118 protein-coding genes, 2 tRNA genes and 1 other RNA gene (2 of these 121 only partly in view) are annotated in these 114403 nt (G+C 51.4%); 37 read left to right on the forward strand and 84 right to left on the reverse strand.

Annotated elements, in window-relative coordinates:
• On the reverse strand, positions 1 to 1642 hold the 5' portion of the coding sequence (locus AC3WT9_RS09945) for a sensor histidine kinase (RefSeq protein WP_492407556.1). The gene continues 206 nt to the left of window position 1, outside the view; 1642 of the gene's 1848 nt are visible here — the first part of the coding sequence; the start codon lies at positions 1640 to 1642; its stop codon lies beyond the left edge, outside the window.
• Between the two features lie 59 nt (positions 1643 to 1701).
• Positions 1702 to 3363 (reverse strand): response regulator transcription factor, encoded by a 1662-nt coding sequence (locus AC3WT9_RS09950; RefSeq protein ID WP_341378181.1) that lies wholly within the window; start codon positions 3361 to 3363, stop codon positions 1702 to 1704.
• Positions 3364 to 3649: 286 nt separating this feature from the next.
• Between AC3WT9_RS09950 and AC3WT9_RS09955 the strand changes: the two genes are divergently transcribed.
• From AC3WT9_RS09955 to AC3WT9_RS09965, 3 genes are read left to right on the forward strand one after another with little or no spacing between them, the layout of a single operon-like run.
• On the forward strand, positions 3650 to 3943 hold the full coding sequence (locus tag AC3WT9_RS09955) for a PadR family transcriptional regulator (protein WP_052092522.1): 294 nt from the start codon (positions 3650 to 3652) through the stop codon (positions 3941 to 3943).
• Positions 3940 to 5088, forward strand: coding sequence for a DUF2812 domain-containing protein (locus AC3WT9_RS09960; protein ID WP_341378180.1), 1149 nt, complete (start codon positions 3940 to 3942; stop codon positions 5086 to 5088). Before AC3WT9_RS09955 ends, AC3WT9_RS09960 begins: the two co-directional genes overlap by 4 nt.
• Before the next feature lie 44 nt (positions 5089 to 5132).
• On the forward strand, positions 5133 to 5810 hold the full coding sequence (locus AC3WT9_RS09965) for a DUF7002 family protein (RefSeq protein ID WP_341091941.1): 678 nt from the start codon (positions 5133 to 5135) through the stop codon (positions 5808 to 5810).
• Here AC3WT9_RS09965 and AC3WT9_RS09970 read toward each other — a convergent pair.
• The 6 genes from AC3WT9_RS09970 to AC3WT9_RS09995 all read right to left on the reverse strand — a co-directional run bounded on the left by AC3WT9_RS09970 (position 5791) and on the right by AC3WT9_RS09995 (position 9105).
• Positions 5791 to 6447, reverse strand: a complete 657-nt coding sequence (locus AC3WT9_RS09970) for a hypothetical protein (RefSeq protein ID WP_341091939.1) — start codon at positions 6445 to 6447, stop codon at positions 5791 to 5793. The genes AC3WT9_RS09965 and AC3WT9_RS09970 overlap by 20 nt on opposite strands.
• Before the next feature lie 56 nt (positions 6448 to 6503).
• Positions 6504 to 6926, reverse strand: coding sequence for a hypothetical protein (locus AC3WT9_RS09975; protein WP_341091936.1), 423 nt, complete (start codon positions 6924 to 6926; stop codon positions 6504 to 6506).
• Entirely contained in the window at positions 6923 to 7126 is a 204-nt protein-coding gene (locus AC3WT9_RS09980) for a helix-turn-helix transcriptional regulator (RefSeq protein ID WP_038589712.1), read from the reverse strand. Before AC3WT9_RS09980 ends, AC3WT9_RS09975 begins: the two co-directional genes overlap by 4 nt.
• 162 nt (positions 7127 to 7288) lie before the next feature.
• On the reverse strand, positions 7289 to 8155 hold the full coding sequence (locus tag AC3WT9_RS09985) for an alpha/beta fold hydrolase (protein WP_341091934.1): 867 nt from the start codon (positions 8153 to 8155) through the stop codon (positions 7289 to 7291).
• Positions 8152 to 8748 carry a TetR/AcrR family transcriptional regulator gene (locus AC3WT9_RS09990; RefSeq protein WP_341091932.1) on the reverse strand — a complete coding sequence of 199 codons (597 nt, stop codon included), beginning with the start codon at positions 8746 to 8748 and terminating at the stop codon, positions 8152 to 8154. The genes AC3WT9_RS09985 and AC3WT9_RS09990 overlap by 4 nt, the downstream gene beginning before the upstream one ends.
• Positions 8749 to 9021: 273 nt before the next feature.
• A tRNA-Leu gene (locus AC3WT9_RS09995) sits at positions 9022 to 9105 on the reverse strand.
• A 179-nt stretch (positions 9106 to 9284) separates the two neighbouring features.
• On the opposite strand from AC3WT9_RS09995, the gene AC3WT9_RS10000 reads away from it, so the two are divergent.
• A complete protein-coding gene (locus AC3WT9_RS10000) occupies positions 9285 to 9740 on the forward strand; it encodes a YhjD family protein (protein ID WP_052091994.1) in 456 nt (151 codons plus the stop codon).
• A 76-nt stretch (positions 9741 to 9816) separates the two neighbouring features.
• On the opposite strand, the gene AC3WT9_RS10005 is transcribed toward AC3WT9_RS10000, so the two are convergent.
• The 3 genes from AC3WT9_RS10005 to AC3WT9_RS10015 form a co-directional block, all read right to left on the reverse strand.
• Complete coding sequence (locus AC3WT9_RS10005; protein ID WP_076112335.1) at positions 9817 to 10035, reverse strand: hypothetical protein; 219 nt, start codon at positions 10033 to 10035, stop codon at positions 9817 to 9819.
• Positions 10036 to 10172: 137 nt separating this feature from the next.
• A complete protein-coding gene (locus AC3WT9_RS10010; RefSeq protein ID WP_038589706.1) occupies positions 10173 to 10490 on the reverse strand; it encodes a hypothetical protein in 318 nt (105 codons plus the stop codon).
• A gap of 105 nt (positions 10491 to 10595) precedes the next feature.
• Positions 10596 to 11168 carry a xanthine phosphoribosyltransferase gene (locus AC3WT9_RS10015; RefSeq protein WP_038589705.1) on the reverse strand — a complete coding sequence of 191 codons (573 nt, stop codon included), beginning with the start codon at positions 11166 to 11168 and terminating at the stop codon, positions 10596 to 10598.
• Between the two features lie 180 nt (positions 11169 to 11348).
• On the opposite strand from AC3WT9_RS10015, the gene AC3WT9_RS10020 reads away from it, so the two are divergent.
• Positions 11349 to 12470, forward strand: coding sequence for a YkvI family membrane protein (locus AC3WT9_RS10020; RefSeq protein WP_492407557.1), 1122 nt, complete (start codon positions 11349 to 11351; stop codon positions 12468 to 12470).
• Positions 12471 to 12608: 138 nt separating this feature from the next.
• On the opposite strand, the gene AC3WT9_RS10025 is transcribed toward AC3WT9_RS10020, so the two are convergent.
• From AC3WT9_RS10025 to AC3WT9_RS10035, 3 genes are read right to left on the reverse strand one after another with little or no spacing between them, the layout of a single operon-like run.
• Complete coding sequence (locus AC3WT9_RS10025) at positions 12609 to 15953, reverse strand: AAA family ATPase (RefSeq protein WP_492407558.1); 3345 nt, start codon at positions 15951 to 15953, stop codon at positions 12609 to 12611.
• Entirely contained in the window at positions 15950 to 17401 is a 1452-nt protein-coding gene (locus AC3WT9_RS10030) for a metallophosphoesterase family protein (RefSeq protein ID WP_341091923.1), read from the reverse strand. The genes AC3WT9_RS10025 and AC3WT9_RS10030 overlap by 4 nt, the downstream gene beginning before the upstream one ends.
• Complete coding sequence (locus AC3WT9_RS10035) at positions 17352 to 18488, reverse strand: glycosyltransferase family 4 protein (protein ID WP_341091921.1); 1137 nt, start codon at positions 18486 to 18488, stop codon at positions 17352 to 17354. The genes AC3WT9_RS10030 and AC3WT9_RS10035 overlap by 50 nt, the downstream gene beginning before the upstream one ends.
• Before the next feature lie 184 nt (positions 18489 to 18672).
• Between AC3WT9_RS10035 and AC3WT9_RS10040 the strand changes: the two genes are divergently transcribed.
• Both AC3WT9_RS10040 and AC3WT9_RS10045 read left to right on the forward strand, forming a co-directional pair.
• On the forward strand, positions 18673 to 20067 hold the full coding sequence (locus AC3WT9_RS10040) for an RsmF rRNA methyltransferase first C-terminal domain-containing protein (RefSeq protein WP_492407583.1): 1395 nt from the start codon (positions 18673 to 18675) through the stop codon (positions 20065 to 20067).
• A 113-nt stretch (positions 20068 to 20180) separates the two neighbouring features.
• Positions 20181 to 20270: a YjcZ family sporulation protein gene (locus AC3WT9_RS10045; RefSeq protein WP_218642532.1), complete on the forward strand. Its 90-nt coding sequence runs from the start codon at positions 20181 to 20183 to the stop codon at positions 20268 to 20270.
• A 223-nt stretch (positions 20271 to 20493) separates the two neighbouring features.
• On the opposite strand, the gene AC3WT9_RS10050 is transcribed toward AC3WT9_RS10045, so the two are convergent.
• From AC3WT9_RS10050 to AC3WT9_RS10075, 6 genes are all read right to left on the reverse strand, one after another.
• Positions 20494 to 21294 (reverse strand): Cof-type HAD-IIB family hydrolase, encoded by an 801-nt coding sequence (locus tag AC3WT9_RS10050; RefSeq protein WP_341091916.1) that lies wholly within the window; start codon positions 21292 to 21294, stop codon positions 20494 to 20496.
• A gap of 114 nt (positions 21295 to 21408) precedes the next feature.
• On the reverse strand, positions 21409 to 22173 hold the full coding sequence (locus AC3WT9_RS10055; RefSeq protein WP_492407559.1) for a pseudouridine synthase: 765 nt from the start codon (positions 22171 to 22173) through the stop codon (positions 21409 to 21411).
• 3 nt (positions 22174 to 22176) lie between these two features.
• The gene (locus tag AC3WT9_RS10060) at positions 22177 to 23703 is read right to left on the reverse strand and encodes an RsmB/NOP family class I SAM-dependent RNA methyltransferase (protein ID WP_492407560.1); all 1527 of its coding nucleotides are present in this window, start codon (positions 23701 to 23703) and stop codon (positions 22177 to 22179) included.
• 98 nt (positions 23704 to 23801) lie between these two features.
• Complete coding sequence (locus AC3WT9_RS10065) at positions 23802 to 24281, reverse strand: DUF309 domain-containing protein (RefSeq protein ID WP_341091909.1); 480 nt, start codon at positions 24279 to 24281, stop codon at positions 23802 to 23804.
• A complete protein-coding gene (yjbM, locus tag AC3WT9_RS10070) occupies positions 24247 to 25059 on the reverse strand; it encodes a GTP diphosphokinase (RefSeq protein ID WP_038589698.1) in 813 nt (270 codons plus the stop codon). Before yjbM ends, AC3WT9_RS10065 begins: the two co-directional genes overlap by 35 nt.
• 28 nt (positions 25060 to 25087) lie before the next feature.
• Positions 25088 to 26182 carry a quinone-dependent dihydroorotate dehydrogenase gene (locus tag AC3WT9_RS10075; protein WP_341091906.1) on the reverse strand — a complete coding sequence of 365 codons (1095 nt, stop codon included), beginning with the start codon at positions 26180 to 26182 and terminating at the stop codon, positions 25088 to 25090.
• Between the two features lie 210 nt (positions 26183 to 26392).
• Here AC3WT9_RS10075 and AC3WT9_RS10080 point away from each other — a divergent pair, with 210 nt between their 5' ends.
• A complete protein-coding gene (locus tag AC3WT9_RS10080) occupies positions 26393 to 26530 on the forward strand; it encodes a hypothetical protein (protein WP_341091905.1) in 138 nt (45 codons plus the stop codon).
• Here AC3WT9_RS10080 and AC3WT9_RS10085 read toward each other — a convergent pair.
• From AC3WT9_RS10085 to AC3WT9_RS10095, 3 genes are all read right to left on the reverse strand, one after another.
• On the reverse strand, positions 26527 to 27993 hold the full coding sequence (locus tag AC3WT9_RS10085) for a L,D-transpeptidase (protein WP_492407561.1): 1467 nt from the start codon (positions 27991 to 27993) through the stop codon (positions 26527 to 26529). The two genes, AC3WT9_RS10080 and AC3WT9_RS10085, sit on opposite strands and share 4 nt — an antisense overlap.
• 166 nt (positions 27994 to 28159) lie before the next feature.
• Entirely contained in the window at positions 28160 to 28402 is a 243-nt protein-coding gene (locus AC3WT9_RS10090) for a ferredoxin (RefSeq protein WP_341091901.1), read from the reverse strand.
• A 159-nt stretch (positions 28403 to 28561) separates the two neighbouring features.
• The gene (locus AC3WT9_RS10095; RefSeq protein ID WP_341380355.1) at positions 28562 to 29854 is read right to left on the reverse strand and encodes a DNA polymerase IV; all 1293 of its coding nucleotides are present in this window, start codon (positions 29852 to 29854) and stop codon (positions 28562 to 28564) included.
• 226 nt (positions 29855 to 30080) lie between these two features.
• Here AC3WT9_RS10095 and cimA point away from each other — a divergent pair, with 226 nt between their 5' ends.
• Entirely contained in the window at positions 30081 to 31700 is a 1620-nt protein-coding gene (gene cimA / locus AC3WT9_RS10100) for a citramalate synthase (RefSeq protein WP_341091899.1), read from the forward strand.
• 88 nt (positions 31701 to 31788) lie between these two features.
• Here the strand turns inward: cimA and AC3WT9_RS10105 are convergent, their stop codons facing one another.
• Positions 31789 to 32352, reverse strand: coding sequence for a TlpA family protein disulfide reductase (locus tag AC3WT9_RS10105; protein WP_341378170.1), 564 nt, complete (start codon positions 32350 to 32352; stop codon positions 31789 to 31791).
• 262 nt (positions 32353 to 32614) lie between these two features.
• Between AC3WT9_RS10105 and AC3WT9_RS10110 the strand changes: the two genes are divergently transcribed.
• Positions 32615 to 33091: a M67 family metallopeptidase gene (locus AC3WT9_RS10110; protein WP_341091895.1), complete on the forward strand. Its 477-nt coding sequence runs from the start codon at positions 32615 to 32617 to the stop codon at positions 33089 to 33091.
• On the opposite strand, the gene AC3WT9_RS10115 is transcribed toward AC3WT9_RS10110, so the two are convergent.
• Genes AC3WT9_RS10115 through AC3WT9_RS10125 form a run of 3 tightly spaced genes read right to left on the reverse strand, consistent with a single transcriptional unit; the run spans position 33073 to position 36324 of the window.
• Positions 33073 to 33822 (reverse strand): exonuclease domain-containing protein, encoded by a 750-nt coding sequence (locus AC3WT9_RS10115; protein WP_038589680.1) that lies wholly within the window; start codon positions 33820 to 33822, stop codon positions 33073 to 33075. The genes AC3WT9_RS10110 and AC3WT9_RS10115 overlap by 19 nt on opposite strands.
• Positions 33819 to 34892 carry a DUF294 nucleotidyltransferase-like domain-containing protein gene (locus AC3WT9_RS10120; RefSeq protein WP_341097626.1) on the reverse strand — a complete coding sequence of 358 codons (1074 nt, stop codon included), beginning with the start codon at positions 34890 to 34892 and terminating at the stop codon, positions 33819 to 33821. Before AC3WT9_RS10120 ends, AC3WT9_RS10115 begins: the two co-directional genes overlap by 4 nt.
• Positions 34893 to 34929: 37 nt before the next feature.
• The gene (locus AC3WT9_RS10125; RefSeq protein ID WP_341091892.1) at positions 34930 to 36324 is read right to left on the reverse strand and encodes an ammonium transporter; all 1395 of its coding nucleotides are present in this window, start codon (positions 36322 to 36324) and stop codon (positions 34930 to 34932) included.
• Between the two features lie 668 nt (positions 36325 to 36992).
• Here AC3WT9_RS10125 and AC3WT9_RS10130 point away from each other — a divergent pair.
• Together AC3WT9_RS10130 and AC3WT9_RS10135 are read left to right on the forward strand one after the other, a co-directional pair.
• A complete protein-coding gene (locus AC3WT9_RS10130; protein ID WP_341091889.1) occupies positions 36993 to 37424 on the forward strand; it encodes a MerR family transcriptional regulator in 432 nt (143 codons plus the stop codon).
• A gap of 34 nt (positions 37425 to 37458) precedes the next feature.
• On the forward strand, positions 37459 to 38136 hold the full coding sequence (locus tag AC3WT9_RS10135) for a zinc metallopeptidase (RefSeq protein ID WP_379142704.1): 678 nt from the start codon (positions 37459 to 37461) through the stop codon (positions 38134 to 38136).
• A gap of 50 nt (positions 38137 to 38186) precedes the next feature.
• Here AC3WT9_RS10135 and gltC read toward each other — a convergent pair whose 3' ends face one another.
• The gene (gene gltC / locus AC3WT9_RS10140; RefSeq protein ID WP_038589672.1) at positions 38187 to 39101 is read right to left on the reverse strand and encodes a glutamate biosynthesis transcriptional regulator GltC; all 915 of its coding nucleotides are present in this window, start codon (positions 39099 to 39101) and stop codon (positions 38187 to 38189) included.
• A 14-nt stretch (positions 39102 to 39115) separates the two neighbouring features.
• Entirely contained in the window at positions 39116 to 39742 is a 627-nt protein-coding gene (locus AC3WT9_RS10145; RefSeq protein WP_341378168.1) for a rhomboid family intramembrane serine protease, read from the reverse strand.
• Between the two features lie 111 nt (positions 39743 to 39853).
• Here AC3WT9_RS10145 and tpx point away from each other — a divergent pair, with 111 nt between their 5' ends.
• Positions 39854 to 40372, forward strand: coding sequence for a thiol peroxidase (tpx, locus tag AC3WT9_RS10150; RefSeq protein WP_341091883.1), 519 nt, complete (start codon positions 39854 to 39856; stop codon positions 40370 to 40372).
• Positions 40373 to 40563: 191 nt separating this feature from the next.
• Here tpx and AC3WT9_RS10155 read toward each other — a convergent pair whose 3' ends face one another.
• From AC3WT9_RS10155 to AC3WT9_RS10165, 3 genes are all read right to left on the reverse strand, one after another.
• Complete coding sequence (locus AC3WT9_RS10155; RefSeq protein WP_341378166.1) at positions 40564 to 40953, reverse strand: DUF1499 domain-containing protein; 390 nt, start codon at positions 40951 to 40953, stop codon at positions 40564 to 40566.
• A gap of 161 nt (positions 40954 to 41114) precedes the next feature.
• A non-coding RNA gene (ssrS, locus tag AC3WT9_RS10160) (6S RNA) lies at positions 41115 to 41307 on the reverse strand.
• Positions 41308 to 41410: 103 nt separating this feature from the next.
• Positions 41411 to 42265: a YesL family protein gene (locus tag AC3WT9_RS10165; RefSeq protein ID WP_341091879.1), complete on the reverse strand. Its 855-nt coding sequence runs from the start codon at positions 42263 to 42265 to the stop codon at positions 41411 to 41413.
• A gap of 179 nt (positions 42266 to 42444) precedes the next feature.
• On the opposite strand from AC3WT9_RS10165, the gene AC3WT9_RS10170 reads away from it, so the two are divergent.
• Positions 42445 to 42543 (forward strand): dihydroorotate dehydrogenase, encoded by a 99-nt coding sequence (locus tag AC3WT9_RS10170; protein ID WP_144024380.1) that lies wholly within the window; start codon positions 42445 to 42447, stop codon positions 42541 to 42543.
• Positions 42544 to 42638: 95 nt separating this feature from the next.
• Here the strand turns inward: AC3WT9_RS10170 and cshA are convergent, their stop codons facing one another.
• The gene (cshA, locus tag AC3WT9_RS10175; protein WP_341091877.1) at positions 42639 to 44285 is read right to left on the reverse strand and encodes a degradosome RNA helicase CshA; all 1647 of its coding nucleotides are present in this window, start codon (positions 44283 to 44285) and stop codon (positions 42639 to 42641) included.
• A gap of 317 nt (positions 44286 to 44602) precedes the next feature.
• On the opposite strand from cshA, the gene AC3WT9_RS10180 reads away from it, so the two are divergent.
• From AC3WT9_RS10180 to AC3WT9_RS10195, 4 genes are all read left to right on the forward strand, one after another.
• Complete coding sequence (locus AC3WT9_RS10180; protein WP_341091876.1) at positions 44603 to 45436, forward strand: YitT family protein; 834 nt, start codon at positions 44603 to 44605, stop codon at positions 45434 to 45436.
• Between the two features lie 161 nt (positions 45437 to 45597).
• The gene (locus tag AC3WT9_RS10185; protein ID WP_038589654.1) at positions 45598 to 45792 is read left to right on the forward strand and encodes a hypothetical protein; all 195 of its coding nucleotides are present in this window, start codon (positions 45598 to 45600) and stop codon (positions 45790 to 45792) included.
• Positions 45793 to 46030: 238 nt separating this feature from the next.
• Positions 46031 to 47281 carry a putative glycoside hydrolase gene (locus AC3WT9_RS10190; protein WP_341091874.1) on the forward strand — a complete coding sequence of 417 codons (1251 nt, stop codon included), beginning with the start codon at positions 46031 to 46033 and terminating at the stop codon, positions 47279 to 47281.
• Between the two features lie 137 nt (positions 47282 to 47418).
• The gene (locus AC3WT9_RS10195) at positions 47419 to 48786 is read left to right on the forward strand and encodes an MATE family efflux transporter (RefSeq protein ID WP_341380354.1); all 1368 of its coding nucleotides are present in this window, start codon (positions 47419 to 47421) and stop codon (positions 48784 to 48786) included.
• A 111-nt stretch (positions 48787 to 48897) separates the two neighbouring features.
• On the opposite strand, the gene AC3WT9_RS10200 is transcribed toward AC3WT9_RS10195, so the two are convergent.
• From AC3WT9_RS10200 to AC3WT9_RS10215, 4 genes are all read right to left on the reverse strand, one after another.
• Complete coding sequence (locus AC3WT9_RS10200) at positions 48898 to 49158, reverse strand: metal-sensitive transcriptional regulator (RefSeq protein ID WP_341091870.1); 261 nt, start codon at positions 49156 to 49158, stop codon at positions 48898 to 48900.
• A gap of 14 nt (positions 49159 to 49172) precedes the next feature.
• Complete coding sequence (locus AC3WT9_RS10205) at positions 49173 to 51656, reverse strand: CoA-disulfide reductase (RefSeq protein ID WP_492407562.1); 2484 nt, start codon at positions 51654 to 51656, stop codon at positions 49173 to 49175.
• Positions 51657 to 51783: 127 nt separating this feature from the next.
• On the reverse strand, positions 51784 to 52755 hold the full coding sequence (pfkA, locus tag AC3WT9_RS10210; protein ID WP_341091865.1) for a 6-phosphofructokinase: 972 nt from the start codon (positions 52753 to 52755) through the stop codon (positions 51784 to 51786).
• Positions 52756 to 52821: 66 nt separating this feature from the next.
• The gene (locus AC3WT9_RS10215; protein WP_341091863.1) at positions 52822 to 53904 is read right to left on the reverse strand and encodes a tetraprenyl-beta-curcumene synthase family protein; all 1083 of its coding nucleotides are present in this window, start codon (positions 53902 to 53904) and stop codon (positions 52822 to 52824) included.
• A 192-nt stretch (positions 53905 to 54096) separates the two neighbouring features.
• On the opposite strand from AC3WT9_RS10215, the gene AC3WT9_RS10220 reads away from it, so the two are divergent.
• Positions 54097 to 55374, forward strand: coding sequence for an MFS transporter (locus AC3WT9_RS10220; protein ID WP_341378163.1), 1278 nt, complete (start codon positions 54097 to 54099; stop codon positions 55372 to 55374).
• A 187-nt stretch (positions 55375 to 55561) separates the two neighbouring features.
• Here AC3WT9_RS10220 and AC3WT9_RS10225 read toward each other — a convergent pair whose 3' ends face one another.
• Complete coding sequence (locus AC3WT9_RS10225) at positions 55562 to 55759, reverse strand: cold shock domain-containing protein (protein ID WP_019911834.1); 198 nt, start codon at positions 55757 to 55759, stop codon at positions 55562 to 55564.
• Between the two features lie 172 nt (positions 55760 to 55931).
• On the opposite strand from AC3WT9_RS10225, the gene AC3WT9_RS10230 reads away from it, so the two are divergent.
• The 6 genes from AC3WT9_RS10230 (at position 55932) to AC3WT9_RS10255 (ending at position 60653) form a co-directional block, all read left to right on the forward strand.
• The gene (locus AC3WT9_RS10230) at positions 55932 to 56165 is read left to right on the forward strand and encodes a hypothetical protein (RefSeq protein WP_036702226.1); all 234 of its coding nucleotides are present in this window, start codon (positions 55932 to 55934) and stop codon (positions 56163 to 56165) included.
• A gap of 6 nt (positions 56166 to 56171) precedes the next feature.
• Positions 56172 to 56342, forward strand: a complete 171-nt coding sequence (locus AC3WT9_RS10235; RefSeq protein ID WP_341091859.1) for a hypothetical protein — start codon at positions 56172 to 56174, stop codon at positions 56340 to 56342.
• Positions 56343 to 56552: 210 nt separating this feature from the next.
• The gene (gene pepF, locus AC3WT9_RS10240; protein WP_341380353.1) at positions 56553 to 58343 is read left to right on the forward strand and encodes an oligoendopeptidase F; all 1791 of its coding nucleotides are present in this window, start codon (positions 56553 to 56555) and stop codon (positions 58341 to 58343) included.
• Between the two features lie 83 nt (positions 58344 to 58426).
• On the forward strand, positions 58427 to 58747 hold the full coding sequence (locus AC3WT9_RS10245) for a LapA family protein (RefSeq protein ID WP_341091858.1): 321 nt from the start codon (positions 58427 to 58429) through the stop codon (positions 58745 to 58747).
• 45 nt (positions 58748 to 58792) lie between these two features.
• Positions 58793 to 59836, forward strand: coding sequence for a M42 family metallopeptidase (locus tag AC3WT9_RS10250; RefSeq protein ID WP_341091855.1), 1044 nt, complete (start codon positions 58793 to 58795; stop codon positions 59834 to 59836).
• A complete protein-coding gene (locus AC3WT9_RS10255; protein WP_341378161.1) occupies positions 59820 to 60653 on the forward strand; it encodes a hypothetical protein in 834 nt (277 codons plus the stop codon). The genes AC3WT9_RS10250 and AC3WT9_RS10255 overlap by 17 nt, the downstream gene beginning before the upstream one ends.
• Before the next feature lie 190 nt (positions 60654 to 60843).
• Here AC3WT9_RS10255 and AC3WT9_RS10260 read toward each other — a convergent pair whose 3' ends face one another.
• The 10 genes from AC3WT9_RS10260 to hemE all read right to left on the reverse strand — a co-directional run bounded on the left by AC3WT9_RS10260 (position 60844) and on the right by hemE (position 71632).
• Positions 60844 to 61323 (reverse strand): DL-endopeptidase inhibitor IseA family protein, encoded by a 480-nt coding sequence (locus tag AC3WT9_RS10260; protein WP_341378160.1) that lies wholly within the window; start codon positions 61321 to 61323, stop codon positions 60844 to 60846.
• A gap of 209 nt (positions 61324 to 61532) precedes the next feature.
• Positions 61533 to 63473: an ABC-F family ATP-binding cassette domain-containing protein gene (locus AC3WT9_RS10265; RefSeq protein WP_341091848.1), complete on the reverse strand. Its 1941-nt coding sequence runs from the start codon at positions 63471 to 63473 to the stop codon at positions 61533 to 61535.
• Positions 63474 to 63542: 69 nt separating this feature from the next.
• Positions 63543 to 64133, reverse strand: a complete 591-nt coding sequence (locus AC3WT9_RS10270; protein WP_076112296.1) for a TetR/AcrR family transcriptional regulator — start codon at positions 64131 to 64133, stop codon at positions 63543 to 63545.
• Between the two features lie 47 nt (positions 64134 to 64180).
• Positions 64181 to 64987, reverse strand: coding sequence for a DUF92 domain-containing protein (locus tag AC3WT9_RS10275; RefSeq protein ID WP_341091845.1), 807 nt, complete (start codon positions 64985 to 64987; stop codon positions 64181 to 64183).
• A gap of 73 nt (positions 64988 to 65060) precedes the next feature.
• On the reverse strand, positions 65061 to 65684 hold the full coding sequence (locus AC3WT9_RS10280; protein WP_341091843.1) for a fumarylacetoacetate hydrolase family protein: 624 nt from the start codon (positions 65682 to 65684) through the stop codon (positions 65061 to 65063).
• A 37-nt stretch (positions 65685 to 65721) separates the two neighbouring features.
• Positions 65722 to 66453, reverse strand: a complete 732-nt coding sequence (locus AC3WT9_RS10285) for a glycerophosphodiester phosphodiesterase (RefSeq protein ID WP_341097624.1) — start codon at positions 66451 to 66453, stop codon at positions 65722 to 65724.
• A 102-nt stretch (positions 66454 to 66555) separates the two neighbouring features.
• Complete coding sequence (locus AC3WT9_RS10290) at positions 66556 to 67860, reverse strand: CapA family protein (protein WP_492407563.1); 1305 nt, start codon at positions 67858 to 67860, stop codon at positions 66556 to 66558.
• A gap of 227 nt (positions 67861 to 68087) precedes the next feature.
• Complete coding sequence (gene hemG, locus AC3WT9_RS10295) at positions 68088 to 69563, reverse strand: protoporphyrinogen oxidase (protein WP_341091839.1); 1476 nt, start codon at positions 69561 to 69563, stop codon at positions 68088 to 68090.
• On the reverse strand, positions 69560 to 70516 hold the full coding sequence (gene hemH, locus AC3WT9_RS10300) for a ferrochelatase (protein ID WP_341091837.1): 957 nt from the start codon (positions 70514 to 70516) through the stop codon (positions 69560 to 69562). The genes hemG and hemH overlap by 4 nt, the downstream gene beginning before the upstream one ends.
• A 54-nt stretch (positions 70517 to 70570) precedes the next feature.
• Positions 70571 to 71632: a uroporphyrinogen decarboxylase gene (hemE, locus tag AC3WT9_RS10305; RefSeq protein WP_341091836.1), complete on the reverse strand. Its 1062-nt coding sequence runs from the start codon at positions 71630 to 71632 to the stop codon at positions 70571 to 70573.
• Between the two features lie 227 nt (positions 71633 to 71859).
• Here hemE and AC3WT9_RS10310 point away from each other — a divergent pair, with 227 nt between their 5' ends.
• Positions 71860 to 73080 (forward strand): MFS transporter, encoded by a 1221-nt coding sequence (locus AC3WT9_RS10310; protein WP_038589591.1) that lies wholly within the window; start codon positions 71860 to 71862, stop codon positions 73078 to 73080.
• 44 nt (positions 73081 to 73124) lie between these two features.
• Here the strand turns inward: AC3WT9_RS10310 and AC3WT9_RS10315 are convergent, their stop codons facing one another.
• Positions 73125 to 73754, reverse strand: a complete 630-nt coding sequence (locus AC3WT9_RS10315; RefSeq protein ID WP_341091833.1) for an O-methyltransferase — start codon at positions 73752 to 73754, stop codon at positions 73125 to 73127.
• 186 nt (positions 73755 to 73940) lie between these two features.
• Here AC3WT9_RS10315 and AC3WT9_RS10320 point away from each other — a divergent pair, with 186 nt between their 5' ends.
• Positions 73941 to 75083 (forward strand): THUMP domain-containing class I SAM-dependent RNA methyltransferase, encoded by a 1143-nt coding sequence (locus AC3WT9_RS10320; protein WP_038589585.1) that lies wholly within the window; start codon positions 73941 to 73943, stop codon positions 75081 to 75083.
• A gap of 127 nt (positions 75084 to 75210) precedes the next feature.
• Here the strand turns inward: AC3WT9_RS10320 and AC3WT9_RS10325 are convergent, their stop codons facing one another.
• The 10 genes from AC3WT9_RS10325 to AC3WT9_RS10370 form a co-directional block, all read right to left on the reverse strand.
• Entirely contained in the window at positions 75211 to 76035 is an 825-nt protein-coding gene (locus AC3WT9_RS10325; protein ID WP_038589582.1) for an aldo/keto reductase, read from the reverse strand.
• A gap of 248 nt (positions 76036 to 76283) precedes the next feature.
• A complete protein-coding gene (locus AC3WT9_RS10330) occupies positions 76284 to 76523 on the reverse strand; it encodes a DUF1450 domain-containing protein (protein WP_038589579.1) in 240 nt (79 codons plus the stop codon).
• Between the two features lie 41 nt (positions 76524 to 76564).
• Positions 76565 to 76867, reverse strand: a complete 303-nt coding sequence (locus AC3WT9_RS10335; RefSeq protein ID WP_038589576.1) for a HesB/IscA family protein — start codon at positions 76865 to 76867, stop codon at positions 76565 to 76567.
• A 126-nt stretch (positions 76868 to 76993) separates the two neighbouring features.
• Positions 76994 to 77245, reverse strand: a complete 252-nt coding sequence (locus AC3WT9_RS10340; protein WP_038589573.1) for a hypothetical protein — start codon at positions 77243 to 77245, stop codon at positions 76994 to 76996.
• 180 nt (positions 77246 to 77425) lie between these two features.
• Positions 77426 to 78634 carry a M14 family zinc carboxypeptidase gene (locus AC3WT9_RS10345; protein WP_341091830.1) on the reverse strand — a complete coding sequence of 403 codons (1209 nt, stop codon included), beginning with the start codon at positions 78632 to 78634 and terminating at the stop codon, positions 77426 to 77428.
• Positions 78635 to 78954: 320 nt separating this feature from the next.
• Positions 78955 to 79761, reverse strand: coding sequence for a glutamate racemase (gene racE / locus AC3WT9_RS10350; RefSeq protein ID WP_341091828.1), 807 nt, complete (start codon positions 79759 to 79761; stop codon positions 78955 to 78957).
• Positions 79762 to 80025: 264 nt separating this feature from the next.
• Positions 80026 to 80472, reverse strand: coding sequence for a YtxH domain-containing protein (locus AC3WT9_RS10355; protein ID WP_341091824.1), 447 nt, complete (start codon positions 80470 to 80472; stop codon positions 80026 to 80028).
• 100 nt (positions 80473 to 80572) lie between these two features.
• On the reverse strand, positions 80573 to 81235 hold the full coding sequence (locus AC3WT9_RS10360) for a helix-turn-helix transcriptional regulator (protein WP_341091823.1): 663 nt from the start codon (positions 81233 to 81235) through the stop codon (positions 80573 to 80575).
• Positions 81236 to 81316: 81 nt separating this feature from the next.
• Positions 81317 to 81751: a DUF86 domain-containing protein gene (locus AC3WT9_RS10365; RefSeq protein ID WP_341091819.1), complete on the reverse strand. Its 435-nt coding sequence runs from the start codon at positions 81749 to 81751 to the stop codon at positions 81317 to 81319.
• 213 nt (positions 81752 to 81964) lie between these two features.
• On the reverse strand, positions 81965 to 82252 hold the full coding sequence (locus AC3WT9_RS10370; protein WP_341091816.1) for a Dabb family protein: 288 nt from the start codon (positions 82250 to 82252) through the stop codon (positions 81965 to 81967).
• A 164-nt stretch (positions 82253 to 82416) separates the two neighbouring features.
• Here AC3WT9_RS10370 and AC3WT9_RS10375 point away from each other — a divergent pair, with 164 nt between their 5' ends.
• On the forward strand, positions 82417 to 83001 hold the full coding sequence (locus AC3WT9_RS10375; protein WP_341091814.1) for a helix-turn-helix domain-containing protein: 585 nt from the start codon (positions 82417 to 82419) through the stop codon (positions 82999 to 83001).
• A gap of 215 nt (positions 83002 to 83216) precedes the next feature.
• Positions 83217 to 84023 carry an MBL fold metallo-hydrolase gene (locus AC3WT9_RS10380; protein WP_341091813.1) on the forward strand — a complete coding sequence of 269 codons (807 nt, stop codon included), beginning with the start codon at positions 83217 to 83219 and terminating at the stop codon, positions 84021 to 84023.
• Positions 84024 to 84091: 68 nt separating this feature from the next.
• On the opposite strand, the gene AC3WT9_RS10385 is transcribed toward AC3WT9_RS10380, so the two are convergent.
• From AC3WT9_RS10385 to rpmG, 9 genes are all read right to left on the reverse strand, one after another.
• Positions 84092 to 84718: a class I SAM-dependent methyltransferase gene (locus AC3WT9_RS10385; protein WP_341091810.1), complete on the reverse strand. Its 627-nt coding sequence runs from the start codon at positions 84716 to 84718 to the stop codon at positions 84092 to 84094.
• Between the two features lie 14 nt (positions 84719 to 84732).
• Entirely contained in the window at positions 84733 to 85491 is a 759-nt protein-coding gene (locus AC3WT9_RS10390; RefSeq protein WP_341091808.1) for a GNAT family N-acetyltransferase, read from the reverse strand.
• An 85-nt stretch (positions 85492 to 85576) separates the two neighbouring features.
• On the reverse strand, positions 85577 to 85792 hold the full coding sequence (locus AC3WT9_RS10395) for a DUF6157 family protein (RefSeq protein WP_341378156.1): 216 nt from the start codon (positions 85790 to 85792) through the stop codon (positions 85577 to 85579).
• 71 nt (positions 85793 to 85863) lie between these two features.
• A complete protein-coding gene (gene rpsN, locus AC3WT9_RS10400) occupies positions 85864 to 86133 on the reverse strand; it encodes a 30S ribosomal protein S14 (protein WP_076112279.1) in 270 nt (89 codons plus the stop codon).
• Positions 86134 to 86186: 53 nt separating this feature from the next.
• Entirely contained in the window at positions 86187 to 87395 is a 1209-nt protein-coding gene (locus AC3WT9_RS10405) for a metal ABC transporter substrate-binding protein (protein ID WP_341091805.1), read from the reverse strand.
• Positions 87396 to 87413: 18 nt separating this feature from the next.
• Positions 87414 to 88268, reverse strand: a complete 855-nt coding sequence (locus tag AC3WT9_RS10410) for a metal ABC transporter permease (protein ID WP_341097623.1) — start codon at positions 88266 to 88268, stop codon at positions 87414 to 87416.
• Entirely contained in the window at positions 88214 to 88921 is a 708-nt protein-coding gene (locus AC3WT9_RS10415; protein ID WP_340899203.1) for a metal ABC transporter ATP-binding protein, read from the reverse strand. The genes AC3WT9_RS10410 and AC3WT9_RS10415 overlap by 55 nt, the downstream gene beginning before the upstream one ends.
• Positions 88922 to 89251: 330 nt before the next feature.
• On the reverse strand, positions 89252 to 90460 hold the full coding sequence (locus tag AC3WT9_RS10420; RefSeq protein WP_341091803.1) for a GTP-binding protein: 1209 nt from the start codon (positions 90458 to 90460) through the stop codon (positions 89252 to 89254).
• Between the two features lie 92 nt (positions 90461 to 90552).
• On the reverse strand, positions 90553 to 90702 hold the full coding sequence (gene rpmG, locus AC3WT9_RS10425; RefSeq protein WP_038589539.1) for a 50S ribosomal protein L33: 150 nt from the start codon (positions 90700 to 90702) through the stop codon (positions 90553 to 90555).
• Positions 90703 to 90901: 199 nt separating this feature from the next.
• Here rpmG and AC3WT9_RS10430 point away from each other — a divergent pair, with 199 nt between their 5' ends.
• From AC3WT9_RS10430 to AC3WT9_RS10440, 3 genes are read left to right on the forward strand one after another with little or no spacing between them, the layout of a single operon-like run.
• A complete protein-coding gene (locus AC3WT9_RS10430) occupies positions 90902 to 91933 on the forward strand; it encodes a CobW family GTP-binding protein (protein WP_341091801.1) in 1032 nt (343 codons plus the stop codon).
• A 6-nt stretch (positions 91934 to 91939) separates the two neighbouring features.
• On the forward strand, positions 91940 to 92953 hold the full coding sequence (locus tag AC3WT9_RS10435) for a permease (protein WP_492407564.1): 1014 nt from the start codon (positions 91940 to 91942) through the stop codon (positions 92951 to 92953).
• Between the two features lie 35 nt (positions 92954 to 92988).
• Positions 92989 to 93861, forward strand: a complete 873-nt coding sequence (locus tag AC3WT9_RS10440; protein ID WP_341091797.1) for a TIGR03943 family putative permease subunit — start codon at positions 92989 to 92991, stop codon at positions 93859 to 93861.
• Here AC3WT9_RS10440 and AC3WT9_RS10445 read toward each other — a convergent pair.
• The 13 genes from AC3WT9_RS10445 to AC3WT9_RS10505 form a co-directional block, all read right to left on the reverse strand.
• On the reverse strand, positions 93854 to 94246 hold the full coding sequence (locus tag AC3WT9_RS10445) for a NusG domain II-containing protein (protein ID WP_341097622.1): 393 nt from the start codon (positions 94244 to 94246) through the stop codon (positions 93854 to 93856). The genes AC3WT9_RS10440 and AC3WT9_RS10445 overlap by 8 nt on opposite strands.
• 87 nt (positions 94247 to 94333) lie before the next feature.
• Entirely contained in the window at positions 94334 to 94522 is a 189-nt protein-coding gene (locus AC3WT9_RS10450; protein WP_341091796.1) for a DUF6954 family protein, read from the reverse strand.
• Between the two features lie 93 nt (positions 94523 to 94615).
• The gene (locus tag AC3WT9_RS10455; protein ID WP_341091793.1) at positions 94616 to 98083 is read right to left on the reverse strand and encodes a PAS domain S-box protein; all 3468 of its coding nucleotides are present in this window, start codon (positions 98081 to 98083) and stop codon (positions 94616 to 94618) included.
• Between the two features lie 458 nt (positions 98084 to 98541).
• On the reverse strand, positions 98542 to 99174 hold the full coding sequence (locus AC3WT9_RS10460) for a hypothetical protein (RefSeq protein WP_341091790.1): 633 nt from the start codon (positions 99172 to 99174) through the stop codon (positions 98542 to 98544).
• Positions 99171 to 100397: an ABC transporter permease gene (locus AC3WT9_RS10465; RefSeq protein WP_341091787.1), complete on the reverse strand. Its 1227-nt coding sequence runs from the start codon at positions 100395 to 100397 to the stop codon at positions 99171 to 99173. Before AC3WT9_RS10465 ends, AC3WT9_RS10460 begins: the two co-directional genes overlap by 4 nt.
• Positions 100394 to 101269, reverse strand: coding sequence for an ABC transporter ATP-binding protein (locus AC3WT9_RS10470; RefSeq protein ID WP_341091785.1), 876 nt, complete (start codon positions 101267 to 101269; stop codon positions 100394 to 100396). The genes AC3WT9_RS10465 and AC3WT9_RS10470 overlap by 4 nt, the downstream gene beginning before the upstream one ends.
• A gap of 37 nt (positions 101270 to 101306) precedes the next feature.
• The gene (locus AC3WT9_RS10475; protein WP_341091783.1) at positions 101307 to 101597 is read right to left on the reverse strand and encodes a hypothetical protein; all 291 of its coding nucleotides are present in this window, start codon (positions 101595 to 101597) and stop codon (positions 101307 to 101309) included.
• The gene (locus AC3WT9_RS10480) at positions 101527 to 102231 is read right to left on the reverse strand and encodes an RNA polymerase sigma factor (RefSeq protein ID WP_341091780.1); all 705 of its coding nucleotides are present in this window, start codon (positions 102229 to 102231) and stop codon (positions 101527 to 101529) included. The genes AC3WT9_RS10475 and AC3WT9_RS10480 overlap by 71 nt, the downstream gene beginning before the upstream one ends.
• Before the next feature lie 220 nt (positions 102232 to 102451).
• A complete protein-coding gene (locus AC3WT9_RS10485; RefSeq protein ID WP_341091779.1) occupies positions 102452 to 103690 on the reverse strand; it encodes a hypothetical protein in 1239 nt (412 codons plus the stop codon).
• A 12-nt stretch (positions 103691 to 103702) separates the two neighbouring features.
• Positions 103703 to 104596 (reverse strand): ABC transporter ATP-binding protein, encoded by an 894-nt coding sequence (locus AC3WT9_RS10490; RefSeq protein WP_341091777.1) that lies wholly within the window; start codon positions 104594 to 104596, stop codon positions 103703 to 103705.
• Positions 104597 to 104655: 59 nt separating this feature from the next.
• On the reverse strand, positions 104656 to 105438 hold the full coding sequence (locus AC3WT9_RS10495) for a hypothetical protein (protein ID WP_341378154.1): 783 nt from the start codon (positions 105436 to 105438) through the stop codon (positions 104656 to 104658).
• The gene (locus AC3WT9_RS10500; RefSeq protein ID WP_341091773.1) at positions 105374 to 105973 is read right to left on the reverse strand and encodes an RNA polymerase sigma factor; all 600 of its coding nucleotides are present in this window, start codon (positions 105971 to 105973) and stop codon (positions 105374 to 105376) included. Before AC3WT9_RS10500 ends, AC3WT9_RS10495 begins: the two co-directional genes overlap by 65 nt.
• Before the next feature lie 301 nt (positions 105974 to 106274).
• The gene (locus tag AC3WT9_RS10505) at positions 106275 to 107981 is read right to left on the reverse strand and encodes a CocE/NonD family hydrolase (RefSeq protein ID WP_341091771.1); all 1707 of its coding nucleotides are present in this window, start codon (positions 107979 to 107981) and stop codon (positions 106275 to 106277) included.
• Between the two features lie 353 nt (positions 107982 to 108334).
• Here AC3WT9_RS10505 and AC3WT9_RS10510 point away from each other — a divergent pair, with 353 nt between their 5' ends.
• On the forward strand, positions 108335 to 109030 hold the full coding sequence (locus tag AC3WT9_RS10510) for a TetR/AcrR family transcriptional regulator (protein ID WP_341091768.1): 696 nt from the start codon (positions 108335 to 108337) through the stop codon (positions 109028 to 109030).
• A gap of 113 nt (positions 109031 to 109143) precedes the next feature.
• Here the strand turns inward: AC3WT9_RS10510 and AC3WT9_RS10515 are convergent.
• A tRNA-Leu gene (locus tag AC3WT9_RS10515) sits at positions 109144 to 109227 on the reverse strand.
• 19 nt (positions 109228 to 109246) lie between these two features.
• Positions 109247 to 109606, reverse strand: coding sequence for a hypothetical protein (locus AC3WT9_RS10520; RefSeq protein ID WP_341091766.1), 360 nt, complete (start codon positions 109604 to 109606; stop codon positions 109247 to 109249).
• A 94-nt stretch (positions 109607 to 109700) separates the two neighbouring features.
• Here AC3WT9_RS10520 and AC3WT9_RS10525 point away from each other — a divergent pair, with 94 nt between their 5' ends.
• From AC3WT9_RS10525 to AC3WT9_RS10540, 4 genes are all read left to right on the forward strand, one after another.
• Positions 109701 to 110459, forward strand: coding sequence for a class I SAM-dependent methyltransferase (locus AC3WT9_RS10525; protein ID WP_341091765.1), 759 nt, complete (start codon positions 109701 to 109703; stop codon positions 110457 to 110459).
• Between the two features lie 198 nt (positions 110460 to 110657).
• On the forward strand, positions 110658 to 111353 hold the full coding sequence (locus AC3WT9_RS10530) for a response regulator transcription factor (RefSeq protein WP_341091764.1): 696 nt from the start codon (positions 110658 to 110660) through the stop codon (positions 111351 to 111353).
• A gap of 2 nt (positions 111354 to 111355) precedes the next feature.
• Positions 111356 to 112762: a sensor histidine kinase gene (locus tag AC3WT9_RS10535; RefSeq protein WP_341378153.1), complete on the forward strand. Its 1407-nt coding sequence runs from the start codon at positions 111356 to 111358 to the stop codon at positions 112760 to 112762.
• 112 nt (positions 112763 to 112874) lie between these two features.
• Positions 112875 to 114218, forward strand: coding sequence for a family 8 glycosyl hydrolase (locus AC3WT9_RS10540; protein WP_342481611.1), 1344 nt, complete (start codon positions 112875 to 112877; stop codon positions 114216 to 114218).
• Between the two features lie 39 nt (positions 114219 to 114257).
• Here the strand turns inward: AC3WT9_RS10540 and AC3WT9_RS10545 are convergent, their stop codons facing one another.
• On the reverse strand, positions 114258 to 114403 hold the final stretch of the coding sequence (locus AC3WT9_RS10545; protein WP_341378151.1) for a CynX/NimT family MFS transporter. Its footprint extends 1102 nt past the window's final position; only the last 146 of its 1248 coding nucleotides appear in the window; its start codon lies beyond the right edge, outside the window — the gene reads right to left on this strand; the stop codon is at positions 114258 to 114260.

Consider the following 114403-nt stretch of genomic DNA (forward strand, 5'->3'; position numbering starts at 1 on the left):
CGATTCCGTCATCAGAGACTGTGAGTACAATATCTCCCTGTTCAAAAGCTGCGGTAATTATGATCACTCCTTGTTTTTGCTTCGTCTTGCGGATGCCGTGAAGCAGAGCGTTCTCCACCAGAGGCTGCAGCGTCAGCTTCGGCATCATATATTGTTCAAGCCCCGGTTCAGCATGAATGTTGAACGTAAACGTGGACGGAAAGCGGTTCTGCTGAATCTCCAGAAATACCTTGGCCAGGTTCAGCTCATCCACAATGCTGACGTTGTCGCGCCCCTGGTTCAGGCTGAGCCGGAAATAACGGGCCAGCGCTTCAATCATCTGGCTCGTGTCCTCGGCGTCATGGGCAATGGCTGACCAGTTGATCATATCCAGAGCATTATACAGGAAATGGGGATTGATCTGCGCCTGAAGTGTGCGGAGCTGAGCCTCCCGCTCCTGCATCTTGGCCTGATACGATTCTTCCATCAGGTTATTAACCTTGTGAATGAGATGGTCCACGCTGCGCTCCAGCAGCCGGAAATCACCATCAGGCATGGAGCGGCGGTCCTCCAGCCAGCCGATCCCTTCCTTGCGGATCATTCTGAGAATCATCTGCACTCTGCGCTGCATGCCTTGAATCATGAACATGAAGAGCACAAAGACCAGTACAAGGAACAAAACCGTAATTCCCGCTAGTGTAGCAATACTGGTGAACTGATTCATCGCAGTAGCCCTATGCGAAATCTCAGGCTCCGATACCTGTGCGACCAGCTTCCAGCCAGTCGTTCCGATGGTGGTGTACACTACGTTCACTTCTTCACGGCCAATCGAATGCTTTAGGATGCCTTCCCCCGAGTGTTCGATGGTGTCAAGCAGCTCTTCAGGCAGGACATCCGCGTCCTGTTGCAGGTTTCCTGGTTTGTTATCCAACTTATTCAGACCGGCACTATCTGAACTGTAGATCAATCTGCCGCTGGCATCGGTTAGATACGGCGTATACTTGTCCGAGAACTGCAGCTCCGACATAATCTCCCCGATCAGACCCTCGGACACATCCATCACGAGAATACCCACAATCTCTTCATATTCCTGGGGATTGCGCAGCATCCGGGCAACGGAAAAAATATTTTTTTTACCAATGTCGTTATACTTCTCCTGGTAAACACCGGTCCATACCATCCCCCCGCCGGCCTCTATCACCGATTCATACCATGGATATCTCTTTGCATCCTCGAGGGCATACAGATTAATCCGGTCTCCGGCATACAGGCGGGAAGGATCAACAAAAAAACGCAGGCGGAAAATATCCTCATTCTCCTGCGCGGTTTCCGCCAGATTGCGGAGCTCCTTAATTTGTTTTAGCTGCTCCGTGATACTGGCTTTCTGGAGCAGATTATCGTAGAGGATTTGATTCATAAACACCGAATTGCTGCTGTCGCGGATGTGTTCCAGCTTGTAGGTTAAATTCAGTCCAGCCTGCTTAAGTGTAAGCTGCATCGAACGGGTAACTTCCTGTTCCAGAATTTCACTAGACCGCTGATAGAAGGAGGCCAGTAAAATAGACACCGGCAGCAAGATTAGCAAGGCATAGACAAGCAGCCACTTTCTTGCGGCCAGAATCCCCTGTCCAAGTCCAGTCAGATAGCTCCATCCCAGTTTCATAAAGGTGACACCTCATTTCTCCGGCCTTTTTGTCGTATCGCCCTTGGGAGGCACAAGTTCTAATTTTGCTGTTCTCTGTAGGCGCTGGGTGTGCTCCCGGTCATTTTTTTGAACAGTTTGCTGAAATGGCTGGGATCGGTATAACCTACGGCATAACAGACCTCGTAAAATTTGTTCTGCGGATCTCTCAGCAGCGTTTTCGCCTTTTCAATCCGTACTTTGGTCAAATATTCAAACACGGTTTCACCCGTTTCCTGCTTATACAGCAGCCTTACATAGGTAGGACTGAGATATACGCCTGCTGCAATATCGGCGATCGTCAAATTGTCCGCATAGCGCTCTCCGATCAGGCGGCGGACCCGTTCAATGACCTCACTGGACTTTCCGCTGCGTTTGGCCTCCACAAAATCACAGACATGCCGCAAATACGATTCCGTATACCGCAGCAAATCCTGTATCGTTTCCTGGCGCATAACCAGCTTCCAGGCTTCCATTTCCCGTTGCTCCCACTCTGCCGTCATGCCGTTCAGCTCTATCAGCACCTGGCTGGACTGCAGGATCAGGTGGAGACTGACATTCTGCGCGTAACGGGAGCCCTGCCCCCGGTTCTGCTCCAGCAGGCCAAAGATACCACTCAATTCCCCCTGCAGCCGGTTTTGATCGCCTGACTTAAGGGCAGTGATTACGCGTTCGCTCCATTCCGGCTCAAATCGGTAACGCAGATTCTCTCCGGACTCAATGTTGTCCATCGTCAGAATGCGATTTTTACCCAGATACCATTTCTGGTCGGCGGCAGCTCTTGCCTGCTTATAAGAGGCCGGCACCTCAGAAAGGCTGCCTACTCCATCCCCCACCCCGATAGTTACGCTCAGCTTCAGCCATTTCCGCAGATTGTCGCGGATCGATTCCGCCAGCAGCAGCAATTCGTTCTCGGGAGAGCGGTCAGCTGACAGCTCCGGTTTGATCTCCCGGTCCGCCTCCTGCCCTCCAAAAGAACGGGTCAACAAAATGCCGACATACTCTCCCGGCTCCTTCTCAAACGTCACACCGCGCATTTGCTTATCCGTTAACTCTTGAATGATATTCAGCACCGTATAGGACAAAAGCTGTTTATCCCGCTCACTGCGTGAATCCATTACCTGCGGAACATCATCAATTACGATGACCATAATGATATAGCTGTCCGCAGAGAGCAGCGACAGTCCCAGAAATTGCAGTTTATCCTGAACCTGGGCCATGTTGATGTTGTCGCTGACCACCGACAGCAGAAATTTCTCGCGCAGCAGCGGCATGCTCTGGGTTAGCTTAACCTGCATTTCCTTCACCCGGTCCTGCTCCCGCCTCTCCGCATCCAGTGCAGCAGTCACTTTTCCCATCACGGCGTACAATTCTTTCCTGCTGACTGGTTTGAAAATATAATCAGCCGCATGCATCTGCAGCGCCGATTTCAAATACTCTGCATCGTTGTGCCCGCTGATGAACACAATTTTGGCATCCGGCAGCAGCGCACGGACCTCCGCAGCCATCGTAATTCCGTCCATGGAAGGCATCTGCACATCCGTCAGCACAATATCCGGCCTAAGCTCACGTATGAGCGTAAGCCCTGTATCTCCGTCATCCGCGGTTCCGATCAATTGAATCCCTTGTGCCGCCCAGTCTACATAAGTGCGCAGCCCGTTCACCACCGAGGGCTCATCATCCACAATGACTAATGTTTTCATAGTATCAGTTCCTCTCTATATGAGATTATTTGTTTCACAGAATTAAATACCTTATTTCATTGTAAAAAATTTCAACCGATTAAGATATTCTCCTGCAAAAATAATACAAAGCAGGATTAATGGATTGTAATCCCCCTCATTTCTTATTTCCCGGGAAAGTTTCTTTGCATAATAAGTCACGTCGTGATATAGTCACGTTATGACATAGTCACGATGAGACATATATTTTGTGAAAAAGGTGATTTTGGTGTCCTCCATTGAAAAAGCACTTAAAAAGTACGTGCCGATGACCGAGACAGCATTCTACATTCTGTTGTCCCTGACCAAACCGCGCCACGGATACGGAATCATCAAGCATGTTGAAGAATTGTCAGGCGGACGGCTCAGACTGGGGTCAGGTACGGTCTATGGAACATTGACCAAAATGAACAAAGACGGCTTGATCACCGTATTTGCCGATGAAGAGAGAAAAACGGTATATGAGGTATCGGAGCTTGGAAAAAAAGTGATGACCGTAGAAATTGGCAGATTGAAAGAACTGCACAACAATGCGATTAACTGCGAGGAGGAATTCTTATGAAGACTGTATTTCGGCCTTTCTGGAGCTACGACTTACTCAAAACAGAAACCTGGCTGACCGGGATGGCCAGCCAGGGATGGCTGCTTGAAGGATGGAATATTAAACTTCGGCGGTTTATTTTCCGGCAGGGTAAGCCGGGCAACATTACCTATCAAATCGGGTATGCTCCATCAGCTCAAACCTCCTTGTCCACCTATCTGGCTGCTGAGGGCTGGACTAGGAACGTGCATCAAGGCAAGTGGACCATTTATGCCAATGAACGGCAGCCCGGCCAAATCAATGCCTACCCCTCCCGTAAGGAAGCAATCAAGCGAAACCGGAAGATTTCTTATTTTTTCATAGCGATTATCGTTTATTTGTTATTAATTGCACTAATTCCGCTAATCACGATAGGTTTTTCCCTTTCCCAGGATACGCCCCTCCGGGTAGTGAAAAGCCCCATGTGGCTGGTTACCTGTATCGCTGCAGCCTTCGCCATCGCTCTGCTGGTACTTGCGGTCTATTCCGTTATCAAGATCAGGACAGCCAATAAAACATTACGCGGCGACAATCAAGACAGCTACGAACTTGACGTACAGCCCAATCCTACCGGACCCAAGATCATCCGGATCAAACTAGGCTGGATGTACGCTCCGGACCGGCTGGAGCAGTGGCTTGAGAACAAAGAACGGCTTGGATTTAATCTGTGTAAAATCGGTTTAGGCGGAACGCTGTTCTATTTCTGCAAAGGCAGCCCTCGGCGGATGAACTATCATGCCGACTATCAAGTGATTTCCGATGAAGGTTATTTGGAGCTGCATAGGGAAGCCGGCTGGAAGAACGTCTACAGTTCCCTCTCCTCCTTGCAGAAATGGACGATCTGGAGCCGGGAATATTCGGAAGGCGCTGAGCGCCCTGAAATATACAGCGATCAATTCCACCGCTTAAAGCACGCCCGAAAAATCGCCATCAGCTACACTGCGCTATTCCTCCCGATGCTTCTGCTCTATAGCGTGAATTTGGGGGCATTTATTGATGGCATGCTAAATGACGGAATCACCGCTTCCCGGGCATGGATTACTTCGCTTATGTTCATCAGCATTCTCCTTTTCGGGTCGTTCGCGGGCAGAACCTGGCTGTATTACCGGCGTCTTAAGAAACAATAGGCCGTTGAAGAATATCCGCCTACCGCAAAGGACAAAATGCCAATATGATAACAACCACCCTAGCAGCTATCACTAAAAGCCCGTTAAGACGCTCGCTCTACCATTTCACCAGAGCACGCAATCTTCCGGCTATTGCCGGACTGGACAGACTGGCCGCATCCGTGCTTTTAGACCCTGAGCATGCATGCGGTGTGCACCGGACGACGCTGCAGCAGTCCCGCTATCAAGGCCGCTCAGTCTGGTTAAATGCCCATCTGCGGATCACGCCTGAGGCCATGGACCCGGAAACAACGCCGGAGCAATTCCGCGCCTGCCTTGACCGGCATGTCTTCCTGTGGCCGACAGAGCGTGATTGTCTTGCCATGGCTGCTATGTACTCCCGCAGAGAACCCATGGAACATTTTGCCATCCTGAAATTCTCCGCCTATGAACTGCTGAGTGATCATTTCGAGCATATCAGGCTGTCCAAATATGACTCCGGAAGCTCCCCGCGGTATCCGCACCGGATGTCTTACCGCAAGAGCTGCGGGATGCTGCTGCCCATTGAACGTTTCATGGAAGCTGCCGGACATTCGATCCCAACCAAACCTTCCGAGATCAAAGAAGTGCTGGTTGAACAGCAATTGACTCCGGTAAGCCGCTATCTCCAGACGGTATATTGCTCCGACCCCGAAAGGGTTCCTGAGGTCTGGAAGCCGCTTTTTATGCCGGGATACCTGTAATATAAAAAGCAATAAACAACAATCCGGGCATTAAGGTTGCCGGGAAGCCTTTGAATCCCTTTTTATCTTTTACAGCAAAAATGACGGCAATGTTCAGCAGCTGCCCTCCCAGAATGGGCAGTACTGCAAATAACAGGGCAAACTCACTGTCCGATTTCAATGCTACCATTGTCAGCATCGAATAATAGACCAAATCCCCCACGCCGATGAGCGGGATCAGCCCCCGCTTTCCGGGAACCGGAAGACAAATAGACAACCGCGCAGCTGTATTGTTTTGTCCTATTAGTTTGGCATTAAGCGTGAACCGCCCTCTCTTGGTGAAACTAAACACATCCATTACCACCACTCCGAGAGCAGCACCAATGATCGCACTCTCCGACACGAATACGTAGGCTGACAGCATATGCGCCAGAAAAAGTGCGCAGACGATGTTCAAACCATTGTGCAGATAAATAACAGTCCGGCTGATCCTCTTCTTCCAGATCCAAATATTTGCTGCTAACGCAGCTGTGAATCCGGCAATGGCAATCGCATGCGGCAACTCACGAACAATTCCCGCCAATGTCGTTATAAGCACCGTAAGAAAAAAAATATAAGTAAATTCCCAATGCATCCTGTTCTTTGCAGCATCAACCATTGTGATCTTCCTCCAGTGTTAAGTAACTCCTTGTATTCCCGCTTCTCCCATATAGGCTACATCTGTTTGCTGTATTTAATCGTGTAGAAGAGCTGCGTAAAATAGCCAAATAAATAAAGGCCAATGGTGGTCAACACCACCCATAGAGAAATCCCTGCAAAGATAAACAGAAACGGCAGTGCAATCATAACCATAAACATAATATCGAAGGCTTTGGCCTTGGCTTTCATCCGGATAGCTGTATTGCGTTCGTCGCGGAAATCAATCACAGCCTGCTTTTTGAGCTTGGGATGCTTCCGGTAATACCCTTGAACGATAAGATTAGCGGCACTCATACTGAACAGCCCCGAGCCTATCCCCACACATATTCCGGCAAGCTTTTCTGTACTTTCATCAATCACCAGAAGGCCGACCACAGTCAAAATACCTCCAAGTAGCAGCAGAATAGTAAACAGCCAAACTGTCTTGTTCATTTTCATTCCGATTCCTCCTCATAGATAAAAATATCTTCAATGGCCAGCTTGAAATAGCGGGCAATTTTAAAGGCTAGAATAATGGACGGATTATATCTCCCATTTTCGAGCGAACCAATGGTCTGCCGCGAAACTTCTAATGCCTCGGCAAGCTCCTCTTGCTTAATCCCCCGCTCCTTGCGAAGCTGCTCCAGTCTGTTTTCCATGCTTTCACCTCACTCATTACGGAAAGTTAACTTTCCATAATAATAACATTCACCTTTTCCAATGTAAAGTACACTTTCCATTTGCTTATAAGCTCTATTAAATATAAAAAAGGCCCTTGACGGCATCACAGCCAAATCAAGAGCCTGCCAATACGGGCAGAACTATTCAAAAAAATTCTCTATTTCCTTAACTATAGTTTCAAGGTTTCTGTTGTTTTGAAAATGGCTTGCATTTTCCAGGACAACAATTTTTTGCAGATGGTTAAAAATCTTTTTCGACCTTGGAACAACCTGTTCAGCAGGGAAAAATATATCTTGATCAGCGACAATTAGTAAGGAAGGTGCGGTGTACGCCATCAATTCTTCCTTGGTAGCATACTTGGGAAATACCGTTTCCAACCGGACATAATCATATATGTATTGTATCTGCAACAACAAATCCTCATGGATTTCATCATCGAACATTGCTGCACAAGCCTTGTACAAATTTTTATCGGTAGAAATAACTTTATATATAGCAAGCGGAATGAGTATCTTCCTCATCATGCCGAGCATTTTACCTCCCGCAATACCTGAAGGTACAAGAAATACTGCTTTTTCAATACGCTCAGGTGCGTAGGCAGCCAAACGTATAAGTATTCCGCCTCCGTACGAGGGTCCAATAAATTTCGCCTTCGTTAGACCCAGACCATCCATAAGATCACAAACCCACTCAGCGTATTCATTTGTTTTGGGATTGAGCCGGATTTCAGCACTTTTGCCCGGATGTCCGATGGTATCTGGTGCATAAATACGATAGATCTTCGACAGAGGTTCAAACCACTTAAGCGTTATTGGATTGACTACATTTCCTCCGTGAAAGCAGATTAAGGGTGGTGCTGTTTCATCACCCCCGACTAAAATATGGGTTTTGCCAAATCGCGTATCCACGTATCGGCTCTCAAATTTCGTATCCAGCCGGGATTGCAGCTTGTCATAGATGCGAAGTATTTTTTCTTTACCCAAGGGACTTTTATAGATTGACTTCATCGCTCCACCCTCCCTTCAAAAATCCTCTCCGCAAGACTTTCGATAAAGAAATGCACCACTTCTTCATGATGCTCTCCGCTAATCTCATTTTTATGAAGTACCGTGAAAAATATCGCCCTCATCGCAGAGGATACAAAACCTATATCACATTCAACCTCAAGGTACTTTAAGAGCATTGAGATTTCGTCCTCGTCATCCGATAGATGTTCTTTAACAGTTTCTTCCGGCAGCTTTTGGATCAGAAGCTCGTAATCACCGTTTTGAAGATTTAGAATCCACGGGTTTTTCTGGACCTCTTTAAACATTTGCATAAGACCTTGGATAAAACTCTGCTTTGGGGGCTCATTAGAGGTTTTTAATGCTTCAAGCATTGCATTCTTTATACGTTTATCAACGCTTTTAAGAACATCGAAAAAAAGCAGTTCTTTTGATGGATAAAATAAATAAAATGCACCTTTTGAAATACCCGCCATTCTGACAAGCTCGTCCACGCTGGTTTTTTTAATTCCATACTTTCCCCAGCATATCTCAGCCTTGCTTAGGAGCCTTTCCTGTATCATTTCCTTTTCTTTATCGCTAAATTTCTTCGCCATGCCGCCTCCTTAATACTATATGACTGTTTTTGATTTTATAGTCATAAAATAACATTTTTATTCCTTGAAATCAATAGGCATCCGGGAGAAAAGGCAATTAACGCCGGCGACACGTTCAATTCGCCTAAATATACTAAACCAGACAAGTGGAAACAGCTCTTCCGTCCTCAAAAGGAAGGTATCCGTTTCAGCGAGTATAGCGTGAAGCATATAATTCCTTATATTTCAAAAGAAAAAACCCTTCCTAAGAAGGGTTTTCTTTGTAAAGCACGATGCGGTCAAGAGGACTCGAACCTCCACGATATTGCTACCACTGGCACCTGAAGCCAGCGCGTCTGCCAATTCCGCCATGACCGCATATTATGATGACTCGCTTTCGCGGTCACAAGATAGATCATATCATACTGAGAAATCAGTGTCAATCTTTTTTGACTTTTCGTTGGTTTCATTAATTTTTGGTTAAATATTGCTTTTATTGATGAATAAGAGGTATAATAAGAACAAGGGTTCGCATAATATAAATGAGGTGATTTATAATGGCGACTACCAAGAGAAGTACACTAATCACACCAGCTATTCCTGAAGATATAACCAAAGACGAATTGTCCCTTGTCAGAAGCTATCTGCTGCTAACGTTTATTCATAAAGTATTTGAACGGGATTGCCGGGTGATCGGCAAGAGTGGTCTGTTTAAGACGCCACAGCTTTACATGGAACTGGTCTCCAGTGCAACCAAGAAGACCTCGCTAATGCTGCAAGAGGTAACCCGTGAGCTGGCTTCACATCATTTGAAGATCACCACCATCCGCCAGGATCAGCGAGGCGTTGAAGCACAGTATGCCTGCCGCGGTTATGTGGGAGAGATCAACATCCTGTGGCCTGGATTCCGCAATGAAATGATGCTGCGTATGCGCGCTTATCTCGGATTAAATCCCGAGCTCGCCGTTCTCCCTAAGGAAGACAGCGTCGAACAGATGGCTATGTCCATCTAATAGCATAATGAAGTATATAAATAATAATGACAGCCCTTATCCATAACCGGACAAGGGCTGTCATGCTGTGAGTTGCTTATATATTGTCCGGATCTTGTCTAGGCTCCGAGAAAGGCTGATACACGTAATTACGGTCAAGCTTCACTACCCGCTTATTGGGACGGCGCACCATCACCTGTGACTCGTCCCAGGCCAATACAATACCCTTGACGTCATTGCTCTCCAACGCATCACGTACGACACGTATTTTCTCTCCGGATATCCGGTACGCATCCAGCTGTTCATCACTGATCATGTGGTAATACTCCCCTCTCTCCGTTAGTTAGCTTGTCCATTGTCTCCCGCAATTCACTCATGAAAAAGGCCCGAATGATAAATCATCTGGGCCTCAGTTCCTTACTAGAAAGCAACTCTGTATGTCTTATGAAGATACTATATCAGCGCTTCATTCTTCTCAAACCAGAAATCAAGAACTTTAGCGGACATCACACGTTCTTCCAGATATTCAACCTGATGATCACTGAAGTTCTGTTTCCAGTTGAAATCCAGTTCTTTACACAAACCTGTGATTGTCAAAAGTTCCGACCAGGCTACATAACGTTTGTACCAGAAAAATTGAGGATGTTCAATCATATAGGGATACAGATCGTCGAACTCCGTGTGTTTACAATCCAGCGCACGCTCGAAATGATCCTTGGCCTCGGATAATTTATCTATAAAGAATTGCTCTGTCACCGGTTCTTTCCCCATTGTGACGCCTCCTCTCCTATGTCTAATATTTATTATAAAGGAAAAGTCATAGGGTGAAAAGCAGATGTTTTAAAAATAGGCTATACACCTATTAATTGCCACTGCTTAGTCGCCAAAGACTATTGTTCCTTCACTTAGAGACATAATTCTGACCAGCGACTCCAGACGGATGCCCTGTTCCCGGATGGTGCGGGCTCCTGCCTGAAAGCTTTTTTCCACCACTACGCCCAGTCCAACCAGCTCGGCCCCTGAACGCTGGATGATCTTGATCAGTCCGCGCGCAGCATCACCATTGGCGATAATATCATCAATAAAAAGAATCTTATCATCCGGGGAGATATACTGGCGGGACAACATAATATCAGTAACGATTCCCTTGGTGAACGATGGTACTCTTTCGCATAAAGCATCGGGATCGGCGAGCAATGTTTTTTTGCGGCGGGCAAATACAAGCGGCACCTTCATTTCATAAGCGGTGGCAAATGCCACGGCAATACCCGAGGACTCCACGGTAACTACCCGCGTAACTCCGGCGTCCGCAAATCTCCCGGCAAACTCCCGTCCCATTTCCATCGTCAGCATGGGATCCACCTGATGGTTGAGCAGACCGTCCAATTTCAGCACCTGATCCGAAACGACGACCCCTTCCTGCAAAATCCGCTGTTTCAATACTTCCATAACTTTGAACCTCCATTACCCTTTATAATTCCAGACGTTCCACTCTAATACACCCATTTGCCATTAGGCGGAAGTCATGTCCTTCTGTTCCTCATCATAACCTGTACTATATGGACTGCACAAGGCAATCCTGCGGGCGGTGCCCATTTTTTATATTCATAGCATTGAAGGAGGCGAGCCATGAAATCCCATGTCCGCACGTTGCAAATCGCTTTCACTTATATTGGCACCATTGTAGGCGCCGGATTTGCCACCGGCCAGGAAATCCTAAGGTTTTTCACCCGGTACGGCCACTGGGCGGTATTAACCATTCTGCTCGCGACGGTGCTCTTTATTTGGCTGGGCACCAAAATGATGGTGATTGCCCGGCGCATCGAAGCCGATTCTTATGAAGACTTTAACCGCCATCTCTTCGGAGAGCGGGTTGGCAGCAGCATCAGCCTCTTTACCTTGATCGTTCTCGTCGCAGTCAACAGCATCATGCTGGCAGGGGCAGGGGCAATATTTCAGGAGAATCTGGGATTGCCGTTCCAGGCAGGTCTGTTGATTACAATATTCGGCTCATACTTTTTACTGAAACGTGGAATTTCCGGTATCCTGCAAATCAACAGTGTTGTCGTCCCCTTAATGCTTACTTTGTCGTTAATCATCATTTCCAATACGCTCGGTGTGCCGGGAGCAGGGCGCTTTCTGTTTCTTGAAACCGACCGCAGCATCTTCGGAGCATGGATGTCGCCACTGCTCTATACCGCCTTCAACCTCGGGATGGCCCAAGCCGTGCTTGTTCCGCTGGCCCGCCATACCGATGATGAAAAATCCCTGGTGCGGGGCGGCATCCTCGGCGGGGCAGGGATCGGGTTCATGCTGCTGGCCGCTCATTTTGCCATGAGCTCGCAAATGCCTGGCATCCTGCAGTTTGAAATCCCTATGGGCAGCATCGCCTTCCGGCTAGGCCCCCTTGTGCAGAGCATTTATCTGCTGCTGATCTTTCTGGAGATCTTCAGCACTTTTGTAGCCAACATCTATGGAGTCGGAGTACAGCTTAAGCAGCATCTGCCCATTGCCCCGTCCCTCGTCACTCCCCTGCTGATGCTGATCTGTTATTTATTCAGCCAATTTGGCTTCAGCTCACTATTGGGAGTTTTCTACCCTATATTCGGTGCCTTGGCGCTAGTCTGGGTTATTATGCTGCTGCGCGCGCCTATGTCTCCTCCGCCCCCGATAGCTGACCCTTCCGGCCCGGAAGGCAAAGCCATCACTATTGTAGCTGTCAAACCGGTGATTCGGATCACACGGAAATAACAGCTGGAAGGATGAAGCAACTGTTCCCTCCGGATGAATCCACTTCAGCGAGAAATAGAAGGATAATTTATATCGTGAAGCATAATATCTTTTAATTTAAAGATCCTTACGGCCGCTTGGTTCGCAGCCGTACAGCTTCTATACAGAGATCACAGCGGCTGCTGGTATCAAACGTGCAGCCGCTTCGGCTACATGCCGGTGGCAGGTCATCATGACAATCTGCCGGGAAACCGACAATTCACCGATCAGTGCCAGTGCCGCATGCAGGCGGCGTTCATCAAAGTTGACGAACAGGTCATCGAAGAGCAGCGGCAGGCTGGCCTGGCGGGTCATCGTCTCTGCCAAAGCCAGGCGGATAGCCAGATACAGCTGCTCCGCCGTTCCCCGGCTGAGCAGTCCGCTGTCCAGAAGGCCGGCATCCTTATGCTCCGCCTTCAACTCCTTGTGCCCAAGCGTCATCACGATTCTCAGGTATTCGCCTTCCGTCAGCTTGTTGAAATACACCGAAGCCAGCTGCAGTACCTGCGGCTGCTTCTCCTGCTCGTAGATGCGGCGCGTCCTCCCCATCAGTTCGGCAGCCAAGGCTGATACAGCATACTGTCCGGCCAGAATCTTCAGCGCCGCCCGCTGCTCCTCCAATTGCTGGAGCACTGTGTCTTCCATACAGCGCTCCTTCAAATACTCGCGCTCCTGCAGCAGCTTGCCCCGGTGCTGAAGCAGCGCGTTACGTTCTTCCTCAATACTTGCCGCAGCATCCTCCGCTGCGGACCGTTCCCTCTCCAGCGCAGCAGCATCATGATGCTCCAGCAGCTTCTGCAGTTCGGCCGCTTCCCCGTTCTCCCATCCGCCGAACATGGCCAGCTCCCACTGGCGGATCGATCTGGTCAGCTCCAGACGCCGCAACACGGCTGACGAACGGCGCAGAAATTCCTCGCCATCCGCAGCACCGCCCTCCTGCAGCAATCTGCCGCTGCGCTCATTCAATACCTCAAGCGCTTGACGGCCCCCGGCAAGCTCTGCCTGTACTTCATGCAGCCGCTCTTGGGCAGCTTCCCGGCGGAGCAGTTCCGTCTTGAGCTGGTCCCAATCCCGCTTCCTGATCTCCAGCCAGCTCAGCAAGGTGAGCGCGGCAGTTCCAGCGGCAGGTTCCAATAATGGCAGAACCTGTGTATTCCCTGTACTTGCAGTATCGTTCAGGGATAAAATTTCAGAATTTACGGATGGCAACAAACCCGAGGGACCTGCTGATTTTGCTGCAGCGTTGTCGGCGGCAGCTGACGACAGTTCGCCCTCCGTTGCTGCCTCATGCCATAAATTCAGGCATTCTTGTTCATAAACAGCACACTCTTCTTGCAGCTCCTTAAGCCGTGCCGCCAGTTTGCTCTCCTGGCGCAGCAGCTCGTTCCCCTGCTCCACTCTGGCGAATATATCCGGCAGCCCTTCGGGCGACAAGCCTTCCGGCAATCTGTGCTGGCGCAGCCATGTTTCATAGCTCTCATCCAGCTGGGTAAATTCAGCCTCAGCACGGTCCATCTCTTCGGCCAGCGCCCGCTCCTGCCCGGAGAGCGTCTCTACCTCTGTCAGGCAGGTGTCCCGCTCGCCAGCCAGCCGTTCCACACGCTGCCGCCAGGCATTCCAGGCTTCCATGAGCCTGCGAAGCTCCTTCATGCCAGCCTCCAGCCCGCTTGCTTCAGGGCTGGGCGCTGCCGCCGGCCTGCGGCCCGGCCGGCTCAAAGCACTCTCCGGCTCCGCACCGGAGAGCAGCAGCCCGCGCAGCCGCAGCATTTCCGCTGCGGCCACGCTCCCGTCCCCGCCATGCTCCAGCGGGGACGTTTCCGGTCTGCGCGCGGCGCGCAGACCGGCCCACAGAGCCAGGTCCGCGGCGGCCAGCAGGCCGAGCGCGGTCCAGGCGCTGACCGGCGGCGCACCGGTCAGGTACAGCGCGGCCGGCAGCAGCAGCGTTAGCGCTGCGCCTGCCGCAAGCAAGCGCCGGTACAGCGCAGCCCGGCGCTCTCCCGCGCCGGAGCCGCCACCGGCGCCGGGGCCGCGTAGCGGCCCTGCCCCGCCGAGCTGCGCTTCGCGCCAGCGCTCGGCGGCCTGCTGCAGCTCGTCCCACAGCTGCAGCACTTCACGCGGGCTGCGCGGGGCGAGGCCCGCGAAGTCCGCGGCGCCGCTTGCGTGCTCGCGCGCAAGCGAACGTTCCGCCGCCTGCAGCGCAGCGCCCGCGGCGGCGAGACGGGAGCGGAGGCTCTGCCGCTCCGCCTCACGCGCTTCCATCCGCCGGTCATACCCGGCGAAGGATGCCGCGAAGCGCCGTGCGGCTTCACGGTCCGCCGCCGCACCGGAGAAGTCCGCCAGCTCAGCCGGGCTCCAGCCTGCGCCAATCCCGCGCAGGATGCGCTCCAGATGCTCATGCAGCGCAGCAAGCTCGCCCGTGAGACGCTGCCGTTCCGCCCTCCGGTCCTCATAACTGGAACGCCGGCGGTCCAGACGCTCAAGTGCTGGTCCTTGAGCAATCAGCATCAGATCCGGCGGATGCTGGGCAAGCTCAGCGATAAGCTCCTGCTCCAGACGCTCCATGCGGAATACCGCTGCTTCGCTGCTGCGGATCTCCCCTTCAAGGGACTGCCAGCGAACTGCACCGTTCTCCGGAAAGACCTCAATCACCGGCAGCTCTGCCAGCTCCAGCCCCGCTTCCCGCCACTTCAGCCACAGCTCGCGGATGTCCTGCACCTTCCGCAGTTTGACCAGCATCTCCCCGGTGGAAGTCCGCAACTTTTCCAGCCCCGCCAGCTCCAGCTGCGCATTTTCCAAAGCAGCAGTATTCTCATTATACCGGGGAAGATAAGAACGGCTCTCAGCCATTTCACGTTCAAGCTTGTCGATGCTTTGCAGGATTTTGGCCGCATCCTGCACTTTCCCGCGCGGTTTATACAGCTTCTCGGCTTCCTGGATCAATCGCCGTTCGGCCCGCATAATTTCGCCGCCACCGCCCATCCCGGCATGGAACAGGTAGCTGCTCATCTCCTCGGACTGCAGTGCCCCAAGCTCCTGAAGCTCGTCCAGCGACACGGCAAACAGCTGCCGGAACATGCTTCTGGAAATGCCGCCGAGCAGACGCCGCTCCATTTCCGCTTGCCCCACTTCCTCGGACCGTCCATCCGGATAGCTGACGGTAATGTTCAGCTTTTCGCTGCGTCCCGCCGTCTCTCCACCTGCGGCATAACGGCGGATTCTCCATAGGCCTCCCTGCCCGTCATTCGCCGTCAGCATGCCGCCATGCAGACCACCCTGTGCGGGCTCATATCTTTCCGCCAGATTCACCCTGGTCGGGATCCCAAAAAGCATCGCCCGGATGAACTGCAGCGTAGTGCTTTTACCGGCCTCATTACGTCCAAACAGAACAGTTACGCCTTCCTGCAGCTCCAGTTCCCGGTTATGCAGACGCCCGAAGCCTCCGATCTGCACATGCTGTATCTTCATCCTGTACTCCCCCGCTCCTGCCGGTCGGTGGAATGCCCGGTCCCTTCGCTGGCTGTATCCGTTGCACCTGGCAGTCTGATGTCTGCTTTCTCCCCCTCAGCGGTCTCTTCCACCCCGCTAAGCAGTGTAATCCCCAGCTCTGACGCGCTTTTCAGCCAGCCCCGTTTCTCCTCTTCATCTGCCATGGACAGCAGTCTGCGGAGCTCCTGGTTCTCCATGAGCGGCTTCAATGCACTTCCAATCAGTTCATCCAGTCCTTCCGCCGTCTCCCCGCTGCGCCCCGACAGCCGCAGCATTTCACCCAGGAAGCTGTCCTCCTGCAGCAGCCGTTCCCGGTCTATCGCCAGACCTGTTTCCACCGAGAAACCCTCTGTCCACACGAGACCGGCATATTCTTTCCGCTCCGCACGTTTCGCCTCACGCCGCTGCAGCTCAGAGAGCAAATCATCCGCTGCACCCTTTTCTGCCAGTATCCTGTGCACGCCTCCCCTGCCTGTAAGCCGAAACCGCACAACCGACATCATTTGCGGAAGCTCATTCCTGATTTCCTCAACTGCCTGCTCGACAGCTTCAATCCATTTCACCTCATCCGCCAAGCCTTCAATGGAAATCTCCCTCACCTGCCAGCGGACGGAATCCAGTTCATGAAACTGGAGCGATGCAGCTCCTGCTTCATCCACATTCACCACATAACAACCTTTGGGTCCGGTCTCTTTAATGCTGCGGCCCTGGATATTGCCCGGATACACAATAGACGGGCGCTCATGCAGAATACTGCGTTTATGTATATGTCCCAGCGCCCAATAGTCAAATCCCCGGCTGATCAAATCCTTGCGGGTGCAGGGGGAATAGGTTTCGTGCTGAAGATCCCCATCCACGTTGCCATGCAGCAGCGCAATATGAAACAGGCTGCTTCCGGTCCTGCGGCTAAATTTCAAGGCTGTATTCTCCGTTACCTTTGCTGTTGGATAGGAAATTCCGCTGACCACAGCAGCTTCCTTCCCGTCGCTCCGGCGGCGGGCGATGGCCTGTCCCGGGTCTCCTGAACTGAATACAGTAACATGCTCCGGCGGTTCTGTTGCCAGACGCGGCCCATCGAGCGGATCATGGTTGCCATGAATCAGGAAGACCTGGATGCCATGCCTTCCCAATTCCTGCAGCGCTTCCTGAAACCGGAGCTGTCCCTGAAGCGAAGCATCGGAGACATCGTACACATCCCCGCTAATGACCACAAAATCAACTTCTTCATGAACGGCTACGTTAACAAGCCGCCCGAGGGCGGCGAAGGTAGACTCCCGTAAATAGGAGCGTATAGCCTGCGGAAGCTGCGCCAATCCGGCAAAACGGCTGTCTAGGTGGAGATCCGCGGCATGCAGGAAACGAAAAGGAATCATCTGCTCACCCTTTCGTTCCCGGCTGATATTGCAGATAGGTTTTTTTGAGCTCATTGGCCACCCGGGTCAGCGAATACAGGCTTTTTGCTTTATCCCAAGCCGAACGGGACAGCTCATAGCGGTAACCCGGATCGCTGATTACTTTTTCCAGCGCATCCGCCAATGCCACCTCATCGTCAGGATTGACCAGAAGTCCGTTTACCCCGTCCTCAATTTGTTCCGGAATCCCTCCCACATTCGTGCCGACAAGAGCCAGACAGCTAAGCGCCGCCTCCGCAAACACTGAGCCAAAGGCTTCCGCGCGTGAAGGGAGTACAAAAATATCAAAGAAAGGCATAAATTCTTCCGGGTGTAAAGTGTATCCGTAAAAAATCGTCTCATTATAGATGCCCAGATTCTGGGCTAATGACTCCAGCTCGCCGCGGCTGGGACCATCCCCAATGATGTGCAGCACGTACTCATGGCCCCGTTTGTTCAGCTCGGCACAAGCTTTAAACAACGTATCTATCCCTTTGGCCGGCACAAGCCGGGTTACGGTCACCAATTGCGGGATGATGTTGTCATGCGGAACAGGCTTGAATCTTTTCTCATCGAAGCCGTTTGGAATGATGCCTACGCTCGAAGGCTGGTCAATGTATGGCGCCAAATAATCGGCAAAAGAGCGTGAAACCGTCATCAGGCGGTCACTGACATGCTCCAGCTCACGGTATACCGAGACAAGAAATTGATGCTCCGGACCGCCTTCTTCAATGATTCCATTCAGAATCAGCTCACGTTCATAGCTGGAATGCAGGGTCTGGATCAGCGGGATTTCCGGATAGATCTTTTTCATTGCCAGACCGGCAATCGGATGATGGGCATGGATCAGATCATACTTTTTACTCATCCTCAGCTTCGTCCACCATAGGTAATCGCGGTAGGTCTGAATATATTTTTGTACAACCGGACTTTCGCCATACTTAGTCCAATCGAAGGTCTCAAATACAATCTCTTCGCGCCCCTTGCCGCGAATCCGTTTGGGCAACCAGAAGAGATCCATATCCCAGCGGCTGGAACGGAAACGTTCCTGGAGATAAGGAATCATTGAAGATACACCACCGGGCTGTTCCGGCGGGAAGAATAGCGCTTGCAGTAAGTTCATCTGGTACATCCCCTTTACAATTGCCCTGATTACGGTGAGACCCGGCAATTATGATATAGTAATAAATATGTACAATTACTGGTACGCTAAGGTCCCCTACCTTGATTTTATCGGTATCCACCTGAAACAGCAACCAAGAAGAACGCTTGAGCCTGAATTGATTTTGACAAGAGGAGAATGAATGATGACGGAAGAACAGCTGCCCGCCGCTTATACCACTGCCATGAGAGAAATGCTGGGGCAGGAGGCGGACACTTTTCTGCAAAGCTATACTTTGCTGCGGACCCAGGGTCTGCGATTCAACACTTTAAAAAGCCGGCTTGGAACCGGCATCCGCGCTGCCGAACATGCGGTTTCCTTATTCGGCCTTACACCGGTACCTTGGTGCCACTCAGGGTATTATTACGAACATCCCGCCCGGCCCGGACGACATCCCTACCATACCGCCGGACTATATTATATTCAGGAGCCCTCGGCAATGTCCGCGGCCGAGCTGCTGGGGCCGCTTCCCGGTGAGACCGTGCTGGATCTTGCCGCCGCTCCCGGCGGAAAGACGACACATATCGCCTCTCTAATGCAGGGACAAGGTCTGCTTGTGTCCAATGAGATCCATCCCGAGCGGGCCAAAATTCTGGCCGAAAACGTCGAACGCCACGGCATCTCCCATGCACTGGTGACCAGCGCAGCTCCAGGGGAGCTGTCACGGCGTTTCCCGCAGGTCTTCGACCGGATTATGCTGGATGCCCCCTGTTCTGGTGAAGGTATGTTCCGCAAAGATCCTGCTGCTGTAAGCGAATGGTCTCCGGGGCATATCGAGATGTGTGCGGCAAGACAATGGGATATTTTGCAGGATGCCTATATCATGCTGAAACCTGGCGGCAGCCTGGCGTATTCAACCTGTACCTTCAACCGCAGCGAGAATGAAGATACCATCGCCCGGTTTATAGAGCACTATCCCGATATGGAGCTGATTGCCGAGAAACGCCTCTGGCCGCATCTGGAGAAAGGTGAAGGACATTTCGTCGCCCTGCTGCGCAAGGCACCTGCAGAAGAAACTGCGAATAGCCGCAGCAAACGGGACAGCGGACGGGGCAAAAACAGCCCGCGAACAACCTCCTCCGTGCGCGATGCTTACCAGCAGTTTCTGGGCTGGGCAGCGGAGCATCTGCCAGGATTCACCAGCCAGGGTGTACCTCTGCTCTTTGGAGAATCCTTGTATCTGCTCCCGGAGACATTTAACGATAGCCTGCATACCGGTCTGCTTGAAGGCCTCAAAATCCCGCGGGCCGGGCTGCATATGGCCCATCTGAAGAAAAACCGGATCGAACCGGCACATGCCCTGGCAATGTCTCTTCAGCCCAGTCAAGCTGCCCGTAGCTGGGACTTTGCGGCCGATAGTCATGAAATTCAGGCCTGGCTGCGTGGGGAGAGCCTGCCGGTTCCGGCTGAGCTGCACGGCTGGACACTGGTCACGGTTGACGGACTTCCTGTTGGCTGGGGCAAAGCCAGCTCCGGTCAACTGAAGAATCACCTGCCCAAAGGGCTGCGGATCCTAAAAGCCCATATTGACGAGCAATAGGCAACTGACCGGTTCGTGATGCCTCCCCCGGCATATGATGACATTATCCCAAAGACGCAGCAGCATAACTGCGCGGCATGGGAACTAGACATGAGTTAAGGGAGGAATCAGACATGGGTGCACATCCAGGCTTCACATCGACCGGTGCGATTTTGGTGCTCTTTATTTTACTTGTCATCATTTCCCGTTCGTTGTTTGTCTAATTCCGATCGAGCAGCAACGTACAGTGGTACCAAGCGGCCCGCCGTCCCTTTAAGGGGCGGTGCAGCCGCTTTTTTGCATTTCTAGTTCACGGCTGTTTATATCTAGCCAGACGTCAGCTACCAGAAAAAAAGCATAAACCAGCGCCTCAGGGCACTAGTCTATGCTTTCACATTTATATTCTCACTTCACACTATTCTTACTTCATACTTATTTTCTCAAGCATTACGATAGGCAGTACTTCACCAGTGCGTCGCGGACCCCGCTGTCGTTGTTAGTTCCAGTAACCGCGTTTGCCGCTGCTTTGACCTCGAGTGGTGAATTGTCCATCGCAACACCCAGTCCAGCGTAGGTAAGCATTGAAATATCATTATAATAATTCCCGATGGATAAGACTTCCTCCTGAGGAATCCCAAGCTGCACAGCCAGATTCTTCAGCGCATTCCCCTTGGAAGCCTCAGGATGCATGAAGTCTACAAAAAACTCGCCGCTGCGCAAAATGTTGTACTGCTGCGTCCAAGTACCCCATTCACGTTGTGCTTCATCCAGAATGTCCGACTGGGTGAAAACCGTAAATTTTACAATCGGTTCACGAAAATCATCCCAGGCCGGCAGCGAAGCAGGCATAATCCGGAAGTGCTCGTACATAAAATTAGCCTCTTGGGTCAAATTCTCCACATTATCGACGTACATATCAAAAGCGGTATTAACATCGAAATGGATATCATGCTGCCGGCAATACTCAATGTAAGGGTCAAGTCCACGGGCATCCAGCCCAAATTGATGCAGCACTTTGCGGTCATTGACTCGGACAGTCGCCGCTCCGTTGTGGCCCAGCACATACCCCGACAGGCCCATTTCTTCCATAAATGGAATCGAGTTCTGCGGGCTGCGGCCTGTGCATAATACTATCTGGCCCCCCAGCCGCGTAACCTCAGCAATTGCCTCTTTATTCTCATCACTTAAGTGGTGATCATCATTCAACAGTGTTCCGTCTACATCCAGCGCAATCAGTTTGTATCTCATACCCCACCATCCTTGTCTGTCTTTTATATCTATATATGCAAGCTTACAAAACCCCCGTCAACTAAGACACGTACTTTAATTAAGCCGGTATTAAATCAGCAGCGGGGCTATATCTCATGTTTCCTGGCCGTCTGCACCGAGCAGACTCAGCTCTTCTGCCGTCAACTCCCGGCAAGCGCCCAATGGCAGGCTTTCGTCCAGCTTCAAATCCCCCATAGACACCCGCTTCAGAAACGTCACTTTTTTGCCAACCGCAATAAACATCCGCTTCACCTGATGGAATTTCCCTTCAGTAAGGGTTAGGGAGATTTGTGAGATGACATTGCTGCCGCGCTCCCTGCCAAGGATTCTCAGCTGTGCCGGGAGAGTCACATAACCATCTTCCAGCTCCACACCGGCGGCAAATGCAGCCACATCCGTTGCGTCTACTTCGCCCTCCACGACCGCTTCATACGTCTTCGGCACATGTTTTCGCGGGGATAGCAGCTCATGGGCGAGCTTGCCGTCATTGGTAAGCAGCAGTAGTCCAACCGTATCCTTGTCCAGTCTCCCGACCGGGAACGGCTCGAACTGCGCATACCCCGGTTTCAATAAATCAAGAACAGTCCGGTCCCGTTTGTCTTCTGTAGCAGACAAGACACCCGGGGGCTTGTTCATCATCAGATAGATATGCTCGCGGTACAGAATCGGCTCCCCATTGAGCTCTAACCTGTCAAGATAGGGGTCAACATGAAACCCGCTGTCCTTTACCACCATCCCATTAACAGTAATCAACCCCTGCTTCGCCTGCTTGCGGATGTCACTGCGGGAACCTGCGCCCATATGGGACAGCACTTTATCGATCCGTTGTTTCTTACCGTTATTTCCCGAAGCCCCCATGCCTTATGTCCACCTCCAGCCAGCCGGATATTCATTCTTCAGCATTCCGTCCTGCCACTTCGCCCAGCCTGCGCTGTACCCGTCGATACAGACCAGCACATACCCTTTGAGTGCACTGCCTGACTTCACAGACAATCGTTCTGCCGGAATGGATAATGTTTCGCCCTTAAGATAGGAGACCGCTTCACCGCTGCTGCCCGACAGGGAAAGACTGCGGCAACTCTCCTCCGGGTGCAGGGCGGTAGCGAGCGGATGCCCGGGAATAAACCGGCCGCTGCGCACATGACCTACATACCAGCCTGGACGGATCGTCTTCAGTCCATCCAATGCTTCCTTCGGCAATGGCGAGATGTACAAATGTTCGCCGAACCATACGGGATATCCCGCAGGTTGCCAGCCGAGCTGCTCCTTGAAGAAATCGGCATAGGCGGCAAGCAGAATCTCTTCTCCTATGCTTTGCTGTTCTCTGCCGGAGCCGTTGCCGGATTTGCCGAATGCACGGCCGCCTCTGCCGCCGCGTCCTCTTTCCGCTTTACCTCCAGCAGCTTTAGCTGAAGGTGATACTTTGCCAGATTTGTTCCGCGCAGCGATCCCAAGCGCAATGTCCCGGTCTCCGCCTTCCTCTTCCGGAGCGAGGCTCCCATCATGGCGCAGCACGGCCATGAAATGCCCCTCGCCCTTGACCTTATGCGGCCACAGCCGGGCCGTCTCCGGCAATTCGCCGAACCCCGGCGCGAAAGAGCCTGTGCCGCCTGCCGGAACCGGTGAGAACCGGGGATGTGCGGCCAGAAAACCGGCTATCGTCCCCTCATTCTCTTCTACCGCAAACGTGCAGGTCGAATAGACCAATGTCCCGCCGGGCTTCAGCGCCGCAGCGGCTGAGACAAGAATGTCCCGCTGCATCGCCGCATATTTCTCCGGCGTTCCCGGCTCCCACTGCTTCACCATGTCTTCATCCTTGCGGAACATGCCTTCACCGGAGCATGGCGCGTCGATTAGAATCCGGTCAAAGAACCCGGGGAATGCTGCTGCGATCCGTTCGGGGCTTTCATTCAGTACAATGCCGTTGCGGACACCGTAAAGCTCCAAATTTTTAGCCAAAGCCTTGGTCCGCTCCGGATGAAGATCATTGCTAACCAGAAGACCTTCACCTTGCAGCTTAGCGGCGATCTGCGTAGATTTGCCGCCCGGTGCGGCACATAAATCCAGCACCCGGTCACCTGGCTGCACATCAAGCAGCTCTACAGGAGCCATTGCACTCGGCTCCTGAATGTAATACAGACCGGCATGGTAATACGGATGTTTACCGGGTCTGGCGCCTTCCCCAGTATAGAACCCGGCCGGACACCAGGGAATCGGCTCCAGCTCAAAAGGTGCCAGCGCCAGCAGGTCCTTCACCGATATTTTCAAGGTATTGGCGCGGATACCGCCATAAGGAGTTTCCTTGTAGGTCTCCGCAAACTGTTCATACTCTGTTCCCAACAGTTCTTTCATCCGCTGCGTGAACGAGCCGGGCAATTGTGCCGCCATGTTGCTTTCCTCCTGCTTGTTGTTTCTGAATGTAGGAATGAATAATTCAAGGAACACCCCGGTGGAGTGCTCCTTGTTGTCTTGCTGTATTTATTGCTTCATTTGCGGTGGGGTGAGTGAACCGGCCGCTGGGGCCCCCTGCGCTGCGGCAAGTTGGGTGTAATCCGGGCAGCTGCAATCTTTACAGCCTCTTCCAGACCGGGATCTGTAATTTCAAGGGTCAGATCATAATAGGGAAACGGCTGTTCATCATAGCCTTCCAGCTTGCGGACATATTCACCAGTCTCCTGTACAAGCTTCGCAAGATGAATTCCCAGCGTTTCATCCGGATACTTCTGCAGCACATTATGGGCCCCGCCCAGCATAATCCTCCCGCCGCGCACATTCCCGTTGCGGAAATGATACAACCCGACCGCTACCTGAAGAAATGCTTTGTACAGCGGATCACGGTCTTTGGCCAGCCACAGCTCTTCAAGCACCTCATGACATTCGAAATAATCTCTGTCTCTATTGAAATAGACCAGGTACGCCAGATACAGCGGTTCATAGACCATCCGGCAGACTGTCCTTCTTCGCATTAGAGAGCAGCTCACGCACATGGTCCAGCAATTCCTTCATCGCATCCATATCCTGAGCCTGCCAGATCACATTGAAACGTTCCTGGCTTTCAATCGCCTCGTTCACCAGATGATAGAAATACAATTGATGAATCGCCTTGAGCAATTGAGTCGTCATATTGGAATTTTCTTCGAAGGTTTTTTGAGCCTCCAGAATTTCTTCACGGATGCTGGACATTTCACTGTCCAGTATGGAAGCGGCCTCTGCTGCCGTCTTGAGCCGCACCCGCATTTCATCGGGCAGGCTTTCACGGTATTTATAGTTCAGCGAATGCTCGATGGTTGCCCAGAAATTCATCGCCAGTGTGCGGATCTGAATCTCGGCGAGCACAATCTTTTGCCCCAGAGCCGTCTGAACAGGATATTTAATAATCATATGGAAGCTGCGGTAGCCGCTTTCCTTGTAATTGGTGATGTAGTCCTTCTCGTAAAGCACTTCAAGATCCTTGCGGGCACGGATATACTCCGCCACTCTGCGGATATCCTCAACGAATTGGCACATGATGCGTATGCCGGCGATATCCTCAATGCCTGTCTCCAGATCTTCCATCTTCACATTCAGCCGCTTGGCCTTCTCCAGAATGCTGGACAGCCGCTTCACGCGTCCGGTTACGAACTCAATCGGCGTATATTCCTCTCTCTTCTTGAGCTCCGAGCGCATCGTCTTGAATTTAACCTTGAGTTCCTCCACAGTCTGTTCATATGGAAGCAAAAAAGTTCCCCAGTCCCTGCCGTCCATCGCCTTCGTCCTCCTGTCCATTCATCCTTCAGTGATGATCAGCGCCCACCGCTTCTAGGATATTACGGAATCCGTCCCGCCGCAGAAGCTGCCTAAGTCCGGCATGCAATCTGCGGTTAACCTCCGGTCCTTCATAGATGAGAGCTGTATAAATTTCAACCAGGCTGGCACCCGCCCGGATTTTGTCATAAGCATCCTGGCTGGTAAAAATACCGCCTGAACCAATAATCGGCAGCTTGCCGCCGGTCTGGCGATAAATGCTGCGGATAATCTCTGTGGAACGGTCGCGCAGCGGTTTGCCGCTGAGGCCCCCTGTCTCTCCGGCTTTGTCACTCTTCAGCCCCTCACGGTTAAGTGTGGTGTTCGTAGCGATCACACCGTCCACACCGGCTTCAGAAAGTGTATGTACCATATATTCAAGCTCGGTGTCGCTGACATCGGGAGCAATCTTGACCAGCAGACTTTTGGCCATACCGCTTTTCTCACGCTGGAGTTCCATTTCCTCTTTCACTTGGGCCAGCAGGTTTGATAATTCACTGCCATGCTGGAGACTCCGCAAATCCGGTGTATTCGGAGAGCTGATATTAACCACAAAAAAATCACCGTACGGATAAAGCGTACGGATACACTGCCGGTAGTCCTCATGTGCTGATTCATTTGGGGTCACTTTATTGCGCCCGATATTGACCGCCACAGGAATTCTGCGTTTCTTCAGCACCTTCAGCCGCTGGGCCATGGCTTCTGCGCCTTCATTATTGAAGCCCATCCGGTTAATCAGTGCTTCGTCCGGAAGAAGACGGAATAACCGCGGGCTGTCATTGCCCGGTTGGCTCTTGGGCGTAACCGTACCCACTTCCATAAATCCGAAGCCAATTGACGAGAAGCCGCCCACCGCTTCAGCGTTCTTATCCAGGCCTGCTGCAAGACCCACCGGAGTAGGGAAATGCAGACCGAACAGGTCTACCGCAAGATCGGCTGTCTCTGGGACGCCGTACATCAAGCGCATGGCCGCACTGCCGCCCGGAACCAAGGCCCCTTTGTTCAAACCGCCTATGACGAGATGATGTGCCTTCTCCGGGTCCATTTTAAAGAAAATTGGTTTACCTAAATTTCGATACAGCACCGTTCTCGCTCCTTCAAGGGATAATACGTTATTTCCCGCGACTCCCCGTTTCTCTTGGTTTCTTCTTAATTTTATCCGTTTCGGGAAGAAAAGAAAAGTTTTTTGCCCAGGTGATGCCTGCGAGCGAAATGCAGAGTATAGTATTTTTCTTGCAAACGCATTACAATGTAAGGGTAATCACTGATCAAGAGAGAAAGAAGGATGACCCGTATGTCAACTAAACGCAAACCTCCTACACTCCAGCAGAAGAAAGAAGAAGTCAACCGCAAAGCAATTCTGTGGATTAGTGTAAGTCTGGCCTTGCTGGTTCTTCTTATTATTGTTCTATTTCTTGTAGCAGGTAATTAATTCAGCCAGTGGTAGACTTTGTGGGGGTTGGTCTGATTTTGAGGTGCTCCAGAGGGAAAGGCTTCCTCCGGATGCAGCAGCTCCTCAGGCAGAACCCCTTTAGTAATCTGGACCTTCGTTCCCATCGGTACCATGACGAATAATTCCTCCACATCTTTGCGGTTCATCCGGATACATCCCAGCGATTCATCTTTGCCTATGCTGTCAGGCTCGTTTGTGCCGTGTATGGCATAGTTGCTGTCCGAAAGCTGCATCCCGCGGCTGCCGAATTCCCCGTTGTCATGGCCATTCGGATTGACCACCTTGTCTGTGATCGCAAAAGTCCCTTCAGGTGTTTTGTCGCCGCCGAGCCCAATCTCATAGTTCCGCAGAATTATCGAGCCGCTGGTCACTGCCAGGCGGTGTTTTTGTTTATCTACAATAATAGTCAGCGGTGCTGTAAAAAAGGGCATTTCCGCCGCTGCATCACGGCTTGTTTCAGGAGACTTGCTGCCCTGGCCAGCTGCAGGAATCCCTGTTGCCGTGGCAGTAGCCGGCTTGGCAGTAGCCGCCGGGGCCTGCGGGACTGCCGGGGAAGCTGCCGCACGCAGCGAGGCGAACTTTGCCTTCATCAGCGGAGTCGTCCCACCCAGCCAATTCCCCGGGAACGGCGCCTCCAGTTCTCCAAGGGATTTCGGCAGCACGCCCTTGCTGCTCTTGTAGGATCGCATGGCGCTCCACAGCACTGCCAGCTCCTCCTGGTCCTCTTGCCATCCTGCCGCCTGTTTCTTCAGCTCTGCTGAATCCGGGGGCTGGCAGGCACAGACCGCCGAATTGTAGGATTGGTATACAATCCGACCTTCCTTACTCTTCTCCAGCTTTGCCTCGAGCGGCAGCTTCTTCTTCCATATAAGCCATTTGCCGGAGCGCTCCATTCGCAGGATCGCCGTTGAGCCGGTCGGCTGGCTGTTCTGCAGCAAGCCCGCCAGCGCTTTGCCAGGTCCGGCAGCATCCCCCGGCTGTGCCGTAAAGGATAGCTTCACCGGGGCCGGAGCAGGCTGTACTCCAGTCTCTGGCACGACCGTTGCCGTAAGTTCCTCTGGTAAATCTGCCGGAGCTCCGCCGGCAATCTCTGGAGCCGAGTTGTCCGTTTCACCGGGACCGGGAAGGGTACCCGGCGCAGCTGCATCCGGCAGAAACACCAGCAGCAGCAGAACTAGTGTTAACAGAACACGGCGCATTCTCTGCTTGTTCTGGTGACGCTGCCGGGCAGCCTGGAGCAGGCCGTCTTCATATTCACGCAGCATTTCGGCCGGCACCTTGCTGTGCTCGAAAGCTTCGTATACTTCACCGGCCTGATTGAAGCAGTAATTCGCTTTGCCTTGCTGGCCGTTCTTATAGTATTCCTTACCAAGCAAGTACCATGCCATCTTGTTTTCAGGATGCAACTGAACATACGCCTTAAGATGCTGCGAGTTTTTCATCGGGGCCTCCGCGGGTTTGTGATTCTTTCCTTATATATATCGGTCAGTCCGTCAAAAAAAGACATCCCCCAACCGAATTTACGCCGGCGAAGAGATGTCTTTATGTAAATATAAGGTTCGCGCTGAGCGATCCTTATATCCTGTAGTCAACGAAAAACGTTTTGGATTAACCTTCTTTATTAAAAGGAACATCCGCAATTTTGATGGAGTCCGTTGGGCATCCATCTGCAGAATCCTGCAAATCGTCGAACAAATCATCCGGAATTACAGTACACCCGCGATTGCTGTCATTCTCGTAGATCACTTCTGCCAAACCTTCATCATCATAATCAAAAATATCAGGGGCCGTCGCGCCACAAGCACCACAAGCGATGCAAGTATCTTTTTCGACCCAAGTGTATTTAGCCATTTTTTCTCTGCCTCCCGTTAAACAATACAGCCTGCTGTAGCAGCCTGTTATTTTTCTCATATTAATATAAATAGAATACAATTTCAATTAGTTTTCAATTCGTTTCCATTTTCGACGCATATTCCATTGCTTGAATGTCCATGCCGGGCAAGGCTTTTCTCATATTTTATCAGGATCAACACTTTCGAGATTGTCCTTCTGCAGTGAGGTGCCGCGCTCCTTATGATTGCGGAGGCGGGCCGAGTGGCTGTCACTGAGCATGCCGGCCGTCAGCACCGCATTCTCTCCGAATTTGTTGCGCAGCATATCCATCGTTTTGTTCAGGGACTCCTTCTTCGGCTGACGTTCATAATCGAACAAATCCAACTGGATAGCGGAGTCCTCCTTGGGGCTCAGTCCCTGCAGGGTAACACCCAGCAGTCGTACCGGCTTGTCCCCTTTCCAGTGCTTGGCAAACTGCTCACACACCGTCTTATAGATGTCTTCTGCGCTTTCTGAAGGAGTCTCCAGCTGGCGCGACCGGGTAATGGTCTTCATGTCGGGTGTGCGGATCGTAAGCTGCACACCTGCTGCCACCAAGCCCTGCTTCCTCAGCCGCCGGGCAACCTGGTCGCTAAGATTCAGCAGAATTGGCCGGGCCTCTGCCAGACCGACTACATCTCTCGGCAAGGTTGTCGTATGCCCGATTGACTTGCTCTGTTCGCGCTCAGGATTCACAATGCCGTGGTCAATACCGTTGCCCGCCCGTTTCAGCCATGAGCCCATGACCCCGAAATAACCCACCAGCATCTTCTCATCAGCCGCAGCCAGCTGGCCGATGCTGTAGATGCCAAGCTTCCGGAGCTTTTCGGCTGTTTTTCCGCCGATGCCGAACATTTCATTACATGGCTTGTTCCACAAAATATCCGGCACATCACGCAGCCGGAGGACGGAGATTCCGTTGGGCTTTTTCAGATCCGAGGCAATTTTGGCCAGCAGCTTATTGGGGGCAACCCCAATGGAGCAAGGCAGTCCAAGCTCCTCCATGATCCGGCGCTGGATGGCCCCAGCAATCTCCAGCGGAGTCCCGAACTGTCTGGAGCCGGTAATGTCGAGATAACATTCATCTATTGAGACTGCTTCAAGCAGCGGAGTATAGCTGTAGGCAATCTGCATGAATGCATTCGAATACTTGCGGTATAGATGAAAGTTCGGTTGAATAACAATTAAGGATGGACAAATCCGGAGTGCCTTCTGCACCTGCATGCCTGTTGAGATTCCCAGCCTGCGTGCAGCATAGGAGCAGGTGACAATAATCCCCCTCCGCAGCTCCACGCTTCCGGCAACCGCCGTCGGTTTGCCTTTGTATTGCTCCGGATCCTCCGCCTCATGCACTGAGCAGTAGAACGCATTCATATCCACATGCAGAATAACCCTGCCGCTCGTTGGGTAATACTGATCCACGTTCTGCACAATATCTACCTTCTTATCTTCAGGGTTTCCATTGTCGGATTTAGCATACCTCTTCAACTGCCGGAAGGTCAACAAAAGCAGAAACGCTGTAAAGTTCTTTGTTACATTCCCGCGTAAAAATGCTATAATATAAAAATTCATTTCCCTTAAGCGGATGCTTCCGAAACAAATTCTGTACGGAGTAAATCCAGGAAGCCATTCTCACAATACTTTTAGGAGGACTCCCATGTCTAAGTCCATCTCCATCTTCGATACGACACTACGCGACGGCACCCAAGGCGAAGGCATCAGCCTGTCGGCGGATGATAAGCTGAAGATTGCCAGAAAACTCGATGATCTGGGTGTGCACTACATTGAAGGTGGCATCCCGGGAAGCAACAATAAGGATATCGAATTTTTCAAAAGAGTCAAGGAATTTCATTTAAATGCCAAAATCACCGCATTCGGCAGCACCCGGCGCAAGAACTCTGTAGCCGAGAACGACGACAATCTCCAAAGAATGATTGATGCCGGCGTACCGGCGGCTACACTAGTCGGGAAATCGTGGGATTTCCATGTGCATACTGCCCTACAAACTACACTAGAAGAGAATCTGGCGATGATCGGAGACTCCATCGCTTATCTGAAACGCAAAGGCCTCGAAGTGATCTTCGATGCTGAGCATTTTTTCGACGGCTATAAGAACAATCCGGAGTATGCAGCTGCCGTCCTGGCTAAAGCACGGGAAGCCGGCGCGGACTGGCTGGTCATGTGCGATACAAACGGCGGCACACTCCCGAATGAGATTCAAGACATTGTATCCGGTATGGCCGGGTCCCTTCCGGGCGCTTCGCTGGGTATCCATACCCATAATGATTGTGAGCTTGCGGTCGCCAATACACTCAGTGCCATTGGCGCAGGTGCCCGGCAGGTGCAAGGCACAATCAATGGTTATGGTGAGCGCTGCGGCAATGCCAACCTGTGCTCTATCATTCCCACGCTGCAGCTTAAGATGGGCTATCACTGTATTCCGGGGGATTCCCTCCCCCAGCTGACCAACACCGCACGCTTCGTGAGCGAAGTCGCCAATGTAAATATGCCGGTTAATCAGCCTTATGTTGGAACGGCTGCATTTGCCCACAAAGGCGGCATTCACGTCTCTGCGATCATGCGCGACTCGCGTACCTATGAGCATATTGCTCCTGAACTGGTGGGCAACAAGCAGCGCGTGCTGGTCTCTGAGCTGGCCGGCCAGAGCAATGTCCTGTCTAAAGCCCAGGATATGGGCCTCAGTCTTGACCCAAGCAGCGAGCAGGCCCGCAAGGTGATTGACAAGATCAAGAACCTGGAGCATCAGGGGTACCAATTCGAAGGCGCCGACGCCTCACTGGAGCTGCTGCTGCGTGAAGCCACCGGCGAGATGAACGAGCTGTTCACTTTTGAATCCTTCAAAATGCTTGTGGAGAAGACAGCCGGCAGTCCGGTCGTTTCCGAGGCCTTCGTCAAGCTGAAGGCCGGCGGCGAGAGCCTGTATACCGCTGCAGAAGGCAACGGTCCGGTCAACGCGCTGGACAATGCGCTGCGCAAGGCGCTGCTGCCCTACTTCCCGCAACTGGATGAGATGCATCTCTCCGACTATAAGGTTCGTGTGCTGGATGAACAGGATCAGACCGCTGCAAAAGTACGGGTTCTGATCGAATCCAGAAATTATACTAATACCTGGAGTACGGTTGGAGTATCCAGCAATGTCATTGAGGCCAGCTGGGAAGCATTGGTCGACAGTATGCGTTATGCCCTTTTGGGACAAATCTCACTTGAAAACGACAAGAAGTCCAGCAGTGAGCCTAGAGGCTTAGTCAACCATTAAAGATTTGATCTCACAAATCTCAGACAAAGCCCCCCTGCAGCCGGGAAAACACCCGTTTCGCAGGGGGGCTTTAATCGTTGCCCTTTCTTTAAGAGCCGGTTAGTGTGATGATTTTCTTCTCCAGCTCTTCGGGAGTCAAGACGCCGAGAATAATCTCGGAGATCACCCCGTTTTTGTCAATTAGTACATTGGTAGGAAATACCGCACCGTTATATTTATCAAACACCTTGCCCTTTAGATCAAACATGACCGGAAAGGACAGCATATATTTTTTGATGAAACGTTCGGCGTTGGGCTTATAATCCTGGCTGGTCACATTGATGCCATAAATATCAAGAACATTCTTATATTTAACAGCCATCGCATTCAGCTCTGGAGCCTCCAGCTGACAGGGTTCACACCAGGAAGCCCAGAAATTAAGCATCAGCGCCTTCTCCCTAGGTCCTCCTACGTCGTAAACAGTGCTGTCGTTTCCCTGCAAAGTGAAGGATGGAGCCAGCAAGCCAGCACCTGCGCCGCTTTCCAGCTTGGTCGATTGCTGCACTACCGGTACTGACTCGGGGTCAGCCCTGAATTTATGCGCAATTACGAGAACGGCCAATATCACAATCAAGGCCACAACAGTTACATTTCGTTTATCCACAGCTCTCATGGGAAGACCGTTCCTTTGCAAATGGGATGGTTTGCTCCTATTGTACCCCCAATATGTGCAGTTTCAAACCATCCTTTACATCCAAATAAAATCAGCTTCTTCCGTACCAAGTGGAAACGGCTTTGCCGTCCTCAAAAGGACGGTATCCGTTTCAGCGAGAAATAGAAGGATAATTTATAGCGTGAAACATATAAATTCTTATCTTTCAAAAAAAGAGGATTCCGTCAGAGACGAAATCCTATGAAGAGAGAGGGGTGAAGATATGACAGCATACCAGGGAAAAACCCAGCCCATCAGACTGGATAGCTCCGTACAGCTCATGCTGGGGAAGCATTTGCTGACCTGTTACCCGCATGAAGCTTGCGGCATACTGCTGGGTGCTGACGCAGCGGGCGGCATGCACATCAAGGACTATGTCCCCATGAGCAACGTAGCGCCTGACCCGCTGCATGCCTTCGTTCCCGATCCCCGCGAATGGGTAAAGGCACTCTATAACGAGCCCGCCCCTGTCGGTTTGTTCCACTCCCATCCCCATTCTGCCCCCTGGCCTTCTCCCTCCGACATCAAGGGACTAAGTGCACTGGGTCCTGAATTTAAGGTATACCTGATCGGTTCTCCCGGTACGGAGAAGAGTGAGGAAATAACATTGAGGGGCTTTCATATCGACCGGCTGCCTGATTCAAGTAGAACAGCGGGTTACCGGCTGCTGCATGCTCCGCTCTATGCTCTGCTTAAATAAGCGTACAGATCTCCCAAGGTGTCGACCTGCCGCTTCTGGGAGATCTCGTTCAGATAAGACACCCATAACCGAGCCGTCATTTTGGCATCCTCCAGCGCATGATGCCGCCCTTGGATCGGAATTTCGTGTACGGCAAGGAGTTCATCCAGCGTATAATTGCTGCGGTGCGGCTCAAGCCAGCGGGCCAGCATCATCGTATCCAGCACTCTGTGGGTAAGCTGCACTTTGGAGGTTTTCCATAATGCAGCATTCAGAAAAGACTTGTCATGCGCACTTCCGTGCGCCACCAGCACCCGCTGGCCCACAAAGGACATGAAATTATGCAGCCCGTCCATTAACGAAGGTGCAGCGGATGTCATCTCTTTAGAAATCCCCGTAAGCTTGGTAATATTATCCGGTATCGCCGTCTGGCAGTTTACCAGTGTATAAAAGCATTCATCTTCTTTTATTTCTTCTCCTACTACACGAATCGCACCAAATGACATAATCTCATCCCCATGCTGGTGGGAGAAACCTGTCGTTTCCAGGTCAAAAATAACGGTCTCAAGTTCAGCGAGAGGGGTATGCAGCACTTCAGGACGCCGTTTCTCGCGCATCAGGGAACGGATAAAGGCCATTTGCTGCGCCGTTTGCTGTGCCGATTCCCCGCCTCTCATCGACGCGATGGCGGATGGCATTCCGCCTTGTCTCAGGTTGTTCCAGAATCCGCCGCCTTTGTTCGGCTCCTTCATGACTGTCTCCTTTCCGCTGACCGGAGCTGACGCTGCAGTGCCCTATGCAGGCGCCTGACGAGCAGCAGACTTTCCCGCAGCTCGGACATAAGCTGCTTATTCTTCAGATCACTTTCAGCAATATAATCACTGCTGGACAACAAGCCGTCGTTTACACTGTAGGGAGTGTTCGCACGCATCCGCAGCGCGGTCAAAAATGCCCGGCGGAGATCTTCAAGGTGCTGGTACTTGCCAAGCGCCCCCAATACTTCCAGCCTCTTCAGCGTGGAGCTGTCCCAGACTCCCTCAAATAAAGACAAATGTCTAACAATATTCACGAGCGGAATATAAACACCATATTTGACATCAAATCCCCCGGCATAATCGCCGAACCGCTCCGTCAGTACCTGCCCAAGAAGATTTAGTGTTGCCTTGTGGCGGACCGTATTGCGCAGCACCGCCGTGGACAGCTTCCCGTTGCCGATATATCCCGCATGAAAAGCTTCCCGCCACTCCGCGGATAACTCCGCGTTCCCGGCTACATGACGCATATCGGAGGAGATAATCAGATAACGGATCGGCTCCCATTCCAGCTGGTGCATCCAGCTCTGCAGCTGTTCTTTCCATTCCGTCAGTGTCTTGCACCAGAGCGGCTCGGAGCACATCACCTTGCCGCTGCATTTCTCATAACCCACTTGTTCAAATAGATCCGACAACATCACACCAAAGGCCCGGAAATAACTCTTCTTAAGCCCATCCGGTTCCCCTTCCACAATCAGGCCGTTATCCTGATCACTCCAGAGCGTAGCTTCCTGCCTGCCCGCGCTGCCGAACACAATAAAGGAATAGGCGCAGGGAGGCGGGCCGTAGCCCGCCTCTTTCATCTGCGCCTCACATATGATTACAGCCGCCTTCGCAATACTGTCATGCATTGCATTGACACGGGTCATCCATTCCCCGATTGGAACAACGTTTAACTGTGCCAGAAGTACGGTTTGACAGGCCGTGCGCCTTGCCTTAAGCTCCTGCGGCGAACCAGCCGTTGCGATGGACAAGTAATTATTATCTTCATTCCACTCTGCTGACTCCATCGAAGCCACTCGGTCCGCCTCCCCATCCATGAAGTAGTTAATTTTTAAGGGTCTTGGATTCCGATTCTGCAATCAGTTTCATTTGTTCAGGATAACCGTAAGTACCATGTTCACTGATATCAAGGCCCATCAATTCTTCCTCTTCGGTAACACGCAGGCCGATAGCCAACTTGATTACGTAGAGAATGATGAAGGACAGAACTGCTACGAAGACAAAGGTACCTGCCACACCCAGCACCTGTACGCCGAGCTGGTGGAATCCGCCGCCGTAGAACAATCCGGGTTTACCAACAAGCGCACCTTCCGCGATCAGATCAGGTGTTGCGAACAATCCTGTGGACACCGCTCCCCACATCCCAGCGATACCATGTACAGAGAAGGCATAAATTGGATCATCAAGGCCGGCACGTTCCAGCCATTGTGAAGTCATGAAAGTGAATGCTCCCGCTACAAACCCGATAAGAATTGCCGCCCAAGGCACTACGAAAGCGCAGGCGCCTGTGATTGCAACCAGTGCAGCCAGAACACCGTTCAGCATTGCCGGGATATCCGACTTGCCGAAGTAGAGCCAAGAAGCGATCAATGCAGCCAGACCGCCAGCCGCAGCTGCCAGGTTAGTTGTCAATGCTACGTGGCCGAAGAATCCGCCCATTGGAGACAACGCGCTGCCAGGGTTGAATCCGAACCAGCCGAACCAGAGGATGATAACACCGAGTACTGTGAATACTTGGTTATGCCCCGGAATAATAACCGGCTTGCCTTCTTTGTTGAACTTGCCAAGACGGGGTTTCAGCAAGATTGTCGCGACTACAGCCGCCGTTGCACCTGTAAGATGGACAACCGTTGAACCTGCATAGTCCTGCATACCCAGCTCAGCCAACCAGCCGCCGCCCCATACCCAGTGAGCTACGACAGGGTAGATAACTACAGAGAACAGAATTCCGAAGATAATGTATACACTAAGCTTAGCACGTTCCGCCATACCACCGGATACGATAGCCAGAGAAACTGCGGCAAAAGCCATTTGGAAGAGGAATTTAATGTTTAAGGTTACATCTGAGAATACCAGGGAATCGAATGATGCTGCTTGTGTTTCACCACCGTAGAAGAAGCCTGTAGTTCCGAAGAACCCGTTGCCGTTACCGAAGCCAAGGCCAAAACCCAGTGCCCAGAAACACAAGCTGGCAATTGCGAGTGTCAATACGGTCTTACCAGCTACGTGGCCCGCATTCTTCATCCGGACCGAACCGGCTTCAAGCATTGCAAACCCCGCTTGCATAAAGAATACAAGAATAAATGCCAGGAAAGTAAACGCCGTATCCAATCCGATTTGGAGATCCGGTGCTGCCGGACCTTCAGCGGCAAATGCGCTGACCGGGTAGACCATCAGTGTAATCATGGCCAGAAACATCATTATCATCTTTTTTTTCATTCTTTACCCCACTCCCCAATGTTATATTTTCTAACAAAGCGTGAAACTCTTAATGTCATTATAATCAGAAGTCAGGTAAATTGACAAGACTATTTTTATGAATGCTGCGATTTATTTCTTGAGGCACATGATTTCTTCACTATTTGCCTGTAGCTACGCATTTTCGCTGTTAAATCACAGGTTTTCAGCCGATCAGCAAACCTTATTTATGCAAACGCATACAGCAAAAACGGACTTCTCCATGTATGAATATGTATTTTCATTAATGTAAATGATCCAAGATGCTGTATTGTATGATAAGTATTCTGAACATATATCAAGTGAATGGCGCTTATTTTGCCGAACTCTTCTCTTTTCATGAGCAAAAGAAGCAGCGCGCTCTCCCATCAATTCAATAAACATGACACATCATGTAATATAATTATAGATCCCCCTCCATCTTTGTGAATATACCGCAGTTCGTAAGGTCCAATCGGTGTACAATCTTATAGAAGGAAACCTGCTTTTCCAAGGGTATCTTTGGCTTTAACCCTGCATATACTTAAAGTAAGTATCACGTTTGACTGTACGGTTTATCATTTGATATCATAATAAGTGTAAATATAGTAAGATAAGCGCCGGATCAAACCGGCCGGATTCTGTTAGCGAGGTGAGAAGAACATGGGGATATGACCCTGTACCGGATTGGCGAACTGGCCAAAGCTGCAAGCATCAGTGAACGCACAATCGATTATTATACGAAGCTGGGACTCATTGTACCAGAAACCAGAAGCATGAAGAACTATCGGCTGTACAGCCATGAAACTTTAATCGCTCTGGAACGTATCAATCAGTTAAAGCATGAGAAATATACATTGGAAGAAATCAAAGCCATGATGAGCAAGTGGAATTCAGCCGCACCAGAAACCGATGTTTCGGATAAACTCGTGGAGCTGGAACTGCAGATGCAGCGGCTTGAGCGCGAAGTAAAGGCATTGGAACCGATGATCAGCGGACTGAAACCGGTCCAAGCCAAACGAGCGCTGGCCGCACTGCTTCCGCAGGGTGTTGCGTGCATGGAGGCGATCCGGCTGCTGCTCTCGCAGGGGCCGCCGATGTAAATATTATTTTCACACCATAGTGGAGGAATGTTATATGATGCCTTTGATGTACCTGTTAGTTATTATCGCTTTTCTATTCTCGTTGTGGGCTCAGTTCAGAGTTAAAGGCAACTTTAATAAATGGTCCAAGGTTGCCAACATGAACGGTTTGACAGGTTATGAAGCCGCACGGCGCATGCTTGATGCCAATGGCCTTTATGATGTACCGATTGAACCTGTGCGCGGCACCCTTTCCGACCATTATGATCCCGTCCACCGGGTTGTGCGCCTGTCGGAGCCTGTATACTATGAAAGCTCCATTGCCGCTGTCTCTGTCGCATGTCACGAGATCGGCCATGCCATTCAGCATAAAGAACATTATCCAATGCTCACGCTGCGCCACCGGATGTTCCCGGTTGTCAATTTCGCTTCCGGCGTAGCCCCCTTCATGCTGTTGGCAGGATTTATTTTCAGCTCATTGAATCTTATTGGTCTGGGTATCATCTTCTTCTCAGCTGCAGTAGCCTTTCAGCTTGTCACACTGCCGGTTGAATTCAACGCCAGCAGCCGGGCCCGCCAGGTCATGGTTGAGCAAGGCTACATCCGCAACGAGGAAGAGCGCGGCGTAGCCAAGGTCCTGAATGCAGCCGCCTTAACTTATGTCGCTGCTGCCCTGGTCTCCCTGCTTGAACTGCTGCGTCTGATCATGATGTTCTTGGGAAATCGTGATTAAGCTGATCTAGTTAACCCGCTGTCGATATACAGAGCAAATACCCCGGAAGGCTACGAGCCGACCGGGGTATTGTTATTTCTATCTTTGAAATATGTCAACAGAAAAGTGCGGAAGGAGCGGGCTACCAGCGGCAGCTTGCCCTCACTGCGGTGAATGATCCCAACCGTCCTGGTCACAACGGGATCTATCACCCTCACTTGAGCCGGCTGCATAGGATTGGTCTGATACAATGCCGTTTCCGGCAGCAGACTCACTCCCATTCCAGCGGCGACCAAACCGCGTATGGTATCCGTCTCTCCCCCCTCAAAAGCAATCTGCGGCTTGAACCCTGCCTGCAGGCAGGCTTGCCATACAATCGGCCTCAGTGAATATCCCTGGCTGAACAAAACAAACTTTTCTTCCCGCAGCTGTTCAAGCCGGATTACCTTCTCTCCGGCAAGCGGATGATTCTGCGGAAGGATCGCAAACAGCTCCTCTGTCATTACAATATCACCGGCCACATGACCGTCATTTTCGGGGAAGGGAGAAATAAAAGCCAGATCCACTTCACCGGACAGCACGTCTTTAATCAAAGACGGAAAAGACCCCTGCTTGAAACGAAACTTAACCTGAGGATAATGCCGGCGAAACTCCGCCACAATGGAAGGTATAAGATGCGTACCCAGGCTATGCGGAAATCCGATGCGGATCTCTCCCAGCTCCGGGTCCAGAAATTCATGCACCTCAGCTACCGAGCGCTCCAATTCCTTCAGCACCGACTCTACCCGTTTGCAAAAAAGCTGCCCCACCGGGGTGAGCTGCAGATTGCGCCCCTTTTGCATGAATAAGTCCACTCCAAGCTCCTGCTCCAGCTGATGAATCTGGCGGCTAACCGCAGATTGCGCCACATGCAGCTCCTCTGCCGCCCGGGTAACATGCTCTTTTTGCGCTACCTTCAAAAAATATTGCAGCTGTCTAAGTTCCACGAATCCAACACCTCCTACCTTCGGCTTTTTTTGAATATCCGTATCATAAGTCCATAAAGAAAGAACCCGGCCACGAGGCCGCCAATATGGGCTGTATAGTCCACATGAGGTGTGGCGAAGGACATAATAATCCCCATCACCAAAAGCCCGTACAACGTCTTACGTGAGCTCTCATCCATCATCACTCTCTGGAGCAACGCAATATAGAGGAATGCGCCGTATACGGCGTAGATCGCTCCTGAAGCCCCTACTGACACCGTACCGTAATCCACCACCGAACGGCTGCTGACCGCGACTCCCAGAAGATTGGCAAGGAAACCTCCCGCCAGATAGAGCAGCGCGTAGCGCCACCAGCCCATCAGCCGTTCTAAAGGCGGAGCAAACACCAGTAACGCGAAACAGTTAAAGAACAGATGGGCAAAGCCATTGTGCAGAAACATCGCTGTCGCATAACGCCACAATTCCTCTTTCAGCGGGCTGACATTAACGGTTCCCCCGTAATCAATCAGTGTCTGGATATTTGTCGAGCCGCCGTTCAACGTCAGAACAATAAACATAATCACATTCGCCAAAATAAGCAAACAGGTTACCGGATAATACCGAAGATAGCTTCTCCACTTCTCATATCGTATGAATATCATAACACCCACCCTTTATGTAAGTTGTCCGGTTGGACATCCAGCTTCTAAAAAGATTATAATTTATTGTGGCAGTAAGAATCCAATATTGCAATTCAAGGAGGAACCAAGGATATGATGCAAGAAAGAACAGGCGTGGCCGCATTTAAAGGCAACCCCCTCACACTGGTGGGTCCGCAGCTCAAAGCCGGAGATTCCGCACCACAGTTCACAGTGAGCAAGAATCTGCTGGAAGATACTTCCCTCAGTGATTACGCCGGCAAAATCAAGCTGATCAGCGTGGTGCCTTCTCTGGATACCGGTGTATGCGATGCGCAGACCCGCCGCTTTAACAGCGAGGCCGCAGAGCTCGGCGATGATGTCGTTATTCTCACCATCAGTATGGATCTTCCGTTCGCCCAAGCCCGCTGGTGCGGCGCCGCGGGCATTGACCGGGTCATCACACTGTCTGATCACAAGGAAGCAGCCTTCGGACAAGCCTACGGCGTCCTGATTAAAGAATTCCGTCTGGACATGCGTTCCATCTTCGTAATCGACAAAAACGATACTTTGGCTTATGTGGAGTACCTCGGCGAAATGTCCGAGCATCCCAATTACGAGGCCGCTATTGCAGCTGTAAAGGAACTGCTGTAGCCTTCAGCCGAATTGTATTTCATTCGTAGTACATGAAAGTCTATAAGTTCTTATTCTCTAAAAAAAAGCGGCAGAAGGTCATCCTTCTCCCGCTTTTTGCTTATGGGTAACCTTATTGTTCAATGACAGGCTGCATCTTCATACTTCACGAAACCGTATACAATCTCTGAACAGAAAAGTGCAGCTTGCCTTTATTCTGTCTTGTATTTGCCTAGCTTCCTATCAAGAGACTGGTACAGACGTTGAATTACTCGATAGTTGGCGCCAAGATCGCCAAGCGAACCTCTGGAAGCCGAGTACATATCTACGCCGCAACGCACCGGTGAGGTATTAAGCACCGACACGGTAATATCCAGCGTACGCCCGAATGCCGTTCTCTTCTCAAGCGTAATCTCTCCTACAGATTGCACTTCATGAAGCACTTTGAAGCCAGGAATCTTCTTCAGCGTTGAGGATACTTCTTCCCACGCCTTATCTCTAGAAAGAGTGTAGTAACGCGTCTTTAATGCCGGATCTTTTGCACGGTCGCTTGTTCCGTCATGACTGCGAAATAAACCGACCAAGGTTCTTTTCAACGACAAAATTCTTCCCCCTCTTCAAATCCCAAGTTCATTAGTCTAAGTGTAACACTCTTATCCCAGGAACAAAAGGGCATTGCTCACTTTCACCTTGTTCACTATAAACAAAAAGGTACCCCATCCCCGCGGGTAAGCGGGAAACAGGGCACCTTGTCAAAAACAGTAGAAAACCCGCCTATGCCGTCCGGCTACAGTGTCTTCTGAACCTGCTATAGCAGGTGGGTGACCGCAGAAGTCGTTTTTGAATTCCCCGCGTCGTATAGACAGGGCCTTTCAGCCGCGCTTCGTATAGATCTCCCAAGACATTATCATTGGTTCAAAACAACGAGCAACCGTAAACGTACATCGCAGGATTTGTTACTATTATATTGCGTTTTGACGAAAAAGTAAACCTGTATGCGCTTTAATTTACACTGGAATAAATTTCTCGCCTTATTTCACGGCTTATGTGTAATTAATGTTAAATCCGTTTTTTATCTTTATCTGTATCGTACTCATCATCATCGTCGTCGTCATCGTCATCATCGTAATCATTCGCCTCAAGCAACGCAGCTTCTCTTTCTGCCGCCTCCTGGGCTTCCTGGGCTTCCAGTTCCTGTTGCTTCTTCTTCTCCACCTGCAATTGCAGCTTGTTGTATGTAGCGTAAAAGTTAAAGAAGGCGAAAAAAGCAATCAGTGTAGGAATACACAAGGCGTAAAGCACCGGATACTTCAGACCTATATAGACAAGAACCGCTGCACCAATAAGCGTGGAGAATACGCGGATCGGCCGGGCGATTGTCAACAGAACGGAGTTGGTCACCACTTCTTTGAAGGTCATTTGATAATGAACCACAATCGAGAAGAAATTAAACATGGAGACGAACAAAATAATCATCAGCACCAGCATCAAAATACCGACGATTCTGAAATTCGCCATTTGCGTCATGTATACGGTCACATCTACGTACATCACAACAAACAGCACTGTGTAGATTAATCCCCCAAGCATACTCTTGAAATAATTTTCTTTGTACCCCTGGAAAAAAGTGCGGAATGTGCTAACATCGCTATTGCCCATAACCCATTTACGTACAACCGTAAATAGTGCCGCTGTTGCCGGAAACACCGTAAACGGTGCCAAAATACCCATCGCCCAGTTCAGTGTGATCTGTTCATTGGGGCCGCCTGCACCCGATCCCCACATAATCATCTTCATTACTCCCATGAACAGAAACGGAACCGAACAGATTGCCCACAAAATGTTACTGAAGGCGATACGTGAAATCCATTCCGTGACGCGGTATAGACCGCCCATTGCTCCTTTAAACTCCAATTCCCTTCCTCCTGTCTGTCTCGCGCATACTGCGTATCTTAACTATACCTTATTTGACCCGGACTTTTCCAGCGCCCATTCTTAAGATTCTGGGTTATGGTCTATGCAAGCCCGGCGATCCGTCCATATATTAGGAACGTAACCATTACAATCACCTTAATTCAAAGGAGGTTTTACCTATGTCCTCACCAGTTGGCTGCAACGTCTGGACTTCCACAGGCACTATCCTCGTTCTGTTCATCCTGCTCGTTATTATCACTCGTACTTTTGTTATCTAAGGCATGAAACACAAAGCCTAAATATGTTCAATTGTACAAAAAGAAGACGAGAACCGTTAACCGGTACTCGTCTTCTTCATTATTGCCGGTGCTGCTTAAATGTCGTAATCTTCGCGTTTAGCCGGACGGGTACTTGTGCTGCTTGGACGCGCCGATGGTTTGCGGTCGGCACTGCTGTCGCGGTTGCCTTTGTAACCGCCGCTGCTGCTGTTGCTGCCGTAGCCGCTGCTGTAACCACCACGGGTTGTGCTACCGCTGCTGCTGTCGCGGTTGCCTTTATAGCCGCCGCCATAGCTGCTGCCGCTATCACGGTTGCCTTTATAGCCACCGCCTGTGCCGGAACCAGTGCGGTTGCCGCCGTAGCCGCCATTAGGCTTGCGGCCGCTGCGGATGTCATTCTTGCCTCCGCGGCGTTTTGCACGGATCGGATCTTCCGGTGTCAATTCAACCTGTGTATCCTTGTTGTCGCCGGTAAGCAATTTCATTGCTGCGGAGAGCAGTTGTACAGAATCATATTGCTCCAGCAATTGAATCGCGATGCCTTTGTATTCGTTCAGCTCGCTGCCTTCTTCAACCATTGCCAGCAGACGTTCTGCAGTGATGCGTTGCTTGCCTTCAATTGCCTCAGCCATTGTTGGCAGCGGTTTGCGGGTAATCCGGTGACGGGTTACACGCTCGATCAGATGCAGGTGGTCCATTTCACGCGGAGTCACGAATGACCACGCTGTTCCTTCTTTACCTGCACGGCCTGTACGGCCGATACGGTGTACATAACTTTCCGGATCTTGCGGAAGGTCGAAGTTGATAACATGTGTTACACCGGAAACGTCGAGTCCGCGCGCCGCTACGTCAGTAGCTACCAGTACGTCAATGCTGCCGTCACGGAATTTACGCATAACCGCATCGCGTTGGTTCTGGGACAAGTCGCCATGCAATCCGTCAGCGGAATATCCGCGTTTCTGGAGGCCTTCGGCAAGCTCGTCAACCCGGCGTTTGGTACGTCCGAAGACGATTGCCAAATCTGGGGACTCCATATCAATCAGACGGCTCAGTGCTTCAAACTTCTGGCGCTCAGGAACTTCGATATAGGCTTGGTCAATCAATGGAGCGCTGATTTGTTTTGGAATTACGGAAACATGTTGCGGGTTCTTCAGAAACTGTTGGGCGAGACGTTGAATGTTAGGAGGCATTGTTGCTGAGAACAACATGGTTTGACGTTCTTCAGGCACAAGCTTGAGGATCGTCTGGATGTCTTCCATGAAGCCCATATCCAGCATTTCATCAGCTTCATCCAACACGATGGTCTGCACGTCATCAAGACGGATCGTCTTGCGGTTGATGTGATCCAGAAGGCGTCCAGGTGTTCCGATAATGATCTGTGGTTTCTTCTTCAATCCGCGGATTTGACGGCCGATATCCTGTCCGCCGTAAATAGCCAGTGAACGCAGACCCTTGAAGCGGGTCAGTTTGCCGATTTCTTCAGCAACCTGAATCGCAAGCTCACGGGTTGGCGTCATAATTAGCGCCAGGATTTTTTCTTCTTCCCGGGCAATTTTGGAGATGAGGGGAATACCGAAAGCGGCTGTTTTGCCTGTACCGGTCTGTGCCTGGCCAATCAAGTCTGCTCCAGTCAGCGCGAGCGGGATTGCCTGCTCCTGAATGGGTGTTGCTTCCTCAAATCCTAGCTCTGTGATTGCTTGAAGTACTTTTGGCTCCAAGCCGAATTCTGCGAATGTTTTCAAATTATTCATGCTCCTTCTATACAGTGGACATTCCACATGCTTGTCTGTATTCTTAAGTAGCGGTAAACACATTTATAGGCTGTCCAAACATGCCGTAATCTCTGCATGGTTTACGCGTATTGGGACGAAAAAATGTCCTATGATCAAGCTTGGTTATCTAGCCTGAACAATTGTAGCTTCACATCCGAAGCAATGCAAAAGTACCATTGTAACGTTCTACTCAAGAATATCCTATACATTATATCACAAACCCGATCAGGAATACCAGTGTATTCCTTTCTTTCATTACTTACATTACACTCTAGAGGTGAATTTGCTTGTTACGACTAAGACAACTAGGAAATTACCTTGCCATCATCTTGGGTTCGGCGATGATAGCAAGCGGCTTCAATCTGTTCTTAATCCCCCATCGGCTGCTAAGCGGAGGGGTATCCGGTGTGGCAATGTTAGTGGGTTATTTCACTCCCCTTAACATCAGTCTGCTATATCTGCTCTTCAATGTGCCGCTGCTTGTGGCAGGATGGTTTCAGCTCGGGCGCAGATTTATTATTCTCAGCATTTTATCCGTAGGAGCCACAACTTGGCTAATGACACTGGTACCGCAGACAGCTGTAGCGTCGGATATGCTACTTGCCTCCGTTTTTGGCGGAGTGCTGGTAGGTGTCGGCAGCGGCATTTCCTTTCGGGTTGGAGGCTCTACGGGCGGCTTTGACATTATCGGCTCCATTATTACGCGCTACCGCGACTTCCCGATCGGGAATGTGCTTGTAGGGCTGAATGGTATTGTCATTCTGGCCGCTGCCTATTTTGACGACAATTGGAATCTAGCCCTTGCTTCGATGGTCTCCATTTATGTGACCGGAAAGGTCGTCGACCTGATTCACATCAGTCATGTTAAAGTGACTGTCTACATCGTAACCACAAGAACAGACGAACTGCTTCAGCAGCTTCTGGGCCTGCAACGCGGGGTCACAAAGATCAAAACAGAGGGCGCTTATTCTCATGTGGAACGGGACATGCTAATGACAGTGACCACCCGCTATGAGCTCGCAGAGCTTAAAAGAATCATTAAAACCAGCGACCCTCAGGCTTTTGTGAACATTGTGGAAACCGTTGGAGTCATGGGTTCCTTCCGTAAAAGATCACATTGAAAGAAATGCGCATAAATTAAAATTGTGATATATTATACTCACGCAGGACCCTTACAATTTCATGAAGATTGGGATTTACCCCTCTTTTTTCAAGCACTTCGTTTTACGGGTGTACCCTGAATTCAATTCAGTACCATTCGAAAAAGGAAAGGGTGATTTTTATGGAAATGGAAACGGTAAAACTGTCAGCAATCGTCATGAGGTGGTATCCTGATATGATGCCGTTTCTCAAGCAGAATGAATTGAATTCCGTAATCGTTCTGCGTGACGGTCTGAGTATTCTGGAACCGGCAGATGCCATGGATATCATCCATTACAGCATTTGCGAGCATCAGAATTCTGCGTATCTTCAGTGAGCAAGACGTTTCGAAGCAAGTCTTCATAGTTGCCGCTTGGGGTTCGGCTATGTGCCGGGTCCGGGCGGCATTTACTTTTTAACAGGACCGTTTAAAATCTGTACATCCCGTTTATAAACAACAAGAGCGGTTATTTTTAACAGCCAAAAATTACAGGGATTGTTACAAGTCTGTTCTTTTTGGCAGCTGCCGTTCCTTTATACTTTAAGGGAATGTACATAAAGGGAGAGAATAGCAAATGAACATCACCTGGGCATTACTGATGATGGCCCTGGGAGGCGTTGGCGTGCCGCATGGCGGACACGACTCCGACGTGACGGCTGCATTGCAGTCCGCCACAAATCCCCCCATCGTCGCAGAGCACAGCAGCAATCCAAACGGAGCATCACCAAACGCCACAGGCGGCACCACATCCCCTACTCCGGTTACAAGCGCTTCACCCGGAACTGAAGCAGGAGGTACTGACGGCACGATTCTTGCCGATCCGCAGCCGGATGCCCCCAAGGTTAAAGGTATTTATGTGACAGCCTACAGTGCAGGCGGAGCACGGATGGAAACGCTGCTTAACCTGCTTGATAAAACGGAATTAAATTCCATGGTCATCGATATTAAGGATGATGCAGGATATATTACCTATAAGACAGACAATGCTGAACTTCAGAAGCTGGGTCATCCCCAGCCGTTCATCGGTGACATCAACAAGCTGATGACCCGCCTAAAGGAGCATGACGTATATCCGATTGCCCGGATCGTAGTCTTTAAGGACTCTGTTCTCGCCAAGAAGAAGCCGGAAATGTCATTCGTAAATACAAATGGCACAGTCTGGAGCAATAAAGGTGGAGACAGCTTCGTCAATCCCTATAATGAAGATGTATGGAAATACAATGTAGACATCGCCAAGGAAGCCGCCAAATTGGGCTTCAAGGAAATCCAGTTCGATTATGTCCGTTTCCCGGAAGGCTTCGAGAAACGTGCTGATACTCTTAAATACACCAAGAACGACAGACCACGTGTAGAAATCATTGGCGACTTCGTTAAATACGCCAAAGCAGAACTAAACCCGCTGGGCGTACGGGTATCAGTTGATATTTTCGGATACGCCGCTTCTGTTCCCGCTGCGGAAGGCATAGGCCAGGATTTCGTGAAAATATCGAAGAATGTTGACGTCATCAGCCCGATGGTATACCCAAGCCATTATTCAACAGGATGGTTCGATGTGAAAGACCCTGACAAAGACCCTTACGCGACCATTAAGGGTTCTATGGTCGATACACATAAGAAGCTCGACCCTCTGGGAAGCTACAAACCGATTATCCGCCCCTGGATTCAGGACTTCACCGCAAGCTGGCTTGGAAGCGGCCATTATGTGAAATACGGCAAGACGCAGGTAGAAGACCAGATCCGGGCTTTGAAAGATGAGAAGGTGGATGAATTCCTCCTCTGGAATGCTAACAACCGTTACACTTCGGGTGTAGATTACGAGAAATAATGACTACAGCAATTATCCTTGATGAAATCAATCAGCAAATATAAGCCAAGGCCCGGCGCCCTGCCGGGTCTTTTACTGATAATATAAGATTATATATTACCCACTTTTATAAAATTCAGATGACGAGGCACAAACCGATGATACATACTACTTCTCTTAAACAAAAGGCAAGCCAATTCCTGCATATTTTATTTCCTATTCTTGTTACGCAGATTGCGTTGTCAGCTATTACTTTCTTTGATACCAATATGTCCGGCAAATTCGGCACGAATGATCTGGCCGGCGTAGCCATCGGCACCAGCTTATGGATCCCGATTCAAACCGGTCTTAGCGGTATACTCATGGGTATAACACCGATTGTGTCCAATTTAATAGGCAACCGCCGGGATAAAGATGTCGCTTATCAGGTGACCCAGGGCATCTGGCTCTCACTGATTGTTTCTCTGCTCGTCCTCATGATCGGCGGTTTCGCACTGTCGCCTGTTCTTGATTTTATGAATCTGGAGCCGTCGGTAAGGAATATTGCTTTCCGCTTCCTGTGCGCCATTTCCTTCGGCATCATCCCTCTGTTCGGCTATACGGTAGTCCGCAGCTGTATCGATGCTTTAGGGCAGACAAGAGTTTCGATGTTCATCACGCTAATTGCTTTACCTGTCAATGTTGGGCTGAACTATCTGCTTATCTTCGGGAATTTCGGTTTCCCGCGCCTTGGGGGAGTCGGAGCCGGGGTCGCATCAGCTATCACCTACTGGGTGATCTTCGGAATTGCCCTGACCTTCATTTACCGATCTGATCCCTTCAAAAGCCTGCAGCTGTTCCGCAAGTTCTACGCCATATCGCTGGGCAGCTTCAAAGAGCTGCTTAAGATTGGCGTGCCTATCGGATTTTCCATCTTTTTTGAAACGGCGGTTTTCTCGGCAGTAACACTGCTCATGAGCCGGTTCGACACAGTAACCATTGCAGCTCATCAGGCGGCGATCAACTTCGCCTCCACCCTATACATGATTCCGCTCAGCATCTGCATGAGCCTGACGATTCTCGTCGGCTTTGAGAACGGGTCCGGCAGGCAGAAGGATGCCCGCCAATACGGCATTATGGGCATCGCCATGGCCGCCGTGCTGTCGCTGCTGACTGCTCTCGTCCTCTTGTTCGCCGGTGATTCGGTTGCCGGACTTTATTCTGACGAACCCGAGGTCATCTCCCTGATTCAGCACTTTTTAATCTATGCGATCTTCTTCCAGATCTCCGATGCCATTGCCACGCCGACGCAAGGGGTACTGCGGGGCTATAAGGATGTAAACCCGGCATTCATCATTTGCTTCGCCGCCTATTGGGTAATCGGCCTGCCTACAGGCTATGTCCTGGCGACTTATACCGATATGGGTGCCTACGGCTACTGGGTTGGACTGATTATCGGTCTGGCGATTGGAGCCATTCTGCTGCTGACACGGCTAGTTAAAGTCCAGCGGCGGTTTGCCTTGGCCACCGGTGCCGGAGAACAATAATGCCTTGAAGTGCAGCACATCTTGTTACGGCATCAGGCCGAAGAAATGTGATGTTCTCGCAGTTAATTAAAAAGGAACAGCGCGTTCATCCGCGACTGTTCCTTTTTTGAGTTACCGGCTTTTCACAAGCAGTTCTACCGCTTCCTTAATCACTTGATCCGGTGAATTGCCCTGCTCCAGCTCCTCCTGAATGCATTGCTCCAGATTAGAGCCGATAACAGCACCCACCGTGCGGTCTACAGCTGTTCTTATTGCCGTCAGCTGCGTCACAATCTCCCGGCAATCCTGCCCTTCCTCCAGCATGCCCAGCACACCACGCACCTGGCCCTCAATACGCTTCAATCTGTTTTTGATCCCTTTATCATATTCCATACATCCCACATCCTTTAGATAAACAAATTCACACCTGAATCCTCTGCAGCTCCCAGATAACTGGCTACCCCGCCAAAATCGACGCCAGCCATTAATTCTTCCTGTTTGATACCCATAATGTCCATGCTCATCGTGCAGGCAATGATCTTTACGCCGGCATTCAGCGCACCCTGCATCAGCTGTTCCAGAGAGTCCACATTTTTCCGTTTCATTGCATGCCGTATCAGCCTTGCACCCAGCCCGCCCATGTTCATTCTGGACAACGGTAGCTTTGTGGTACCTTGAGGCATCATCATTCCGAACATTTTGTCCAACCCTTTTTTCTTAACCGGAGAAGCATTTCTCTGACGCAGAACATTCAATCCCCAGAAGGTAAAGAACATGGTCACCTGCTTACCCATCGCTGCCGCACCGGAGGCAATAATGAAGGAAGCAATCGTCTTGTCCAGATCACCGCTGAATACGATCATCGTCGTACCCTCCTTGACTTCAGAAGGCACTGCTGGCAAGGCTTCTCCCGTCACCCTGTTTAACCCTTTACGTACAAGAGCCTTCACTTTCCCTCCCGACACATCCACCGATTCCAGCGTATTCTGCGTCTTGAGGCACCACTGCTTAATATCTGCGGCAAACCCGAAATCCGTAGCAGCAATCTCCAGCTGCTGTCCTTCCTGCATGGACTTTACAGTCTCATATACTTTGAGTATAGGGCCCGGACACTGCAGTCCGCAAGCATCCAGCAACAGCAGCTGCTCCCCGCTGCCGCTTTGTGCCCTGTCATCTAAAGAATCCGGAGAAGTTGGTAAATGGGCTGCTGTATCTGCGCTGCTCTCCTCTGGCGGCAGGATGTCCTTCATTGCCATTACAGCATACGTTTTGTATCCACCATCAACATTCTTCACTCTGTACCCATGCTGACTCAGCATTCTTGCAGCAATATAGCCTCTAAGCCCTACCTGGCAGGATACCGCGATCTCCTGATCCGCTGGAATCTCGGCAAGCCTGTTTCTCAGTTCGGACAGTGGAATGTTCACTGAGCCGGGAATGGAACCTGCCAGCCGCTCCACCTCGTCTCTGACGTCGATGATCAGTCCGCCCTTGGCGGAGAAAGCATTCACCTCATGCCACTGCAGATTGCTGACTAATCCATCCATAATATTGGAAGCGGCATACCCGGCCATATTGACGGGGTCCTTAGCCGAAGAATACGGCGGTGCATAGGCCAGCTCTATATCTGCGAGCTCGTTCACTTTCAGCTTGCCGCGAATAGCAGTGGCAATAACATCAATCCGCTTGTCGGCACCGTCTGCTCCCACGGCCTGTGCTCCGTATATATCACCATTAACGGGGTTGAACAGCAGCTTCATGGCAATTGGAGATGCCCCGGGATAATAACCCGCATGTGAATTGGGATGGATATGAATGACCTCATAAGGGACACTGAGAGCAGCGAGTGTCTTCTCATTGTTCCCTGTAACCGCTGAGGTCAGATTAAAGGTCTTAATGATTGCCGTTCCCAAAGCTCCATCATAGGAGATGGCGTGACCGTTGATATGATCTGCCGCTAGACGGCCTTGCCGGTTCGCTCCCCATGCCAGAGAAACCATGGTGGGGAATCCATGATTGCGGTCCTTGACCTCGATGGCATCGCCGATGGCATAAATATCGGGATCGCTGGTCTGCAGGGTTGAACTGACCTTAACCGTGCCGCGGATTCCCAGCTCTAGACCGCTGTGGCGGGCAAGCTCATTCTCTGGAGTGACTCCAATTGCCATAATGATCATCTCGGTCCTGATCACGTCTCCAGAAGAAAGGCGCAGCATTCCGCCCTGTTGCTCAAAAGCCTCCACCCCCTCATTCAGCCTTACTTCCACGCCGTGCATCCGGAGATGCTCTTCCACAGGTTTGGCCATTTCCGGGTCCAGCGGATTGAGGAGCTGTGCACCGCGGTCAATAATCGTCACCTCAAGTCCACGTTCACGGAGGTTCTCCGCCATTTCCAGCCCGATAAAACCTCCGCCGATAACCGTGGCATGCTTAGGACGCATAATGTCTACAAAAGATTTAATCCGGTCCGTATCCGGGATATTTCTTAAGGTGAACACATTCTTGGCCTCTAAGAGACCGGGAATATCAGGCACAATCGGTCTGGCTCCCGGGGACAGAATCAGGATGTCATATGGAATCTCCCCTGTCTCACCCGTGCGGACATCACGGTAATGAACAAGTTTATGCTGGCGTACAATTTCCGTTACTTCAGTAAGCACACGCACATCTATGTTAAATCGTTCCTTGATGCCCTTGGGCGTCTGAAGAAACAGCTTATCACGGGAATCAATAGCTTCACCAATATAATAAGGCAGTCCGCAGTTAGCAAACGATACATGCTCCCCGCGTTCGAACAGGATGATCTCATCCTGTTCATTCAGTCTCCGCAGCCTCGCGGCAGCTGTCGCTCCACCGGCAACGCCACCAATAATAATGATTGTTTTACCCATATTCTTTTCCTCCTTTTAATTATACCCCATGGGGTATATAATATACGGGTGGGGGTATATTGTCAAACACAAAAAACCGCCTATCTCTAGGCGGCTTGTGAAGCAGCATTTCCTGCTCTCTTGTATTCTATTGGGAAAGACGGGAAGCCAGCTCGTACAATTCCGTATCGAAATCTTTCTTCGTATTCACCACAATATCGATATCGGTAAGGGTCAGCTCGCCTTTAATAATGCCGCAGCCTTTATCCGATTCGCCTTCAAGCAGTTTGCGAACAGCAAAGTCACCCAAACGGCTTGCCAGGTTGCGGTCTCCTGGAGTCGGAGTACCTCCGCGCTGAATATGACCCAGAACCGTTACGCGGGCATCCAGTGAAGCATGGCGGTCTTTCAACGCTTGTGCAACGTCTTCGCCCTTGCCTACGCCTTCAGCGACAATAACGATACTGTGGCGTTTGCCTCTGGCAAAGTTGTCACGCATCCGGTCAGCCACCTCGTTGAGGTCATAAGGCATTTCCGGTACGAGAATGGTTTCCGCTCCGGAAGCCAGGCCTGCATGAAGAGCAATATCTCCGCAGTGGCGTCCCATAACTTCTACAATGGAGGAACGTTCATGCGAGGACATGGTGTCACGAAGCTTGTTAATGGCATCTACAACTACCCCTACTGCTGTATCGAAGCCAATCGTGTAGTCCGTGAAAGAAATGTCATTATCAATCGTACCCGGCAAAGCCATTGTCTTAATTCCCAGCTTGCTGAGCTTGTTAGCTCCTTTGTAAGAGCCGTCACCACCGATAACCACAAGGCCGTCGATGCCCATTTCATTCAGGATGTCCGCACCTTTCTGCTGACCTTCAGGCTTCACGAATTCAAGACATCGCGCAGACTGCAGAATGGTACCTCCACGTTGAATAATATCGCCTACACTGCGCAGATCCATCGGGAAAATGTCCCGGTTCAGCAGACCCTGATAGCCGCGCTGGATACCATACACTTCAACCCCGTAAAAAATTGCGCTGCGCACTACCGCACGCACAGCGGCGTTCATGCCCTGTGAGTCTCCTCCACTGGTCAATACTGCGATTTTTTTAACATTAGTCATCCTGTTTGTTCCTCCTTAAAATTGTGCGGTGCCCATCCCTTGCTCAGGAAATGCGCTCCACGACATCTAATACATGTGTTTGCGGATCCAGCGGCTGTTCACAAAAAAGAACAGTCTGGTCAGCGGGCTCTTTCTCATCAGACGCTTCGATACCGTGCGAACCTCCCGCTGTTCGCTGACTTTCGGATCGGATAAATAAAGTGCCAGAAGCCCCTCGATCACCATGCGGTGCATGGAGGTCTCGGGAAGATTACGGACATCCTTACGGGCCCACTCCACGATGGAAGCAATCCGGTTCAGCATAGTATCTGAATTGTCATAATAATTACAGAAATTAAGATCACCGCCGGCCCGGTCTTCATCCTGATCGATCAGGTAATCCAACATAATGTGCAATCCGCAAAGATGCGGAAAATACGCAGCACGAATCGAAACCGATGCCGATTTAGTCAGCTTGGGGTCGCAAGAGGCCAGAAAAAGCATGAATACCCCCAGTGTGGAACCTGTTGCTGCTGCAAACTCGTTCCATTGAAGATGCGGAGCACGCTTTCCCTCTTGCGCCCACCACTCCTTCAGGGCATCTTCCCTGAGTTCGGGGCTTATGTGCTTATAAACCTGCAAATCCGTATACAGTACAGCCAGATCATGAATCTCCGCGACCGCCGAAGCATACCCGGGCAAAAGCGCGGTCATCTCCTGACACTTGCGGACCAGCCTGTACAAATATCCGCCGTCATTCTGCTCGCTGCGCAGCGCATAATAATTAACAGGCTCTGCACCGGGGGTAATTGCGTCCAGCATGGATTGATGCAGCAGCCTGAAATCGGCAGGATCCAGCGAAGTACTGCGATCACATAAGTTGTCCAGATAATCACTGATCGTTTGATATGCGACAATTAACGGAATCAATATATGTCTCATTGACAAATTACCGGCGGCATAAATTCCGCCGCCTTCACAATGAAACTGCTTCGTCTCAATGCTGGCAAGCGCTTGCTTGCGGAGCTCGGGATCGGGAATCCCTTCCGCATCCTGGCGCCAGAAGGCCAGACTTTCCCGCACTTCCGGCAGCACGTACTTGTAGACCCTGTTCATAAGCCCAATAGGACCCCGCGGGCTAAGGTAACGGCCTTGCTCAAATTCACTCAATGACAGTGCCTCCACATTGTTGTCTCCTTATCCAAATCATCATTATTATAATATCATCAACGTATTTGTACAAACAACAAAATCACTTTCGCAAAAGGCTGAAAGATTCAGAAATACCTCAATTTTAACAAACATGCCGACTTTTCTTTATGCTATACTATCCGTATTTGATATCCGGAGGAGTGCAACTTCATGTATTCAGGACGGACCGGCGGCCGGTACAGCGATCAGAACTGGCTGCGATCCTTTATGTTCACACTCTACGGCACAAGCGTGCTGGTAGTTTCCTATTTCCCGCTATTCTATACCCATCTGGGCTTCAGCAGCCCTCAGGTCGGACTGATATATTCTGTCGGACCGCTGATCTCCATTCTTTCCAATCTGTTCTGGAGCATGGTCAGCGACCGGCTGGGCACGATCAAAAAGATCATGGCTATCCTTCTTGCAGGTCAATTGGTAACTGCACTAATGCTGGCTAGAGCCACCGGCTTTACAAGTGTTATGCTTATTATTTCCCTTTTCTATTTCTTCTATTACCCGGTTTTTCCGCTTGCAGACACTATGGCCATTAAAATAGCGCAGCGCCACGGACGCAACTTCATCGCCATACGCGTGTTTGGCTCTCTCGGGTATTCCTTCTTCGCGCTCACCATCGGCTACGTTCTGCGGGCCTTAGGTCCTTCCTACAGCATTACCGTCTGTCTTGTTATCATTGCTGCCGCACTCCTTATCACCTTCGGGCTGAAGGATGCCAAGCGGAATGATGAAGCAACCGGGAGCAGTGTCAGCTCTGGAGAGCCCCCTGTCAAGAGCGGCGGACTTAAAGAAATTTTACTGCAAAAGGAAGTGCTGTGGTTCTTCGGCTGTGTATTCGTACTCGCCCTCGGCCACAGAATGAATGAAGCTTTTCTAACCCTCAGCCTGAAAGGAATGAATGCCGGTGATGAAGTCATCGGCTGGGCACTGCTCGCTTCGGCACTAAGCGAAATCCCTGTGTTCTTTTTGCTCAGCAAATATGGAGAAAGATTCAAAGAGCTGCCGCTGCTCGCGATTGGCAGCCTTATGTATGCCTTGCGCTTTCTGCTTATGTCGCTGGCCGATGTTCCCGGGGCCGTTATCGCTATTCAGGCGATGCACAGCATTTCGTTCGGAATTTTTTATGTGACGGCCGTCCGGTACATTACACGGATTATTCCCGACCATCTGCGTGCAACAGGACTCGCTCTCTTCACAGTGGTGTGGTCCAGTGCCTCCGGCCTGCTAAGCGGCACATTCGGAGGCCTGATTTATCAGGACGCCGGACGCGAAGTTTTTTACCTGGTGGCCACGGGCTTTTCGCTGCTCGCCTTCCTTGGGTTTCTCGGCAAGCATCTCGTTGATGTTGGAGGAGGCCCCGGACGTTATTTTAACCGTAAAATAAAACCTGCCGCCAGCAAGCCGCCGGATTCGCCCTTCCCGCCTGCTCAATAAAACAAGAGACCTTACTGCCCAGACTATGGCCGGTAAGGTCTCTTCTCTATAATAAAAAACACAAATAAAAAAACACAGTTCCCGAAAGAACTGTGTGGCTTGTAAGTTGATGGTTACCACTCTTGCAAGTGCTTTGCCATAAATCAAATATATATTGCGGCTGACAGCTAAACTGTCCGGCCGTTTCTTATAATTTAACTACGTTAGCTGCTTGAGGACCACGGTTACCGTCAGTGATATCGAATTCAACTGCTTGACCTTCGTCCAAAGTCTTGAAACCGTCGCCTTGAATTGCTGAGAAGTGAACGAATACATCTTCGCCGCCTTCTACTTGAAGGAAACCATAACCTTTTTCTGCGTTAAACCATTTTACTGTACCTTTCAAATGAACAACCTCCTAAAAATACCGCCATATATGGCGTATGCTTACATTATAACCCAACTATTTCTGCAACGCAATCCATGAATTTCCTATATTAGTGATTTCATTTGCTTTTCCCTTCCCCGGTGCGTTATCATTGAGCCAAAAGCCAAAAATCGCCAGGGTGGTAATGATAATGATCAAAAAACATGAAATATACAAAACAGACAAGTGGAACATGATGACTGTCGAGGTTCAGGGACGCTATATTATTCTCCGTGAAATTTCTGATCAATGGGGAGAAGAAACGCATACCTTTATGAGCCGTCCGGCCATGATGCAATGGGTTAACAACCGGTTCAACAAAGAATCCTATAAAGATAATGAAGAAGAATACAAGAATATCATCGCTGCCTTCAAGCAGGTATAACCGGACATGGATAACGAGAATCTCGTAATATATGTAGTCGTTGTTCTATGCCTGGGAGCTGTGCTGATTATGGGCAAAGACAAGATGCCGCCGCGCATGAAGCGCGGCATGGCCCTGACTGCCGTAATCCTGATTGCCTTGGCTTTTGTCTTCATTATTTATAGCTTTCTCGCATAACTTCTGTAAAATGTGCTTAAGCGTTAATAATCAGAATTTGGCAAGGGCATACTAAGCTGACTTTAAGATCTAGGAGGCTGCAGTATGTCCTTTCGCGCCAAATCCCTGCCGCTTCTGCTTGCGCTCAGCCTGCTGCCGGGCAACTATTCCGCTTCAGCTGCGCCGCAGAAGATTATGCCTACTACATCCCATCATTCAAGGAGGATTTCTATGGAACAATTATTAAAGAGAAGTGAAGTGCCCGCCGAGAACCGCTGGAAGCTTGAAGATATGTTTGCTTCACAGAAGGAATGGGATGCAGAATACGCTGAAGTTAAAGAGCTGATCAAGAAAACAGCTGGCTTTCAGGGAAAGCTTGATTCTTCCGACAAGCTGAAGGCCTGCTTCGAGCTCGATGACCAGCTGTCGCTGCTGACTGAACGCCTCTATGTATATGCACATATGCGTCAGGATGAAGATACGGCTGCCCCAACCTATCAGGCACTTACCCAAAAAGCGAAAAAGCTTAGTGTCGAAGCCGGAGAAGCTCTCTCTTTTGTAACACCAGAGATTCTGTCCCTGCCGGATGAGACTTTGGACCGGTTCATTGCTGATCCTTCCTTATCGGCTTACACGTTCACCTTGACGGAAATGAAGCGTGAAAAGGCGCATGTCCTGTCCAAAGCGGAAGAAGCCCTGCTCGCCCAGGTTGGTAATATCTCCCAGGCACCGCAGACGATCTTCAGCATGCTGAACAATGCGGACCTGAAGTTCCCCAAGGTCAAGAATGAAGAAGGCAAGGAAGTAGAGCTGACACACGGCAGCTATATCCAGTTCCTGGAGAGCCCTGACCGCGAAGTGCGGCGGAATGCTTTTAAGGCAGTCTACGAAACTTACGGCAAGCAAAAAAACACCATTGCCTCGACCCTTAGCGCAAATGTGAATAAGAATGTATTTTACTCACGTGTGCGCAAGTACCCGTCCGTTCTGGAAATGTCGCTGTACGGTGACAACATTCCAAAAGAGGTATATACCAACCTGATCGACACCATTCACGAAAGCCTGCCGCTGATGCACCGTTACATGAAGCTGCGCCAGAAGCTGCTCGGGGTTGACGAGTTACATATGTATGACCTGTTCGCTCCGCTTGTGGACGAATATAAGCTGGATATAACCTTTGAAGAAGCCAAGAAAATCACCAAAGAAGGCCTGAAGCCTCTCGGCGAAGATTACCTGAGTGTGCTGCAGGAAGGTTATGACAATGGCTGGATCGATGTTTACGAGAATGAGAACAAACGCACCGGCGCCTACAGCTGGGGTTCCTATGGCACCCATCCTTATGTGCTGCTGAACCATAACGACAACCTGAACAGCATGTTCACGCTGGCGCATGAAATGGGCCACGCCCTTCACTCCTACTATTCGGACAATGCGCTGAAATACCGGGATGCACAGTACACCATTTTCCTTGCGGAAGTGGCTTCCACAACTAACGAAGCACTGCTGATGGATTATCTGCTGAACAAGTCGACCGATCCGAAGGAAAAAATGTACCTGCTTACCTATTACGCCGACCAGTTCCGGACTACAGTATTCCGGCAAACAATGTTCGCCGAGTTCGAGAAAATCATTCACCAGCGCGCGGAAGACGGCGAATCGCTTACTCCGCAGGATCTTTCGGCTGTGTACTATGACCTTAACGTCAAATACTATGGCAAAGACATGGTTGTGGACAAAGATATCGAAATGGAATGGGCACGGATTCCGCATTTCTACAACAGCTTCTACGTCTACAAATATGCTACCGGCTTCTCGGCTGCAACCAGCTTTGCGAAGCAGATTCTTGAAGAAGGCCAACCGGCGGTGGACCGCTACCTTGGCTTCCTGAAGAGCGGCGGCAGTGACTATTCGATCAACATTCTGTCCAAAGCCGGAGTAGATATGTCTTCTCCTGAACCGATCCGCGAAGCTATGAGCGTATTCGAAAGCGTGATTGAGCAAATGGAACAGTTGACCAAATAAGGCAGAAAGCTTAGTATTACATTAATCCCTTGCCCTTTGCGGGCGAGGGATTTATATTGTCATACCGTCTAGGAGGAAATCATATGAAATTGCAATGGTCGCTTATTCTCGGTCTTTTCTTCGCTCTGCTTACTGCTGTGTTCGCAGTTATGAACGTCGATACGGTTCCGGTTAATTTCGGTTTTGATGTTGTCAGCATCCCGCTCATTCTCGTCATTCTGGGCTGTGCGCTGATCGGTGGAGTCGTCGTCGGTTCTTACGGCATTTTCCGCCAGTATAAGCTGCAGAAGCAGATTAAAGGACTGACAGCAGAGCTGAACAAACTGCGTGATGCAGGCAGTTCACTGGACGATCTGGGTACACAGTATGACAGCCTTTCCACAGAACACACTACTCAACACTAGGTCTCTGGGTCTCTATTTCTTAATCATGAACAGGAGGGCTTAACCTTGCTTACCATTCAGCCTAATGAAGACTATATTCTCTCTATTCTCAAAAAACTGCTGGATACTCCAAGCCCCAGCGGATTCACGGCCCAGGTCATGAATCTTGTGGCTGAAGAAGCAGCAGCCTTGAACGTGCCTTTAAGCTGGAACGAAAAGGGCGGCGTTATTCTGACCGTCCCCGGCCTTGATCCTTCGCGCACCATCGGTATCAGCGCCCATGTGGACACCTTAGGCGCTATGGTACGGTCCATTAAACCGAACGGAACACTTCGTCTCACTTCTGTCGGCGGATTTACCATGAGCAGTATTGAGAATGAATACTGCGTCATACATACCCGTACCGGACTTACCTACACCGGCACCATTCTGACCAGCCATCCTTCGGTCCATGTCTATCCGGATGCGCGCGATTTCAAACGCGTTGAGGAGAATATGGAGATTCGCATCGACGAACTCGTCTCCACCAAGGATGACGTATTGAAGCTCGGCATTGGCGTCGGAGACTTTATCTCCTTTGATGCCCGCGCAGTGATTACGCCAAGCGGTTATATCAAATCCCGTCATCTGGACGACAAAGCTAGTGTGGCTGCTCTGCTAGGCCTGCTGGAAAGCATGAAACGCGAAGGCTGGAAGCCGCTGCACAACCTCTCTCTGCTGATCTCTAATTATGAAGAGGTTGGACACGGAACTGCCTGGATCCCCGGAGAGATCAACGAGTTCATCGCTGTCGATATGGGCGCGATGGGTGATGACCTGAGTTGCAAGGAGACCGATGTGTCCATCTGTGCAAAGGACTCCTCCGGCCCTTACGACTATGCTATGACCGGCCGCCTGATCGATCTGGCGAACAGTCTGGCCATTCCGTTCGCGGTAGATATCTATCCGCAGTACGGTTCCGATGCCTCCGCTGCATTAAGAGGCGGCAACAATATCCGCGCCGCGCTGATCGGCCCGGGCGTGCATGCGTCACACTCCATGGAGCGCACGCACAAGCAGGCCGTGCTCAATACCGCTAAGCTGCTTGCCGCTTATGTCGGTACAAACTGAAACCGGCAGCAAGCTGCAGCGGATTTTACGGCGAAAACACTGGCTGATTGCCGTTGCGGTGCTGCTCATGTTTATCTTGATTACGGTGATAGCCATTATAATGGCTAAACCGGATACACAGCCTGCGGAGGTCTTTGACGGCCTCCCTCATGCCTACTCCTATCTGGAGGCGGAAACTTCGGGCAAGGTTCAGCTGCACATGATGTCGCTGGAACCGGAAGATATCGTCCTGCGTCCTGCCGGTGCCCCCTTGCGGCAAATCGCCGCATATGGCATTAACGGCGGCTTCTTTTATGGGACCGATCTCCTGTCGATAGCCATCATGAATGATAATCCGTCGAGCGGAGCCCGGGGAGCCTACGGCTCCGGCTGGTTCAATGCCAAATACGCCCGAGGAACGATGGTTTGGGATGGCGCAAGCAGCAAGCTGTCAGTGCAGGTCGTTTCCTCCGGCGGGGAACTGGAGGTCAGTGACCGCTCCAACTATTGGGCTCAGGGTGGAATCAGCATGAATCTGCAGCATGAAGAGCTGTGGGCGTTGTCTGCTGCCGCAGAACATCTTCCTAATGCTGATGAGCAGCGGATGCGCTCCGGCCTGGTCTACGATAGCGCGGGCAAGCTGTGGCTGATCGTCACTCCAACGCTCAGTACAGCGGAAGAGTTGCGCACAGCCGTTCTGCAGCATGTCCCCGGAGAAGGCAGAGAAGGCATCTTCCTGGACGGTGACGGCTCCTCGCAGATGAACGCCGATGAGGCTGTATTAACCGGCGATTCGCGTCCGGTGGTGCAGATGATTGCCGTGGCCGGGGGCAAATAGACCGTTTAGCGGGTTAAACATGAAGGCAGGCTCAGTCAGCGGAATCGGACTGAGCCTGCTTTTTTTAAAAGATAAGAATTTATATGTTTCACGCTATAAATTATCCTTCTATTTCTCGCTGAAACGGATACCGTCCTTTTGAGGACGGAGAAGCCGTCTCCACTTGTTGTGCAAATAATCTTAATCCAGTTTACCGGCAGGGCTGATACCTTGGATCACCGGCCTTATTACTCCGGTCCAGAATCGTAAGCCGCTCCCCGGATCTGGCGATCAGGTAACGGATGATTTCAGTTCCTTCATCTGTATCTACGTCAAAGGACAGGCTGGCCGTAACCCTAAGTCTAGTTGATGTACGACTCGTAACCCGAAGTCTCCGGGGATAGTATGGCAGGGGGCCTGTATCTCCTGCAATCACGTACAATCTTCCATTTCTTGTCACAGTAAGCAGATTACAGAACATTCTATTGCTCAAAACAATACCCCAATATCTTCTGAAATAAGCCAGCACCTTGGCTCTTGTACTGAATCTCAGCGGCAGCCGTAAATATTCCCTTCCGTCCACAATGATTACTCTGTTAGTATCAGCCGAGTAAAACACTTCAACCCAGACCGACTCCGCATTCTCTATAAACCTTTTCAATTCTCCGGCAGACTGAGTTATTCTTGGCATAACATCTCCTCCTCCCTATTACTGTATTACGCTAACAGCAATTGGAGCGGGTGATAGACTACATAGGTTAAGAGAATTTATCCTCTCTAAAATGAAACAACAAACTTTCATAACCGCATATCAAAAAGCAAGCCGACCTCCATTAGCAACGGAAGCCGGCTTGCTGTGCATGTTCATGTTCATCTTATTCTCTTAACTGATCCCTAATCTTAAGCTTTGCCAGCGATTCGCTCTGCCAGCTCATTCAGATACGTCCAGCGCTCCATCAGGCGTTCCAGCTCTGCTTCACCTTGCCGCTGCTGGTCCACAAGCTCCTGCAGCCGGCCAGAGTCGGCAAAAGCGGCCTCCATCTGCGCAGTGATATCTACCAGATGCTGCTCCGCCAGCTCAATTTGCTCGTCGATCCCCTCATATTCGCGCTGTTCCTTGAACGTAAATTTCAGCTTCTCCCGGGCTGGAGGGGAGGTCTGTGCATTCTGGCTCTGGTCCGGGGCAGAGCTGCGTTTGCCTGCACCCGCTGCTTCGTCTTTGGCATTATCACTGCGGGCAGTAACGTTCTTCGCCAGCCACTCCTCATATTCACTGTAGTCACCGACATGCAGCCGGATCTGCCCGTTCTCAAAAGCGATCAGCTTATCCACCGTACGGTCCAGAAAATAACGGTCATGCGATACAGTGAACACTACGCCGGGAAATTCATCCAGATAATCCTCCAGAACGGCGAGCGTCCCGATATCCAGGTCATTGGTCGGCTCATCCAGCAGCAGCACGTTGGGCGCCCCCATCAGTACACGAAGCAGGTAGAGGCGTCTTTTCTCGCCGCCGGACAGCTTGGAGATGGGCGTCCACTGCATCGCCGGAGGGAACAGGAAACGCTCCAGCATCTGTCCGGCCGTTATGACGCTGCCGTCAGCAGTGCGGATGATCTCTGCCTCTTCCTTCACATATTCGATTGCCCGCATGGTGTCATCCATATCTTGATGCTCTTGTGTAAAGTAACCCAGTTTGACCGTTGCACCCAGTTGAACCTCGCCGCTGTCCGGCTGAAGTATGCCGGCAATCAGGTTAAGCAGTGTTGACTTACCACTGCCGTTTGGACCGACAATCCCTACACGGTCCTGTGGTACGGCGATATAGGTCAGATCCTTAATCAGTGTCCGGCCGTCCAGTGCTTTGGTAAGATCTTTCATTTCAATGATTTTGCGGCCCAGCCTGGTCGAAGCCACGGAAATATCCATTGCTCCAGCCGAAGCGCCGCCCTGGCTTTCCTTCAACTTCTCAAAGCGGTCGATTCGCGCTTTCTGCTTCGTGGACCGTGCTTTGGCTCCACGGCGAATCCAGGCCAGCTCTGTTCGCAGCAGATTCTTGCGCTTCTGCTCGGCGGATGCTTCCCGCTCTTCACGGTCCGCTTTCAGCTCCAGGAACCGCGAGTAGTTCGCTTCATAGCGGTACAGACTCCCTCCGTCCAGCTCCAGCATGACACTGGCTACCCGTTCCAGGAAATAACGGTCATGGGTAACCATCAGCAGCGCTCCGCGCCGCTTCTGCAGATACTGCTCCAGCCATGCCACGGAGTCGGTATCAATATGGTTGGTCGGCTCATCCAGAATCAGCAGCTCGGAAGGTGTAATCAGGGCGGCCGCGAGTGCTACACGCTTGCGTTGTCCCCCCGAGAGTGTCTCCATCAAGGCGTCAAAACGGGTGATGCCGAGCTTCGTCAGCACGGTTTTGGCTTCACTCTCCAGATGCCAGGTTCCGGCGGCATCGATAGATTGCCCGATCCGCACCAGTCTGCCCTCCAGTCCGGCGTCGCCAGGATTCTTCTCCAGCAGGGCCATAATCTCCATATATTCACGCATGGTAGCAAGCTCAGGATCATCTCCTGCAAATACCTGCTGCAGCACGGTATTGCCTGGTTCATAGGGCGGATTCTGCGCCAAATACTGCACCCGTACACCGTTGCCGATTGCGATTTGTCCCTCGTCGGCGGTATCCAGCCCGGCGATGATTTTTAAAAAGGTCGATTTGCCTGTTCCGTTCACACCGATGACACCAATCTTATCCCGGTCATCCATACCAAACGATGCATCACGGAACAAAATTTTCTCTCCATAACTTTTGGAAAGATGTTCCACGGTCATAATATTCATACGCTGTCCCCGCTTGCCTTATATTTTCATTACCGATTTATGCTGCGTTTAGTTGACCCTATTGGCCGTTTAATAGCCGTTCTCCGCATTCAGACTGCCGATTGCCCCGTGAATAAACAGCGCCGCAGCAAATTTTGCCCGCTTATACGCGTCCTCTTCCGTAAAGGAGGGTTGAAACAGAATATCCATCTTCAGCCTGTCCAGCATCCCGATATAGGATTGAGCCATCAGCTCCGGTTCGGAGGCCCCGCCTTCCAGGAGCACCTTCACCACGGCCTGCATATATTCCTCCATAAAAAGCGCCATATAGGCCACCAGCTCCGGGTTGTTGTTGGGAGCCCGGAAGAACAGCTTGGTGTGCTGCTTGCGCTCGTAATAATACATCAGATGATGTTCGGCGATCACCGCCAGCTTCTCTGTCGGAGCTGTACAGTCCTCCAGCTTGTGCTCAAGCTGCTGCATGAAGCCCTCGCAGTCGCGGCGGGTGACAGCCATAAACAGCTCTTCCTTGCTTTTAAAATATAAATAGACTGTACCCTTAGCGATTCCCGCATGTTCCGCTACTTCGGACATTTTCGTCTCGTAGAAACCTCCTGAACCGAAAAGCTCATAAGCGGCATCCAGAATGGCAGTATGCTTGTGATTTGCTGCACTGCTCATCCGGTTCACCTCCTGACTATATAGCACATTGCTGTATTGTTGACTTTCTAACTGGCTGTAAAGCCGATCAGCAGCGCGGCAGCGCCGCCGATGACCGAACTCAGCGCATTGACCGCGTCGTTGTCCATCCAGCGCCAGCCCCGGGCATACACCGTGGGCTGACCGCAATGCTGCGAGGCTTCCACCTCGCGGCCGCACTTGGTGCAGCGGTTCATCCGCTGCACCGTAGCGCCCAGGATCGAGTCGGCGAAAGCGCCGGCGAGACCGCCCGCGAGTCCGGCGAGCGCAAGCCGCAGGAAGGAATGGTCCGGCATGCCGGAGACCGCCCGGAGCGCCCAGGAGGCAACTCCAATGAAGGCTCCGCCTGCGGCGGCGGCCAGAGTGCCCGGCAGCGAAACGCCGCCGGAGGTTCCTGCCTGGAGGACTTTGCCCGTGAGGACCGACCGCGGAGATTTCTTGGATAGCGTGCCAATTTCAGTGGCCCATGTATCCGAGGTCACGGTTGCCATTACGCCGATAAAGAGAAATCCCCAAATTTCCAGGGGATAAATGGCATTCAGCAGGACGAGCAGCATGCCCATTCCGCCGTTGGCAAACACTTGCCCGGCATCCCTTCGTCCTGTCTTGTCATACGTCAGCTCCAGTTCGGCCTTATTCTCATGGTGAAGTTTAGATAACATACTGGAAGAGATGAAGAACAGCAGCAGGATACCGAACCAGAAGGCATTTCCGGCACCAAAATAAATGGTCCCCATAACAACCGCCGCCAGCATGCCGGACAAGCTCAGCGACTGTTTGGCATAAGCCGCTCCGGCGACCAGCAAAGCGCCGCAGGCACCGATCACCCATAACATAGATTCAACTCCGCTTCTGCAAGAATAAGCATCTTCCGCAGACGAATCTCCGGAAGACGAAGACTGATTAAGATTAACCGATCAGGCAGGTGCCCATAAGCTTCTCGCCCCAGTACAGCTCAAAGGAATCGCCTGAAACAACCGGACCTACCCCGGCAGGGGTACCCGTGAATATCACATCATCTTTGCCAAGCCCGTAGCGGGCGGCAATGAATTCAACAATCTTTTGCAGCGAGAAAATCATGTTCTGCACATTCCCGCGCTGCACTTCCACCCCATTCTTCAGCACAGTGAAATCTGTTGCTTCCAGCTCCTCCTGCTCTGGAAAAGCAATATAAGGGGTGAGCGGAGCAGCGTTCTTGAAGCCTTTGGCAGCCGTCCATGGCAAGCCTTTCTTCTGCAGATCATTATGCACGTCACGCAGGGTGAAATCCAGGCCAAGCGCCATGACATCCACCAGTTCCTCCACGCTCATGCCCGGTACATAATCACGCGCGATGCGCAGTACCAGTTCACCTTCATAGTGAATAAGTCCGGCATCCTGCGGGAGATGAATAATGGCCTTATCGAGAGATACCGCCGCATGGGAGGGCTTCAGGAAGATCAGCGGCTCTACCGGAACCTGGTTTCCCAGCTCCTCGGCATGTAATTTATAATTGCGTCCAACACAGTATATGTTATTAACATCTGCACACATTATAATCAGCTCCTTTTCCCGTCCATTGGCAATGTCCTTAAGCTTTCAGAAAAGTTTCGCCCCAGATATCCGGACGGTTCGTACAGATCATAATATCGGAATGCATCTCAGCCAGACGGCGCATCTCCTTCGCCTTGTTCACCGTCCAGGCCATCGTTTTGACGCCGCGTTCGGCAAGCAGCTTCGCCAGCCCCGGATTCAGCCTTGCAAAGCTGATGGACAGAAAGGAGCAATCCAGCTCCTTCAGCTTACGGGCCGGATCACCGGTTCTGGAATCATAAATCAGACCGGTGCGAAACCGAGGATCCAGCTCCTTGATCCGCTGCAATGCCCCGGCATCAAATGAGGTCAGCACAACATCATCCCGCATCCCTTTGGAAGAGACAAGGTCGATGACTGCCTTCTCCAGACCCGGATACATATCACCGCTGGTCTTCAGTTCAATATTCAGGCGCAGCCGGCCGGAAGCAAGCTCAAGCACCTCTTCCAGCGAAGGTACCCGCTCCCCCCGGAAGGCACGTCCTTTCCAGCTTCCCGCATCCAGGCGCCGGAGATGCTCATAATCCATGTTCTTAATCTTGCCGTGCCCGTTCGTCGTCCGGTCCAGCGTAAAATCATGAATGACGACTGGCACCCCGTCTCTGGTGAGCTGAACATCAATTTCCATCCAGCGTACATAAGGCAGAGCAAGCGCCATGCGAACGGCTGCGAGCGTATTCTCCGGTGCTTTCCCGGAGAATCCACGGTGGGCTACACACATGTTTTTCATCATAAGTACCTCCAGCAGAAGTATGGTCTGTCTCCGGATTCCCCCCGTGAGTTCTGCAGGGTACCGGTGCGAGCTGCTTACGACTATCTTATTGGTTTAGCCCTATTTGCCGGCTTGTAAGACGGTTCCGTCGTTTCTGATGGTTACGAGTCCTGAAGATAAGGATTGAACCTTATTCAGCAAAAGCTGTCCATTCAAATCATTCATAGGCACCGGCTGGCCTAATCCGGCGTCCATCGGGCTTAGTTTCAGCGAACACTCGCCTTTGACCGTGCATTGTGCCTGAAAAACAGCGGTCTCCCAAGTAGCAGGAACCTTGGACCGTGTAAAAATAAAATTGCCTGTGCTGTAAGCGATCCATTTGCCCTTGTACGGCTCTATCCCCTGCAGCACATGCGGGTGGCCACCCATCACCAGGTCTGCTCCGGCATCAATAAAGCTGCGACCCAGCTCCTGCTGGGTCACATCATATTGTTCAACCCGTTCCTTCCCCCAGTGGACAACTACAACGACCAAGTCAGCCTTCTTCTTGGCAGCGGCGATGGCTTTCAGTCCTTCTCTGCTGTCATAGACAGAAGCAACACCGGGCTTCTTCGCTCCGGCGATCCAGTCCGTATGAGGAATAACACGCGTGAAGCCAAGCAAGGCTATCCGGATTCCCTGGCGCTCAAAATACTGAGTCGTATAAGCTTCCTTGCTGTCGGCTCCTGCTCCTACATAAGGAATCCCCCGCTTGCTGAGGTTGCTCAGAGTATCGAGCAGCCCCTGCTCCCCTTGATCCAGCGTATGGTTATTGGCAAGATTTACCGCATCCACACCGGCTGACTTCAACGCATCCAAGGCCTCTGGTGCTCCCTTGAACACAAACTGCTTGTTCTCGGCGCTCACACCACCCGTAGTAATCGGTGTTTCCAGATTCACTACGGTGAGATCATCCTTCTTAAACATTCCATTCAGGGCAGAATAGGAATAATCATACCCTTTCTTCTGGAGCAGTTCCCCGACCTTGCCGGCAAAAATGACGTCCCCGGCAAAATTCAGCGTGACTGTGTCCCCGGCATTCTCCGGCAATCCGGAAACCGCATCGACGGTATTCTGACCTCCATCTCCGCCATCTCCATCGTCTCCGGAACCTGTTGCAGTCTCTGGAGCTCTACTAGCCTCGGGGGACGGCGTTGCCTCTGCTATATTCTCCTGTGCCGGTGAAGCCTCAGTAGAGGGGTCTGGAGTAGGTTCAGCACTAGCTGTGACCTCAGGAGTTACGGTGGCCGTAGCTTCAGGCTCAGGTGTCACGGCATCCGGTGAGGGCGAAACTACCATCTCTGACGGCGGTGGCGGGGCAGCATTCTCTTTGTCGTGATCTCCAATAAAATAATAGGTTAGCATAGCGGTCATCAACAAAAGCATACTTACGTTGGTCCACGCCCAAACCCTTCTGCGTCGGCGTTTAGTGCTGCGCTTATTGTTCTGTCGTGTGCGTGATCTCGGCGGATACATGGGTACAAACAATCCCCTTTGCCTTTAAATTGGTTCTATTATAGCATAACTCATGCTGCTCCCTCCAAAATAGCCGGGCGGGAATTCCATAATAAAAAAACGGTGAAGCGCCACCACCTCCGCTTCACCGTCTGGTTCTAACCTATGGATGCACCCACAGGTGCGGGCTGCTTGTTCAAGCTTCCGGCTGCGGCTTCAGCCGTCTCCTTGGCCTGTTTGATGCAATCAGGCATTCCGATGCCATCATAACCGGCGCCAAAAGCGTAGACGCCCGGGAGCTTCTGCGATAGCTCACTCCGCAGCCCTGCGATACGGCCGGGATGGCCGACCGGATACTGCGGCATGGAATGCTTCAGCCGGGTAATCTCCGTGAAGAGCGGCTGTGCACCCACTCCCATAATTTCCCGCAGATCCTTGCGTACCAGCTCAGCAAGCGCCTCATCCGGCAGCTCAACATTCTGTTCATCGCCTGAACGTCCGACATAACAGCGCAGCAATACCTTGTCCTCAGGGCTTGTATGCAGCCATTTGGTAGAAGTCCAGGTGCAGGCGGTAATATTGCGCCCTTCCTTACGGGGAACAAGGAACCCCGAGCCGTCATATTCCGTAACAATATCCTTCTTGGCAAAGGCCATTACCACATTGGCTACCGACACATAGTTGACGTCATCCAATGCAGACACATCCACATGGGGGCGGAGCAGCCCAGCGGCAGCAAAATTCTGCACTGTGACGTATATATCGTCAGCCAGCAGCGTTTCGCCGTTATCCAGCTCTACCGTGTAGCGCGGACCGGATTCGGTTGCAGCAGAGCGGCCGCTATCTTTGCGGACGGTAATACGGGCGGCGCCCGTTCCGGTGCGCTGCTCCACATCATGCAGTTCATGAATCAGGGCATCAACCATACTTTGCAGTCCTTTGCGAAAGGTCAGGAAGGCGCTTTTTTTGGTACCGGTATGCGTCTCAACAGGCTTGCGTCCCGTAGTCATTCCACGGATGAGACTGCCGTATTGGCGTTCCACCTCACCGAACTGGGGGAAGGTCGCCTGTAGGCTGATCTTGCGCATATCTCCGGCATATATACCGGCAAGCAGAGGTTCGGTCATATTCTCCAGCACCTCAGTGCCAAGACGGCGCTCAATCAGCTGGCCGAGCGATTCATCTTCGCTGCTCCGGCGCGGCGGAAGAACGAAGTCCAGCATCGCCCGCATTTTGCCGCTGAACGACACAAGCCCGCTCTTCAGGAATGGCTTCAGCTCTGTAGGAATGCCGAGAACGAGCCCCGCCGGCATAGGGTGTAGTTTGCCGCGCTGCAGTATGTACGTCTTTTTGGCATTCGGATTGGTGGTGACCAGCTCATGATCAAGCTTCAGTTCCTTGGCCAGATCGCTCATGGCCGTTTTGCGGGCCAGAAAAGAATCCGGCCCTTTCTCAACGACGAAGCCGTCACGTTGCAAGGTTTCGATCTTACCTCCCAGCACCTTCTCCTTCTCGATCAGCACAATATCCGGCTGTATTCCGGCTTCCCGGTAGTATTTGCGAACGTAAAAAGCGGCGCTGAGGCCGCTGAGGCCTCCGCCTATGATGACTACCTTACGGGGTGAACCCGTCATGACTGGTTCACCTTCAGTTGACTGGCTTTGGTGCGCACCACATCGCTGAGGACCGACATATAGGCCGGGTCACTGTTCAGCGAATCGGTGCGCATCAGCCGCAGATCCAGTTCCGAAGCCAGTGCCTGCGCCTCAATGTCTAGGTCATACAGCACTTCCAAATGGTCGGAAACAAAACCGATCGGGGCCGACAGCACGTATTTCACCTGAGCTTCGCCAAGCTCGTGCAGCGTATCCAGAATGTCCGGGCCCAGCCAAGGCTCAGCCGTTCTGCCCGCACTCTGCCAGGTAAACTGCCAGGAGGTTACACCAGCCTGCTCGGCGATGGCTTTTGACGTTTCCAGCAGCTGATCCCGGTACGGGTCGCCCATGGCCAGAATCCGTTCAGGCAAGCTATGGGCGCTGAACAATACCCGAACCTCATCCCGGGCGGCACCGGTCTCTTCAAAGAGGTCAAGCTTGGCAGACACTCTGCGGGTGAGCACATCAATCAGCTCGGGATGCAGATGATAGCTCTCCACAAATTCCATATTGACTCCGCTGGCTTCAGCCTTTTCCTTGGCACGTTTAATGTAGGTTCCTACACTCATTACCGAATAATGGGGGGCAAGTACAATCCCGACCGCCTGGGTGATGCCATCCCGCGCCATAGCTTCAACACCGTCTTCGATAAACGGATGCGCATGCTTAAGCCCCTGATAGCACACATATTGAACATCCTCGCCGCTGTGGCCGCTGTTGAGCGCCTCCTGCAATGCCTCCACCTGCCGGTCTGTGTTCTCTCTAAGCGGGAAGACCCCGCCGACAATGGCTTCATAACGGTCCTTTAGTTCTTTCAGCTGCTCGGCTGAAGGTGGATTGCCGCGCCGGATGTGGGTGTAATAAGCCTCTACGCCCTCCAGACTTTCAGGCGTGCCGTATGACATCACGAGAACTCCGATTTTTGCTGTCACAGATTCCATCCCCTTTTACGAATAATGTCCATACTCTGCAATCTGCTGTTCAACCTAAGCTCTTGGCTGTGCAGCTTCTTTCAGCGCCTGCTCCGAGTACTCGTGCACATACTCAGTCAACTCTCTTAGCGTGTCCAGAGAAGCCTCAGGAAATAAGCCGTGACCCAGGTTGAAAATATACCCCGGCTCCCTTATGCCTTCATCAATCAGTTCCTTGGCCCGCTCCTTCAGTACCTCCATCGGTGCTGTAAGCAGATAAGGGTCCAGATTACCCTGGATGGCAAATCTTCCGCCTGTTCTTCGTCTGCCTTCACTCAGGCTCACACGCCAGTCGACTCCGATGACATCAGCCTTAAGATTCGTTAGGCTTGGCAGCAGTTCGCCGGAGCTTACGCCGGGAAAATAGATCTTAGGTACATCGAGATCCGAAAGTTCGGCAAAAATACGCGTAATAGTTGGCAGGACATATTGTTCAAAATCACGGGGAGCCAGAGCACCTACCCAGCTGTCGAACAGCTGGAACGCTTTGCCGCCGCTGCGGACATGGGCACGCAAATAGGCGATCACCATATCTCCCAGCTTCTCCATCAGCTTCTCCCAGACCCGGGGCTGGCTGAACATCATCTCTTTCGTGCGGTGATAGCTCTTGGAAGGCCTGCCTTCGATCAGATAGCTTGCAATGGTAAACGGCGCGCCTGCAAAGGTAATCAGCGGCACCTCCAGCTCCTTGTCCAGTATGGCAATGGTCTTGAGGATGTGGCTGAGATCCCCTTCTACATCAATCGGCTTCAATCTGTCCACATCGGCTGCGGAGGCAATCGGATTCTCGATTACCGGGCCGATATTCTTGACGATGTCGAATTTCACGCCAAGCGACGCCACCGGATTCATAATGTCAGAATAGAGGATCGCCGCATCCACACCCAGCTTGCGTACAGGCATCAGAGTTACTTCCGCTGCAAGCTCAGGCTGGCTGCAGATTTCCAGCAGCGAGTATTTCTCCTTGATTTTACGGTATTCTGGATCATAACGTCCGGCCTGGCGCATGTACCATACAGGAACATGGTCAGTCTCTTGCTTCTTACAGGCACGGATAAAAGTGTCATTGTAGGTCATGATAAGATCTCCATTAGATTTGATAGGTTATTTGTAAACACATATAACTTATTATGCCCTTTTTAAAAGTAGGTAACAACCACTCCACCCTTCATGGAATGACAATCCCATGACATTACTATGACAAGTGTTGCACCGTCCAGCCAAAAAACTATGATATACTGATAGAATGTCAATTTTTCGTGAATATTTTCTCTTTGAATCCTCTGAAAGGAAGTGAAAGCACTTTGAAGAATTGGGAGACATGGAAAGTCAACCTCATGGTGCTTTGGTTTGGCCAATTCCTGGTAAATGCCGGGATGACCATGATTACCCCGTTCCTGTCCCTTTATCTTGCCAAAGATCTGGGAGTCCAGGGTGATCATGCAATCGGAATGTGGGCCGGTCTTATTTTCGCCGCGAACTTTCTGACCTCATTTCTGTTCCAGCCGTTGTGGGGCAAGCTGGCCGACAAATACGGCCGCAAAATTATGCTGCTGCGCTCCAGCTTCGGCATGGCGATCGTCATTGTGCTGATGGGATTTGCGCAGTCTCCAATGCAGCTGCTGCTGCTCCGTTTGCTGAACGGAACCATCTCCGGCTTCAACCCGGCCTCCATCGCGCTCGTCTCGGGAACGACACCTAAACCCCGGATGGGCTTCGCCATGGGGCTGATGCAGTCCGGGTCGGTTGCCGGTACTATTCTGGGACCGCTGATCGGCGGGGCGCTGGCTGACTGGATCGGGTTCCGCCCGATCTTCTATGTCGTCGGGGCGCTGCTGTTCGTCGCCTCGCTGCTGGCCTTGTTCCTGGTCAAAGAGAAATTTGACCGGGTCGAGGCCGCGCAGGTTCCGCAGGTTTCCGTAATGGAAGGCTTCAAGGAGCTGGCCAAGGTTCCGCAGCTTCCGGCCTTGTTCGGCGTAACCTTTCTGCTGCAGTTTGCAATGATCAGCCCGATGTCGCTGCTGCCTCTCTATGTCGAGAAGCTGCACGGCTCCGCTGTGAACATCGCCTTCTGGGCAGGAATGGTCAGCGCGGTTACCGGAATCTCCAATATGCTGGCCTCCCCGGTACTGGGCAAGCTGAGCGACAAAATCGGCGCCCACCGGATCTTAACCTTTGCGCTGATCGGAGCTTCGCTGTTCCTGATCCCGCAGGCTTTTGTAACCAGCGTCTGGCAGCTGATTATTGTCCGTTTCCTGATGGGCGTCTTCATGGGGGGGCTGCTCCCGAGCGTCAATGCACTTATCCGTTCCTATACGCCTGACGGTAAGGAGAGCCGGGCTTTCGGCTTCAACAGCAGCACTTTGGCCCTTGGCAATATGCTGGGAGCGGTGATCGGCGGATTCCTGTCGGGCTATATCGGCATTGAGGGCCTGTTCATCATCTCCGGCTGCTTCCTGCTGATCAATACCGTCTGGGTACGGCTCAAGCTGTATAAGAATACGGAGCCGCGGCTATTCCGCTAACGCAGGAAACAATCCCGTCAGGTACCCTAAGCGCAAATCCGGTGTTACTTTACTACCGCCAAAGCCAGTCCGTCATAAGCGGGGAGCAGTGTACTATTCAGGCGTGGATCAGATGCTATCATTTCATTGAAACGGCGCATCGCCTGCACGGCGGGTCCGTTCTTGTCCGTGTTCAAGGTGCGGCCGCGCAGGAAGATATTATCCCCGGCGATGACCGCACCCGGGGAAGCCAGCCTGATCGCATATTCTAGATAATTCGGGTAATTCTCCTTGTCGGCATCAATGAAAAAGAAATCAAAAGACCGGCCCTCCGCTTCGAGCAGCTTCAGGCTGTCCAGCGCAGGGCCGATTTTATATTCCACTGTATCGCCGAATCCGGCCTGCTGCAGGTGGCGCTCGGCCAGTCCGGCATATTCGGCCTTCAGCTCAAGCGATGTCAGACTTCCGCCGTCCGCTAGTCCGCGGCACAGGCAGATGCCGCTGTACCCGCCAAGCGCGCCGATCTCCAGAATGTTCCTTGAACGGGACAGGCCCACCAGCATGGTGAGCAGCCGTCCATAGCCCGGAGCGATGGACACCTCTGGCATGTTGTTCCGGGCGATTGCTTTCTTCACTTCAAGCAGCAGCTCATCCTCTGTATAAAGCTGTTCGCTGTATTCTTCTTGGTTAGGCATATGTATTCTCCTTTAGTTCATGTTGTGAAGTCCCGCGCATTCCCCTATACTTAGAAGGATCAGCTGCGCCGTCCTTGACGAGGCGCATATTTAGGATGCCGCAATACGCTGTATCGCCTTGCGGTAACTTACCTTATTGTACTGGCATTGCGTTACCATCTACAAGTTAAACGGAGTTGAGAGCATTTGGGCAAATTACAATTGATCGCCACCGCCCCCATGGGGCTGGAGGCTGTAGTAGCACGCGAATTAAACGAACTGGGTTATGAGACCACCGTCGAGAACGGACGGGTATTGTTCAGCGGAGATTATATCGACATCTGCCGCTGCAATTTATGGCTGCGCACCTCAGACCGTGTACTCGTTAAAATGGGCCAGTTTCCGGCCAAAACCTTCGATGAGCTGTTCGAAGGCGTCAAAGCGATCAACTGGGAGGATTGGATTCCCGAGAATGGGGAATTCCCTGTGGAAGGCCGCTCGCATAAATCCCAGCTTACCAGCGTACCCGCCTGCCAGGGGATTGTCAAGAAAGCCATCGTCGAGAAGCTGAAGCTTTCGTACCGTACGGAGTGGTTCCCCGAAAATGGACCACGTTATGTGGTTGAGATGATTCTGCTGAATGATATCGCCCTGATCACGCTGGACACGACCGGCCCGGCGCTGCACAAACGCGGCTACCGCCGTCAGGCTACAGAAGCGCCGCTGAAGGAAACGATGGCGGCCGCCCTGATCCAGCTCAGCCGCTGGAACGGCCACCGTCCGCTGTACGATCCTTGCTGCGGCTCAGGCACGCTGCTGATTGAAGCGGCGATGATCGCCTGGAACATCGCGCCGGGACTGCGGCGTTCATTCCCTTCCGAGCATTGGCCGGAAATCCCGAAACGTCTGTGGGAGGAAGCCCGCGAGGAAGCCTTCGACGCCGTGCGCGATGATTATCCGCTGCAATTGACCGGGAGCGACATTGATCCTGCGGCGATTGAAATTGCCGAAGCCGCCGCCAAAAGCGCCGGTCTTGCCGGTGAAATCACCTTCAAGAACATCGCTGCCGCGAAGGCACGGCCGGAAGGCGAATACGGCTGCATCATTACCAATCCGCCTTACGGGGAACGGCTCAGCAACGACAAGGAAGTCGAGCGCCTGACCCGCCAGTTCGGCGAAATGATGCTGTACCTCCCGACATGGTCCTTCTTCGCCATCAGCCCGTCAAAAGAATTTGAGCAATTGTACGGACGCAAGGCAGACAAGCGCCGCAAGCTGTATAACGGGCGGATCGAATGCCAGTATTATCAATACCTTGGGCCGCTTCCACCGCGCAACCCTCAAAGCTGATTACGATACGGTGCTGTTTCACAGACTTTAAAAGAAAACCGGGTAGCGATCCTCCAGTTACGGATGGATCGCTGCCCGGTTTTTTAGCAAGGCTGCTCCCATAAGCCAGCTCATGGCTTTTGACTCCCTAGAACAACAATTTATCCGGATCAGTGCCGATCCGCTCCCCGGCGTCCAGTCCGCTGATCGCAGCCAGTTCCTCCTGCGACAGCTCGAAATCAAAGATTTCGCTGTTCTCCTTAATTCTGGACGGAGTGACCGACTTCGGAATAATCACGATACGGCTCTGAAGCCCCCAGCGCAGAATAACCTGTGATACGGTCTTGCCATGCTTGTCCGCAATGTTCTTCAGCAGCTCGTTCTCCTGCAGTCTGCCTTTCATCAGCGGAGCCCACGCTTCGATCTGAATGTGATGCTGTGCGCAGAAATCATGCAGCTCCTTCTGGATAAACCGCGGATGCAGCTCCACCTGATTGATAACAGGCACAGTGTCACTGTCTTTCAGCAATTCCTGCAGATGATGAATCTGGAAATTGCTGACCCCGATCGCCCGGACGCGGCCTTCCTGATTAAGGCGCTCCAGTGCACGCCAAGTCTCTTTATATTTATCCTTGCCCGGCCAATGGATCAAATAAAGGTCGATCACATCCAGTCCCAGCTTCTTGCTGCTGGTCTCAAAAGCCCGCAGGGTCGTATCATAGCCCTGATCACTGTTCCATACCTTTGTGGTCACGAACAGGCTGTCCCGGTCTACTCCGCTGGCGGCTATCGACCGGCCCACTTCCTCTTCATTCCCATATACCGCTGCGGTGTCTATGCTCCGGTAACCCAGCTCAAGAGCGGTCGTGACGGCCTTAGCGACCTCTTCGCCCTCTGCTTTGTAAGTGCCGAGACCAAACCAGGGCATGACAACCCCATTATTCAGAATCGTTCCGTCGGTAAGATGCTTCATACAGTATCATTCCCTCCTATGTATACATCAGTTTAGACAACAGGTTCATTATACCATGTGCCTCCCCGGCTCCCAAACCAGGCAGAACCTGAGCGGATCGGCAGAACCGGAAAGACCGAAGAGGACACACTGCAAATTTGCGAAAGTAAAAAGCCCCCGCTTGGTCAGCGGAGGCGAATCTTGTTGTGGGTGGCAATGGGTCGGCTAAACAACCGTTCGATTGCCACCCCTTGAGATATATGACGGAGTTATTCCTTAACTGCCGGCTGCTTGACAAAGGCTGCAGCTTTCGCCAGCACCTCATCTTCAGTCGGAGCACTGATGTAACGGCCGTTGATATAGATAAAGGCCCGCTTGCCGCAAGGTCCGCAGTAGGACTTGCAGCCAATCTTGATCTCCGCATCGGGAGCCATCTTGCGCAGCTTGGGAAGAATGCTTTTCATTCTCGTGTAATTGCATTGATCGCAAATTTGTATTTCGTTAGCCATAAAGCAACCCTTCTTAATGTCCGTAAGGTACGGGCGAACGTTTAGTGATCGCCATGATTTCCTTTAGACGGATTAGTGATGACAAAACCTTCTTCAGGGAAATACAGGTAATCAATCTTCACCCCATCCAGCAGCGGCTGGTTCGGATCGAGAATCACATCGATCTCCTTATCTGTGGATACTACCACATCATTCTCTTTAGGCGTGTCCAAATCCAGACCGTAGTGGGCATGGTCGCCGTGAGCATGGGTAATGGCTACGCGCAGCTTGAGCTCGCTGTTGCCTTCAAGCTCCATTGTTTTCTTTATCACTTTAGCCGCATTGCGGGTAATTTTGACGTTCATCCTCATCCATCTCCCAGGCATCTTAAATTTAAATACTCAATAATTTATTTTAAGGAAAGTAACCTGTAAAAGCAACCATATCGGCGAAATAGATCAGAACGGAGCGTATAAAGATTCTCTAAAAATTCATCTTCCGCTCTTCAGGGCAGGATATTTGCGGTCCATCCGCGATACAAACCAGCCCATCAGCAGCATCGTCACACCAATGTCGTCAATCGGCAGAAACGGCATAAAATCAGGAAGCACCCAGTAGAGCAGCACTGGTATGGTGAACAGCAGCTTGTCCCCTATCGTGACATTGGGAGAAATGACATACTGCCAGGAATTACGGAAGATATGGGACCATTGTTTAAGCGAAAGCAGTTTTCTGAATTTCATGACGGTCCTCCTAAATAATGATATAGGTAATATATTGAATCCAGACACTGGGATAATATTGGACAGGGCTTAATCAGTTATCTCCATAAAAAAGGATTCAGCCGCAAAGCACGTATAGGAATGACTGCGGCCGTACCCTTTGCTGTTATATTACGCAAATTTACAGAGTTTGTTTCATTTTTATTTCAAATTTGAGAGTATAGCACCCAAAATAAGCCCGGTTTCCAGCGCCATGTCTTCAAAATCAGCCAGCGGCAGCGGATTTTTACCGATTCCCAGCTCCACCGTGAAGCCCGGCTTCCGGAAGCGCTGAATGAACCAGTCCTTATAGCCGGCATCGCTGCCGCTCAGCTCAACGGCCCGGTAGCCGCTCGCCGCTGCCAGCCTTGCCGCCCATTCCTTGCTCTCCGGCGGCTCATATCCCCGGTAGTTCCAGTAGATCTCTCCGCCCTGGCTGTGCAGGGATACGGCTGCATCACCGGGATACTGCTCCGCCAGAACCATCAGCGCGGCGGCTTCCGGCTCACTGAGCGGCTCCGGTCCGCTGTAGTCCCGCGGGGCAGGACCCGGCACTCCCCGGCGCGCCTGTTCCTCTTCCCAGTGGGCCGGAAACTGATCCCCCAGGTCTACCCCGCGGATGTTAGCCTTCCAATGCCGGAAGCTCCGCCGCCCGCAATTCCATTGCAGCAGCTCCTCATAGTGGGGCTGGCCGGGCAGTACCCCCTCCTGCACCAGCTCCACCCCATCCGGATTAGCCATAGGTACTGCCCACAAGGTCCAATGCTTATGCCACTCTTCGGGGCGGTGGCCGTGCCAATCCCTGCCTGCGTCATACGCAGCGGCATATTGTTCGATGAACGACATCAGGCACGGCGAGGTCAGCCACTCGTTGGCATGTAGTGCAGCGTTGACATGGAGGTGACGGGGCCCGCTGCCTATCCTCAGCAGGTGGAGCGGCTTGCCGAGCACACTTGCGCCAATGCTGTCTCTTGTAACAAACGGGTATTTGGCCACCAGTTTGCCGATATCCTGCTCGACATCATCCGGACCATATTCACTGCGTACAGACACTACAGACCGCGAAGCCGCCGGAGGAATAACCAGCACTTTGCCCGGTATGCAGCAGCGGCCTGAGGTCACTCCGGGATTCAGCATTTCAAGCTCATCTATACTCACATTAAATAAAGCGGCAATCAACCCAGCGTCATCCCCCTCCTGTACAGAATAACGTCTGCGCGGAGCGGAAGGCAGAAACAGGATTTGGCCCGGATATAAATAAGGCTGCCTGCCTGCCCATGGGTTTCCTTGAATTACATGCTCCGGTGTAAGTCCATGCCTGGCGGCAATTCGGCTAACGGTATCTCCCCTGCGGGCAATATATTGCTGCATATGTCTCATCCTCTCGGCCCTCTAGTTGCCGTCATCCCTGCCGCCCGGGCGGACAATACCCGCGGAGACAACGGGACACAGCCCTCAACCCTATTGTATGCAGCCCCTACTGCCCTGCATGAAAGAAATGAGCACAGTTTGCCCTTCCGCACAAATAAATGTAAACGCATACAATAATCCTGAATGTTTTTTGTATTGTATAACTTCCGATACTATTAAAAAAAGACCCGGAGTGATACCTCCCGGTCTATCCTAAACGCCCTTGATTCTGAAATTTCCGAATCCGAGGGATTGTCCCTATTGTTTCCTCACAGTAAAGCCTATAACGAAGATACCTGCCACACAACGGGAGTGCGCTTAATCTGTTCTCCAAGCCAATCGCGTGCGATCCGCTGGAACATCTCGGCATCTCCGCTGCAGAAAAATTGATGAATCGGACTTTCATCCCCGCGGGCAAGCTTACCTTTGTCATATAGGATCGTGCTAATCTCCCGCGCGGTTTCATCTGCGGAGCTGATCAGCTTAACACCGGGTCCCATGACCTTGCCAATCGGTTCTACCAGGAACGGATAGTGGGTACAGCCCAGAATCAGTGTATCAATCGGTTCATACTTGATCCCGTTGAGAGATTCCGCCACCGCCGCTTCACTCTCCGCCGTGCGGAACAACCCCTGCTCGACATAAGGGACAAGCGCCGGGCAGGCCTGACTGACTACCTTGACAAACGGAGACAACTCCTGAAGCGCTGCGGTATAGGCTCCGCTCTTAATGGTTCCGATGGTGCCAATTACGCCGACCTGGCCTATTTTGGTTGCGCTGATCGCCGCACGGGCACCGGGATGGATAACTCCGATGACAGGAATGGATACCTTGGCGGAGATATAGTCAAGAGCTGCCGCAGTTGCAGTATTGCAGGCAATAACGATCATTTTAGGATTAAATTGAATTAGATAGTCCACGATTTGCTCGGTGAACAGTTTCACTTCCTCGGTTGAACGGGGTCCGTAAGGGGCGCGGGCAGTATCTCCAAAATAGATGATTTTCTCCCGCGGGAGCTGTCTCATTACTTCTTTGACAACCGTAAGTCCCCCCACACCCGAGTCCAATATTGCTATAGCTTGCTGCACGAACACACCGCTTCCTTTTACTTGTTTTGTGTAGCTTATGTAAGGCTTAAACAAAGTGTACCTGGCCTTCAGCCCCAATTGCAGATAATACTCCTTTTGCCGTTACAGTTCAAGAGAAGCATTGATCGGCTCCGGTGTCCAGCCCATTATTCCACTGTTGTTCCAGCCGCCAAGAGCCACCTTCCGCCACGTTGCGAAAAGCGGCTCTTGGCCGGAAGCGTATATATCATTCGGATTCCCTGAGCATAACCTATCCAAGTGAAATCAGGCGGTCTCACCGTTGCCTTTGTCGTCCTTCACTCCATCCTCCAGAACGTCTTCGATCTCCACTGCGGGTTCATCACTGCCTGCGGCAACCTCTTCAAAAGCAACTTCCGCAACGTCCGATACTGCCTCGGGCTCTTTAACTGAAATTCCGCTGAGGGTAATATACTTTTCTTCCTCACCGGTATGAATGTGCTGCTTGCTCCATTCCTTGACTTCGGTTACAACCGTTTCTACCGCCTCTTTAGCTTTACCGTACAGCTCCGCGCCTTTGTCTCCGGCCTGCCCGGCGACATCCTGCACCTTATCAATGGCTCCGGTGGTGCCTTCCGCAATCTCTTTACGCAGCTCTTTGCCCGGTTTAGGAGCGAGCAGCAGGGCTGTCACTGAACCTACCACACTACCAGCCAAAATACCCCACAGCAAACTTTTGGATTCCTTTTTCATCCTCAATCTCTCCTTTGGATTCAAGTGCCTCTGCCCGGCCACCCGGGCAATCGCCTAGTTCTGGTATATCATAAGCATGGATGTTTTGTCCCGTGACTGATTAGGGAATCATTTCAGAAGTTTTGTCTTTTTCTCTGGGCGTAATATCGTAACGGCAGCACTGGCCGCCCTCCGCCATACATTCACTGCGCGTAACTTTGGCGTCCAGCAGTTCCTCGAACAGCTGATGCTCACATTGGCAAGCCTTCCGGTATTGGGTCGCTACCTGGCGGATCGGACAATTATATTCGCGCATAATATAGGAGCCGTCCTCTTCCTTATTCCATTCAGCCATGTAACCTCCGGCATTCTGGATGGAAGACAGCTCGGCAACCCGCTCCTCCAGATTGCAGTTCTCCATCATTGGAGCGTACTGGGCCAGCATCCGCCGCCGCCGGCCTTCGAACAGTACATTGACGGCCTCCAGGCCGCTGCCGTGATCCAGCTCCCGCAGCAATTCAAGCGCCAGGTTATGATAGCTTTTGGGAAAATGGTCTTCAGCCCGCTCAGTCAGTGAATAGACATGCAGAGGACGGCCCATAGCCTGGCGGACGACCTTGGTCTTGGCCAGCGATTCCTGCTCCAGCTGCAGTACATGACGCCGTACGCCCATCTCGGTAATTCCCAGTTCCTCCGCCAGCGCACCGATCGTCAGCGGGCCTTTCTTCTTCAGAAGTGTCATAATCAAACGTCGTGTAGATCCGCCTTCCTGCCCCTTTTTCATCCGCAAGGACCTCCTCTCTTTCACGGCTGTCGCCGTGTATAATAGTTGTGCAGCACTGGCTTAGTTCAGGCTATTTCCCAGTTATTGTCCGGCACCCAGCTCCTGGTCCAGATACCTGTGCACTTCCTCCGCGAACTTCTCCAGCACCTGCGGAAGCACATCGGTTAACGGATGCAGCGCGCTGCGCTCCCAGGTATAATAATCCTGCACCAGCGGTTTGCGCAGTGCTACGAGCTGGATAAGCACCTCGTAGATTCCGCTGTCACCAAGGACTTTTTCTTCATGGATAATGGAGATAATATCTTCATAGCTGCCGGCATCACGCATGATGAACCCGTCGATCAGGTAGCTGCCGACATCAGTCACCACCTCTATCGCCAAATGCAGGCATCGTTCCTGAACGAGTCCTGTGAGGATGCTGCCATCCCATGCAGATGCCGCATGTTGAAGACCGGCTCTGATATCGGGGATTTGGCCAAGTATCATTTCGATTTGCTTCCGGTTGACATAATACACAGCTGACCCTCCAACTCTGGTAGTTTAAATAGAACGAAAGTAATGGCTGCTACTTTCCGCGTTTGCCGCGGCGCTTCAGCCAGAACAGCATAATAAAGCAGGCTGCCAAAAATACGATCAGATACGTTAAGGCTTCCATCGGATACTCAAGCTCACGCATTTACGTCACCGCTTTCGGTATTTAATGGGTTTTCCTGCTACAGTCATACTGCTTTAGATTTCGTAATCTACTGCAATCGAAAGCTCCTTGACCTCATTGATATGGGCAATAACTTCCTTATGGGCCGGGTGAACCTGGTAAGCCTGCAAATCTTCCATGGATGCTACCACCGTTACAAGTGCAATATCAAAGGAACGCTCGGAATGAATCAGATCGGCACCGACCTCGATGGAGAGCAGCTGCGGAATTTTGCCTTCCATGTTCCGCAGGACCTGAACTGTGGCATCGACCTTCTCCGGGGACCGGTCTTTCAATTTAAAAAACACAATATGCTTAATCATCTATTTCGCTCCCAACGATTAAATTTGTAAAATGATTATTAAAAATATATCATAACACCATCACTTCTGAAAGAAACTTAAGCATGTATGTAAGCAATTACAGCATTAACCATTGCAGCACTTCAGAAAGTATTGTAGTATAACCTTAAAAATTCGGAGGAAGTATGCCTAAGAATCAACCAGAATCTCACAAAATCCAGGCCTGGTCTCTGATCAACCGTAAATATCTCGGACAAGGTGTACGGGTCAAAAGATTTCGCCGGCCTAAACGCAGCCAAATCCGCAACCGTGTGCTGCTTGCCATCCTGATGGCCAAGGACATTAAGCTGTCCCGGCTTGCGGAAGAGCTCTCCGTCTCCTCGCGTAGTGTAAGCGCCTGGGTGTACGAAGGCCGCATTCCCTCCAGAACCAATCTGGACAAGGTCTGCCGCCTGCTTGGCTATCCGTCCCACATCCTGTTCAACGAGGCACTTGTACGGCAAAGTCCGATAGTCTGCCAGCCGACACCTTCACGGTTTATGAAAAGAACGCTTGCGGGCTCCCCCCGCAGCAATGTCATTCTTACGGGTCTGTGCATGGTTTACGATTTCTCCGTCACCGATGTCAGCATCTGGATCGGTGTCCATCCCGGCACCTTCCGCAAATGGCTGCATCAGAGCCATCTCCCAACCCTCGCACTGCAGGAGAAAGCAGAGAATTTCTTCCATATCCCGCGGCATATCCTGTTCGCCGATTGCGAGCTGCATTAATCCGATTTAACCGCAGGTTCATCCAGCAAACTGCTTGTCCTAAGTACATTTACTCAATACCCAAACACACAAGGTCCTTCTTCATTGCGAGAAGGGCCATTTGACGTTTCCTCCTGATGGGAATTGCTTTGTGAAGCTATGCTTTTTATTTTATGAAAAAGGCCATACTACATGGTGAACTCACTTTGAGCTAGTAACAAACAGGAGGAACGCGGATGGAATGGAACGGTATACTGACTGCCGGTTTTACCGAAACATGGGAAGTGGCAGCCGGAGTGTTGGGTCTTCGGACCTTATTTGCGAACACAGCTTTTATTGGCCGGTCTGGATCAGATTGGATTCTGGTCGACACAGGCCTTGGAAACTTCGCAGGGAGCATTATGCACATAGCCAGAGAGCAGTTTGGCAAACCGCCGCAGGCGATTGTGCTGACGCACGGGCATTTTGATCATGTCGGCAACCTGAAGGAGCTGCTGGAAGAATGGAAAGGAACTCCGGTGTATGCCCACCCCTTGGAGCTGCCTTATCTCACCGGTAAAGAGGATTATCCCCCGGCTGATCCATCCGTTGGCGGCGGCCTGATGGCCGTAGCAGCCCCGCTTTATCCCCACCGTGGCATTGATCTCGGCGCAGATGTGCATCCGCTGCCGGAAGATGGAAGTGTTCCTGGGGCCAAAGGATGGACATGGGTGCATACGCCGGGGCACAGCCCGGGGCATATCTCACTTTTCCGTCCCGAGGACAGGGTGCTTGTAGCAGGAGACGCTTTAATTACAGTGAAGCAGGAATCGGCATTTGCGGTAATTACACAGCACAAGGAACTGCACGGTCCTCCGGCTTATTTCACGTTAGACTGGGTGGAGGCGGAGAAGTCTGTGCGCAAGCTCGCACTTCTCGATCCGCAAGTCATGCTTGCCGGGCATGGCCTGCCCATGGCTGTTCCAGAGCTGTCGCCCGCATTGGCTCATTTATGCAAGACATTCAAGGAGCTGTCTGTCCCGACTCAAGGGAAATTCGTATAGGTCTGAACCGCGTGGCCGGCAAGCTGAAATCCGGTTACGCGGACTACAAAAAAAGCGCTGCTAGGGTTCTATCCTCTTTTGCATGCGAGAATAGTTCTCAGTATGTATTCATGGCTTCCGCCCTGCGGACTGTGCAGCGAATCCGTAAATGTGCCAGTCTCTACAATCTCCGTTCCGGCAAAATGCTCACGCAAATCGGCATCGCTGAAAAAGTGGGCATATTTTCCCTCCTTATACTCGTAGGTCCCCGGCTCCAGCCTTCTTCCGCAGCCATAGTTCGGATCTTCATCAGAGAAGCTGGTGAAGTAGAGCAGGCCACCGGGCCGCAGCTGCGCAAGAGCCGCATCAATCAAATTGCACCGCTCACCGGCAAGAAACAAGTGCAGCACATCGTAACAGTAGACAGCATCCACCTGGTGCTCCAGCTGAGGCTCCAGTGCCGATCCTTCGATAAACCTTGTTCTGCTGTCCCATTCCGCAGCAAGCTTCAGCGCAGCACTGCTCAGCTCTATGCCGTAAGTGTCAAACTGAGACGAGAACACCTTCGTATTGCGGCCATAGCCCGCACCCGGAACCAGGACGGACTTGACCCCCTGCTCAAGGAACCACGCTTTAGCCCGTACCGCCGATCCGCTGGGCTGTTCTCCCCAAATCATACCTTCCCGGGCAAATCTTTCGCTCCAGTATTGTGACACATGCACCGCCTCCTCTATTCCCGGATTTTGACCCTGTACCAATACTCATAAATCTCCTTGTAGCCCAGCCTGTCGTATAGAGCCGAAGCGCCTTTATTCGCCTGTACCACCTGCAAAAAGGAGGCTGCGGCACCCTGGGCCTTGGCCCAGTGGAGCAGTCCCAGAATCAATTGCTCCGCCATCCCTTGTCTGCGGTGAGCCGGAGCTGTGATGATATCATACAGCCCTATGTACCCATGCTGGATTACCCCAAGCCCGCAGGCAGCCGGAAGACCCTCCTTGAGCAAGAGAGCGTAACCTTGCTTCAAACAGGAAGCGGTCAGCATTCGGCACAGCGTCTCCCGGTTCCCGGAGGACAACCCGGCAAAATCAGCGAAGGCCTCCAGCCACTCCTCTGTCAGCTCGCCGCGGATCTGCAGCGTATAGACATTGTGTAATTCAGGCAGGTCCTGCAGGTCAAGAACACGGACGGATGACGGCTCGACGAGGCCATATTCCTGCGACTCCAGTTCCTTATCCAGACCGGCAGGCCGGGCATACGGAGTGATTTTGAATACGGGATTCAGCCCTGCATCCTCATAATATTGTTCTGCAAGCCGGATCTTCCCTAACATTCCAAGTCCGGCATCCTGTTCCTCCGGGCCGTAGAGCGGGTTGACCGAATTCGCCCGTTTCGTATAGCCCGCTGCCGAACGCAGCACCCAGCCCTCCAGCATTACGCTCTGCTCCGCAGGCCAGGTATTCAGCGTAAGCTCTTCTATTGACTTGTACAAACTTGTTCCTCCCTTCTCAGCTGCGTTTGCTGCGCATTGCATTCAGCAGCTTTACGCCTGCATCCTCATGTGACGTAAAGTGATCCTATTTAGGTGATGCCTTGGCATACAGGGCAATTTTGCCCTCATCATTAAAGTGCATGCCCCAGCCGTACCGTTTGGACAGCCTCGAGGCCCGCAGGCAGGGATTGCTTTTGGAGAACAACGCTCCCCATATTTCGATGAATCTCCCTGCTGGAATCAATCCTGCTTTTCTTCTATAATAGTCCACTCCGTAAACCCAGGCAAAGATAATGAACACAGCAAAACGGCCAATCCCCTGTAAAGTTGGGAATTAGCCGCTTCTTCAAAGCTGGAACACAACACCTGATTTTACCAGCTGGACTTGGTTATACCGGGGATTTGACCCTTCAGCGCCAGATCCCGGAAGACGATCCGTGAAATTTTAAATTTGCTTAAATACCCTCTGGGTCTGCCGGAAACAGTGCATCTGTTCTTTTGCCGGGTAGCGGAGGAATCGCGCGGCAGCTTCTGCAGGGCCATATAATCTCCTTTAGCCTTCAGCTCTCTCCGTCTATCTGCGTATTTAGCCACCAATTCCTGCCGTTTTAATTCTTTGACTACTTTTGATTTCTTGGCCATATTATATATCCGCCTTCCGTTGTTTGATTGAGTTGCCAATGATGAATCCTGCTCTATTCGTTAAGTGCCGTCTTCAGCGCTTCCAGGTTCTGACGCATGATACCGATATAATCAAGGTTATTGCTGCGGTCCTCATCCGTCAGTCCTTCGATCGGATTCAAGACAGCGGCCTTAGCACCAATTTCCTGGGCAATAGTATCAGCCACACTGGAGGATACCAGCGTCTCGAAAAAGATTGTTTTTACGTCATGGGCCTTGGCGAATTCAACAATTCCGGCCATTTGGGCAGCAGATGGCTCCTGTTCCGGAGAGAGGCCGGCAATCGGCACCTGTGTCAGGCCGTATGCCTCAGCCAAATAGCCAAAGGCAGCATGCTGGGTAATAAAATCTTTGCGTTTTGAATCTTTGAGTCCATCCTGAAACTCTTGGTGCAGTGCCTCCAGTTTGGCAATATAGGCCTCAGCGTTAGCTTTGAAGGCAGCCGAGTTCGCTGGGGAAGCAGCGGACAACGCGGCTTCGATTGTACGCACTTCCTTGATTGCAAGTTCAGGAGCTAGCCAGACATGGGGGTCCAGACCGCCATGATTATGAGCATGGCCTTCCTCCGCATGTCCTGTTTCTTCATGCTCGTGATCATGGCCTTCCTCCGCATGTCCGGTTTCTTCATGCTCGTGATCATGGGCTTCCTCCGCATGTCCGGCTTCTTCATGCTCGTGATCATGGGCTTCCTCCGCATGTCCGGCTTCCTCATGCTCGTGATCATGGGCTTCCCCGGCATGTCCGGCTTCCTCATGCTCATGACTGTGAGCATCCGCTTCTTCCTCTGTGCCTTCCTTAATTTCAAGCCCTTTGCTGGCTTCCACGGTGACCATTTTACTGCCCGAAGCACTGTCCAGCACTTGCTCGACCCAGCCCTCCATGCCGGCTCCGTTATACACGAGCACATCGGCATCCGTAATCTTGGCCATATCCTGTGCTGTCGGTTCCCAGTCATGCGGCTCCATGCCGGCCGGAACCAAGACTTCGACATCGGCAAGCCCGCCTGCAACATTCTTGGTGAATTCATACATCGGGTAGAAGCTGACCTTAATGTCCAGCTTGTCTGCTGCCGGAACGGCAGTTGTCTCGGCTGCTGGCGCATTAGAAGCAGTAGCAGCAGTAGCGGCAGGATCTGCGCTATTGTTTTTGCCGCAACCGGCGGCAATCAGCAGGGTTGATAGGGACAAGACGGCAAGATGGCGGATATTGAATTTAGACTTCATAAATGTTAACTCCTGTTCTTATATGGGTTTATGGAATTTACTTAAGGATTTATGTGTGTTACGGCGGTTCCGCCGCCTGCTCAGCTTCTGCACTGCGATGGCGGTCAGCAGGAACAACAGCAGAATGAGGGCAATTGTGCCTCCGGGAGGCGTATTGATATAATAGGATGTTGCCAGGCCGCTAATAACACCGGTGAGGCCCACGCCAATCGAAATCAGAACCGCGGCGGTGAAGCCGGAAGCGACACGCAGCGCAAGTGATGCTGGCAGCACAATAAGTGCGGACACCAGCAATACCCCTACCACCGGCATCGCTGCCGCAACGGTCATCCCGGTGAGCACAGCGAACGAAAAGGATAACAGGCCCGTATGCACGCCGCCGATGCTGGCCGTCTCTTCGTCAAAGGTCAGGCTGTAGAGCGGCCGCCGCAGCAGGACGAAGTACAGCAGGCCTGCCGCTGTGACGATAGCAATCAGTCTAAGCTGGGTATCACTCACAGCTACGATAGAGCCGAACAGATACGAGCTGAAGCTCTTGCTCAGATTCTGCTGTAAGCTCATCAGCACAACTGCCAGCGCTAGCCCTGAGGTCATAATAATGGCAACCGGGAGCTCGCTGTATGTACGGTAAGAACGGCGTAGCTGCTCGATGACGATACCGCCGATGACAGCCACCGCGAAACCGCTGAGTGCGGGATTCAGCTGCAGCACTGAGCCCAGCGCCACACCCGCGAGCGACACATGCGAGAGGGTATCGGCCATCAGCACCTGACGGCGGAGCATCAGATATACGCCGAGCAGCGGCCCGATGATCCCGATCAGGCCCCCGGCCCAAAATGCACGCTGCATGAATTCGTAACCAAGCATTGCCAGCCCTCCTGTTCCTTCCGTTCCAGGCTGATCACTGTATCTAGATAAGCGCTTGTCTCCTCCAGGCCGTGCGTGACCATAATGACAGTGCGCCCGTGCTGGCTGACATAATGTCGCATCAGCTTGTAGAATCCGGTACGGCTGGCGATGTCCATGCCTGTGGCCGGTTCATCCAGCACCAGTACCTGAGGCTGTCCCGCGAGCGCACGGGCGATGCAGACCCGCTGCTTCTGCCCGCCGGACAATTCCCCGATCCGGCGGTCACGGTAGTCCCACATCTCCACCTGTCTCAGGCTGCGCTCGACAATTTCTTCCTCACTTTTCGTAAACCTGCCGAACAAGCCAAGCCGGGCATAGCAGCCGGAACGGACCAGTTCAATAACCTTGCTAGGAAATCCGGCATTGAAGGAAGCCACCTGCTGCGGAACATAGCCGACAGCAAGCTTGCCACCTCCTGTGATTTCCCGGTTCAGTGTGACTGTTCCGCTCCACGGACGCAGCAGACCCAACAACAGCTTCAGCAGCGTGGTCTTTGCCGCACCGTTCGGGCCGGTAATCCCGATGAACTGACCGGCTTCAATATCAAGCGACAGGGAGTCAATCACAGGCTCGTTCCCGTAACCAAACACCACATCCCGCATGGATGATAAAATCATGGCACATATCCTTTCTTACCTAATCCGCTTTGGATTAATCGTAAACATTACGTATTGACTCCAAACATATTATCGTAATGATTACGATTTGTAAACCCATTATGGCAAATTAATCGTAATTATTATGATTAACAACGATTAATGTCAGCACAAAATGCTGATTCCAAAGTCAACCGGGCATCTCCCGCAGCAGCCTATCTTCATAAAGAAAGCACATTTTAATAAAAGGACCCATTCTCCACTCTCATGTGGAAACAGGTCCTTCTAAATGCGAACTGGCTGAGGCACCCTCTATGAGATCCGCTCTCTACTTGTGCTCGCTTACCGCCTCTACTCCTGAGCGGCTGCCAGCAGCTCCTCGGCAGGCCAAGGAAGCGGATTATTGAACTGGCTCCAGTCCTGCTGCAGTTCTTCTCCGGTAAGCAGACAGCGGTCCAGTCTGGCTTCAATCGCCGCACGGTCCATGGCCACTCCAATGAACACAATCTCATTCATCCGGTCGCCCCACTGCTCGTCCCATCCGGCCTTCACGTCAGGCTCGGCCGCCAGCACTTCAAGCTGCTGCTCCTTCGGCAGAGTCGCCAGCCAGTAACCGGCCGGACCAAATTGGATAGAAGGCCCGGCCTGGCTTAAGCTCGCGGCGAGATCGCCCTTCGCGGCCAGCCAGACCAGCCCCTTCGCCCGCACAACTTCTTCCGGCCAATTGCTGAAGAAGAAGCTTAACCTCTGCGGGTGGAAAGGTGTTCTGCGCCGGTAGACGAAGGAGCCAATGCCATATTCTTCAGTCTCCGGTGTATGCTCCTCCTTATTCAGCTCCGCAATCCAGCCGGAGGACATGCTTGTCTTCTCAAAATCAAACAAATGCGTATTAAGAATCTCCTTGGGATCAACGACACCGTTAACCGTACGGATGATCTTGGCGCCCGGCTGAAGTCTGCGCAGCACAGCCTCAAGCTTGTTCAGCTCCTGCTCTTCAACGAGATCGCATTTGTTGAGCAGCAATACGTCGCAGGTCTCAATCTGATCAATGAGCAGATCTACAATATCGCGGAAATCCCCTTCGCCTGCCGTCATATTACGGTCGATCAGACTGTCTCCGGAAGCGAAATCATGCCAGAAACGGTTGGCATCCACAACGGTGACCATCGTGTCCAGTCTGGCGAGCTCCGTCAGGTCAATATCCAGATCAGGATTGGCATACGTAAAGGTCTGCGCGACCGGAACCGGCTCGCTGATCCCGGAGGATTCGATCAGGATATAATCAAACCGGCCTTCCGCGGCCAGATTGCTCACTTCACGCAGCAGGTCGTCGCGGAGTGTGCAGCAGATGCACCCATTGGACATTTCCACCAGCTTTTCTTCGGTCCGGGAGAGCGTGTTGCCGGATTTTACCAGACTAGCATCGACATTGACCTCACTCATGTCATTGACAATGACAGCGACCTTCAAGCCGTCTCTGTTGTGCAGAATGTGATTGAGCAATGTGGTTTTACCGGAGCCCAGATATCCGCTGAGCACGGTAACAGGAATTTTATTCATAGTTTTACTCCTTAGACTTTTAGATGGGATAGGGATAACAGATGAAAAGTGATGTGCAGCGTAAGGCGGCTTCAGAACCCGGACTGCATAACTTAGCGTGTCTCACGGTGCAGCGTGACCCGTTTCAGACGCGGACAATATTTCTTCATTTCGATCCGTCCCGGCTGGGTTTTCTTGTTCTTGGTAGTGGTATAGTTGCGGTCGCCGGTTTCTGTGCAGGCCAAAGTTACAATTACTCTCACAGCGTTCATCTCCTTTTGTATAATCGTAATAATTACGATTTACACATTCTACATGTTTGAGTCCCCTACTGTCAACAAGGGCATGCAGAAAATTTCTACTCTCTCAAATATGTGGTCTTTCCTTAGATCAAATTACGTATAAATGGAAATATGAAAATATGATTCTTGCAATTGCAAGATTCAAACGGGAGTGTGGACGATGAAGATACCGGTGATTATATTAAGCGGATTTCTGGGGAGCGGGAAGACAACTCTCCTGCTCACTCTGCTGAAAGAGAGCAAGGCACGGGGACTGAATCCCGGTGTAGTGATGAATGAGCTGGGCAAACGCGATGTTGACGGCTACATTCTGCAGGAGCATACAGGGACAAGTGTGGAAAAACTGCTGGACGGCTGTGTCTGCTGCAGCCGCAAGGACGAACTGCCGGGAAGCCTGAATGCACTGCTCGCCCGGCGGCCGGATATGATCTTTATCGAGCTTACCGGCGTCGCCGATCCCGAAGAGATCGCAAAGTCGCTGCAGGAGCCTTCGTTCAGCGAGCGGCTGGCGCTGCACTATACGGTCACCCTTCTCGATGCCGAAAACATGCTTGAGTACAACAGCCGGTTTTCTGCCGACAAGCAGCTTGTCCGGACACTGCGCAAGCAAATCAGCGGGGCCGATCTGATTATCGTCAATAAAAGTGATCTTGTAGAGCCGGAAACCTTATGGAAAATTGAAAAGGCCGTCCGCAAGTATAATTCGGAATCCGAGATTGTGTTTACCCACTACAGTGAAATCAACGTGGCTCCGCTGCTGGCCGGCATCACTGCCCGGACATCCCGTACCGCAGCTGCCCAGCGCAGCTCCCGCAGCATCAACGGGACCGTGCTTAAACGGATGAACGCCGGTCAGCCCCAGGGTGCAACCGCTGTGCAGGAACCGGGGCTTGAAGCCGAACCCTCGTATTCGCAGGTGGCTGCTGTGACGCTGACATTCCCGCAAGCGGAGGAAAGCGGAATCTACAGGGAACAGCTGGAGGGCTTCTTCCGCGAATGGGGCGGCAGCCTGCTGCGGGCTAAAGGACATGTACGGCTGAGGGGTCAGGCTGAAGTCCAGCTGGTACAATTTGCCGGAAACCGCGCAAGCTGGGAGCCGTCGCGTTATCCGGGACTACCTTATGTCGTTTTCATAGGGTTGCATTTGGATGAACAGCAGCTGACGGAGCGCTGGTCTGCACTGTTCGGTTAATACTGCATGCCGGGAAGGAGCCAAGATGCCTTGACAACCTTTTCTCCGTTTAAAATACTGCCGCTGCTCATTCCCGCCGTCTTTCTGATTATTGCGGGCATCGTGTGGCTGCCGGAGCACCCGGAGCTGCTGGACAATGCCTATGTGGATACGTTCAAAACAGCTTTTATCGGCATTCTGCTGGAAGCCCTGCCGTTTGTGCTGCTGGGTGCGCTGCTGTCTTCCCTGCTCCGCGTATTCGTTCCGGACGAGATCATCTCACGCTGGATTCCGCAGAGACCGGTTCCGGCGATCCTGTTCGGCTGTCTGCTCGGCATCCTCTTTCCCGTATGCGAATGCGGCATGATTCCGCTGGTCCGCCGTCTGATGCATAAGGGAATGCCGCTGTATGTTGCCATCGTATTCATTCTCTCGGGACCCGTGGTCAATCCCGTCGTTTATGGGGCGACACTGACGGCCTTCCGCTCCCATCCCGGACTTGCTTATTCCCGGATCGGTCTTGCGTTTGCCGTTGCCGCGCTGATCGGCCTTATCGTTTACATCACGGTAAAAAAGTCACCGCTGCGGCTTTCTATTCAGCGTGAAACCGCGGAACGCCATGAACAAGGCACACGCGGAGGCAAGCTGGTTGCCGTCTTCGTGCACACATCGGACGAGTTTTTTGAGATGGGCAAATATTTGATTATCGGCTGCCTGCTGACCTCCGGCATTCAGAGCTTTATGAATCAGGGCAGTCTGGCCGCTATTGGGGAGAAGCCGCTGGGATCCTATCTGTTCATGATGGGGCTGGCCTTTGTCCTCTCCTTATGTTCAACCTCCGATGCCTTTGTCGCTTCCACCTTTCTGCACACCTTCCCGGCGGGATCACTGCTGGCATTTATGGTGCTTGGACCGATGCTGGATTTCAAAAATTCGCTGATGCTGCTCTCGCTGTTCAAGACGAAGTTCGCGCTTTACTTATTTTTTCTTATCTTCTCCGCCGTCTTTATCGGATCGGTGCTGGTTTCATTAGGGTTATGATGCTATTTCTTACAAAAATTTCAGGAGGGCCAGAGATGAACGATTCCGGCAGCATCCGGTTCCACTATCTGCTCAGGGCGGTTATTCTGCTTCTCTTCGCGCTGTACATTGGACATCTGGTCCAGCAGGACGCGCTGCATTATTATGTCGCCCCGAAGCTGGCGCGCTGGATTAAGCTCTGTCCCGTACCCCTTGCGCTCATGGCACTCAGCCTGGGGATTCAGGCCTTGTTCGGCAACAGCAGTGTCCTGTGCGACTGCGAGCACCGCCTGCCCCGCACCGGGCTCAGAAGCAGCGCGCTATACGGCTTGTTCCTGCTTCCGCTGCTGCTCGGCTTCCTGCTTCCCGACCGTGCTCTGGGCAGCGCGGCCGCAGCCAAAAAGGGCATCGCCTTAACCTATACCACGGTGGAACCGCGGGAAAAAGAGTCATTCGTTGCAGCCAATCCTTATCAGGCGGAATTCGCGGAGCTTGCCGCCAACCTTCACGCACAGGATGTCATTACGGTCTATCCCGAAATTTTCTCCGAAACCTTCGGAGCAATCGACCTGTATAAAGGCCAGTTTGCAGGTAAAGAGATCACCGTCTCAGGTTTCCTGTACCGCGAACCGGCGGTGGCAGGCACAAGTTCGTATGCGGTCAGCCGTTTTCTCGTCCAATGCTGTACTGCCGATGCCACTCCTTTCGGAATCCTGCTTGATCCGCAAACACAAATAAGCCTGCCCGCCGATACCTGGATTGAGGTTCGGGGCAAGCTTCAGGTTGTGAAATACGGCGGCAAGGAACTCATGCGGATTGCTGCAGACAGCATTACAGCGATTCCCCAGCCCTCCACTCCTTACGTGTACACCAATGCCGACTCAGTAGCCGCATGGAAGCAGATTCAAAGTTTACCAGCAGCTAAATAACTGCATCCAGCTCATCATCATCAATGGATCTATCCGGGTTGACGACTTCAACCATCAGCCGGGCCGGGATGCAAATAATCTGCTGCCTCGGCCTGGAAATAAAGCCCATCTCCAGGGCAATCGGCAGCGGTGCATCAGAATACGTCATCTGAATTCCGTAATCATACACTTTTAGTATATTGTGGCCGAACTTAGTCTTCATCTCAATAATCTGCTCTTCTTTGGTCAATGAAACAGTCTTATACTCTTTGCCATTCACTGTAATAACGGCTTTCAGATCCCCTTGTGCATAATGCTCATTCCGGTTATTCATCCATTTGACTCCGTAGATGGAGCCGGCTACAAGTAAAACCAATACAATAATGACAAAATCGCCGCGTTTCATCTTTTGCAATCGCGTTACCCTCTCGCTGGCTATATTTATACGTAATAATTACGAATAGTCTAAATATAGTCAGCGCAGCAGACTTTGTCAATGCTTGCCCACCCGTTTCAGCAGACTGCGCATCCATACGGTGATCGCCGTATAAATCAGCAACACGACAATCAGCGTAAGGGTTCGTTCCTTGGCAGAGCCGTCAGCGAACAGTACGGGACCCAGGCCGAAGAACGTGGTCAGCAGGTAAAGGATCGCGAACAGCACATACAACAACATTCTCATTAACGGCCCTCTCTCCTTCCTTTTGAACCTTCATTCTTTCAGAATAACCTCAATGGAGGCCAATCATTCCTGACTCCCGTATGCTGCTTCAGTCTATCTGCGGGAATAAGCCGACCATTCCCTCAGCACCCTGTCCAGCTCCTCCGGCCGGATCGGCTTGGAGATGAAATCCTGCATGCCGGCCCTCAGGCACATCTCCTTGTCTTCTTTGCGGGCAAAAGCTGTAGTAGCGATAATGACCGGGGACAATCCGAGCTCCTCGCGGATTTTGGCTGTTGCTTCAATCCCATCCATGAGCGGCATCTGAATGTCCATAAATACCAGATCATATTGCCCGGTGAGCACGGCCTCGACCGCTATTTCCCCGTTGGACGCCACATCGGAATCATATCCCCGCTTCTTGAGATATGCCTGCAGCAATCTCAGGTTCACAGGATGATCCTCGGCAACTAGAATCGAGAGCGGACCGTACACCCCGCTGGAGGAGCCTTTGTACTTGCTACGGTTCTCACGCCGTTCCGTAGCAGGGAACGCAGCAGCGCCACCCTCGGAGGTGATTTCTCTTGGAAGAGTGGCATGGAGGGTGAAATAGAACTCCGAGCCTTCATCTTCACGGCTCTCCACGCCTATCGCTCCACCCAGCAGCTCCACCAGCTTTTTGCTGATAGCCAGTCCCAGACCTGTTCCGCCATATTTGCGGTTGATCGATGGATGCAGTTGGGAGAAGGATTGGAACAGCAGCCCTTGGCTGTCCAGCGGAATACCGATCCCAGTATCCGTCACGGTAAATTTAAGAACACACTCGCCGGAATCCCTGGATGACACCAGCTTCAATTGAATCCCGATCTCCCCTTCCTCGGTGAATTTCACCGCGTTGCCGACCAGGTTTACAAGAATCTGGCGCAGTCTGGCCTCATCCGTTAATACCAGCGTTGGCAGCGCGTCATCCAGCTCGCAGTTTAGCGAGAGCCCCTTCTCTTTGATACGGGGATAAAAGATATCTGTGACGTTCGATACAACCTGGCGGAGATCCACGGCTTGCAGCTCAATCGTCATCATGCCCGCCTCAATTTTGCTGAAATCAAGCACCTCATTCAGAATATGCAGCAGCGTCCCACCGCTTTTGGTTATAATCTGCGTATAATATTGCTGTTCTTCGTCAAGTTCGGTGCCTTCAAGCAAATCAGCCATGCCGATAATCCCGTTCATGGGTGTGCGCAGCTCATGGCTCATAATGGCCAGAAATTCCGATTTGGCCCGGTCCGCCTGCTCGGCAGACTCCTTAGCCCGTACAATCGCCTTCTCTTCGGTAATGTCGCGGAACACAACCACAACACCCTTCCGTACACCGTTATCGAACAGAGGGGTCATCCGGTATTTGACGAGAAAGCTTGAACCGTCCTGTCTCCAGAATACGCCCTCTTTCTCATCATAGGTGAGATGATCTTCCAGCCATTCCCGCAGGGGCTTCCGCCCTCCAGGATACGGCTCACCGTCGAGCCAGGTCTGCTCGATCGTAGGCAGCCTGATCTCACCCGCCAGCTCCCCGGCTTCGTAGCCAAGCATTGCGGATGCCGCCGGATTGATAAATACCGTTGCACCCTCAAGATTCATGCCAAAAATACCTTCTGAAACGGAATTCAGAATCAGCGCATGCTCATAGCTGAGCTTCTCAATCTGCTCCAGATGCCGTTTGCGCTCCGTAATATCGCTCGTAATGGCGAATACGCCCACAACCCGGCTGTCTACCATTATCGGCACATAAATCATACTGACCTCGACAACATGCCCATCCCGGTGAAGCAGTCTGCTCTCAAAGGTTTGAGCTACACCGCTGGCAGCAACAAGAAAGCGTTCTGCCACAAAATCCAGCTCTTCCGGATCAAAGATATCGCTGTAGTTTGACAACAGCAGGCTTTCACAGGAATACCCTGTCAAATACTGCAGGCTGGCATTCAGCGATTGAATCCGTCCCTGCAAATCCATCGCGCTGATAGCCGAAGGGTTATATTCAAACAAAGACTTATAGCGGTTTTCGCTCTCCAGCATCTTGAGCTCATATTGCTTCCGCTCCGAGATGTCGCGGGTGATGCCGACAATCTCCGTATCCCCTCCAGCACCGGTACCAATGTGGCGCAGGGTTGTTTCTGTCCAGATGTAAGAGCCGTCTTTACACAGAAACCGGAAGACGATCGGCTCAAGCCTTTCCCCTTTCATGCTGCTGCGCAGATAGGCCTGGACACGGGCTGCATCCTCAGGATGAATATAATCCATTCCCCCGGTGCCTACCATCTCTTCTGGTGTATATCCGAACATCTGCAGACAGACCGGAGAGGCATACAGATAGGTTGCTTCCTCATCGGTTGCATTGCGGGAAATGAAATCCTGGGAATTTTCCGAAATGAGCCGGTAGTTCTGTTCGCTTTCCCGAAGCTGCTGCTCCATTTCCCGATGAGCTGTAATGTCCTGAACCACTCCGCTAATCTGCCTTATGTTACCTGAGGCATCCTGAGCCACTTCCCAATGGGCATCTATAAATTTCTTCGTGCCGTCGGCCGCCGTAATCCCGAAGACCGCTCCGCCTTTTGTCCCATGTTTCACCGAATCAAGCAGCGCCTCCGTAACCCTGGGCAGATCTTCAGGCTCCACACATTCCTTGATGAGCAGCGGATCGTAGACGGTATGATTGCTGAAATCATCGGTATGGCCAAAGATACTGCGCATTTCCTTGGAAGCAATCAACTGCTGGCTGGACGCCTCCCATTCCCACGAGCCCATCCGGGCCAGAAACTGGGCGTTTGCCAGCATGTCCTCGTATTTCTTCCGGACCGTTATATCACGGGCAACCGTCAAGACCTGCTGAACCCCACCCTTATCGTCGCGCATGACCTGGAAAGAGCTTTCAATCCAAAGATAGTGCCCGTCTTTATGGCGCACCCTGCGGGTAAACACATCATTATCCGAATAGAGCAGTCCCTGCTCGGTCATCTCCAATGCGTCTTCCTCATGATAATATTCCGGCCTTTTTTTACCGATCATTTCATGGGTGGAGTATCCTAGTACTCGTTCAATGGAGGGCGAGACATAATGGATCGTACCCTCAGGATCCGCGAGAGATATCAAATCCGGCGTATTCTGCGAAATCAGATTATAGAGATAATGCTCCTCCAGAATCTTCTTCTCCGCCAGCTTGCGGTCCGTAATATCCTTCATTTCCGCAATCATATATAAAGGGGGACCCGCAGCTTCATCAAAAGTCAGAAACAAATGCAGTGCCACCCAGAAGACTTCACCATTTTTGCGTGTAAATTGATTTTCACTGTCTACAGCCGCCCCCGGGCTCTGCAGCAATAGGTTTATAACCTGCTCATGATCTGCTGTGTCTTTCTCTTCCGTACAGGAAATATCCAAATACCGAAGGTTCATAAACTCCGCTTCCGTATACCCGAACATACTGCACAGTGCAGGATTGGCCAGCTGTATCGTCCCATCCTTCATGGAAACAACTGCAAATCCTGTAGAAGACCGCAAATACAGATATTTAAAAAGATTGTCGGACAATGATAGAGCCTCCTCTGTGAAAGTGGCGGACAGAAATTAAATGTAAATGTAAGTATATCTTTTTTTCGGTCAATTAGCTTCTAATATGAAGTCTATCATAGAGACAATGGAAAACGAATGAGGCAATTTACTGTTGATTTGGCATGCGAATAAGGGCTTTTTGCCCAAAAAGAATGACCATGGAAGCGGGAAAACCGTTCGATGCAGTTGCAGATCGGGACGTAATGTCAGCAATTTTGCCCGGCCAAAAACCGCCTCTCAGTCACTTTATGCCGTTTGTTTAGTTTTTCGGCTCCGGTGCAGGTCCCGCCGTCCTTGCGGGTGCTAGGTTAATACGAATCAGTATCCAATGTATTAACATACAGCCATCATTCAGGCTAAAACAAAAAAAAGCATCTATCGCCGGTTAAGCGAAGATGCTGAAGAGTTAAGTTCGTTCTATGTCAAACAGGCTGCCATCAGTCCAGTCTCCGGGCCGGAAGCAGGAAGGCACAGAACACGGCAAGTGCGCATGACAGTCCGGCGAGCAGCCACTTGTCTTGATCCCATCCGTCATTCATGAGTCCAAACAGATAAAAGTGTCCGGTCAGACGGCCCTTTGTCATAAAATCAAGCAAATACCAGGCAAAGCCGATAATGTATCCGCCTGATATGTTGCGGAGCAGAAGTGTGGCCGTCATACCTGCGGATCCTATCGCCATTGCGGTAATGGCAACCCCGCCGATCATCGGCCATAGGTCAAATACCGCGCCGCGCAAATGCAGGCTGGTGAAAAAAACGGCAATGATCAAAAAAACAAACAAAGTAGTGGAGAACCAGCGAAACAGGAAGATAGCGTGATGCCGCACCTTCTTGGCGTAGAGCACCTCACCGATTCCGCCTTCCTCCAGCATCGCGAGATGTGGGTACACGATCAGGCCAAGGAAGCTGATCAATTGTTCTCCCAGCTTGGCGATGTCTCTCCATTCCATGAGCTGAGGATCCATAAATAAATGCACGCTGCACAGCAAGGCGATGGATAGCAGCCACGAATAATGGGCGGTCAGCTTCAGGTTGTACCAACCAAGCACGCGGAGTGATTGACCTGTCATGAGGCTTCCCCCGCGACCGTTTTGGCTTTTCTAGCAGAGGTTTTGTTCCCCCGTACCCATCCAGAATCCGTCCGGCTGCGGTTTCTTTCCCAGAGCAGCGCGGTTCCGGCTGCCAGCAGTACCGCAAGCAGAATGTAAAAGCTGCGGTTAATTGCGATCTCATCCACCCAGCCTTTATATAAATCAGCGTCCCTTGGCGTATTAAAGCGGATGATCAGCTTGTACAGCCCATAGGAGCCCATAAGCGGCAGTGCGGAAATAAACCACCAGACGATCTGCAGAGCGATCGGCACAATCCCCCGGCGGAACAGCATAGAGCCGAACATACCGAAGGCAATCGAAGCCCAGACTGTGGGCAACAGCCACCAAGCTGTGTATCCAAGGAAGAGGAAAATCGTCTCCGCCGTCTGTCCCTTCAGTTCCAGGGCATTTGCGGTCTGCCAACCGCCGGCGACAGCAAGCACAAGATAAATCAGGGAGAGCATAATCCCTAGTGCGATAAACTTTGAACCAACGTAGGTCCATGGCGAAACCCGACGGCTGTAAATCAGCTCACTCATTCGGCTGGAACGATCGCGGAGCAGCACAAAAGCTGATAGGAACACGGGAAACATACCGGCCGAAAGTGAAAGATAATCGCTGAAATACCGTGCGGCTCCGGGCAGCAGCTCTCCGGCCTCTACAACCTCGTTGTAGCGTGCAAGCGTTTGTTCCTGCGCTTTCACCGCCTCATCGTAGTTCTCTATCGCAAAACCGAATTCATCCATCCCTTTTTTGTACATACTGTTTCCGCCAAGTTGCTTGTTTAAATCATCGGCAACCTTGTAAACATCATCCATCGTGTACTTATCCGGATCTTTAATAATGTTGTCCAGCTTGGAAGCAGCTTCGGTGAGGGCAGCTTTTTCTTGCTTGTCCAGCTTGCTCTCGAGCGGAAAACCGATTCTCAGCTTGGTTGTTGAACCGGCATTCAGGTCCCAGCCAATCTCTTTCCTAATTTGCGTAGCAAGCTCAGAGGTGTTCCCGGGCAGCTTCCAGCCGTAAAAAGGATGTTCCGGGGGACCCACATTTTGCGGCTCAGTCATAACGGGAGGCCGAAGCTCGCTCCAGGTCTGCTCTGCTGCATATTCGGTGAAATAGAAGAAGCAGGCCACTAGTATAAATACATAAAAGACGAGACTGCGCAGAATCATGCGAATCTCTTTACCAATGAGCCCTATCATACGAACGACTCCTCCTTGCGCATCAGGTAAAGATAGGCATCCTCAATGGACGGTATGGCCTGCTGCGCTCCCTGATAAGGCTGCTGATCGGCGAGAACACGGATGCGCATTCCTGTGCCTTCCGGCACAGCGGACAGCACGGGAAGGCGGTCGCGGTCCCGTTCCCACTGCGCCCGGTCAAGCTCCACCGTCCAGACGCGTCCGGCGGCAGCCCCCGTCAGGTCGCCGATTCTGCCGTGGTAGCGCAGACTTCCCTTATGCAGCACGGTCATTTGCTCACAGGTGGATTCCACATCCTCGACAACGTGGGTGGACAGCAGCACGATTCTCCCCTCAGAGAACCGGCCGAGGAGCCGGCGAAAACGGATCCGCTCTTCCGGATCAAGCCCTGCCGTCGGCTCATCGACGATCAGCAGCTTCGGTTCATGTACCATTGCCTGGGCCACGCCGAGCCGGCGCTTCATTCCGCCGGACAGTGCTTTCACTTTGGTCCGGCGCTGCTCCGTCAGGTTCACCTGCTCCAGCAAATCGTCGATTCTCCGCTTCCGCTCCGAATGCCCCTTCACCCCGGACAAAAGTGCGAGATAATCCATCGCTTCAAGCACCGACATCCCTGGATAAAATGCAAATTCCTGCGGCAGATAACCGACCAGCTGGCGGATCTGCGCTTTGTCCGTCAACGGCACTCCACCGATCGTTGCTTTGCCGGACGTGGGTGTAAGTAAAGTTGCAAGCAGCCGCATTAGCGTTGTTTTACCTGCCCCGTTAGGACCAAGCAGGCCGTGTATCCCTTCGCCTACTTTGAAGCTGACACCGTTTAAAGCCTGCTTTTCCCCGTAGGTCTTGGTCAGTTGTTCAATTACAAGTTCCATTCTGGTCCTCTCCCTCAAATATTTTTGACTCCCATTACTAATCGCTTTCCTGGTCCCAGGCAAACTCCGTGTTCTCCACCATCAGTCCTATTCCGATCAGGAGGAGTGACAGCAAGACGAGCAACACTCGATCAATGACTTCGAACTTGATCATTACAAAAACAACAACCGCAGTAAGCACAATACCCGCCAGCTTAGTATTTCTTTGTCTGTCGAGCTGCCGGCTGTTTCTCTGCACCTTCTCTGCTTCACGTTTGTCAAACTCCAGCAGACGGGCTTTCCGGTACACTTCCTCTAGAAACGCTTGTTCCTCTTCGGCTGGCTTCACAATCCCACTCCTCCTTTTCGTAAATCTGCCTCAGCTTCTTACGGGCCCGGTGCAGCAATACTTTGAAGCTCACCGTGGTACGGCCCATAATAGCTGCCGCTTCTGTATAAGACATCTCACCTATATCAACGAGATACACGGCCATCCGGTAATCCGGTTTGAGCGCAAGCAACCGCCGTTGCCACTCCCGGTTCTCCTCGTGCACAATCGCCATCCGCTCGGGATCCTCCCTGCCGGGAGGCGGCATGCCGTTCCCTTCAGGCAGGTTCTCTCCTGAAATATTCCCTGAAAAGACGGCATCGGGACGGCTTCGCATTCCTGCTTCAACCGGCAAGATCCCCTGCCGCTGCCGCTTCCGCAAGGAATCTATGCTTTTGTTGCGGAGGATCGTGAACAAATAGGTTTTAAAAGACGCGCGGGCATCGAATCTCTCCGGATACACCAGCAGATAGGCAAAAGAGTCCTGTGCCAAATCCTCGGCGGTATGATAATCCCCGGTCAGATGATAGGCAAACCCTACCGCAGGCTGCCGGTATTGACGAACCAGCCATTCAAAGGCCTCCCGTTCTCCCTGCCGGAACCGGAGCAGCACGGCTGCCTCATCATCCGGGTGACCCGCAGCCTCATCCTCCATAATGGAGCGCTGCCTGTTTCCTCTCTGGATATCGTTCGTCCGAATCCCCTCCTCTCCCGCAGCCTTCTACTACTTATTCGTCCAAGCCTCCGAAATAGTTACAGTGCTTCCGAAAAAAACAAAACGGGTCCGCAAACTGCTGCATCAGCAATCTGCGAATCCGTACTTTTTTGACTACTTCCGCTTGGGACTTGAGAGCTGAAACTTTGAGTCTTTCCTATCAAACCACCTGATGGTTTCTGAAGGCGCGATAAGTAAAGGGCAGGAGCAGGACAATAACGATGATTGCAAAGCCTGTAGCGAACTTATAGCTGGGAATCAGCTGTCCAAACACAGAATACACCTCGTATTCGGTTACTCTTGTAATGCCGTCAACCATTTTGCCAGGAAATAGGTTCATCATATGATTGTACAAGCGGCTACTCTTGCTAGCCGGAAAAAACAGCGGGCCAATCAGCAAAATGACAATGAAAATGATAACGGGAAATGGGGTGCTCATCCGGCTGGACAGCCAAAGCGTCACCGCCCCCACGATCAGACAGGCCAGGCTGCCAATGAGAATTGCCCACAAATAGGTCTGAAGCACCGTGAAAGGAACCGGAGCAAAAAGCTTGATCATCTGCACGCTGGCGCTTCCCCCATCAAATCCAAAAATCCCAAGCATCAAGAGAGTATAGATGCCTAATCCCACAGCTAGCAAGCCAAGGGAGACAATCAAGCCGGCTTTTAATTTGGCGGCAATCACCTTATTGCGGCCATAACGGGAGGACAAGATTATTGCATCCGCCCCGCTCTGGTATTCACCGGCAAAGACAGGAGCAAGCCAAATTGCAATCACAAACGCGCTGATCAATAAAACAAACTGCAGGTTCTCGAACACACTCTCCCAGCCGCTTACATAGTCCATTTGGAAGGGGACCGGAATGGACTTATTCATCCGCATAAAAAAAGCATTCTCTTTGGCAGAAGCATTGCCGGGAGTATAATCCCGGTCTATGTACTCTTTCACCTTATCGAGACGTTCCTGATAGAAGGTCTTTGCTGTATTTGGTGTCATGCTGTCGATAATATAATGATCGTATTCACGGGAATGGGAAAAAGCAAACCGGATCAACGTATCAATCTGATAACTCTGCTCTTTGTAGGTTACATAAGCCTCATTTGTGAGCTCCCCCTTCTCGTTAAGGTTTTTCGGATCATGCATGACTTTTTGATGATGCTTGACTGCAGCCGCTATTCTCTCTACCGTGAGCGGTCCGGCAAGCTGGCGGTTGTATTCCTTTCGGAGCGGGATGGCTTCCAGTCCCTTTAGATCATTGCCGTCCTTGTCCGTTATGTACGCACCCGAAACGAGCGCCCATACTCCTAATAAGGCCACGACGATTACAAGTGCTATGCCTATAAAAAATGATTTCCGTCTCATGATCTTTCTGAGCTCAAACCGGGTCAGAATATCCATAAACTGTACCTCCTATTTGACTTCGCCCGCCGCTGCAGCCGATTCATCTTGAAAATGGTATAGAAACAAGTCTTCAAGCGTCGGTGGAACCGAAACTGCATGAGCTGCGGGTTGGACCTTAGAGACAATACGCAGCTCAACCCGGTCCCGCTCATGCCGCAGATTGCTCACACAGTACCGTTCATTCCACACCTCCGCTTCCCTCGCCGGAACATGGCATAACCAGACATTGCCCTCCATCGTAGCTGTCAGCTGCTCTACCGTCCCGCTCATTAACAGTGCACCCCGTTTCATCACCAGAATCTGATCGGCGATATATTCCACATCGGATACAATATGTGTCGACAGGAGGATGATCTTATCGCGGGCCAGATCGGCTATAAGGTTGCGGAAGCGTACCCGTTCCTTGGGATCCAGTCCCGCCGTTGGCTCGTCCAGCACCAGCAGGCGGGGATCATTCAACAGCGCCTGGGCGATACCCAGCCTCTGCTTCATTCCCCCGGAAAAAGTGCGGATTTTCTTGCGGGCTGCCTCCTCCAGAGCTACCATGCGCAGCAGTTCACGGGCTTTTCCCTTCGAAGCCTTCAGGGTCAGCCCTTTCAACGATCCGACGTACCACAGAAACTCTTCCGCGCTGAAATCGGGATAATATCCGAAGTCCTGAGGCATGTAGCCCAGCAGATCGCGGTATTGTTCCCCCATGCGGCCAATCTCCTGGCCGTTCATCTGGATCATCCCCGAGGTCGGACTGAGAATACCGCAGATCATTCGCATCAGCGTTGTTTTACCTGCTCCGTTAGCTCCGAGTAAACCATACACACCACTGGTCAGCCGGGCCGATATGCCGTTCACCGCCTGTTTCGCGGCAAAACGCTTGCTTAGCTCATTTATAGTCAGTTCCAACATGTGATGAACCCTCCTTATTTAATGCTCCCTGTAGCCAAGCGGCCTGCGCCGCGGTAATTTCAAATCAGGCTGGAAGCGGTCTCCAGACTCCGGCAAGTCTTGCGCAAACCGCGTACCTGCAGGGCTATTCCTGCGGTTGTCACCAGCAGCATCGTCTGCCATACTCCCATTGCCGCTGGTTCAAACACCCAAAGGTTGGGGGTAAAGGCAAGTATCATCTGAACCAAAGCCACCATGCCGGCGAAGGTCAGGCAGTAATATCCGCAGCTTGGGGTGCGAACCCGATTGAGCAGCCACAGGCAGCCGAGGCAAGTTAAATTAAAAGGCACCAGCAGATAGATCAGCATGGTTGCAACATCACTATGTATCCAAACACTTAATATCGCAGCCAGCAGGGTCAGACCCAGCAAATCCGCCATCCCCAGCAGACTCATGCGGACCATCGTCAGCTTCTCCAGGAGATGGCGGGTGCTGAGTTCTATCTCCAGCATATTACAGCGAAGCGAACGGGTCAGAGTACGGATTCCAGCCATTACCAGCAGAGGCGAGGATATAGAGACCATCATGACGATTTGCACACTCTCACCCATTTCCTGAAGGGCGTTTCGCAGTAACAGCACCATTCCCAGGACGATCAGCAATTGTACGGCCCATACCTTCCGGCTGATGAAGCGAAGCTGGGCCAGATAGAACTCTCCGAACGACGTTCTCCGCCCGGCTTGTCGCTGGCGCAGCACCTCCACCGCCCCTCTGGCGGTATCTTCAAGATGCTGCCGTTCAATGGGGGGCGTGGGGTAGTTCCTTAGGGCGTTGACGATGGCTTGCTCTGATCTCTTGTTCAACGGCTTCATTCCTTTCCAAGTAGCTTCTTAGTACAGCCAGCCCGCGCTTCACCCGGTACTGCACCATACACACGTTCACTCCTGTTACGCGGGCAATGTCACGGTAGGTCAGATCGAGGCAAAAGCGCATAAACACCAGTTCCCGCTGCGCTTCAGGCAGCAGCTCAAACAGCTCATGCACCAGCTGCTCTCTTTCCACCTGTTCTTCTATAGAGCTGCTTTGCTGTGCACCCCTCCAGTCTGCTGCATCCCCCTCGTCCTCCAGGGATAGCGGCTGTCCCTTCCTTAAATGATCGTTGCATAGATGGCGGGCGATTGTGTATAAGTACGCACGGCATTTTCCGGCGTCAGTATAACGCTCAATATGGCGGCAGAAGCGGTAAAAGGTCTCTTGAGTTAAATCCTTCGCCTCTTCCGCGTTCCGTACCCGCCAGCAGCAATACTTCTGGATGCCAGCGTAGTGCCGCTCTATCAGCGGTGTCAGATACTCGGTTTCCCCCTCCTGAATCCGCCGAATCCATTCCTTTTCATCCACCTCGTCCCCTCCTCTCTAATAGGTATAACTGTTTTTCTGCCGGAAAAAATGAACAGATATTGTGTCATTCTTGTGACGTTATGCAAGACCCGGAGGAACGGATAGGCAAAAAAAGAAGCAGCGGCTAGAAAGCTCACTGCATCTCAAGATTGCTCAAGGATTAAGGTTAGTATGTATTTCCGTTCTCTATACGCGCCAAATCGGTAATTCGCATCATGAACATATGGCAGGGAAGATCTCAATGACATGGAATAAAAAAACTAAAATCTGAGCAAAGATAAGCATATCATGTTAAATCCAGTTAGGGTATGATCGGCAGCAATAAATAAGAATCAAATTCATCCCCTGTATATAGAGTAACGTCTGCTTCCCAAACCCTGTCATCCGCCGTCTGAGTCAGCAGTGCGCAGCCGCTCTGATTCTGGCTGCCAATTTCCAGGAGCAGCCGATTTCCTTTAGATACAACAATCGCGCTATCCCATATCTCTATATCCAAGGGGTAGACTTCCCCGGGAATCAGTTTTTGAATCTCATCGAAGCTGTAGTAGGGCTTATATTCCGCCGATAATTGATCATCTGTTTTACGTAAGGAAGCGCGTAGCCAGCCTTGGCTAATGGGAAATTGATCCGTTAGTGCTCCTGAATTAACTACCTCATTGCCAAGAGGGTCAATGTTGCGCAAAGATACAAAAATATCCATATCATCTGTAGTTGACGATGCCCACAAGCGGAGCTTGATAGGTCCCAGAATCTCTGTTTCGTTCTCGAACGGAGCCGTTTCAAACAGAATACGCTTGGAGTTGTTTTCCTCTCTCGAGAATGCTTTCACCATAAAGGGCCCGGCCCAGTGCCTGGACTCGCGCTCCTTATCGCCATCATAGCAAAGCTGGCTCTTGGCTTGCGGAAGTTCCACTGAAAGCAGCTTTGAGCTTGCATCAAGGTAAAATCGTGTCCATTGGGTACGCTTAAGCGGATACTCATTCTCGTAGCGCCATGTGTAGCTATTACCTCCGCGGGGAATGGCAAGCTTCACCTTCGGCTCCCTCGTTATGCCGGTATCGATTCCCTTGAGCCAATAATCGAGGAATTTTTTCTGCAGCTCACGACCCTGAGCGGTATAGAATTCACCAACATGGCTGCCGATATGAACTTCAAGCCACTTGTGCTCCGATGCTGCATTCTGAAATCCCAGAAAGTTCCCCCGGGTATGCATTCCAGCGCTAAACCAGTTGCTTGCGGATAATAAAGGTACCTCTACTTTGCTTAGATCAGAGAACCGATTCGTCCACGATTGATCACGTAATGGATTGTTTTTGACCATCTCCGGGAAATCAATGCGATTGTCCTGCAGTTGTTCCTCAGAAAGGCTTCCACCGGGATTGTATTGATGTGTCAAAACTCCGTTTTCCCACCAGAATGAAAGAAAGCCGTTTACTTGAATTCCACCCGGATAACAGAAATCCGCATAATAATCTACTGTACCTTCCCAAGGTATGATGCACGCTAAATGTGGAGGTTGTTCGGATGCCACAGCCCATTGGCTCATTGCCAAGTAGGAGATGCCCAGCAGTCCTATCCGTCCATTGCTCCAGGCTTGCGTTCCAGCCCATTCGATTGCATCATAATAATCCTTCTTTAAAGCACTTGATAATATATCAAGCTTCCCTGGAGAATTACCGATACCACGTTCATCTACTCGTAATACAGCATACCCTTGTGGCACCCAATATTCAGGATTTGGTGTTTCCCAGCTAAGTAACGGCCCTTTATCCTGCAAATGGGTATATTCTATTGCAACCGTCGGGTTAGCAGGAGCAAATTGCGAGAAATGCGTATCCTTTCCATACGGACACATCGTCATGATTACTGGAAAATCCCCGTCCGCATTAGGCTGATAAAGATTTGCGGCGAGATAATTCCCATCTCTCATAGGAATCTTAACTTCCTTCCAGGTAAGCTCATAAAAGTGATTACTTCTTTCGTTAGTGTCGATAGGCAGAGGATTCATAGCTTGCCTCCATTTGATAGTTTTTCTTGAAACCAGTTAATCAATAAGCTGTGTTCTCCTGTGTCCTGTTTAATAGCATGTGAACTTTCCTTATAAGATGTGTTGTATATGCCGGATACATTTCCCTCCAAATATTAGTACACATGTACTAAAGCAAGTGTATTCCTACGAGTACACTAATTCAACTCTGATCTTTTTCGAGAAAATCATACTTAGCTGAGAATTCTCGGCAATCATCTCTCGAATCCTTCCATATGCTTAATCAAGCTACTTATTTCGGCTTGTAGGTCCAATTTATGATATAATGCTTTTGATTTCAAGTGCATATCACAAACGCTATAAAGGAGATAGGCATGGATAATAATTTAAGAGATAAGATCCTTGAGACTTCAATTGAATTATTTAATAAAAAAGGATATGCATATGTAACATTGAGGGATATTTCCGATGCGCTAAATATTAGTCCTGGTAATTTGACATACCATTTCAAAAAAAAACAAGACCTCATGATTGGTGTTATGGCAAGGCAATATGAAGAATATCAAAACTTAAATTTCTCTGCGGACGTTTCTATCCAAGGGCTGAATCAGCAGTTTTTAATCCTTAGTGCATTCCGCGAAAAATATTTCTTTTATTTCTCCAGTTTTACAGAATTGCCTAAGCTGTATCCTGAGATCGCTGATATGCAAATTAAGGTTGTTAATGATTTCTATACACTTTTTACCGATACATTTACCATATTTGTTAATAATGGAATTATGAAAGAAGAATTATATGCCGGACAATATGAAGATTTGTCCATTTCTTTATTATCGCTCAATATGTATGGGACACAGGAAATAATTCTTCTCCAAAAATTTCTTCCAAAGCAAAAAAGTGTCTTTTCCATCCTGTGGAGCCTTATATTGCCTCATTTAACAAGAGAAGGGACGGACATGTATAATCGGATGACACAGGTCGATAAAACGCCTCCCCCACAACTATACTGCCAGCAAGATAAACCGAACGGAGGCTTGAAAGGGTCAACATGTGACCCCAAAGGTACGTAAGATCTGACTAAGACGCTAGACACCCATTTTCATTATTCGAGCGGCACAACCATACCCTGCAAAACACAAAATAAAAAACCCTTCCGAAGAAGGGTTTGATTTGTAAACTATGATGCGGTCAAGAGGACTCGAACCTCCACGATATTGCTATCACTGGCACCTGAAGCCAGCGCGTCTGCCAATTCCGCCATGACCGCGTATTATGTATGCAGCGATTTAATCACCGTAATTAAGAATATACTCCCTTTTAATGTAATATGCAAGTTTTATTTTCGAAGCATTTCTGACTTTGGCTAATCCGGCTACCATTCTAAGCTTCATGGCGCTCGCAGCTTCTCTTGGAAATACTGTCGGGTCTTCCCTGTTCCTCCCGGCAGGAATTGTGCTCGGCTCCTGCTGCTGGTGGCTGCTGTTATCTGCTATTATCTGCTGGATCAGCGGCAGACTGCCTGATGCCTTCATTCGATCTTTGAGCCTGATCTCATCGGTCAGCCTGATCCTGTTCAGCTTATACGGTAGCTGCTCTGCCTTATTCGAAGCAGGGGGGTGAATCCGGTTGAAACTGATGATAGGCATAACCAATAAACTCTATTCGATTTATATATTTCACTTATAAGATAACGCATGATACAACAGAAGTATTCCTGTTTGACCTGAAAGGAGACTTCTGATGAATCAGCAATGGAATACCGGAACCTATGATACGGATATGGCCTTTGTATCCCGCTTCGGGGAATCTTTAATTCATCTGCTGCAGCCGCAGCCGGGCGAACGAATTCTCGATTGGGGCTGCGGCACTGGAGATTTGGCCGCTGCCATCGCTGATCATGGGGCAGCTGTTACAGGGATTGATGCATCCCCTGAGATGATAAGCGCTGCCCGCAGCAAACATCCGCAGCTGGAATTTGTGCTGGCGGATGGCCAGTCCTATTGTGCAGATGTTCCCGCCGACGCCGTCTTCAGCAATGCTGCTCTGCATTGGCTGCAGGATGCGCAAGGGGCCGCTGCAAGCATTGCCGCCAGCCTGCGGACCGGAGGGCGGTTCATTGCCGAATTCGGCGGGCAAGGAAACATCGCCTCGGTCGTTAACGGTCTGCCGCGTGCTTTTGCCGCCATCGGGTGCAGCGGCAAGCTGAAGCTGCCCTGGTATTTCCCCAGCATCGGGGAATACTCGTCACTCCTGGAACGGAACGGGATGACCGTTGAACTTGCCCTATGCTTCGGCCGGCCAACACCGCTTGCCGGTGGTGAGCAGGGTTTCACCCGTTGGCTGAACACCTTTGCGGATGGAATTCTGAGCGTGCTCAGCAGCCCGCAGCGTGAGGATGTGCTGGCTTTCATGGAAAAGGAGCTGAAGCCCGTTCTGTTCCAAGAAGGCGGCTGGATCATGGATTACCGCAGAATCCGGATTGCCGCCAAGAAGCATTAAGAAACAAAGAGCGCACCGGAGGTTATTTTCCGGTGCGCTCTTTGTTTCTTCATACCCGCATACCGTTTCTTCTTTGCCTGTTGCTCCCCATTCTCGTCTTGGGATCGGGGGACATTATATCCCTTTCCACGATTATTAGCTACAATAAAGACGCAACTAAGCTTTGCTGATAAGTTACGTGAGCGAGGAGGATTTCCGATGAGTCAAACAATACTGATAGTAGACGATGAAAGAGAGGTCGTCGATTTGTTGAAATTGTATATAGAGAACGAAGGATACCATGTGCTTGAGGCTTTTGACGGGAAGGAAGCTCTGGAAATCGTACAAAATCACACCATTCATTTAATTGTGCTGGATATCATGATGCCTGAATGTGACGGATTTCAGGTCGTGAAGGAATTGCGCCAGTCCTTGTCGGTACCGGTTATTCTGCTGTCTGCGCGTGTGCAGGATCATGATAAAATTCTGGGACTCAAAATTGGTGCTGACGATTATATCACAAAGCCCTTCAATCCATTGGAGGTTGTGGCGCGAATAGAAGCCCAGTTAAGAAGAAATCAATATGTCCAAACGGAGACTACTGCAGCTTCCGAGCTGGTGGAGATTGGCGGACTGGTCCTTGATAAAGCCGGATGCCTATTGTACAAAAACGGGCAACTGACAACGCTGACTTCCATTGAGTATAAATTGCTGCTTCATTTTATGGAGAATCCGGGGCGGGTATTTACGAAGCGGCAGCTCCTTGACAGTGTCTGGCAGCAGTGGTTTGGCGACGACAACACCCTGTTGGTGTACATAAGCAAGCTGCGCGATAAAATCGAAGATGAGCCAAGGAAACCGGTCTATTTAACAACGATCCGGGGGCTTGGCTACAGATTTGAAAAGAGATGCTGAGGATGTGCCGGAGAAACACAGGCGTCCGGACGATGCTGCGTATTCATTACTTCCTCTTGGTCATCGTCATCAGTGTCATTGGAATCCTTAGTATATTATATGCATCCAAAGGAGCTGACCAGAGCTACGCAGAGACAGAGATGGATGTGGTGACGGCACAGAATTTGGTGGATGCAAATAATGATGCCGAGAGATTGAACTCCTTGTTTGATGATATCAAGAAAGTCAACGGGTGGATCGAAGTTCTGGATTCCCGGAAACTGATTACGCAATATATCGGGACGCCCCTGGACAAGTCCACACCGGAGTTGATGCTGCTGGACAAAGACCCGGAGTATGCCCCTTATATCAGCTCAGTTGCTTCTTTTTTGCGAAAAGGAGTTTTGTATACCTATGTCGTGAAGATCCCTGTTGATCAGTTGGAAGTGAGCATCTGGAGCAAACAGAGCGGCACCCTACGGGATAAGCACATTCAACGTTATAACGCCCAAGCTGTACTTGGATTTATCCTCCTCTCCACCATTGTTATTTTTGTATACAGTAGATGGACAGCAAGAAAAATAAGTGATCCGCTGGCAAAGATTGCCGGAGGGATTGACCGCTTAAAAGCAGGTGATTATACAGTTCGCCTTGATTTTAAGCTGGAAAGCGAATTTCTGCAAATCCGTGATACCTTGAATGGTATGGCTGAGAAGCTCGAACGGGCCGGCGAACAAAAAAAGCGGATGGAACTGGACAGGCAGAGAATGCTGGCCGATATTTCCCATGACCTGAAAACACCCATCTCCACCTTATACGGTTATGCAAAAGCGCTGCATGAAGGAATGGTGAAAGATGCAGACAAGCAAAAAAGCTATCTGCAGTCCATCTATAATAAAGCCAAACGGGTGAATGCCCTGCTGGATACATTGTTTGAGATGACACAGCTTGACCATCCTGAATTTATTTTGGACAAAAAAGAACAGGACATCGGTGAATGTATGCGTGAAACCATACTGGACCATCTCTCGGAAATCGAGGACAAGGGGATTGAACTGGAGGTGGGAATACCTGAAGCAGTGGTGCTCTATCCTTTCGACCGAAAGCAAATGGGACGTGTATTCAGCAACCTGATCGCAAATGCGGTGCGCTACAATCCGGCAGGCACCCGCTTGCGGATCACTTTGGAGGTTCAGCCTGACGGCCTCTACCTGGAGTTCGCAGACAACGGGAACGGGATTCCCGCGCACACGCAATCCATTATTTTCGAACCCTTCGTCAGAGGGGACAAGGCCCGGTCCAATGACGGAGGTACAGGCCTGGGGCTGGCGATCGCCCAAAAAATTGTCCATCTGCATCAAGGTTCAATTCAGCTCCTGGGTACAACAGAAGAAACTACGATCTTCCACATCTTTCTTCCCCAAATTTAAGGCTACATTAAGTTTCGTTTTAGAATCGCGAAAGTCTGGTCTGTTATGTTTAGGCTGTGAATCATACAACCATGAGCCTACCACCTATTTTGAGTAAGGGGAGTTGATGTTATTGTTCAAGCGGATTCTTTCAACTGTAACCGTTCTATCGTGTTTGGCCTTTTCGTTGCAGGCTGAAGCGGCAGAAGCACCTCAGCCTCTATTTTCCGGGGAAGTCTCGTCCTCTGCCGTACAAGCCATGCACCCCTTCCCGGAACATGAGCAATACCAGGCGGGTACCATCAAGCCCAACTATGTTTCCCAAAACCAGCTGGATGACGAGGTGCGTAAAAAATATGATGAATGGAAAACGAGATATTTAAAAAAACATCCCAAAAAATCGGATCAATACTACGTTTTCTACAACCTGGAAAAGGAAGCTGCCCCGGATAATGCCGTATCCTGCTCGGAGGGTCACGGTTATGGCATGTTAATCTCCGCCTTGATGGCCGGTCACGACCCGCTGGCAAAAGATTATTTTGACGGTCTCTATCGGTTCTATAAAGCGCATCCAAGCGTAAATAACCCGGCCTTAATGGCCTGGCAGCAGATTAAGACCGGTGCGGGAGATATTATTGACACACCGCCTAGCGACAGCGATGATGGAAGCCGTTCTGCTACTGATGGAGACATGGATATCGCCTATGCATTGCTGCTCGCGGACAAGCAGTGGGGAAGCAGCGGCCCAATTGATTACTTGAGCGAGGGCAAGGCAGCCATAGCTGCGATCATGAAAGAAGATGTGAATCAGCAGAAATGGAGCTTGAAATTCGGCGATTGGGTAGAAAATAGCGATCCCGATTACGGCCTTGCCACCCGTCCCTCCGACTTTATGTTGAGCCATCTTCGGGCATTCGGGAATGCTGCCGGTGATCCCAACTGGGCTAAAGTCGCTGACAACACTTACGGGATTATCCAAACGATCTCCACTAAATACAGCCCCTCCACCGGCTTACTCCCTGATTTTGTGGTATGGAGTAACAGGGGTTACGCCCCTTCGCCTCCAAATCTTCTGGAAACAGACAGGGACGGGTACTTTAGCTGGAATGCGGCACGGGTTCCATGGAGAGTTCCTGTCGATTATTTACTTTCAGGAGATACGCGCGCATTGAACCAGACAAAGCTAACGAATGCATGGATATCCAAAAAAACAAATGGCAATCCAAGCAAAATTGTAGCAGGATACAAATTGAACGGTGATCCGCTTGACGACAACGATCCCGCAATTGCCTTTTCCGCACCGTTTGCAGTTAGCGCCATGGTAGACTCCAGCAATCAAAATTGGCTGAATGCACTATGGAAAAGTATTGTCAATGCGCCGACATCGTCCAATTCCTACTATGGCAACAGCATTAGATTGCTCTGCATGATTACAATTTCCGGAAATTGGTGGGACCCCACTGACGCAAGTAATTAAGACATTAGGCAGATTGTCACAGCACAACAGAACCCGCCGTTATTTGGCGGGTTCTGTTGCATCTCCTACATATCGGCTGCTTCCGGCTCCCAGCCCCGCCACAAGCAGCAGAACACTTGCTGCTGCGAGCAGTGCCAACGGACCGTTCCAGCTGTTCGTAGCGTCATGAAGCAGCCCGAACAGTG

The sequence above is a fragment of the Paenibacillus sp. EB106-06-01-XG199 genome, from assembly GCF_058791575.1.

Coding starts and splice junctions, on each gene's coding strand:
- AC3WT9_RS09950 (WP_341378181.1), bottom strand. CDS start 3,363: ATGAAAACATTAGTCATTGTGGATGATGAGCCCTCGGTGGTGAACGGG.
- AC3WT9_RS09955 (WP_052092522.1), top strand. CDS start 3,650: ATGACCGAGACAGCATTCTACATTCTGTTGTCCCTGACCAAACCGCGC.
- AC3WT9_RS09960 (WP_341378180.1), top strand. CDS start 3,940: ATGAAGACTGTATTTCGGCCTTTCTGGAGCTACGACTTACTCAAAACA.
- AC3WT9_RS09965 (WP_341091941.1), top strand. CDS start 5,133: ATGATAACAACCACCCTAGCAGCTATCACTAAAAGCCCGTTAAGACGC.
- AC3WT9_RS09970 (WP_341091939.1), bottom strand. CDS start 6,447: ATGGTTGATGCTGCAAAGAACAGGATGCATTGGGAATTTACTTATATT.
- AC3WT9_RS09975 (WP_341091936.1), bottom strand. CDS start 6,926: ATGAAAATGAACAAGACAGTTTGGCTGTTTACTATTCTGCTGCTACTT.
- AC3WT9_RS09980 (WP_038589712.1), bottom strand. CDS start 7,126: ATGGAAAACAGACTGGAGCAGCTTCGCAAGGAGCGGGGGATTAAGCAA.
- AC3WT9_RS09985 (WP_341091934.1), bottom strand. CDS start 8,155: ATGAAGTCAATCTATAAAAGTCCCTTGGGTAAAGAAAAAATACTTCGC.
- AC3WT9_RS09990 (WP_341091932.1), bottom strand. CDS start 8,748: ATGGCGAAGAAATTTAGCGATAAAGAAAAGGAAATGATACAGGAAAGG.
- AC3WT9_RS10000 (WP_052091994.1), top strand. CDS start 9,285: ATGGCGACTACCAAGAGAAGTACACTAATCACACCAGCTATTCCTGAA.
- AC3WT9_RS10005 (WP_076112335.1), bottom strand. CDS start 10,035: ATGATCAGTGATGAACAGCTGGATGCGTACCGGATATCCGGAGAGAAA.
- AC3WT9_RS10010 (WP_038589706.1), bottom strand. CDS start 10,490: ATGGGGAAAGAACCGGTGACAGAGCAATTCTTTATAGATAAATTATCC.
- AC3WT9_RS10015 (WP_038589705.1), bottom strand. CDS start 11,168: ATGGAAGTATTGAAACAGCGGATTTTGCAGGAAGGGGTCGTCGTTTCG.
- AC3WT9_RS10020 (WP_492407557.1), top strand. CDS start 11,349: ATGAAATCCCATGTCCGCACGTTGCAAATCGCTTTCACTTATATTGGC.
- AC3WT9_RS10025 (WP_492407558.1), bottom strand. CDS start 15,953: ATGAAGATACAGCATGTGCAGATCGGAGGCTTCGGGCGTCTGCATAAC.
- AC3WT9_RS10030 (WP_341091923.1), bottom strand. CDS start 17,401: ATGAGCTCAAAAAAACCTATCTGCAATATCAGCCGGGAACGAAAGGGT.
- AC3WT9_RS10035 (WP_341091921.1), bottom strand. CDS start 18,488: ATGAACTTACTGCAAGCGCTATTCTTCCCGCCGGAACAGCCCGGTGGT.
- AC3WT9_RS10040 (WP_492407583.1), top strand. CDS start 18,673: ATGACGGAAGAACAGCTGCCCGCCGCTTATACCACTGCCATGAGAGAA.
- AC3WT9_RS10045 (WP_218642532.1), top strand. CDS start 20,181: ATGGGTGCACATCCAGGCTTCACATCGACCGGTGCGATTTTGGTGCTC.
- AC3WT9_RS10050 (WP_341091916.1), bottom strand. CDS start 21,294: ATGAGATACAAACTGATTGCGCTGGATGTAGACGGAACACTGTTGAAT.
- AC3WT9_RS10055 (WP_492407559.1), bottom strand. CDS start 22,173: ATGGGGGCTTCGGGAAATAACGGTAAGAAACAACGGATCGATAAAGTG.
- AC3WT9_RS10060 (WP_492407560.1), bottom strand. CDS start 23,703: ATGGCGGCACAATTGCCCGGCTCGTTCACGCAGCGGATGAAAGAACTG.
- AC3WT9_RS10065 (WP_341091909.1), bottom strand. CDS start 24,281: ATGCGAAGAAGGACAGTCTGCCGGATGGTCTATGAACCGCTGTATCTG.
- yjbM (WP_038589698.1), bottom strand. CDS start 25,059: ATGGACGGCAGGGACTGGGGAACTTTTTTGCTTCCATATGAACAGACT.
- AC3WT9_RS10080 (WP_341091905.1), top strand. CDS start 26,393: ATGTCAACTAAACGCAAACCTCCTACACTCCAGCAGAAGAAAGAAGAA.
- AC3WT9_RS10085 (WP_492407561.1), bottom strand. CDS start 27,993: ATGAAAAACTCGCAGCATCTTAAGGCGTATGTTCAGTTGCATCCTGAA.
- AC3WT9_RS10090 (WP_341091901.1), bottom strand. CDS start 28,402: ATGGCTAAATACACTTGGGTCGAAAAAGATACTTGCATCGCTTGTGGT.
- cimA (WP_341091899.1), top strand. CDS start 30,081: ATGTCTAAGTCCATCTCCATCTTCGATACGACACTACGCGACGGCACC.
- AC3WT9_RS10105 (WP_341378170.1), bottom strand. CDS start 32,352: ATGAGAGCTGTGGATAAACGAAATGTAACTGTTGTGGCCTTGATTGTG.
- AC3WT9_RS10110 (WP_341091895.1), top strand. CDS start 32,615: ATGACAGCATACCAGGGAAAAACCCAGCCCATCAGACTGGATAGCTCC.
- AC3WT9_RS10115 (WP_038589680.1), bottom strand. CDS start 33,822: ATGAAGGAGCCGAACAAAGGCGGCGGATTCTGGAACAACCTGAGACAA.
- AC3WT9_RS10120 (WP_341097626.1), bottom strand. CDS start 34,892: ATGGAGTCAGCAGAGTGGAATGAAGATAATAATTACTTGTCCATCGCA.
- AC3WT9_RS10125 (WP_341091892.1), bottom strand. CDS start 36,324: ATGAAAAAAAAGATGATAATGATGTTTCTGGCCATGATTACACTGATG.
- AC3WT9_RS10130 (WP_341091889.1), top strand. CDS start 36,993: ATGACCCTGTACCGGATTGGCGAACTGGCCAAAGCTGCAAGCATCAGT.
- AC3WT9_RS10135 (WP_379142704.1), top strand. CDS start 37,459: ATGATGCCTTTGATGTACCTGTTAGTTATTATCGCTTTTCTATTCTCG.
- AC3WT9_RS10145 (WP_341378168.1), bottom strand. CDS start 39,742: ATGATATTCATACGATATGAGAAGTGGAGAAGCTATCTTCGGTATTAT.
- tpx (WP_341091883.1), top strand. CDS start 39,854: ATGATGCAAGAAAGAACAGGCGTGGCCGCATTTAAAGGCAACCCCCTC.
- AC3WT9_RS10170 (WP_144024380.1), top strand. CDS start 42,445: ATGTCCTCACCAGTTGGCTGCAACGTCTGGACTTCCACAGGCACTATC.
- AC3WT9_RS10185 (WP_038589654.1), top strand. CDS start 45,598: ATGGAAATGGAAACGGTAAAACTGTCAGCAATCGTCATGAGGTGGTAT.
- AC3WT9_RS10190 (WP_341091874.1), top strand. CDS start 46,031: ATGAACATCACCTGGGCATTACTGATGATGGCCCTGGGAGGCGTTGGC.
- AC3WT9_RS10195 (WP_341380354.1), top strand. CDS start 47,419: ATGATACATACTACTTCTCTTAAACAAAAGGCAAGCCAATTCCTGCAT.
- AC3WT9_RS10200 (WP_341091870.1), bottom strand. CDS start 49,158: ATGGAATATGATAAAGGGATCAAAAACAGATTGAAGCGTATTGAGGGC.
- AC3WT9_RS10205 (WP_492407562.1), bottom strand. CDS start 51,656: ATGGGTAAAACAATCATTATTATTGGTGGCGTTGCCGGTGGAGCGACA.
- pfkA (WP_341091865.1), bottom strand. CDS start 52,755: ATGACTAATGTTAAAAAAATCGCAGTATTGACCAGTGGAGGAGACTCA.
- AC3WT9_RS10220 (WP_341378163.1), top strand. CDS start 54,097: ATGTATTCAGGACGGACCGGCGGCCGGTACAGCGATCAGAACTGGCTG.
- AC3WT9_RS10230 (WP_036702226.1), top strand. CDS start 55,932: ATGATCAAAAAACATGAAATATACAAAACAGACAAGTGGAACATGATG.
- AC3WT9_RS10235 (WP_341091859.1), top strand. CDS start 56,172: ATGGATAACGAGAATCTCGTAATATATGTAGTCGTTGTTCTATGCCTG.
- pepF (WP_341380353.1), top strand. CDS start 56,553: ATGGAACAATTATTAAAGAGAAGTGAAGTGCCCGCCGAGAACCGCTGG.
- AC3WT9_RS10245 (WP_341091858.1), top strand. CDS start 58,427: ATGAAATTGCAATGGTCGCTTATTCTCGGTCTTTTCTTCGCTCTGCTT.
- AC3WT9_RS10255 (WP_341378161.1), top strand. CDS start 59,820: ATGTCGGTACAAACTGAAACCGGCAGCAAGCTGCAGCGGATTTTACGG.
- AC3WT9_RS10260 (WP_341378160.1), bottom strand. CDS start 61,323: ATGCCAAGAATAACTCAGTCTGCCGGAGAATTGAAAAGGTTTATAGAG.
- AC3WT9_RS10265 (WP_341091848.1), bottom strand. CDS start 63,473: ATGAATATTATGACCGTGGAACATCTTTCCAAAAGTTATGGAGAGAAA.
- AC3WT9_RS10270 (WP_076112296.1), bottom strand. CDS start 64,133: ATGAGCAGTGCAGCAAATCACAAGCATACTGCCATTCTGGATGCCGCT.
- AC3WT9_RS10275 (WP_341091845.1), bottom strand. CDS start 64,987: ATGTTATGGGTGATCGGTGCCTGCGGCGCTTTGCTGGTCGCCGGAGCG.
- AC3WT9_RS10280 (WP_341091843.1), bottom strand. CDS start 65,684: ATGTGTGCAGATGTTAATAACATATACTGTGTTGGACGCAATTATAAA.
- AC3WT9_RS10285 (WP_341097624.1), bottom strand. CDS start 66,453: ATGAAAAACATGTGTGTAGCCCACCGTGGATTCTCCGGGAAAGCACCG.
- AC3WT9_RS10290 (WP_492407563.1), bottom strand. CDS start 67,860: ATGCTTTTGTTGATGACCGCTATGCTAACCTATTATTTTATTGGAGAT.
- hemG (WP_341091839.1), bottom strand. CDS start 69,563: ATGACGGGTTCACCCCGTAAGGTAGTCATCATAGGCGGAGGCCTCAGC.
- hemE (WP_341091836.1), bottom strand. CDS start 71,632: ATGACCTACAATGACACTTTTATCCGTGCCTGTAAGAAGCAAGAGACT.
- AC3WT9_RS10315 (WP_341091833.1), bottom strand. CDS start 73,754: ATGCCTAACCAAGAAGAATACAGCGAACAGCTTTATACAGAGGATGAG.
- AC3WT9_RS10325 (WP_038589582.1), bottom strand. CDS start 76,035: ATGAAGCATCTTACCGACGGAACGATTCTGAATAATGGGGTTGTCATG.
- AC3WT9_RS10330 (WP_038589579.1), bottom strand. CDS start 76,523: ATGGCTAACGAAATACAAATTTGCGATCAATGCAATTACACGAGAATG.
- AC3WT9_RS10335 (WP_038589576.1), bottom strand. CDS start 76,867: ATGAACGTCAAAATTACCCGCAATGCGGCTAAAGTGATAAAGAAAACA.
- AC3WT9_RS10340 (WP_038589573.1), bottom strand. CDS start 77,245: ATGAAATTCAGAAAACTGCTTTCGCTTAAACAATGGTCCCATATCTTC.
- AC3WT9_RS10345 (WP_341091830.1), bottom strand. CDS start 78,634: ATGCAGCAATATATTGCCCGCAGGGGAGATACCGTTAGCCGAATTGCC.
- AC3WT9_RS10355 (WP_341091824.1), bottom strand. CDS start 80,472: ATGAAAAAGGAATCCAAAAGTTTGCTGTGGGGTATTTTGGCTGGTAGT.
- AC3WT9_RS10360 (WP_341091823.1), bottom strand. CDS start 81,235: ATGAAAAAGGGGCAGGAAGGCGGATCTACACGACGTTTGATTATGACA.
- AC3WT9_RS10370 (WP_341091816.1), bottom strand. CDS start 82,252: ATGATTAAGCATATTGTGTTTTTTAAATTGAAAGACCGGTCCCCGGAG.
- AC3WT9_RS10375 (WP_341091814.1), top strand. CDS start 82,417: ATGCCTAAGAATCAACCAGAATCTCACAAAATCCAGGCCTGGTCTCTG.
- AC3WT9_RS10380 (WP_341091813.1), top strand. CDS start 83,217: ATGGAATGGAACGGTATACTGACTGCCGGTTTTACCGAAACATGGGAA.
- rpsN (WP_076112279.1), bottom strand. CDS start 86,133: ATGGCCAAGAAATCAAAAGTAGTCAAAGAATTAAAACGGCAGGAATTG.
- AC3WT9_RS10405 (WP_341091805.1), bottom strand. CDS start 87,395: ATGAAGTCTAAATTCAATATCCGCCATCTTGCCGTCTTGTCCCTATCA.
- AC3WT9_RS10415 (WP_340899203.1), bottom strand. CDS start 88,921: ATGATTTTATCATCCATGCGGGATGTGGTGTTTGGTTACGGGAACGAG.
- AC3WT9_RS10420 (WP_341091803.1), bottom strand. CDS start 90,460: ATGAATAAAATTCCTGTTACCGTGCTCAGCGGATATCTGGGCTCCGGT.
- AC3WT9_RS10430 (WP_341091801.1), top strand. CDS start 90,902: ATGAAGATACCGGTGATTATATTAAGCGGATTTCTGGGGAGCGGGAAG.
- AC3WT9_RS10435 (WP_492407564.1), top strand. CDS start 91,940: ATGCCGGGAAGGAGCCAAGATGCCTTGACAACCTTTTCTCCGTTTAAA.
- AC3WT9_RS10440 (WP_341091797.1), top strand. CDS start 92,989: ATGAACGATTCCGGCAGCATCCGGTTCCACTATCTGCTCAGGGCGGTT.
- AC3WT9_RS10445 (WP_341097622.1), bottom strand. CDS start 94,246: ATGAAACGCGGCGATTTTGTCATTATTGTATTGGTTTTACTTGTAGCC.
- AC3WT9_RS10450 (WP_341091796.1), bottom strand. CDS start 94,522: ATGAGAATGTTGTTGTATGTGCTGTTCGCGATCCTTTACCTGCTGACC.
- AC3WT9_RS10460 (WP_341091790.1), bottom strand. CDS start 99,174: ATGACAGGTCAATCACTCCGCGTGCTTGGTTGGTACAACCTGAAGCTG.
- AC3WT9_RS10465 (WP_341091787.1), bottom strand. CDS start 100,397: ATGATAGGGCTCATTGGTAAAGAGATTCGCATGATTCTGCGCAGTCTC.
- AC3WT9_RS10470 (WP_341091785.1), bottom strand. CDS start 101,269: ATGGAACTTGTAATTGAACAACTGACCAAGACCTACGGGGAAAAGCAG.
- AC3WT9_RS10480 (WP_341091780.1), bottom strand. CDS start 102,231: ATGGAGGATGAGGCTGCGGGTCACCCGGATGATGAGGCAGCCGTGCTG.
- AC3WT9_RS10485 (WP_341091779.1), bottom strand. CDS start 103,690: ATGGATATTCTGACCCGGTTTGAGCTCAGAAAGATCATGAGACGGAAA.
- AC3WT9_RS10490 (WP_341091777.1), bottom strand. CDS start 104,596: ATGTTGGAACTGACTATAAATGAGCTAAGCAAGCGTTTTGCCGCGAAA.
- AC3WT9_RS10505 (WP_341091771.1), bottom strand. CDS start 107,981: ATGAATCCTCTGCCTATCGACACTAACGAAAGAAGTAATCACTTTTAT.
- AC3WT9_RS10510 (WP_341091768.1), top strand. CDS start 108,335: ATGGATAATAATTTAAGAGATAAGATCCTTGAGACTTCAATTGAATTA.
- AC3WT9_RS10520 (WP_341091766.1), bottom strand. CDS start 109,606: ATGCCTATCATCAGTTTCAACCGGATTCACCCCCCTGCTTCGAATAAG.
- AC3WT9_RS10525 (WP_341091765.1), top strand. CDS start 109,701: ATGAATCAGCAATGGAATACCGGAACCTATGATACGGATATGGCCTTT.
- AC3WT9_RS10530 (WP_341091764.1), top strand. CDS start 110,658: ATGAGTCAAACAATACTGATAGTAGACGATGAAAGAGAGGTCGTCGAT.
- AC3WT9_RS10535 (WP_341378153.1), top strand. CDS start 111,356: ATGTGCCGGAGAAACACAGGCGTCCGGACGATGCTGCGTATTCATTAC.